The organism is Idiomarina baltica OS145 (genome assembly GCF_000152885.1).
Classification (GTDB): domain Bacteria; phylum Pseudomonadota; class Gammaproteobacteria; order Enterobacterales; family Alteromonadaceae; genus Idiomarina; species Idiomarina baltica.
The window spans coordinates 64411-179753 of the sequence record NZ_CH672407.1; the positions used below are offsets into that span (position 1 = coordinate 64411).

103 protein-coding genes, 1 tRNA gene and 3 pseudogenes (1 of these 107 running past the window's edge) are annotated in these 115343 nt (G+C 47.6%); 38 read left to right on the plus strand and 69 right to left on the minus strand.

Annotated features, from left to right (window positions below; translation table 11 throughout):
* Positions 1–67 precede the first annotated feature (67 nt).
* The 4 genes from pssA to rluD form a co-directional block, all read right to left on the minus strand.
* A complete protein-coding gene (gene pssA, locus OS145_RS09405; RefSeq protein ID WP_006956157.1) occupies positions 68–904 on the minus strand; it encodes a CDP-diacylglycerol--serine O-phosphatidyltransferase in 837 nt (278 codons plus the stop codon).
* 155 nt (positions 905–1059) lie between these two features.
* On the minus strand, positions 1060–3630 hold the full coding sequence (clpB, locus tag OS145_RS09410; protein WP_006956158.1) for an ATP-dependent chaperone ClpB: 2571 nt from the start codon (positions 3628–3630) through the stop codon (positions 1060–1062).
* A 71-nt stretch (positions 3631–3701) separates the two neighbouring features.
* The gene (pgeF, locus tag OS145_RS09415; RefSeq protein ID WP_006956159.1) at positions 3702–4403 is read right to left on the minus strand and encodes a peptidoglycan editing factor PgeF; all 702 of its coding nucleotides are present in this window, start codon (positions 4401–4403) and stop codon (positions 3702–3704) included.
* Positions 4375–5343 carry a 23S rRNA pseudouridine(1911/1915/1917) synthase RluD gene (rluD, locus tag OS145_RS09420; RefSeq protein WP_006956161.1) on the minus strand — a complete coding sequence of 323 codons (969 nt, stop codon included), beginning with the start codon at positions 5341–5343 and terminating at the stop codon, positions 4375–4377. The genes pgeF and rluD overlap by 29 nt, the downstream gene beginning before the upstream one ends.
* A gap of 146 nt (positions 5344–5489) precedes the next feature.
* Between rluD and OS145_RS09425 the strand changes: the two genes are divergently transcribed.
* Positions 5490–6248 (plus strand): outer membrane protein assembly factor BamD, encoded by a 759-nt coding sequence (locus OS145_RS09425; RefSeq protein WP_006956163.1) that lies wholly within the window; start codon positions 5490–5492, stop codon positions 6246–6248.
* A 15-nt stretch (positions 6249–6263) separates the two neighbouring features.
* Here OS145_RS09425 and glnB read toward each other — a convergent pair whose 3' ends face one another.
* The 22 genes from glnB to OS145_RS09535 all read right to left on the minus strand — a co-directional run bounded on the left by glnB (position 6264) and on the right by OS145_RS09535 (position 26464).
* On the minus strand, positions 6264–6602 hold the full coding sequence (gene glnB, locus OS145_RS09430) for a nitrogen regulatory protein P-II (protein ID WP_006956165.1): 339 nt from the start codon (positions 6600–6602) through the stop codon (positions 6264–6266).
* Between the two features lie 12 nt (positions 6603–6614).
* Positions 6615–8252 carry an NAD+ synthase gene (locus OS145_RS09435; RefSeq protein WP_040488069.1) on the minus strand — a complete coding sequence of 546 codons (1638 nt, stop codon included), beginning with the start codon at positions 8250–8252 and terminating at the stop codon, positions 6615–6617.
* 84 nt (positions 8253–8336) lie between these two features.
* Complete coding sequence (flhB, locus tag OS145_RS09440; protein ID WP_006956170.1) at positions 8337–9464, minus strand: flagellar biosynthesis protein FlhB; 1128 nt, start codon at positions 9462–9464, stop codon at positions 8337–8339.
* Between the two features lie 8 nt (positions 9465–9472).
* Positions 9473–10255: a flagellar biosynthetic protein FliR gene (fliR, locus tag OS145_RS09445; RefSeq protein WP_006956172.1), complete on the minus strand. Its 783-nt coding sequence runs from the start codon at positions 10253–10255 to the stop codon at positions 9473–9475.
* 1 nt (position 10256) lies between these two features.
* Complete coding sequence (gene fliQ / locus OS145_RS09450) at positions 10257–10526, minus strand: flagellar biosynthesis protein FliQ (protein ID WP_006956173.1); 270 nt, start codon at positions 10524–10526, stop codon at positions 10257–10259.
* An 8-nt stretch (positions 10527–10534) separates the two neighbouring features.
* Complete coding sequence (gene fliP / locus OS145_RS09455) at positions 10535–11284, minus strand: flagellar type III secretion system pore protein FliP (protein WP_006956174.1); 750 nt, start codon at positions 11282–11284, stop codon at positions 10535–10537.
* Entirely contained in the window at positions 11281–11643 is a 363-nt protein-coding gene (gene fliO, locus OS145_RS09460) for a flagellar biosynthetic protein FliO (protein WP_050750002.1), read from the minus strand. The genes fliP and fliO overlap by 4 nt, the downstream gene beginning before the upstream one ends.
* On the minus strand, positions 11603–12025 hold the full coding sequence (gene fliN, locus OS145_RS09465; RefSeq protein ID WP_006956176.1) for a flagellar motor switch protein FliN: 423 nt from the start codon (positions 12023–12025) through the stop codon (positions 11603–11605). The genes fliO and fliN overlap by 41 nt, the downstream gene beginning before the upstream one ends.
* Before the next feature lie 31 nt (positions 12026–12056).
* Positions 12057–13121, minus strand: a complete 1065-nt coding sequence (fliM, locus tag OS145_RS09470) for a flagellar motor switch protein FliM (RefSeq protein ID WP_006956177.1) — start codon at positions 13119–13121, stop codon at positions 12057–12059.
* Between the two features lie 16 nt (positions 13122–13137).
* Entirely contained in the window at positions 13138–13671 is a 534-nt protein-coding gene (fliL, locus tag OS145_RS09475) for a flagellar basal body-associated protein FliL (protein WP_006956178.1), read from the minus strand.
* Between the two features lie 71 nt (positions 13672–13742).
* Positions 13743–15497 carry a flagellar hook-length control protein FliK gene (locus OS145_RS13040; RefSeq protein WP_006956179.1) on the minus strand — a complete coding sequence of 585 codons (1755 nt, stop codon included), beginning with the start codon at positions 15495–15497 and terminating at the stop codon, positions 13743–13745.
* Between the two features lie 79 nt (positions 15498–15576).
* Positions 15577–16032 carry a flagellar export protein FliJ gene (gene fliJ / locus OS145_RS09485; protein WP_006956180.1) on the minus strand — a complete coding sequence of 152 codons (456 nt, stop codon included), beginning with the start codon at positions 16030–16032 and terminating at the stop codon, positions 15577–15579.
* Between the two features lie 11 nt (positions 16033–16043).
* Positions 16044–17381, minus strand: coding sequence for a flagellar protein export ATPase FliI (fliI, locus tag OS145_RS09490; RefSeq protein WP_006956181.1), 1338 nt, complete (start codon positions 17379–17381; stop codon positions 16044–16046).
* Positions 17381–18127, minus strand: a complete 747-nt coding sequence (gene fliH / locus OS145_RS09495) for a flagellar assembly protein FliH (RefSeq protein WP_006956182.1) — start codon at positions 18125–18127, stop codon at positions 17381–17383. Before fliH ends, fliI begins: the two co-directional genes overlap by 1 nt.
* Positions 18128–18151: 24 nt before the next feature.
* Positions 18152–19198 (minus strand): flagellar motor switch protein FliG, encoded by a 1047-nt coding sequence (fliG, locus tag OS145_RS09500; protein ID WP_006956183.1) that lies wholly within the window; start codon positions 19196–19198, stop codon positions 18152–18154.
* Positions 19191–20882 carry a flagellar basal-body MS-ring/collar protein FliF gene (fliF, locus tag OS145_RS09505; protein WP_165477457.1) on the minus strand — a complete coding sequence of 564 codons (1692 nt, stop codon included), beginning with the start codon at positions 20880–20882 and terminating at the stop codon, positions 19191–19193. Before fliF ends, fliG begins: the two co-directional genes overlap by 8 nt.
* Before the next feature lie 44 nt (positions 20883–20926).
* Complete coding sequence (gene fliE / locus OS145_RS09510; protein ID WP_006956185.1) at positions 20927–21262, minus strand: flagellar hook-basal body complex protein FliE; 336 nt, start codon at positions 21260–21262, stop codon at positions 20927–20929.
* Between the two features lie 88 nt (positions 21263–21350).
* Positions 21351–22736 (minus strand): sigma-54-dependent transcriptional regulator, encoded by a 1386-nt coding sequence (locus tag OS145_RS09515; protein ID WP_006956186.1) that lies wholly within the window; start codon positions 22734–22736, stop codon positions 21351–21353.
* On the minus strand, positions 22729–23727 hold the full coding sequence (locus tag OS145_RS09520; protein WP_006956187.1) for a sensor histidine kinase: 999 nt from the start codon (positions 23725–23727) through the stop codon (positions 22729–22731). Before OS145_RS09520 ends, OS145_RS09515 begins: the two co-directional genes overlap by 8 nt.
* Before the next feature lie 101 nt (positions 23728–23828).
* A complete protein-coding gene (locus OS145_RS09525) occupies positions 23829–25274 on the minus strand; it encodes a sigma-54 dependent transcriptional regulator (protein WP_006956188.1) in 1446 nt (481 codons plus the stop codon).
* A gap of 29 nt (positions 25275–25303) precedes the next feature.
* Positions 25304–25834 (minus strand): DUF1285 domain-containing protein, encoded by a 531-nt coding sequence (locus OS145_RS09530; protein WP_006956189.1) that lies wholly within the window; start codon positions 25832–25834, stop codon positions 25304–25306.
* Between the two features lie 6 nt (positions 25835–25840).
* Positions 25841–26464, minus strand: coding sequence for a LuxR C-terminal-related transcriptional regulator (locus OS145_RS09535; protein WP_006956190.1), 624 nt, complete (start codon positions 26462–26464; stop codon positions 25841–25843).
* A 200-nt stretch (positions 26465–26664) separates the two neighbouring features.
* Between OS145_RS09535 and OS145_RS09540 the strand changes: the two genes are divergently transcribed.
* Genes OS145_RS09540 through pdxH form a run of 3 tightly spaced genes read left to right on the plus strand, consistent with a single transcriptional unit; the run spans position 26665 to position 30536 of the window.
* Positions 26665–28341, plus strand: coding sequence for an amidohydrolase (locus tag OS145_RS09540; protein WP_006956191.1), 1677 nt, complete (start codon positions 26665–26667; stop codon positions 28339–28341).
* A complete protein-coding gene (locus OS145_RS09545; RefSeq protein WP_006956192.1) occupies positions 28334–29881 on the plus strand; it encodes a response regulator in 1548 nt (515 codons plus the stop codon). Before OS145_RS09540 ends, OS145_RS09545 begins: the two co-directional genes overlap by 8 nt.
* A gap of 13 nt (positions 29882–29894) precedes the next feature.
* Positions 29895–30536, plus strand: a complete 642-nt coding sequence (pdxH, locus tag OS145_RS09550) for a pyridoxamine 5'-phosphate oxidase (RefSeq protein ID WP_006956193.1) — start codon at positions 29895–29897, stop codon at positions 30534–30536.
* Here the strand turns inward: pdxH and OS145_RS09555 are convergent.
* Entirely contained in the window at positions 30533–31600 is a 1068-nt protein-coding gene (locus tag OS145_RS09555; protein WP_006956194.1) for an Ldh family oxidoreductase, read from the minus strand. The genes pdxH and OS145_RS09555 overlap by 4 nt on opposite strands.
* Positions 31601–31672: 72 nt before the next feature.
* Between OS145_RS09555 and OS145_RS09560 the strand changes: the two genes are divergently transcribed.
* The 6 genes and pseudogenes from OS145_RS09560 to OS145_RS09590 all read left to right on the plus strand — a co-directional run bounded on the left by OS145_RS09560 (position 31673) and on the right by OS145_RS09590 (position 38249).
* The gene (locus OS145_RS09560) at positions 31673–32716 is read left to right on the plus strand and encodes an ATP-dependent 6-phosphofructokinase (protein WP_006956195.1); all 1044 of its coding nucleotides are present in this window, start codon (positions 31673–31675) and stop codon (positions 32714–32716) included.
* A 17-nt stretch (positions 32717–32733) separates the two neighbouring features.
* Entirely contained in the window at positions 32734–33648 is a 915-nt protein-coding gene (speB, locus tag OS145_RS09565; protein ID WP_006956196.1) for an agmatinase, read from the plus strand.
* 4 nt (positions 33649–33652) lie between these two features.
* Entirely contained in the window at positions 33653–35563 is a 1911-nt protein-coding gene (gene speA, locus OS145_RS09570) for a biosynthetic arginine decarboxylase (protein ID WP_006956197.1), read from the plus strand.
* 90 nt (positions 35564–35653) lie between these two features.
* A tRNA-Phe gene (locus OS145_RS09575) sits at positions 35654–35729 on the plus strand.
* Positions 35730–36025: 296 nt separating this feature from the next.
* Positions 36026–37178: pseudogene (locus OS145_RS09585) on the plus strand (IS3 family transposase).
* Between the two features lie 123 nt (positions 37179–37301).
* The gene (locus OS145_RS09590; RefSeq protein ID WP_006956198.1) at positions 37302–38249 is read left to right on the plus strand and encodes an ATP-binding protein; all 948 of its coding nucleotides are present in this window, start codon (positions 37302–37304) and stop codon (positions 38247–38249) included.
* A 98-nt stretch (positions 38250–38347) separates the two neighbouring features.
* Here the strand turns inward: OS145_RS09590 and OS145_RS09595 are convergent.
* Positions 38348–38758: pseudogene (locus tag OS145_RS09595) on the minus strand (tyrosine-type recombinase/integrase); the annotation flags it as partial.
* An 86-nt stretch (positions 38759–38844) separates the two neighbouring features.
* Positions 38845–39267: a Cd(II)/Pb(II)-responsive transcriptional regulator gene (gene cadR / locus OS145_RS09600; protein ID WP_011588648.1), complete on the minus strand. Its 423-nt coding sequence runs from the start codon at positions 39265–39267 to the stop codon at positions 38845–38847.
* An 80-nt stretch (positions 39268–39347) separates the two neighbouring features.
* Here cadR (OS145_RS09600) and OS145_RS09605 point away from each other — a divergent pair, with 80 nt between their 5' ends.
* From OS145_RS09605 to OS145_RS09615, 3 genes are read left to right on the plus strand one after another with little or no spacing between them, the layout of a single operon-like run.
* Positions 39348–40244, plus strand: coding sequence for a cation efflux transmembrane domain-containing protein (locus OS145_RS09605; protein WP_006956200.1), 897 nt, complete (start codon positions 39348–39350; stop codon positions 40242–40244).
* A 3-nt stretch (positions 40245–40247) separates the two neighbouring features.
* Complete coding sequence (gene lspA, locus OS145_RS09610; RefSeq protein ID WP_006956201.1) at positions 40248–40760, plus strand: signal peptidase II; 513 nt, start codon at positions 40248–40250, stop codon at positions 40758–40760.
* Between the two features lie 21 nt (positions 40761–40781).
* Entirely contained in the window at positions 40782–42071 is a 1290-nt protein-coding gene (locus OS145_RS09615; protein WP_006956202.1) for an ISL3 family transposase, read from the plus strand.
* A 786-nt stretch (positions 42072–42857) separates the two neighbouring features.
* Here OS145_RS09615 and OS145_RS09625 read toward each other — a convergent pair.
* Positions 42858–43043, minus strand: a complete 186-nt coding sequence (locus OS145_RS09625; protein WP_006956204.1) for a hypothetical protein — start codon at positions 43041–43043, stop codon at positions 42858–42860.
* A 211-nt stretch (positions 43044–43254) separates the two neighbouring features.
* Between OS145_RS09625 and OS145_RS09630 the strand changes: the two genes are divergently transcribed.
* From OS145_RS09630 to OS145_RS09650, 5 genes are read left to right on the plus strand one after another with little or no spacing between them, the layout of a single operon-like run.
* Positions 43255–44505: a TolC family protein gene (locus tag OS145_RS09630; RefSeq protein WP_006956205.1), complete on the plus strand. Its 1251-nt coding sequence runs from the start codon at positions 43255–43257 to the stop codon at positions 44503–44505.
* Positions 44506–44508: 3 nt separating this feature from the next.
* Positions 44509–45654, plus strand: coding sequence for an efflux RND transporter periplasmic adaptor subunit (locus OS145_RS09635; protein ID WP_006956206.1), 1146 nt, complete (start codon positions 44509–44511; stop codon positions 45652–45654).
* Between the two features lie 11 nt (positions 45655–45665).
* Positions 45666–48863, plus strand: a complete 3198-nt coding sequence (locus OS145_RS09640) for an efflux RND transporter permease subunit (RefSeq protein ID WP_006956207.1) — start codon at positions 45666–45668, stop codon at positions 48861–48863.
* 59 nt (positions 48864–48922) lie between these two features.
* The gene (locus tag OS145_RS09645) at positions 48923–49810 is read left to right on the plus strand and encodes a cation diffusion facilitator family transporter (RefSeq protein WP_006956208.1); all 888 of its coding nucleotides are present in this window, start codon (positions 48923–48925) and stop codon (positions 49808–49810) included.
* Between the two features lie 2 nt (positions 49811–49812).
* Positions 49813–50148, plus strand: a complete 336-nt coding sequence (locus tag OS145_RS09650; RefSeq protein ID WP_006956209.1) for a YnfA family protein — start codon at positions 49813–49815, stop codon at positions 50146–50148.
* A 48-nt stretch (positions 50149–50196) separates the two neighbouring features.
* Here the strand turns inward: OS145_RS09650 and merR are convergent, their stop codons facing one another.
* Entirely contained in the window at positions 50197–50640 is a 444-nt protein-coding gene (merR, locus tag OS145_RS09655; RefSeq protein ID WP_006956210.1) for a mercury resistance transcriptional regulator MerR, read from the minus strand.
* Positions 50641–50714: 74 nt separating this feature from the next.
* Between merR and merT the strand changes: the two genes are divergently transcribed.
* From merT to merA, 3 genes are read left to right on the plus strand one after another with little or no spacing between them, the layout of a single operon-like run.
* Positions 50715–51065, plus strand: a complete 351-nt coding sequence (merT, locus tag OS145_RS09660; RefSeq protein WP_006956211.1) for a mercuric ion transporter MerT — start codon at positions 50715–50717, stop codon at positions 51063–51065.
* A gap of 13 nt (positions 51066–51078) precedes the next feature.
* Entirely contained in the window at positions 51079–51378 is a 300-nt protein-coding gene (gene merP, locus OS145_RS09665; RefSeq protein WP_006956212.1) for a mercury resistance system periplasmic binding protein MerP, read from the plus strand.
* A 55-nt stretch (positions 51379–51433) separates the two neighbouring features.
* Positions 51434–52837 (plus strand): mercury(II) reductase, encoded by a 1404-nt coding sequence (gene merA, locus OS145_RS09670; RefSeq protein WP_006956213.1) that lies wholly within the window; start codon positions 51434–51436, stop codon positions 52835–52837.
* A gap of 141 nt (positions 52838–52978) precedes the next feature.
* Here the strand turns inward: merA and OS145_RS13660 are convergent, their stop codons facing one another.
* The 15 genes from OS145_RS13660 to OS145_RS09740 all read right to left on the minus strand — a co-directional run bounded on the left by OS145_RS13660 (position 52979) and on the right by OS145_RS09740 (position 70391).
* The gene (locus OS145_RS13660; protein ID WP_278043239.1) at positions 52979–53119 is read right to left on the minus strand and encodes a cupredoxin domain-containing protein; all 141 of its coding nucleotides are present in this window, start codon (positions 53117–53119) and stop codon (positions 52979–52981) included.
* A gap of 45 nt (positions 53120–53164) precedes the next feature.
* Entirely contained in the window at positions 53165–53410 is a 246-nt protein-coding gene (locus OS145_RS13590) for a DUF5676 family membrane protein (protein WP_050750003.1), read from the minus strand.
* 34 nt (positions 53411–53444) lie between these two features.
* On the minus strand, positions 53445–53885 hold the full coding sequence (locus OS145_RS09680) for an EMC3/TMCO1 family protein (RefSeq protein WP_034818226.1): 441 nt from the start codon (positions 53883–53885) through the stop codon (positions 53445–53447).
* A gap of 214 nt (positions 53886–54099) precedes the next feature.
* Entirely contained in the window at positions 54100–54453 is a 354-nt protein-coding gene (locus OS145_RS09685; protein ID WP_006956216.1) for a cupredoxin domain-containing protein, read from the minus strand.
* A 37-nt stretch (positions 54454–54490) separates the two neighbouring features.
* Complete coding sequence (locus tag OS145_RS09690; protein WP_006956217.1) at positions 54491–56752, minus strand: heavy metal translocating P-type ATPase; 2262 nt, start codon at positions 56750–56752, stop codon at positions 54491–54493.
* Positions 56753–56831: 79 nt separating this feature from the next.
* The gene (locus OS145_RS09695; protein ID WP_006956218.1) at positions 56832–57290 is read right to left on the minus strand and encodes a hypothetical protein; all 459 of its coding nucleotides are present in this window, start codon (positions 57288–57290) and stop codon (positions 56832–56834) included.
* A 27-nt stretch (positions 57291–57317) separates the two neighbouring features.
* Positions 57318–57689, minus strand: a complete 372-nt coding sequence (locus tag OS145_RS09700; RefSeq protein ID WP_006956220.1) for a hypothetical protein — start codon at positions 57687–57689, stop codon at positions 57318–57320.
* A 57-nt stretch (positions 57690–57746) separates the two neighbouring features.
* On the minus strand, positions 57747–58085 hold the full coding sequence (locus OS145_RS09705) for a P-II family nitrogen regulator (RefSeq protein WP_006956222.1): 339 nt from the start codon (positions 58083–58085) through the stop codon (positions 57747–57749).
* Between the two features lie 96 nt (positions 58086–58181).
* On the minus strand, positions 58182–58550 hold the full coding sequence (locus OS145_RS09710; protein ID WP_006956224.1) for a hypothetical protein: 369 nt from the start codon (positions 58548–58550) through the stop codon (positions 58182–58184).
* A 99-nt stretch (positions 58551–58649) separates the two neighbouring features.
* The gene (locus tag OS145_RS09715; protein ID WP_006956226.1) at positions 58650–61775 is read right to left on the minus strand and encodes an efflux RND transporter permease subunit; all 3126 of its coding nucleotides are present in this window, start codon (positions 61773–61775) and stop codon (positions 58650–58652) included.
* The gene (locus OS145_RS09720; RefSeq protein ID WP_006956229.1) at positions 61768–63294 is read right to left on the minus strand and encodes an efflux RND transporter periplasmic adaptor subunit; all 1527 of its coding nucleotides are present in this window, start codon (positions 63292–63294) and stop codon (positions 61768–61770) included. Before OS145_RS09720 ends, OS145_RS09715 begins: the two co-directional genes overlap by 8 nt.
* A 1-nt stretch (position 63295) precedes the next feature.
* On the minus strand, positions 63296–64585 hold the full coding sequence (locus OS145_RS09725; RefSeq protein WP_050750004.1) for a TolC family protein: 1290 nt from the start codon (positions 64583–64585) through the stop codon (positions 63296–63298).
* Positions 64586–65244: 659 nt separating this feature from the next.
* Positions 65245–66891 carry a PepSY domain-containing protein gene (locus OS145_RS09730; RefSeq protein ID WP_040488074.1) on the minus strand — a complete coding sequence of 549 codons (1647 nt, stop codon included), beginning with the start codon at positions 66889–66891 and terminating at the stop codon, positions 65245–65247.
* Entirely contained in the window at positions 66888–67619 is a 732-nt protein-coding gene (locus tag OS145_RS09735; protein WP_006956236.1) for a membrane protein, read from the minus strand. Before OS145_RS09735 ends, OS145_RS09730 begins: the two co-directional genes overlap by 4 nt.
* A 66-nt stretch (positions 67620–67685) precedes the next feature.
* Complete coding sequence (locus OS145_RS09740; protein WP_006956238.1) at positions 67686–70391, minus strand: TonB-dependent receptor; 2706 nt, start codon at positions 70389–70391, stop codon at positions 67686–67688.
* Between the two features lie 388 nt (positions 70392–70779).
* On the opposite strand from OS145_RS09740, the gene OS145_RS09745 reads away from it, so the two are divergent.
* Entirely contained in the window at positions 70780–71526 is a 747-nt protein-coding gene (locus OS145_RS09745) for a MauE/DoxX family redox-associated membrane protein (RefSeq protein WP_006956240.1), read from the plus strand.
* A gap of 26 nt (positions 71527–71552) precedes the next feature.
* On the opposite strand, the gene OS145_RS09750 is transcribed toward OS145_RS09745, so the two are convergent.
* The 9 genes from OS145_RS09750 to OS145_RS09790 form a co-directional block, all read right to left on the minus strand.
* A complete protein-coding gene (locus OS145_RS09750; RefSeq protein WP_006956242.1) occupies positions 71553–72863 on the minus strand; it encodes an APC family permease in 1311 nt (436 codons plus the stop codon).
* A gap of 21 nt (positions 72864–72884) precedes the next feature.
* Positions 72885–73319, minus strand: a complete 435-nt coding sequence (locus tag OS145_RS09755) for a YybH family protein (protein ID WP_006956244.1) — start codon at positions 73317–73319, stop codon at positions 72885–72887.
* A gap of 17 nt (positions 73320–73336) precedes the next feature.
* Positions 73337–74185, minus strand: a complete 849-nt coding sequence (locus OS145_RS09760; RefSeq protein ID WP_227016391.1) for a CopD family protein — start codon at positions 74183–74185, stop codon at positions 73337–73339.
* Positions 74182–74532 (minus strand): copper resistance CopC family protein, encoded by a 351-nt coding sequence (locus OS145_RS09765; protein ID WP_006956248.1) that lies wholly within the window; start codon positions 74530–74532, stop codon positions 74182–74184. Before OS145_RS09765 ends, OS145_RS09760 begins: the two co-directional genes overlap by 4 nt.
* Before the next feature lie 27 nt (positions 74533–74559).
* The gene (locus OS145_RS09770) at positions 74560–75303 is read right to left on the minus strand and encodes a copper resistance protein B (RefSeq protein ID WP_006956249.1); all 744 of its coding nucleotides are present in this window, start codon (positions 75301–75303) and stop codon (positions 74560–74562) included.
* Between the two features lie 11 nt (positions 75304–75314).
* Entirely contained in the window at positions 75315–77078 is a 1764-nt protein-coding gene (locus OS145_RS09775) for a copper resistance system multicopper oxidase (protein ID WP_006956251.1), read from the minus strand.
* The gene (gene tatA / locus OS145_RS09780; protein ID WP_006956252.1) at positions 77068–77286 is read right to left on the minus strand and encodes a twin-arginine translocase TatA/TatE family subunit; all 219 of its coding nucleotides are present in this window, start codon (positions 77284–77286) and stop codon (positions 77068–77070) included. The genes OS145_RS09775 and tatA overlap by 11 nt, the downstream gene beginning before the upstream one ends.
* Positions 77287–77288: 2 nt before the next feature.
* Positions 77289–77780, minus strand: a complete 492-nt coding sequence (locus OS145_RS09785) for a DUF411 domain-containing protein (RefSeq protein ID WP_006956253.1) — start codon at positions 77778–77780, stop codon at positions 77289–77291.
* A gap of 66 nt (positions 77781–77846) precedes the next feature.
* On the minus strand, positions 77847–78191 hold the full coding sequence (locus tag OS145_RS09790) for a hypothetical protein (RefSeq protein WP_006956254.1): 345 nt from the start codon (positions 78189–78191) through the stop codon (positions 77847–77849).
* Positions 78192–78266: 75 nt separating this feature from the next.
* Here OS145_RS09790 and OS145_RS09795 point away from each other — a divergent pair, with 75 nt between their 5' ends.
* Positions 78267–78467 (plus strand): hypothetical protein, encoded by a 201-nt coding sequence (locus OS145_RS09795; protein WP_006956255.1) that lies wholly within the window; start codon positions 78267–78269, stop codon positions 78465–78467.
* A 122-nt stretch (positions 78468–78589) separates the two neighbouring features.
* Here OS145_RS09795 and OS145_RS09800 read toward each other — a convergent pair.
* The 3 genes and pseudogenes from OS145_RS09800 to OS145_RS09810 form a co-directional block, all read right to left on the minus strand.
* Positions 78590–79658 (minus strand): annotated as a pseudogene (locus OS145_RS09800) (transposase).
* A 21-nt stretch (positions 79659–79679) separates the two neighbouring features.
* Positions 79680–80192 (minus strand): signal peptidase II, encoded by a 513-nt coding sequence (gene lspA, locus OS145_RS09805; protein ID WP_006956258.1) that lies wholly within the window; start codon positions 80190–80192, stop codon positions 79680–79682.
* Positions 80193–80195: 3 nt separating this feature from the next.
* The gene (locus OS145_RS09810) at positions 80196–81092 is read right to left on the minus strand and encodes a cation efflux transmembrane domain-containing protein (protein WP_006956259.1); all 897 of its coding nucleotides are present in this window, start codon (positions 81090–81092) and stop codon (positions 80196–80198) included.
* An 80-nt stretch (positions 81093–81172) separates the two neighbouring features.
* Between OS145_RS09810 and cadR (OS145_RS09815) the strand changes: the two genes are divergently transcribed.
* Positions 81173–81595: a Cd(II)/Pb(II)-responsive transcriptional regulator gene (gene cadR / locus OS145_RS09815; RefSeq protein ID WP_011588648.1), complete on the plus strand. Its 423-nt coding sequence runs from the start codon at positions 81173–81175 to the stop codon at positions 81593–81595.
* A gap of 1206 nt (positions 81596–82801) precedes the next feature.
* On the opposite strand, the gene OS145_RS09820 is transcribed toward cadR (OS145_RS09815), so the two are convergent.
* The 3 genes from OS145_RS09820 to OS145_RS09830 form a co-directional block, all read right to left on the minus strand.
* A complete protein-coding gene (locus OS145_RS09820) occupies positions 82802–83968 on the minus strand; it encodes a YbfB/YjiJ family MFS transporter (RefSeq protein WP_006956260.1) in 1167 nt (388 codons plus the stop codon).
* Positions 83968–84840, minus strand: a complete 873-nt coding sequence (locus OS145_RS09825) for a LysR family transcriptional regulator (protein ID WP_006956261.1) — start codon at positions 84838–84840, stop codon at positions 83968–83970. Before OS145_RS09825 ends, OS145_RS09820 begins: the two co-directional genes overlap by 1 nt.
* Before the next feature lie 147 nt (positions 84841–84987).
* Positions 84988–85167, minus strand: a complete 180-nt coding sequence (locus OS145_RS09830; protein ID WP_006956262.1) for a hypothetical protein — start codon at positions 85165–85167, stop codon at positions 84988–84990.
* A 212-nt stretch (positions 85168–85379) separates the two neighbouring features.
* Here OS145_RS09830 and OS145_RS13595 point away from each other — a divergent pair, with 212 nt between their 5' ends.
* The 8 genes from OS145_RS13595 to OS145_RS09865 all read left to right on the plus strand — a co-directional run bounded on the left by OS145_RS13595 (position 85380) and on the right by OS145_RS09865 (position 94413).
* A complete protein-coding gene (locus tag OS145_RS13595) occupies positions 85380–85895 on the plus strand; it encodes a TolC family protein (RefSeq protein ID WP_006956263.1) in 516 nt (171 codons plus the stop codon).
* Positions 85880–86629 carry a TolC family protein gene (locus OS145_RS13600; protein WP_242603670.1) on the plus strand — a complete coding sequence of 250 codons (750 nt, stop codon included), beginning with the start codon at positions 85880–85882 and terminating at the stop codon, positions 86627–86629. Before OS145_RS13595 ends, OS145_RS13600 begins: the two co-directional genes overlap by 16 nt.
* Before the next feature lie 3 nt (positions 86630–86632).
* Positions 86633–87739 carry an efflux RND transporter periplasmic adaptor subunit gene (locus OS145_RS09840; protein WP_006956265.1) on the plus strand — a complete coding sequence of 369 codons (1107 nt, stop codon included), beginning with the start codon at positions 86633–86635 and terminating at the stop codon, positions 87737–87739.
* Between the two features lie 11 nt (positions 87740–87750).
* Complete coding sequence (locus OS145_RS09845; protein WP_006956266.1) at positions 87751–90951, plus strand: efflux RND transporter permease subunit; 3201 nt, start codon at positions 87751–87753, stop codon at positions 90949–90951.
* Positions 90952–91045: 94 nt separating this feature from the next.
* Positions 91046–92053 (plus strand): DUF2339 domain-containing protein, encoded by a 1008-nt coding sequence (locus tag OS145_RS09850; RefSeq protein WP_006956267.1) that lies wholly within the window; start codon positions 91046–91048, stop codon positions 92051–92053.
* A gap of 137 nt (positions 92054–92190) precedes the next feature.
* On the plus strand, positions 92191–92835 hold the full coding sequence (locus OS145_RS09855; RefSeq protein ID WP_006956268.1) for a DUF1707 SHOCT-like domain-containing protein: 645 nt from the start codon (positions 92191–92193) through the stop codon (positions 92833–92835).
* Between the two features lie 24 nt (positions 92836–92859).
* Entirely contained in the window at positions 92860–93477 is a 618-nt protein-coding gene (locus OS145_RS09860; protein ID WP_006956269.1) for a glutathione S-transferase family protein, read from the plus strand.
* A 12-nt stretch (positions 93478–93489) separates the two neighbouring features.
* The gene (locus OS145_RS09865; RefSeq protein ID WP_006956270.1) at positions 93490–94413 is read left to right on the plus strand and encodes a mechanosensitive ion channel family protein; all 924 of its coding nucleotides are present in this window, start codon (positions 93490–93492) and stop codon (positions 94411–94413) included.
* Positions 94414–94442: 29 nt separating this feature from the next.
* Here OS145_RS09865 and OS145_RS09870 read toward each other — a convergent pair whose 3' ends face one another.
* The 7 genes from OS145_RS09870 to argC all read right to left on the minus strand — a co-directional run bounded on the left by OS145_RS09870 (position 94443) and on the right by argC (position 105898).
* Positions 94443–97109, minus strand: coding sequence for a TonB-dependent receptor domain-containing protein (locus tag OS145_RS09870; protein WP_006956271.1), 2667 nt, complete (start codon positions 97107–97109; stop codon positions 94443–94445).
* A 91-nt stretch (positions 97110–97200) separates the two neighbouring features.
* Positions 97201–99957, minus strand: a complete 2757-nt coding sequence (locus OS145_RS09875) for a beta-helix domain-containing protein (protein ID WP_006956272.1) — start codon at positions 99955–99957, stop codon at positions 97201–97203.
* A 156-nt stretch (positions 99958–100113) separates the two neighbouring features.
* Entirely contained in the window at positions 100114–101943 is a 1830-nt protein-coding gene (gene argH, locus OS145_RS09880) for an argininosuccinate lyase (RefSeq protein WP_006956273.1), read from the minus strand.
* 9 nt (positions 101944–101952) lie between these two features.
* Positions 101953–103155, minus strand: a complete 1203-nt coding sequence (locus OS145_RS09885) for an argininosuccinate synthase (RefSeq protein WP_006956274.1) — start codon at positions 103153–103155, stop codon at positions 101953–101955.
* 10 nt (positions 103156–103165) lie between these two features.
* On the minus strand, positions 103166–104098 hold the full coding sequence (locus tag OS145_RS09890; RefSeq protein ID WP_006956275.1) for an ornithine carbamoyltransferase: 933 nt from the start codon (positions 104096–104098) through the stop codon (positions 103166–103168).
* A 22-nt stretch (positions 104099–104120) separates the two neighbouring features.
* Positions 104121–104864, minus strand: coding sequence for an acetylglutamate kinase (argB, locus tag OS145_RS09895; RefSeq protein ID WP_006956276.1), 744 nt, complete (start codon positions 104862–104864; stop codon positions 104121–104123).
* Positions 104861–105898 (minus strand): N-acetyl-gamma-glutamyl-phosphate reductase, encoded by a 1038-nt coding sequence (gene argC, locus OS145_RS09900; RefSeq protein ID WP_006956277.1) that lies wholly within the window; start codon positions 105896–105898, stop codon positions 104861–104863. Before argC ends, argB begins: the two co-directional genes overlap by 4 nt.
* A 92-nt stretch (positions 105899–105990) precedes the next feature.
* On the opposite strand from argC, the gene argE reads away from it, so the two are divergent.
* The 4 genes from argE to aceA all read left to right on the plus strand — a co-directional run bounded on the left by argE (position 105991) and on the right by aceA (position 111937).
* Positions 105991–107151, plus strand: a complete 1161-nt coding sequence (gene argE / locus OS145_RS09905) for an acetylornithine deacetylase (RefSeq protein ID WP_006956278.1) — start codon at positions 105991–105993, stop codon at positions 107149–107151.
* Positions 107152–107200: 49 nt separating this feature from the next.
* Positions 107201–108826: a methyl-accepting chemotaxis protein gene (locus OS145_RS09910; RefSeq protein ID WP_006956279.1), complete on the plus strand. Its 1626-nt coding sequence runs from the start codon at positions 107201–107203 to the stop codon at positions 108824–108826.
* A gap of 168 nt (positions 108827–108994) precedes the next feature.
* Complete coding sequence (gene aceB, locus OS145_RS09915) at positions 108995–110578, plus strand: malate synthase A (protein WP_040488080.1); 1584 nt, start codon at positions 108995–108997, stop codon at positions 110576–110578.
* A gap of 24 nt (positions 110579–110602) precedes the next feature.
* Positions 110603–111937 (plus strand): isocitrate lyase, encoded by a 1335-nt coding sequence (gene aceA / locus OS145_RS09920; RefSeq protein ID WP_006956281.1) that lies wholly within the window; start codon positions 110603–110605, stop codon positions 111935–111937.
* Here the strand turns inward: aceA and aceK are convergent.
* Positions 111921–113621 carry a bifunctional isocitrate dehydrogenase kinase/phosphatase gene (gene aceK / locus OS145_RS09925; protein ID WP_006956282.1) on the minus strand — a complete coding sequence of 567 codons (1701 nt, stop codon included), beginning with the start codon at positions 113619–113621 and terminating at the stop codon, positions 111921–111923. The two genes, aceA and aceK, sit on opposite strands and share 17 nt — an antisense overlap.
* A 111-nt stretch (positions 113622–113732) precedes the next feature.
* Here aceK and OS145_RS09930 point away from each other — a divergent pair, with 111 nt between their 5' ends.
* Together OS145_RS09930 and OS145_RS09935 are read left to right on the plus strand one after the other, a co-directional pair.
* Positions 113733–115004 carry an efflux RND transporter periplasmic adaptor subunit gene (locus OS145_RS09930; RefSeq protein ID WP_006956283.1) on the plus strand — a complete coding sequence of 424 codons (1272 nt, stop codon included), beginning with the start codon at positions 113733–113735 and terminating at the stop codon, positions 115002–115004.
* 10 nt (positions 115005–115014) lie between these two features.
* On the plus strand, positions 115015–115343 hold the 5' end (the start) of the coding sequence (locus OS145_RS09935) for an ABC transporter ATP-binding protein (protein WP_006956284.1). The gene runs 373 nt beyond the window's last position; only the first 329 of its 702 coding nucleotides appear in the window; the start codon lies at positions 115015–115017; the stop codon falls past the right edge of the window.

A 115343-nucleotide genomic window follows, 5' to 3' on the forward strand; every position in this document is an offset into this window, starting at 1 on the left:
CGGCGAATTATAGAGATCCTATTCACACTTGCAAGCACTTTTTTGAAATTAATTCCCAACTGGTTATTTATTGCTCGTTCTGGTTATTGTTCGAGCTTTTCCCCTGCTTTTCGTCCTTAAACTCGGCATCATCTTGCTCATTATCACCAACCACGTGTTCCAGCTTTAGTTTGTTTACGCTACGAATAGTTAATACCGGACCCGACAATGCATATAAGAAGAAAATACCGAACAGCACTAAAGAGGGCTGAGTTGCTACAATAACGAATGCCAACACAATCACTAAAATCACGACAAATGAGACTTTTCCTTTCCAGTCGACATCTTTAAATGAATGGTAGCGGAAGTTTGTAACCATCAGTAAGCCGGCAACAATAGTAACAATTGCCGCAAAGCCGCCTAAATCATTACCCGATATACCGTATTCAGTACCGACCCAAACCAGCCCCGATACAACAGCCGCGGCACTTGGGATTGCGAGCCCCTGAAAATAGCGTTTGTCAGCACTACCTATATTAGTATTAAAGCGAGCTAACCGGAGTGCGCCGCCTGCCACGAAAATAAAAGCAGCGAGCCAACCCAATTTACCTAAGTCGGCCAATGCGTAGTTATACATGACTAACGCAGGTGCCATACCAAACGATACGATATCAGCCATGCTGTCATATTCAGCGCCGAAATCACTTTCAGTTTGAGTCATGCGTGCGACGCGACCATCTAATCCGTCAAAGATCATCGCAATGAAGATAGCCACGGCAGCTTCCACATAGCGCTCGTTCATAGAGGCAATGATCGCATAGAAGCCCGAGAACAAACCTGCCGTAGTAAATAGATTAGGTAATAAATAAATACCACGTCGTTTCTGTGAGCTCTGGCTTTCTACCTTACCCGACTCGTTAGCCATGTTTACTATTCCTCTTAAGTACGAAAAAAATTCAATCTTATTTGAGTTTAGCACAGCGCAATCAACGGTTAAAAATGCTTTAAAACACTATCAATAAAAAAGGAGGGGCTTCCCCCCTCCTTTATGCATTAGACGATAGTTGATTAACTAACACGCTACTCAATAGCTAAACGATTATCTGCTACATCAACATGAATCGTATCACCGGCTTTAAAATCTCCCGAAAGAATGCGCTGCGCTAACGGGTTTTCAAGTTCTTGTTGAATTGCACGTTTTAACGGGCGCGCACCAAACACAGGGTCAAAACCTGCAGACGCGATGAAGTCTAGCGCTTCAACACTTAATTCGATGCTCATGTCTCGGTCTTCAAGTCGAGCATAAAGACGCTGCAATTGCGCTTCTGCAATCGAGCGAATTTCTTCTCGACCTAGCGGATGAAACACAACCGTCTCATCAACTCGGTTAAGAAACTCAGGTCGGAAGTGACCCGCTAAGACGTCCATGACCATCGCTTTCATTTCATCATAGCTGTTATCAGACGCATGCGCTTGAATCAGATCGGACCCTAAGTTCGATGTCATAATGATCACCGTATTCTTAAAGTCCACCGTGCGACCTTGACCATCGGTCAGCCTTCCATCATCCAATACCTGTAGCAAGATATTGAATACGTCAGGGTGAGCTTTTTCGACCTCATCGAGCAAAATAACAGAATAGGGTTTACGACGAACAGCTTCAGTGAGGTAGCCGCCCTCTTCATAACCGACATATCCTGGAGGAGCTCCCACTAACCGTGCCACCGAGTGCTTCTCCATAAACTCGGACATATCGATTCGAACCATCGCATCGTCGGTATCAAACATGAAGTTTGCTAACGCTTTGGACAACTCGGTTTTACCCACACCTGTTGGTCCGAGGAATAAGAACGAGCCGATCGGACGGTTCGGATCCCCTAACCCTGCTCGAGAGCGACGAATAGCATTAGCGACCGCATCCACCGCCTCATTTTGACCAACGACTCGCTTGTGTAATAACGACTCCATCTGTACCAGTTTTTCACGTTCACCCTCGAGCATTTTGCTCACAGGAATACCAGTCCAACGTGACAGAACGTCCGCGATTTCCTCATCCGTGACTCGGTTTTTCAACAAACTCATGTCTTGCATCTCGGCTTGCAGCGCTAAATCCAATTGTCGCTCTAGCTCAGGGATACGCCCGTATTGCAGTTCCGACATACGATTTAAGTCACCAGCGCGACGCGCAATATCCATCTCAGTACGCACTTGGTCAAGCTGCGATTTAATGTGCTGAGTGCCCTGGACCGCCGCCTTTTCTGAGTTCCAAACTTCTTCAAGCTCGCCGTACTTTTTCTCTAGTTCATCGAGCTCATCATGTAAGTGTTCAAGACGCTTTTTACTCGCATCATCCTTTTCCTTCTGCAACGCCTGACGTTCCAATTTTAATTGGATAATACGGCGCTCTAAGCGATCTAAGTCCTCTGGTTTAGAATCAATCTGCATTCGGATGCTAGATGCTGCTTCATCAATCAAGTCGATGGCTTTATCCGGCAGCTTTCGATCACTGATATAGCGATGCGATAACGAAGCAGCCGCAACAATCGCTGGGTCAGTAATTTCCACCGAGTGATGGATTTCGTAACGCTCTTTCAAACCACGCAAAATAGCAATCGTGTCTTCCACGGTGGGCTCATCAACCAACACTTTTTGAAAACGACGCTCAAGCGCGGCATCTTTTTCAATGTACTGACGATACTCATCAAGCGTGGTCGCCCCTACACAATGAAGTTCACCACGCGCCAGCGCAGGCTTGAGCATATTGCCAGCATCCATCGCGCCATCCGCTTTGCCAGCGCCCACCATCGTATGTAATTCATCAATAAAGAGAATCACTCGACCCTCTTCCTTTGCCAGCTCGTTAAGCACAGCTTTGAGGCGCTCCTCAAATTCGCCGCGATATTTTGCACCTGCTAATAAGGCTCCCAGATCGAGCGATAAAACGCGCTTATTCTTGAGACCTTCTGGCACCTCTGCATTGATGATTCGTTGTGCCAGCCCCTCAACGATAGCTGTTTTTCCCACACCTGGATCACCAATCAGTACAGGATTATTCTTAGTTCGACGCTGCAATACTTGAATGGTACGTCGAATCTCTTCATCACGCCCAATCACAGGATCCAATTTGCCTTGCGCCGCTCGCTCAGTCAGATCAATCGTGTACTTATCAAGTGCTTGACGCTTTTCTTCGGCATTCGGGTCATCAACATTCTGTCCGTCGCGGATATCATTAATGGCCTTTTCCAAGGCGTCCTTCTTAATACCGAGCTTTTTAAACAACTCACCAAGCGGTCCTTTATCCTCAGTCGCTGCCAACAAAAACAGTTCGGACGAAATATATGCATCTTTACGTTGCTGGGCATACTTATCGCAAAGGTTTAATAACTTTGCGGTGCCTTGCGAGAGTTGAACTTCTCCTTCTGCCCCTTGCACTTCCGGCATTTTGTCGAGCAGTTTGCCAAGCTCTGAGCGGAACTGACTGATATTAGCACCAATAATGGTAAACAGCGGACGAACCGAGCCGCCCTCTTGATCCATGAGTGCCTGCATCAAATGTGCGGGTTCGATAAATTGATGATCTCGACCGAGTGCTAATGATTGTGCATCAGCGATGGCCATTTGGAATTTAGTAGTGAATTTATCGTGTCTCATAATTACTTCCTGAGTTAACTTTCTCTTAAAGCAAATATGGGTACTTTTTCGACACTTTCAAGTGATACAGATCAACTTCGCCAGATTAAAGATGCCATCCTGGCAGGCTCTTGGGCTCGACGCCAAGAATACCAAGCGTCGCTTTCACGATAAGTGCAGCGATTACTCAGTGTAACGTCAGATATACCCAGATTATTGAGCTGCTGCGTTGCGAGCCCTGATAAGTCGGCGAGCCATTTGCCGTCACCGTCTGGAATAAAATAGATATCCGCATTGATGTTGCGGCGGATAAATGCTGTGCGGACTTCGCTTCCCACTTGAAACATCGGCTGAGAAATTGCAGGACCAATCCACACGCTTAATTGATCTGCCTTAACCTTCATTGCAGTTACTGTATTTTTAATTATCCCTTCAACTAAACCGCGCCAGCCTGCATGAACCGCAGCAATGCGATCACCATCCCGCGTGCACATTAATATAGGTAAACAATCAGCAGTCAATACCGCACACACACTCGGTTGATCAGACCAAACAGCATCGCAGGGTTCGCTAAGCGCACCGACATGAGATACCTTTGTTGTGTGCTGCTGTTGCAACCAGCGCACGTGAAAAGGCAAGTTAAGTTCTCGTCGAAGCTGCTCGCGTCGGAGTATTACAGCGGCAGGGTCATCACCCACATGGGCAGCGAGGTTACCCACTGTACGTGTGGTAACCGCCGCTGAAATACCTGAGGGTAAAACCCAATCAGGCGTCAGAATGCGCTTCAAGGTCATCTTTCATGCTTTGAATGAGTGCTACAAAGTCGTCAGGACGTGGGGCTTCAAAACTCATCCAGTCACCGGTTATAGGGTGGTGAAGCGATAGTTTTGCTGCATGCAATGCCTGTCGACTAAAGCCACGTAGCGATGCCAAAAACTCGTCGCTCGCCTGTTTAGGTGGACGCGGACGCCCGCCATACGTTAAATCGCCAACTAACGGGTGACGAATGTGCGCCATATGAACGCGAATCTGGTGTGTACGACCACTTTCTAGTCTCAGGCGGAGTAACGTATGCGCTCGAAACCGCTCCACAACTCGATAGTGAGTGACTGCAGGCTTACCTGAACTAACAACCGCCATATGCGTCCGTTTGGTGGGATGTCGACCGATAGGTTCATCAACCATCCCACCCGCGGTCATTACCCCGTTACACACAGCTTCATATTCACGGGTAATTTCACGCTTTTGCATCATATCAACCAACTGAGTCTGAGCTGGAATATTACGCGCCACCACCATTAAACCTGTGGTGTCCTTATCCAAGCGATGAATAATGCCTGCCCGCGGAACATGATCGATATCAGGGTCGTAATGCAATAGGCCGTTTAACAGAGTGCCGTCAGGGGCTCCGGCTCCTGGATGAACCACCAAACCGGCTGGCTTATTGATAATTAAGATGTCTTCATCCTCATAAACAATATCAAGCTCAATCGGCTGTGCTTGGTAACGCTCCTCGCGCTCAAGTTCAGCATCGATAGCAACCAACGCGCCGAACTCTAGTTTTTCGCGCGGCTTTTCAATAACCTGAGCATCGACAGAGACTTTACCCTCTGTGATCCACTTTTTCATGCGCGAACGAGAATAGTCTGGGAACAACTCAGCCAATATCTGGTCTAAACGCTTCCCCGCGAGGGATTCAGGCACGATGGCCTCTAGTTGAATAGTTTCATTCATAAATTTTTTTCGACTGTCAAAGAGTATTGTGCTGGGTTAGAATGCGGATTATCTATTAATTATGATAGTGTAACTTGTTACACTGAACTTTGCACAGGCAAAACACCGCTTATCTAAGTGACTGACTCTAAAAAACCTGAGGTGTTATGAAACGTCGTATCCTAATTTTAACTGCCGCAGTCGGATTAAGTCTGGCAGGGTGCTCGTCAACAGATGACCAGCAAAGCGAGCTCAAGTACACACAAGTTGAGCTCATGTATGAATCAGCGCAAGATCAAATGTCCTTAGGGAACTTTACCCAGGCAGAGGAAGAACTTTCGAATATTAATTCGCGTTACCCCTTTGGTCCCTTCGCTCATCAAGTCCAATTGGACCTGATTTATCTAAATTATAAGCTTGATAATACTGAAAAGGCGCTTGCTGCCATTGACCGTTTTATAAGCTTAAACCCGAATCATAAGGACGTTGATTACGCGTTATACATGCGCGGTCTGACGAATCAACGAGCCGAATATAATGCCATTCATGAACTGGCGGGCGTAGATCGTTCTGACCGTGACTCCACCATGGCAAAAGAAGCTTTTAAAGACTTTGCCGAACTGCTACGCAAGTATCCTGAAAGCAAATATGCAGCAGATGCTAAAAAGCGTATGATCGCGATAAAAAGTCGTCTGGCTAAAAAAGAACTGGCAGTGGCCCAGTACTATATGAAGCGTCAAGCCTATCTCGCAGCAGCTAACCGTGGTCGTTATGTGGTAGAAAACTTCGAGAATACGCCAGAGGTGGAGAGTGCCTTGGCGATGATGGTTGAGTGTTACGACCAACTCGAATTAGAAGAACTTAAGCAAGACACGCTTAAGGTACTCAGAAGTAACTTCCCTAATAATGAGTTAGTCAACAACTAATCAAAAGTGAGCAGGCTAAACCGCCTGCTCATTTTCCTCTCCGGTTCGGATTCGAATGACTCGTTCAATATCCGACACAAAGATTTTACCATCACCTATTTTGCCCGTCTGTGCGGTTTCCATGATGGCTTCAATACAGCGTTCAACGTCTGTATCAGCAACCACTACCTCAAGCTTCACTTTAGGCAAGAAGTCCACCATATATTCAGCACCCCGATAAAGCTCCGTGTGCCCTTTCTGGCGTCCGAAACCTTTGACTTCGGATACTGTCATTCCTGCGATGCCGACTTCTGATAAAGCTTCTCGCACATCGTCCAATTTAAATGGTTTTATTATTGCTTCGACCTTCTTCATGGCCACTCCAATCTAATTTTGGCGTTCTAATTCAAAACGGTAATGACTAGTTATCGGATAACGTCGATCACGACCAAAGTTTCGTGCCGTAATTTTAGGTCCAACAGCCGCCTGCCGGCGTTTATATTCATTTATATCAACCAACTTTAATGCTCTGCGGACATCCGCTTCGTTAAAGCCCGCTGCAATAATGTCCACCACAGACCAGTCCTGCTCTACGTAGAGCGAAAGAATACGATCTAGGTCACCATAATCGGGCAACGAATCACTATCGACTTGATCCGGCGCCAGCTCCGCAGAAGGTGGGCGCTCGATAACTCGCTCTGGTATACAGGCAGATCGCGTGTTTCTGTAAGCTGCAAGTTGGTAAACTAACGTTTTTGGCACATCTTTAATAGGTGCAAACCCACCACACATATCACCGTACAGCGTTGCATAGCCTACTGCAACTTCACTCTTATTGCCCGTAGTAAGCACTAGCGCGCCGGATTTATTCGACAACGCCATGAGCAAAACACCACGACAACGTGACTGTAAATTCTCTTCGGTCGTATCTGTCGATGTCCCAGCAAAGAACGGATCGAGTTGCTTCATAAACGCATCAAACATCGGTTCAATCGGAACAACATCATACTTCACGTTAAGCGTTTCCGCCTGTTGTTCAGCATCCTCTAGACTCATATTTGACGTATACTTGAACGGCATCATGACGGCTTGAACACGCTCAGAGCCCAGTGCATCTGATGCAATCGCTAAGGTGAGTGCCGAATCGATACCTCCCGATAGCCCGAGTAATACATTCTTAAAGCCATTCTTATTGACATAGTCTCGCACCGAGAGTACCAGCGCATCATATACATGAGCCAAGCGCAAATCACTATCTTCGCCGGCATACGGAGGAAAAGCCTCACACGTCAGTGACTCAGTGGTTAACTTAAGTGTTGCGAGCGTTGTCTGGCAGTGAGGAAGTTCTGCGACTAACTCGCCCTGCTTATCCAATACCAGCGAATGACCATCAAAAATCAGTTCATCTTGACCACCACAGTTATTCAAATAAGCAATGGGGAACCCGTGCTCAGCCACTCGTTGCTTCAAAACGGATAGTCGTTGATCGTGTTTATCGATTTCGTAGGGAGAAGCATTAACAGACAATACGAGATCAAGTTGATCATCCGCCAGGCGAGCCAAAGGCTCAGGATGCCATAAATCTTCACAAATCATCAGCCCGATGCGATATCCCTGCCATTCAAACACTTGTCCCTCATCACCAGGAACAAAATAACGCTGTTCATCAAACACACCAGTATTTGGTAAACGTTGTTTTTTATAGCGCAGTAAACATTCACCCCGATGAAGCACTGATATAACGTTAAACAGCTGCTCGCCGACTTTGCTGGGATGTCCAACAATTACAACACAATCCGAAGCAGCCGCACTGATCTGCTCGACCGCATTATCAACAGCTTCTTGATGATCAGTTCGTAACAATAGGTCTTCAGGTGGATAACCTGTAATAGCTAACTCTGGAAAGACAATAATATCATGATCGCGGCTCTGCTCAGCGACCGTTTTAAGTATCAGGCTTGTGTTGTTATGAAGCGCACCGACAGTAAAATCTAATTGTGCCATGCACAATGACAGCTCAGACATAGTGTTTGATCCAGCGTTACAGGACTAAAAATACAGGGGGCGAATAGTATAGTAGCGACGAAATTTTGGCAAATTAACGCCGTCCTAGTGACGTAAATCTTCAGGTATTGGCTCGTCAGTATTCGGCTTTTTAGGTCGCTTAGCTTTACCTTGTTTGAACATTTTAAGTTGATAAACATAAGCAAGCACCTGAGCTACGGCAACAAACAATCCACGAGGAATCTCAGTTTCTAACTCAGTGGTATGATAAATTGACCGAGCTAGCGCAGGCGAGGCCACCAACGGCACGTCGTACTCTAGAGCAATTTCACGAATCTTAGCCGCTGTTTCGTCGGTCCCTTTGGCTAAGAGGATAGGAGCCTGATTTCCACTCTCTTCGTATTTTATAGCCACCGCAAAATGTGTCGGGTTGGTAACTACAACATCTGCTTTAGGAACCTCTTGCATCATCCTACGGTTCGCCATTTCCATCTGTAAGCGGCGAATACGACCTTTTACCTCAGGACTACCTTCTGAGTCTTTATGCTCGTCTTTGATCTCCTGCTTGGTCATACGTAAATCTTTATTGTGCTTCCAAAGTTGAAAAGGCGCATCGATGACAACAATTAAAAACATCGAGCAACAAATCAGTAGAAACATCCACATCAAGATATCGAGCGCATTTTCAATCATGCTCGGCATCTGACCCATTGAGATCTGTAAAATGTTATCGAACTGCCAGCTCAACAGTAAAAAGGCACTGATCGCCACCACCCCGAACTTAGCGATTCCTTTTACTAACTCGACCAAGGCTTGGGTACCAAACATTCGCTTGAAACCATTCATGGGGTTCATACGCGAGAATTTAGGTGCCATTGCTTTCCAAGAAAAATTGATACCACCTAGCCAACTATTACCCAGAAATGTAAAAAGGGTAATAAAGGCAAATATAATGATAACCGGCCAAATGATGTGCTCAAACCCTACAGCAAGCGCCTTATAGATTTGCGAAGTATCAAAAGCTTGTCGTCTTTCAAGCGTAAACAAGTCACGGAATAGCCCTCTCACGCCAGCGTAGAGCGACTCGCCAAACCAAAAGAACGCGACGGCAGCACTGACTAACACAAAGGCAGTTCCCATCTCCTTTGAACGCGCTATTTGGCCTTTCTCTCGGGCCTCTCGTTTGCGTTTCTCGGTGGGTTCCTCTGTGCGTTCTTGATCAGTTTCAGCCATTCATCACCTCAGCATCGACTACCAATAACCGTACACATGACACTCACCGCTTCTTGCCATTGATTTTCAAAGTGGAAGATAAAGCCCCCTAAAGTCAGCCATAAAACGATCAATCCACTCACCATGGTAATCGGGAAACCAATCGCAAAAATGTTTAGCTGCGGCGCTGCACGAGTCATTACACCAAACGACAAATTAATTAGTAGCAAGGCAATAATACCCGATAACATTGCTGTAAGTGCTGCCGAAAACATTGAACTTCCCCAGTCGGCAATCATTCGAAATGCATCGGCATTCAAACCAGTCATCGCCACGGGTACAGAATCGAAACTCGCAACGACCATTTGAATCATTAATAGATGACCGTCAAGCGCGAGAAATATCAAACTCGCCAACATCAAAAAGAACTGCGCTATCACTGGAACTTGTTGGCCATTAGTCGGATCGACCATTGAAGCAAAGCCCAAACCAATTTGCATTGCAATGATTTGCCCACCCAATACAAACGTCTGTAAGAAAAGCAATGAGAGCAAGCCCAACGCAACCCCAATGACAATCTGTTGCGCCGTCACCAGCATACCGCCCACTGTAAATATCTCGACGCCCGGATTCACATCTGGTAATGCGGGTGATATTGCAAATGTAATTGCTAAGGAAAGTAAGACCTTAATTCTTGAATTAACTAAGGTACCGGAAAACAACGCCATACTCATTAGCATTGAGGATACACGTGTCAGCGGCCACAAATGTTGCTGTAGCCACTCCATCAACACCTGCGTAACGAGATCCATGCTAGCCGACCACTTGCGGTATGCGGTTATACATTTCTATAGTGAAGTCCATTAGCAGGCCAACAATAAAATGCCCACCGAGTCCGATAACAGCCAGTGTGACCAATAAACGCGGCAAAAAGCTAAGGGTTTGCTCATTAATTGAGGTTGCAGCTTGGAAAACCGCAACCATCAGACCGACCAGCAAGCTCGGCACGATGATAAAAGCCACTATAATAACAATGACTTTGAGCGCCTCTTGAAACACATCGAGAAAGACTTCGGGGGACATCTCGCCTCCTAAACACCAAAGCTGCCAGCTAACGTGCTCATGGTTAAGTTCCAACCATCGACCAAAACAAACAACATTAACTTAAACGGGAGCGATACAATCATCGGTGATAACATCATCATACCCATCGCCATCAATACACTTGCAACAACTAAGTCAATAATCAAAAACGGGATGAATAACATAAAACCAATCTGGAAGGCGGTTTTGAGCTCCGATGTAATAAATGACGGAATCAATATCGACATCGGAGTATCTTCTGGACTTTGAATATTCGTCTCACCCGCAATATCGGCAAACGTTTGGATATCCGTCACACGCGTTTGCGCAAGCATAAAGGCTTTTAGCGGCGCTTTGGCGCGATCGACCGCTTCCATCGAGGTCACTTCTTCATTTAAGTAGGGTTGCAACGCCTTGTCATTAATTTCTGTAAGTACTGGACTCATAATAAAAAATGTCAAAAAGAGCGTGATACCGATAAGCACCTGATTAGAAGGGGACTGTTGTAAGCCGATAGCTTGTCGTAAGATGGCCAAAACAACAATAATACGTGTGAACGACGTCATCATAATAACCATCGCAGGGATGAACGTCAGCGCCGTCATTATTGCCAGAATTTGTAACGTGACAGAATACTCCTCGCTACCATCTGGATTAGTTTTTACCGTAACGGCTGAAATATCTTGCATCGCGTTTGCCACATCAGGAAGCAATAGTGCGAGTAGCACAAAACAACCTAAGAGAAGCTTTATTTTCATTGTTTTTCTTCTCCTAACACAAAGTCATCGGGCAATTCTTTCAAACATTCGACGCGTTCAGGCGTGACACCTAGCAAGAATTTCTTGTCACCAATTTGCACCACGCTGATACGTTCTTTAGGCCCTAATGAAAGCGTCCCCATCAGCTTCATGCCCTTTGAGCCTTGAAATTTAACGTTGAATCGTTTTAATACCGTCGCTAATGCAATAATAACAACAATCACTGCAATTAATGCGACCAGCATAGAAGCAATATCTTTTCCGCCAATAGGCGATGTTGCTTTGTCGACCTGAGCAAGCGCAGGGCTTGCCCAAATACTAGCGCAACTTACGAATACGCTCGATTTGACTGATAACATCAGTGAGTCGAATCCCAAATTTATCATTAACCACAACAACCTCGCCGTGTGCTATCAGAGTGCCATTGACCAACACATCGAGAGGCTCCCCAGCAACACGTTCGAGTTCCACCACCGAACCTTGGTTAAGCTGTAGCAAGTTACGAATACTGATTTGGCTACGCCCTACCTCCATTGAGATGGTAACCGGAATATCGAGGATCGCGTCTAATTTTCGCTTATCGCCATCATCAAGGCTCTCAGCATTCAATTCCTCTAGCTCTGCTGTTCGCACGCCCTCACTTTGCTTATCGGCATTATCCCCTGATTCGCCCTCTTCAGAAGCCGCCTGCTCAGCCATTGCCGCTTCCCAGTCGTCCATTTCATTGTCTTTATTGCTCATTTGTCTTCCTCAATCATTCAAATGCTGAATGCTATAAATCAATATCTTCTTCCAGTTGACGCAACTCTGCATCACCGCCAATTCGGCGTCCACCTCGAGTCAGCATATGGATATCTGACTTAACAGTCTCGGGACGTCGAATCTTATCTGAAATTTTCAACGCAATATTGTCTCGTGAACGACCCATTTTCGCATGAAAGGTAGGCAAATCTTCGATAAATACCGTTAGATTATCAGGCACTTCAAGTGGAATAATATCGCCTTCCTCAAAGTCCATAACCTCGCGCAATGTCACGTCGACATCAGCGAGCTTGGCAACCATTTCCACAGGCACGTCCATGATTTCGTCACGCAGCGCTTTACTCCAGCGCATATCGGTATCTTCTTTATCCGATTGTACACCCGCATCCAACAGTTCACGAATCGGCTCAAGCATTGAGTAAGGTAAAGCGATATGAAAGTCGCCCCCGCCGCCATCAAGTTCGATATGAAACGAACTAATAACGATAACTTCAGTCGGCGAAACGATATTGGCCATTGCCGGGTTAACTTCTGAATCCAAATACTCAAAGCCTACGTCCATCACAGGCGCCCAAGCTTCTTTATAATCTTCAAAAATCAGCTTTAACAGCATTTGGATAATACGTCGCTCAGTAGGGGTAAATTCGCGCCCCTCAATCTTCGCATGATAGCGTCCATCGCCGCCAAAAAAGTTATCTACCAAGATAAACACCAAACGTGCTTCCATGGTAATTAAGGCGGTTCCTTTCAGTGGGCGAAAACGCACCATATTTAAACTGGTTGGAACGAATAGTGTATGCACATACTCACCAAACTTAAGCATTTGCACACCGTTGATAGACACCTCAGCGGTGCGGCGCATCATGTTAAACAGGCTTACACGCATATGCCTCGCAAATCGCTCATTAACGATCTCAAGCGTAGGCATGCGACCGCGGACAATCCGATCTTGCGACGAAAAGTCATAGTCCAACGCTTCTGATGCTGCATCCGAGGATTCGACATCCTCCTCTTCGACGTCATCGACTCCGTGTAGGAGCGCATCAATCTCGTCTTGTGATAATAAATCGCTCAAAACACTGCTCGCTCTTTTATTGCATGACAAGGCCGGTAAAAAGCACTTTCTCCACCAAGCCTTCTCCCGTGACACTCTCGAGTGCGGAACGCACCTGTTTTAACGCAAGCTCTCTAATACGTTGCTTGCCTTCTGCTGTTCTCAGTTCGTCGGCAGTAGATGAACTAAATACTTCGTGCAAGGTACCCTCAATCAGTGGGATATGTTGCTTAGTCAGCTCTTCGCTACGCTCCCCTCGAACCATCAATTGCACATTAATTTGCACCGTTCGATCTCTCGAGTCACCCGGTACAATAAATACAAAGGGTCGAGGCATCCCGACATAGAGCGCATTACCCACTTGCGCAGGTTCAGACGTCATCTCTTCGCTTGAACCGCCTCCTGCCCCCATATCTGAAGCGCTCGAGGCTTGTTTAGTACCCATCAAAAACCACACTGCAACAATGATGATCACAACTAACAGAATCGCAGCAGCACCAATGATCAGCCACTTTTTCTTACCGCCGGGCGCTTTTTCTGAGCTTTCTTCTTGGTTATCGTTTTCCGCCATGGGTTGTTCCTAAACAAAGGTATAAGCTAATACAGAGCACTATATATCGAAACAGGGATAGGTTTCATCCCTTACACATAGAAATCGAGTCGCCCCTGCTCGAGAAAGTCGTCTACCGCACCATCTAACTGAAGGACAGGCTCTTCAGAATCACCATTATTTGCAAAACCTGTACCCCGCCCCGAACTTGATTCATTGCCTTGTCCACTTTGCTGCTCACTGACCGTGCTTTGCGCCAAGTTTAGGCCTTGCTGCTCCAACATCTCTCGCAAGCGCGGCATGGACTGCTCTATCGCATCACGAGCCTGAGCGGATTGCACTTGAAACTGTACGGTCGTCTGGTCGCCTTGCGTATGAATCCGCACGTGCATTGAACCTAATTCAGGTGGATCGAGACGGATGTCGGCGCGATTAATATTCTTCGAGACCATCAGCTGAATACGCTCTTGTAGCTTTTGCGCAGTCTCTTGTTGTTGCAGATCTAACGGCTTGTCAGCAGCCGTTTGCGCTTGCGCCACTGACATACCGTCAACTTTGGTCATCGCTTGTTGGGTCTGCGTAATTGCACTCATATGCGCAGCTGAGGATTGCGTGTGTTGAGTTAGACTTGTATCCATGCCTGACCCCGACACAGCGCTCAGTTCAGCCTCAGTTGCCATTCCCTGAGAGCGCGTGCTCCCATTATTAAGCTGTTCTTTTACAAACTTCGCCATCATGCTTTTATCAGCTGCCGGCTTTGTATCTTCATCTTTAACAGATTCAGAGGTGCTTTTGCCGTTATCAGATGAAGAAGAGCCTCCGCTCTTCTCGGTTGCATTTACCGAATCAACGCGTTCAGACTGAGTTGATTTTGTGTGCAATGAAGCCGGAATCGTTGAGGCAAGTTGAACCTGTTTATCTGACTTCTGCAACGCTGACTGATAGTGATCAATCCAATTTGATAGTGTGCTCTTTTGTCCCGCATCAAATTGCTTAGACGTCTCAAGAGCCCCTTTTATATGATTCATCGCTTCGGTAAGCGATGCGTTTGGCTGTTGCTTATGAAATGCGTCGAGTTCCTTGGTTAGCCAATCCTTTTGCTCTGGATTCAGTTTCGGCATCTCTATCTCACTCAACATGGCGAGCGGCTCCTCAGAGTCCTCGTCAAGCATCGCCTCGATATCTGTCCATTGTTTCTTTTGATGAGGTTGAATCACCTGAGTCTCAAATTGGGCCAACTCAGCCATCAAACCATCTGTCGCTTTATCAAGCGTTTCCTTGGGCATAAAGCCAGCTTGTTGTGCGTCGGCAACAACTTGCCGCATCTCTGCTATTTTTTGCGTCAGTTGACTCAGCACGCCTTGCTGGTCAGCACTCAATTGTTCGTCCGATTGAAGTTGCGTGACGTCCGCATCGAGTTTCGCTAACCACTGCTCCATCTCATCTAACGTCGCCTGATCTTGCTTACTGATCTCAATCGAAGTTTCCGTGTCAGCATGACTTTCTTCGCTATTGATAAGTAAATCGCGCATTCGATCAATGGTTTCTACCCAGTCCCGAGCCTCTGAAGCATGTTCTTTCGACGCTGACAGACGCTGACTAAGTGATGACTGAGGAAGCTCATTACTATATTCGGGCTTTTCGAATGCGCGGTGTGGACTATTAATGTCCACTTCACCACGGGCAAATAATTGCCGAGCACGCGGCTCCTCAGAAGCAGAAGGCATTAACTTGGCAAAGTCGCGACCGCTGACGTCCATCATATCCACATCAGTAAAATCTTTCGAGCTATCGCCTTTTACTGACGAACTGGACACGTTCGTGGTTAATTGAATAATCTGGGGCATAATGTGTCACCTGTTAGGCACTGCCGCATATATTTGACGCTACGGCTAATCTGATTCGATTAATTAAAACTAGCAATATTTATACCAGTTTTTGCTTTTTACCCCGTATAAAGCGTTGGGTGGAAAAATCATCGAGGTTTTTTTGTTCTTTTCTTGCCTGCAATCTTGCTGCTGCTCGTTTCTTGTTTTCTATCAGCAACTCAATAGACTCCGCTTTTTGCCGTTGTGCTAGCCATTGCTGCTTACGCTGCTCGACCACCTGATTTAACTGTTGCAGCACGTTATGCATCTGCTCGATACCTTCATCCAGCTTGCCGACAAACGCGTGATATTGACCAAATTGAATAGAACGAATTCCACCTGCTCCGCGCGCTTGCAACTGATTCAAGTAGTCTAACCGATACTGTACTAACCCATCGAGACGCTGTTGCTCACTCACTAGCCGTTGTTTAGCCTCACCAAAATGCTGCGCCAATTTGTCGGTGCGTTGCTGCTCAAGTTCTAACAACATCGTCAATTGTGATATATCAGCCATAAAGACAATCCCTAACGCGAAGCGAACGCGCGTTGAGTCAACTGCTGGAGTTTCATGAGACTCTCATCGTAACTAATCACTTCATTCATACGCTGAGTCAAAAAGCCCTCAACCTGAGGTTGCATCGCTATCGCTTCGTCGATCTTAGCATCAGAGCCCTTACTGTAAGCCCCAATAGATATAAGGTCGCGATTACGACGAAACGATGAGTACCACTGTCGAACTTTTGTCGCTCGTTGCAGGTGTTCATCGGAAACAACCTGGGGCATGACACGACTGATCGAGGCCTCAATATCAATGGCGGGATAATGCCCAGAATCGGCTAGCTCACGGTTCAGTACGATATGCCCATCGAGAATAGCACGCGCTGAGTCAGCGATAGGATCCTGCAAATCATCACCTTCAGTGAGCACGGTATAAAATGCCGTAATCGATCCTTGTGCGCCACCGCCATTACCCGCGCGCTCAACCAAAGCCGGCAGGCGTGCGAATACCGAAGGGGGATAACCTTTTGTGGCCGGAGGTTCACCGACCGCCAATGCAATCTCACGCTGCGCCATGGCGTAACGAGTTAAAGAATCCATCAACAGTAAAACATTCATACCCTGATCACGAAAATACTCGGCTACTTTTGACGCAGTTTCGCACCCGCGTAAACGCAATAGCGGTGACTGATCCGCAGGGGCAGCCACGACCACCGCCTTTTCCAATCCTTCTTCACCCAATATTTCATCAATAAACTCTTTGACTTCTCGACCCCGTTCACCAATGAGTCCAACAACGATAACGTCTGCATTGGTGCCTTTCGTCATCATTCCTAGTAAGACACTTTTACCGACACCGCTACCGGCGAATAAACCCATGCGCTGCCCCTGACCGACAGTAATACATGCATTAATCGCGTTGACGCCGACATCTAGCGGCACTTTCACGGGTCGGCGATTAAGTGGATTGATAGGCAGGCTACGATAGGCATTTTGATTGTCTGTTAATATCGGTCCCTTGGCGTCTAATGGATGACCTCGTGCATCAATTACACGGCCTAAAAGCTCTAACCCAAGCGGCAGCTGTTCGGTACGCGTTAGCGGTTTTACTTTGGCGCCCGGAACCACACCGTGCGCATCATCCATGGGCATCAAATAGCTAGTCTGACCTTCAAAGCCCACCACCTCTGCCTCGATATCGCCATGTGCAGATTCGACTGCACACGTTGCACCAATAGGTGCCCGCACGCCGACAGCCTCAAACATAAGTCCGACCACTCGTGTTAGATAGCCGGATACCAATACTGGCGCAGGCTTCACCCGCTTTTTCAAGCTTGCAAAGTAATCAGTTAAGGTATCAGTCATCAGCCGCCCTGCAATTTTTCAAAAATCAAGTCGACTCGGCTAGCAAGTGAGTAGTCCACGCTTGAGCTTTCTGTCGTCACGCGGCACCCGCCGCGCTCGAGTAGGTCATCCTTACTGAGCAACCACCCTTTTTCTTTTAATTCTTCTTCACCCAAGCTCGCTTGGATTACCTCAATATCGTCAGGATTGAGGTGAATGATCACTCGTTGATCGGTCACGGGAAGCACTTCAAGGGCCTGCTGAAATGCCTTTTTAACAATATCTTCATTATGCAGAGGTTCGTTTAAGCAGGCTGTTCGGGTCAGGGTGAAAACCAACTCTAATAACTCTTTTCGCAAGGTTTCGGTAAGTTGCTGTGTGGGCGCGGCTAAGCCATTCATCACTTCAATCAGAGCTTGTTCTGCCTCACTCATTTGCGCCTTGCCGTCAGCCAGCCCTTGCTCAAAACCTGCATGGAAGCCCTTCTCACGACCTTGCTCCACACCTTCTTCGTGTCCTTTTTCAAGCCCTTCCTGATGACCTTGCTCAAAGCCTGCCTTAAAGCCTTCTTCCCGTGCGGCCTCGCGAATCTCCTCGAGCTGTTTCGCGGTTAAGGGTTCTGGCTTTTCTTCTTCGGGCTCAGGCTCCGGCGGCTCATAATGCCACTTTCGAGGTTTATTCAGAGCGTTGCGGCGCTCACCTGCTTTTAAATCTTCCGTGGTGATATCCGGCAAATCCCAAGTTTTCATCGTCGGACGCTCGCTCATGATTGCAGGTTCCTAGCTACTGTCTTATAAAAACTCATCACCACCACCGCCGCCAAGCATAATTTCTCCGGCGTCGGCCAAGCGACGGGCGACTGCAAGAATGTCTTTTTGTGCAGCCTCGACGTCACTAATCCGTACAGGCCCCATCGCTTCTAAGTCATCTCGCAAGAGATCGCCTGCACGCTTCGACATATTTTTGAAGATTTTTTCTTTGACCGAGTCATCAGCACCCTTAAGGGCTTTCTGTAACGTATCGCCGTCGACTTCACGCAGCAGCGTTTGAATGCCGCGGTCGTCGACATCGACTAAGTTTTCGAAGACAAACATCAGATCTTGAATTTGCTGACTCATTTCTTCGTCTTGCTCGCGTATCGCATCCATTAACTGACCTTCGATATTGGTATCGAGGTAGTTCATAATATTGGCAGCAGCCTTCAAACCACCCATCTTCGCCGCCTGCGCACCCGCTTGACCAGCAAATTGTTTTTCCATGATTTCATTCAATTCTTGCAGTGCCGCTGGCTGAACTTCTTCTAAGTTAGCGATGCGCATCATCAGGTCTAATCGCACTTTTTCTGGGAACTGAGCCATAATCTCTGCACTTTGCTCAGCATCAAGATAGGACAGCACGATAGTTTGAATCTGCGGGTGTTCATTACGAATGATCGTCGCCACTTGTTTTGAGTCCATCCATTTCAGCGAGTCGAGGCCCTTGGCACCACCGCCCATAACGATCTGTTCTATCAGGTTGCCTGCTTTGTCCTCGCCCAATGCTGAGGTCAGCGCCTTACGCACAAACTCTTCACTCTTGAAGCCAATGTTTGTAAATTTCTGGATCTCATCTAGGAACAAGTTGTGTACGGCGTTAACTTTGTCTTGATTAAAGTCTTCAAGGCTCGCCATTGCCGTGCCCACTTTCTGTACCTGCTTCGGCTCTAGGTGTTTTAGAATTTGCGCGGCGTCTTCCTCAGATAGGCTCAGCAATAAAATTGCAGCCTTTTCCACGCCTTCAAGTTGCGTTACGTCAAATTCAGTTTCACTGCGTTTGGTGCGAATATCTGTATTAGGCATCTTCGTTTAACCACGCTTTTACTACTTGTGAAGAGAGTTCAGGCTCATTTGCAACCAATGCCCGTACTGCTTTCAACAAGTCTTCATCTTTATGTAAATCAGGAAGTTGTAAACTCCCATCAGGTCCAAAACCAACAGAGCTCTCATCAAATTGCGACGATAGCAAGTCGATAGTTTCATCACCCATCATCTCATCGTCTTCGAGCATTGAGTGAGCATCGTCTTCCAATTCTTGAGTTGGGTTAATCAGTTTCTTCAACATTGGACGGACAACAGCAAGAATGAGTACCAGAATGACCAGGCCCCCCATCACTAAACGAGCGGCACGCCAAAACCAAGGTTCATCCCACATTGCTGTTTCACCCGCGCCCAAATCAGGTAGCTGCGCGAACGGAACCGATACAACTTCAATCGTATCACCTCGACTGAGGTCAAAGCCAATACCACCTTGTAATAACCGACGAATATTCGCTAACTGTTCAGGTGAGGCGGGTTGAGGCACCTGCTCGCCATCCGCATTGGTTGTCATCGGCTGATTCACCGCAACCGACACGCTCAATCGCTCAATTGTCCCGCTTTGACTGCGCGTATAGCTAACGGTATTGTCCAACTCATAGTTACGTGTTGCTTCACGATGCATACTCCCGGTCGCATCACGCTGACTACCTGCACCTGTGGCCTGTTCGGGAATATTTGATTCTAATGGGGGCTGATTACTGAGTGCACCAGGAATACCACCGACGGCTGTACCAGCGCTGCGGTTCTCCACCGTCATTTCGCTACGAATGGCTGGCATGTCTGGGTTGTATAGCCGTTGTGTTTTTTCCGACTGCGTAAAATCCATTGTGACATCGACCTGCGCAGTGTAATTGTCATATCCCAATACCGGAATCAAAATGCTGTCAATTTTATTCAGGTATTCTTCTTCGCGTTTACGCTCTAACTGATACTCGCGGCTATTCGTGGCGGCTAATGCGCTTTGCGAACCAGAGTTCAAAAGCCGACCGTTTTGATCGGTGACAGTGACTTGTGAAGTTTCTAAACTCGTGACGGACGATGCAACCATATCGACAATAGAGGCGATTTCTTCCTCACTCAGTGACTGATTACCTTTCACGTTAAGCATCACAGATGCTTTAGGTTGTTTCTCACGACGTGCAAATACGTTTTCTTTAGGCACGGCCAACAGCACACGAGCGGCCGACACTGCGCGCATTTCTTCAATTGCTCGTGCTAACTGAATTTCCCGGGAGTGGATCAAACGTTCACGCTCGAGTCGTTGACTCACGCCAAAACCAGGCTCACTCATTAAAATATCGGAGCCGTTGCTTTCCGATTGACCGTAATCCACACCGGCACGCGTTAACTGAAGTTTAACCGCATCGTAGTTCTCCTCAGGAACCGATACCACATTACCGTCGACTTTATATTCGATATTGTTTGCGTCGAGATAATCTAAAGTACCAACGAGCTGTTCTGTTTCCATTTTTGCAAGAGGACGGAAAGTCGACTCTTGTGCCCAAAGCATAATGAAAATAGCGATGGCCACACAGATAGCAAGCGCCAAAATTACGACGACTTGGCGCAACATATCAAAGTTCGCCAACTTATCGACGATGCTTTGCTTTTCTCCTGACTGCCCGCTTGCGTCAGCAGCGCTGTTACCCGCGCCTTCTGTTACCATCAAATCTGTTGATTCAGCCACAGCTCATTCTCCAACTAATTCGGTTATACCGGCATTGACATGATTTCTTTGTACGCTTCTACCATCTTATTGCGCACTTGCACCGTTGCTTCAAAAGCAATACTCGCTTTTTGACTCGCGATCATGGTTTGTTCGAGCGTGACATTGGGATCGCCCAGTTCCATGCGCGTTTTTAAATCACCCGAAGTCTGTTGTAGCTCGTTGACGTTATCTACGGCCATTTTTAACAAGTTTGAAAAATCAGCGTTTGCTGAATTTTCGACTTTCAGCGCATTATCGTTCTGCGGCTTGTCGAGGTTGGCAGATTGCGTTGTGAGCTCGCGCCATTGTTGATAGGCTGCGTTGGCATCTACTTTCATTTCTTTCTCCGTCAAAAAACTTACGACTTAACGTGTTGCCTATGACGATGCAAGTAGAATGCCAACTCTGCTTTATAAGGTGGGTTAATTAGACACTCAGTCCGTTATCTCTAATCTTGGCAAGTTTATAGCGCAGTGTTCGGGGCGATATTCCTAGTTCTTCAGCAACCGGTTTACGCTTACCATGATGGCGCGCCAACGCTTGCTTGATAATGCGATACTCTTGCATGAACAATGATTCGCCCAGTTCCTCGGCAGGTTCATTGTCGAGGTTTTCATGCTCAGGTTGTGAAGCAAGTAACTGACTATCCTGAGAAACTTGCTCGGGCAGGACATGGTCCATCAACGCATCGTCTAGCATCAAATCACTGGGTCGTATTTTGCCACCTTGTTGGAGAACTAAGGCTCGTTGAACAACATTTTCAAGTTCTCTGACATTCCCCGGCCATGCATATTGCTTTAGGTGTTGAAGCGCCTCGTCCGACAACGTCACCGCTTCTCGAATACCTAAACGTTGACGATGCCGCGCAATTAACGCTTCAGCTAACGGTCCGATATCCTCAGTTCGCTCCGCGAGAGGCAGCCACCTTAGGGGGAACACGTTGAGTCGATACATGAGATCTTCGCGGAAGATCCCTTCCGCCACAGCGGCTTTAATATCCCGATTAGAGGTCGCTATGATGCGAACATCAAGACGAATCGCTTGGCGTGCGCCTAACCGTTCAACCTGACGCTCTTGAATCACACGTAACAATTTCGCTTGCAAGGCGATATCCATTTCGGTCACTTCGTCAAGCAACAATGTGCCGCCTTGTGCCAGTTCAAACTTACCGGGTGAAGACTGAGTCGCGCCGGTAAATGCACCTTTTTCATAGCCGAACAAAAGTGATTCCAGCATCGTTTCAGGGATCGCTGCACAATTAACCGCAACGAAGGGTTGCTTATCTCGCTTGGATTGTTGGTGGATATAACGCGCCAATACTTCTTTGCCCGTTCCACTCGGACCGGTGATCAACACCGTAGCCTCCGTTCGAGCCACTTTTTTAGCTAACTCTAATAGCGCCAAACTCGCGCTATCCTTTGCTACCACACCATGACCTGCTGCCGGCTCGATGGGTGCATGACGTTGCACAAGTTGGGTCAGTTCGTCTATCGAAAACGGTTTACTGAGGTAGTCGACAGCGCCCTCGCGCATCGCTACAACAGCATCGTCAACTTTTGCATACGCGGTCATCATCACAACGGGTACATCGATCTTCAGATGTTTAATATTTCTGAGTAATTGCAAACCGTTCATACCTGGCATTTGTACGTCGCTGACGACCAAGTCAATGCGATGCTTCTTAAGCTGCAATAATGCTGATTCACCATTATCGGCATGCAAACATTGGTAGTGCGCCAATTCAAGCGTGTCTGTAATAGCCTCTCGTAACGCGGCGTCATCCTCAACAATCAGAATAATTGGACTAACCATAACGCACCTCCAGATTCGCGTGTTGAACGATGGGGAGCACTATCCTGAATTCGCTTCCACAGCCCTTTTCCGACTGCCACTCGATACGGCCATTATGCGCTTTCGTGACCATATCAACGACTGCTAATCCCAATCCTGTGCCGTGGGTTTTGTTGGTGGCAAATGGCGTAAATAAGCGTTGTTTCATCGCCTCGTCGATACCAACGCCAGTATCACGAACAGAGCAACTCCAAAAACCTTCGCTCGTCTCGGTTTCGACAACGACTGACTGTCCCTGTTGACTGGCGTCAATCGCGTTAGTGATCAAATTTTGAATCGCTCCTGCTACGGCTGTTTGGTTAATACGCAGAGCCGTACCCTCATCATCATCTTGCCATCTAATGGCTACCCTACGTTGCGCTGCGTATGCTTCGACACTTTGTTTGATATGATTCATCAAGTCATCTGCATCAACGTCAGCTAGCGTGCTTTGTTGACCGCTTTTAGCGAATAGCAGCATATCGTTAACGTGGTGCTCTAGGTCATGTAGGCGTGTTTTTAGCTTGCGACTAAACTGACAACGCTGATCCTCGGTTAGGTTATTTGAAGATAAATGCTCTGAATAAAGAAGCGCTGTCGCCAACGGCGTACGTATTTGATGTGCAAGGGAAGCGACCATGCGCCCCATGGAAGACAGGCGTTGTAAGTGCGCGAGCTGGGCTTGTAAGTCACGCGTCTCAGTAAGATCGGTAAGCACCACAAGCTGCCCTGGCTGCTCTGGTAGACTCGAAATATCGACACGGACTCGCCGCCCATTATGCAACGAAACCTCGTGCCAGTCATCGGCTTTGGGAGTAAAGGTGCGCGCGACACAATCGCGCCATAGCTCACCGTTTAAATCGGTCCCGATGAGCTGAATACTGCTTGGATTACAGTAATCAACGATACCTTGGCCATTGACTAAAATGACCGCGTTAGGCATCGCATCAATGAGAGCGTAGTTCGATTGCATAAATTAGTGCATCCTGAAAAATTCCTTACACTAATAATGCAAAAGGCATGCCTATTATTTTCTTTTTAATTCAACATGTTAGAAGCGTCAAAATATCAACATCATACTTTCGTGATGTCATATTTTTTCATTTTTTCGACTAACGTAGTGCGCCGCATACTGAGTAGGTCTGCGGCCTTTGCGACAACCCCATCAGCACGGTCAAGCGCTTGTTTTATCATTTCTACTTCAATTTCAGCTAGCATATCCTTAAGGTTTAAGCCCGACTCAGGGATTTCTGCCGACCCAGTTACGTCCAAACTGGGAAGTTCGCTTGAATCTTCATCACCTTCTTCGTCTTGCTCCGAGAAAATCGCATTCAGCGCATCTCGCTCCAACAATTCTTCTGGATACTCAGGTGTTAAATCCTCAGCGTCGATATGCCGATACTTATGCGGTAGATCGTTTACGTCGACCCATTGATTGGGGTGTGTAATTGACAGTCGCTCAATTAAGTTCGCTAATTCGCGCACATTGCCAGGCCATGGGTGCGCTTCCAGCGACTGTAGTGCACGTTCGGTCAAACGCACACTAATACCACGTTCTTCCTTAAACCGCTCGGCAATCTCACGAAGTAAGAGCGGCACATCTTCTGCACGTTCTCGCAATGCCGGCATTTCGATAGGGAAGACATTCAAGCGATAGTAAAGATCTTCACGGAATCGCCCATCGGCAATCATAGTCTCAAGCTGGCGATGAGTAGCAGCAACAACCCGTACATCGGCCGAAATACTCTTACTGCTGCCAATGCGTTCAAATACGCGCTCCTGTAATACACGTAGCAATTTGACCTGCATTGGTAGCGGCATATCACCGATTTCATCTAGGAATAACGTACCGCCCTGTGCCAGCTCGAAACGCCCTTTACGCACACCAATAGCTCCAGTAAAGGCGCCTTTTTCGTGACCAAACAACTCACTTTCGAGTAAATCGGGGGGAATGGCTCCACAGTTCACGGGAACAAAAGGTCCTTTAGCACGACGCGAAAGCTGGTGAATCCCACGAGCGACAACCTCTTTACCCGTACCCGACTCACCTAATACTAGAACATTCGCCTCACTTCCTGCGACCTGTTGAATGAGCTTACGAATTTCTCGGATATCGTGGCTTTGGCCGACCAATTTCCTTTCTAAAGGATCGGTGTTCTTACCGTGGTAGCCTCGCTGGCTTGGAAGGTGGCGATGGTATGCTTGACAGTAGCGAATCAAATGCGACAGTTCATCGTAGGTCAGTGCTTGCGATATTTCACCGACGACATTCGCACGTCGAACCGCATTCGCATGACGCTCAGTTGCACTAATAAAAGGAACATTGGGATAGTCACAAGCCAAAGCTTCAAGATCATCAACGCAGTCGCCTGCGATGATGCATAAAGCATTGTCTAATTGCTCATCCCCCAGCCACTGGGTTTGGCACTCTACGAGCTCGCCCATAAAGTCGAGCACTGTCTGTAACTGCTTTTTACGCTCCGTATTCGACTCGAGTACATAAATAACTCGAGAATCCATCGTAGAGGAGTTTACCACGCGCTAACCCTTTAGTTTGCCAACCGACCGATTACAAAGTCTTGACCGGCACTATGAAGAAATAATTCTGTTACATCGGGTAGTTCGCGTTGCTGTGCAATTTCTACCCACTGATAAAATACATTGCGATGAACTTTTGCTGTTAAACCTGTCGGGAGTTCAAAGTACGGCACTCCATCCTTAACAAAACTTAACAGTTGCTCGTTCAAAATATATCGCTCATCAATATTGGTTACAACTTGAATTACTGTCTCACCTTCATAATCGTGGAATTTCCAATCGACGATCATAAACGGCGCATCTGCAACCGCGATTTTCACTTTTTCAGCAGGCGTTACAAGAAAATATTCGCCCGACTCACACACCAACACTGATGCAAATAATTTCACCAGTGCAGTGCGAGTAATAGGCGAACCTTGGTATAACCACTGACCATGTTCATCAATAAGCATCGGAATCTCGCCACAGTATGGCGGATCCCATTTTTCAGTAGGGGCGTGACGATACGACTCGAGCTGTTTAGCTAAATCGTTCAGAGACATAGGCAATTAATCAACAAGTTTCTTCTGTCTGAGTAAATACCACAAGGTGGCTTCAGTGCGATTAGACACCTTGATCGCTTTGAAGATTGCTGAGAGGTGAACACGGATAGTACCCTCAGTAATGCCTAATATATTAGCAATCTCCTTGTTAGATAAACCTTGCGCCAATAACTGCATGATTTCAAGCTGACGTGGCGAAAGGAAGCTTTCAGCACCACTGCTTTTATTACGAGGTTCATTAAGGTTCGGGTCATCCGGTAAGTAACGGTCACCGTTGAGCAGGCCCCGAATCGCCATTTTGGCTTGCTCCGCTGAGGCATCTTTAGGTAAATAACTCCGTACTCCCGCGGCCATAACTTGGCGCACATCGCCAACCGCTTTAGCTTTAGTAAACAGCACTAAATGCGCTGAAGGCGCCAAACGCTTCAAACGCTGCAAAGCAGGACGAATTTCCTCATCAGGTAATTCCATCTCAACAAAGATAATATTAAATTCATCCGCTTTTAGGTAGTTTTCTGCAACCGTGAACGAATCAGCCTCATAAATTGCTGGCTGCGTTGCATAGTTCGTCAACAATTGTATGAGTCCTGAACGCATGAAGAACGAAGGATCAATAATTAATATCTTCATCTAGTTTCTCTCGTTGAAAATCCTTATCTATTTAACTTTTAGCATACCCGAATTCAAGCTCAGAGCAAGTTCTTAAGGAAATTTATATCTGTCACGAAAATTTTTGTTAATAAAATCAACATCGTTAAGATGTTTGTCCTTTGTGTATTAACGTGAAAACCTTGTATAGTAACTCTATTGCTCATTTATAGGGATTTTTTATGAAGCCATTTCGCCGTTTAATTTTGACCAGTTCGTTAGTACTTAGTGCGCTGTTTACTACCTCAATTAATGCACAGACAGTTTATACAAATGTTAATGGATATACGCTAACAAGCCCTGCTGGACAAGATGCACAACTAGCACAGTTCAGTGCTTTTGCGGTGCGTAATGGTAAGTTTATCGCGATGGGCGATGCCGAGCTTGCACAACAATTTCCCGATTTCACGCGTGTCGACTTACAAGGTAAAACGGTATTTCCTGGCTTGATTGATGCCCACGGTCATGTGTTGGGCTTGGGTCTAAGTTTATTGCAAGTTGATTTGCGTACAAGTGAATCAGCATCCGACGCCGTTAATGCAGTCAACGACTATGCTCAGCAGCACCGCGACCTTCAATGGATAAAAGGGCGTGGCTGGAACCAAGAAAACTGGCCCAGTAAACGTTTTCCAACCGCCAAGCAGCTTGATGAGTTCGTCGCTGATCGCCCCGTTTATTTGACCCGTGTTGATGGTCATGCGGCATGGCTCAACTCAAAAGCACTCGAAGTCGCCGGTATTACCAGTGAGACAGTCTCACCAGATGGCGGTCAAATCATCAAAGACGCGCAAGGTAACCCAACGGGCGTGCTCATCGATAATGCCGTCAACTTAGTTGAGCCGCTTATCCCAGAGCCAACAGCCAGTGAGAAAAAGCAAGCCTTCCAACTGGCATTCAACCATTTGCTATCGCTCGGCATAACCTCCGTACATGATGCCGGCGTACCGGCGGTTGACCTATCAATTTATAAAGGTATGCAACATCAGGGTGAGATGCCCATGCGCGTTTATCCAATGATTGCAGCGACCGAACCGCAACTTCCTCAATTATTAGCTGAAGGCCCCTACCGCACCGATGACGACAAACTCTTTATTCGTAGCGTCAAAATATACGCTGACGGTGCACTAGGAAGTCGCGGCGCGGCATTACTTAAGCCATACAGTGATGACCATGATAATCACGGGCTACTCGTTACCTCGGTAGACAATATTCGCAAGCTGTATCAACTGATTATTCCGTTTGGCTTTCAAATAAACACACATGCCATTGGTGACCGCGCCAACCGCATTGCACTCGACGCTTTCGCTGAGTTTTATCAGACGCTTGGCGGGCGCAATTTACGTAATCGCATTGAGCACGCACAAATCGTCAATGTAGACGACCTACAGCGCTTTAAGGATTTGAATATCATCGCCTCGATGCAGCCCACGCACGCAACAAGCGACAAAAACATGGCTGAAGACCGCTTAGGTAAAGCACGGATGAAGGGAGCGTATGCCTGGCATACCTTACTCGAGCAAGGTACGATTATTGCCGCAGGCTCCGACTTCCCTGTTGAGCTTGCGAACCCATTTTATGGCTTACATGCAGCCGTAACCCGTCAAGATCGCCAAAACATGCCTGCTGGTGGCTGGCATGCCGAAGAGTCAATGTCGCTCGAGCAAGCATTGCGAGCGTTTACGATTGACGCGGCGTACGCGGGTTGGCAAGAAAGCACGTTAGGCTCAATTGAACCCGGCAAATGGGCTGATTTTATCGTACTCGACCGAGACCCTTTTGCGATTGATGCAAAAGACATTTGGCGAGTGGACGTCGAGCAAACCTTTGTAGCAGGTGAGCAGGTATATTCAAATGAATGATGACTTTTTATTCTCCGAGGACGAACCTGAAGAAGAGGTGCTAAACACGGCACCTCCTTATGAAATCCTTATCGTCGACGATGACGAGGAAATTCACACTATTACCAAAATGGCGCTTGCTGATTTTAAACTCGACGGACGTCCATTAAAGTTTCACTCAGTTTATTCTGGTGAGGAAGCCAAACAGTTTTTATCCAATAATACAGCCATCGCGATGACGCTATTGGATGTCGTCATGGAAACAGACCATGCGGGACTTGATGTCGCACGTTGGATCCGCCAAGAGTTACAGAATCGACTGATTCGTATCGTATTGCGCACGGGACAACCGGGCCAAGCGCCCGAAGAGGATGTCATTGCTCGCTACGACATAGACGACTACAAAGAAAAAACCGAGCTGACCTATCGTAAGCTCGTCACTTTAATGTACTCCTGTCTGCGCGCATACCGTGATCTGAATGCCATTGAACGTAATAAGCGCGGTTTAGAAAAGGTCATCAATGCATCAGCTGAAGTGTTCAGCGCCCAATCGATGCATGCCTTGTGTCAGGGTATTTTAGAACAATTGGTCGCACTGATTACTCACTCTGATGATGCCATGTATTGTCGCACCCATGGTCTTACCGCTAAGACCCTTGACAACCAAGAGTTTGAAATTATCGGAGGCACCGGCGACTACGCCCAAGCCGTTGGTCAGGCGGTCACACAAGATATTGACTGGTCGTTAGTGACCGAGCTGCAAAACCTTCAGCGCTCGGTGGTATTTAGAATTCATAATAACGATTACTATGGGCTCTATAAAACGACGGGCGGTCGACAATATTTACTCGTCATCAAAGATGTTCGAGATTTGTCTGAGCTTGATCAAAACTTACTGGGGCTGTTTGTGAATAATAGCTCTATCGCAATTGATAACCTTAACTTGAGAGAGACCGAGCGAGAAGCTCAGCGCGAGCTGCTCTACTCCGTAGGCGAGGCCATCGAAAAGCGGTCGGTCGATAATATTAGTCATCATGTGAAGCGCTCAGCGGAAATGGCTGGGCAACTATTAATTGCCACCGGCGCCACCAGCGAAGACGCAGAAAAGCTGAAGCAAGCGGCGTCAGTGTACGATATCGGTAAAGTCTCCGTACAAATGGAATTGGCTCAAAGTGCCGATGCCCTATCGATTCACGATTACGAAGAAATCATGAGTAATGTGATCAAAGGTCATGACTATCTAAGCCAGACCGATACCGAAATTGCACAAATCGCAGCCCGTATTGCGCAAGATATTCATGAGCGTTGGGATGGGTTGGGTTTTCCCAGTCGTAAAAAAGCGAAAGCGATTGATATCAATGCGCGAATTCTGTCCATCACCAGTCAGTATGACGCACTGCGCACTCAACGCTCATATCGCGATGCGCAGGATACGGGCGCCGCAATCGATTATTTGACGCTGCACTCCGGCGAATTCTTTGATCCAGAACTCGTCGGTATTATGATCGATCATATTGATGCGATGGAAAAGATAAGACAACGTTATTCGGATATCATCTAACCACGAGGGTATTATGGATCTTCAATCCATTCGACGCGATTACAACATTGGCCATTTAACTGAGTCTGATGTGCCCAACACACCGTTTCAGCTGTTCGAGAGCTGGCTAAACAATGCCGTCGAGTGTGGTCTCAACAGCGATCCAACGGCGATGACTGTTGCCACGGTAGACAGCCAAGGGCATCCGAGTCAGCGTATCGTTTTGCTCAAAGGCTTTGACGAGTCGGGGCTACGCTTCTTTACCAATAAGCAAAGTCATAAAGGTAAGGATATCGCACTCAACCCCAAGGTATCGTGCCACTTTGCTTGGCTTGCACTCGATCGCCAAGTGCACTTTCGTGGTAACGCCGAGCCTTTAAGCGAACAGGAAAACGACGAATACTTTTATTCACGCCCGTTCGAAAGCCAGGTAGCCGCATTGATTTCTAATCAAAGTCAGCCGATTGGCAGTCGTGATGAGCTTGTACGTTACTATCAAGAGCAGCTTGAGCAGTATCAAGGCAAGCAAGTACCGCGTCCACAACACTGGGGCGGTTACCGCATCGTGCCGAGCGAGGTTGAGTTTTGGCAAGGTGGCGAACATCGCCTGCACGACCGGTTTATCTACCGCTTAGAAAGCGCAGATAATTGGAGCGTGCAGCGATTACAGCCTTAACTGAGTGCTGTCGGTAACGGCTGCTGACAAAACTCAGCGCACTTACGCAATACTTTGAGTGTAGCGGGCGCATAACGTACACCTTTCTCAAGCTGTTGGCGCTTGCGCGCCAGCGCTTGATGACCGGGGATGCGTACGGGGTTGTCAGCAGCAATCGGTTTTGCCGCCAAGGTGTCACGAATTAACTCATCCACCTGAGTAATAAATGCTTTTTGCTCGCCAAACGCCGAAGGATCAATAACTTGAACCCAAACACAGTTGGCATCGCCCTCATCTTTACCTTGATTCCGACCATAATGCGCCAGCGCCATCGTCCACAGTTCACTAAATAGCGTTAAGCCATAACCTTTATAGCCCAACAGCTCACCACCCAATGGACCAATCGCACTACCCGGTTCTGAGAAAAACGTCTCAGGATCATCGGTCCATTCACCCTGAGCTGTGACCAATGCGTTATAAGGCAGCTTTTGCTGATTGGCTTTTGCCTGACGTACCTTGCCCGCGGCCGTCATCGATAAACTGATGTCCAATAAGATAGGATCGCCAGAGCTCGGCACACCTACAGCGAACGGATTAGGCGAATACACCGCTTGTTTAGCACCAAACGGAGCGACGGCGCGTTGACCTGGGGTCGAGCACATTAAACTGACCATCATGCCCTGCTCTGTTGCTAGGCTTAAATAAGCAGCCAAAGACGCGATATGTTGACTACGACGAACGGTGATGGTGCCCGTGCCCGCCTGCTTCGCCATCTGAATGGCTTCGTTAATTGCCATCGGCATCACATAAGGACCCGGTAAACGTTGAGCATCCCAATTGGCGACAGCGGCACGCTGTTGCAGCACTTGTGGTTGTCCTTTGGGCTGACTCTCACCACGCTCCAACCACTGACAATTATTCAGCAGCCGAATTAGACCATGGGTACTGTAGCCCAACAAGTCACCCTCGAGTAAATAGTAGGCAACGTGGCGAGCAACTTCGCCCGACGCTCCAGCAGACTGCAGACACTCGTCGGCCCACGCTAACAATTCGTTGTAATCAAACAGACAATCACGCTCGCTCATCAAATTTCCTCTTGGTCAGCGACACTACTAACGGTAAGCTTACACCAATGACCATAGCAAGGAGTATAACAGGTGTCATCTAGTCGATTGATTGAACGCATAGCCGTAATTACCAGCGGTGGCGACGCCCCGGGTATGAATGCAGCACTACGTGCAGTGGTATTAGCTGCCGAGCATGATGGAATAGACGTTGTAGGTTTTCGTCATGGATATGAAGGCTTGCTAAATAATGACTATATGAAACTCGGTCGCGATGAAGTTGAACATATATTGCAATATTCTGGCACCATCATTAAAAGTGCGCGTAGCGAACGCTTTAAAACCGATGAGGGTGGAATAGAGGCTGCGCATAACCTAGATGCGCAAAATGTAGATGCATTTATTGTCATTGGTGGCGACGGTTCATTTAGAGGCGCAAATCATCTTGCTAAATTTTGGCAAGGTCCTATTATTGGCATCCCCGGCACCATCGACAACGACCTCTTCGGAACTGACAACACGATTGGCTACGATACAGCAGTAGAAACCGCGATGGATGCGCTTGATAAAATCCGTGACACCGCAGAGGCCATGGATCGGGTATTTATTGTTGAGGTTATGGGCCGTAACGCGGGTTACATTGCAATTAGCAGTGCCATGGCAAGCGGTGCAGAGCGTATGATTTTGCCCGAGTTGCAAAAGGATAAACCGCTCACCATCGATGCCTTGGTTAAACATGTGGAAGGCGTGAACCGTGTGCGTGGTGACTCCAGTTACGTGATGGTGTTGTGCGAAAACCAATGGCCTGGCGGCGCGGTGCGCTTAGCCGAGCAACTGGAGGATCGACTCAACTTTCCGTGTCGTCCTTGTCTGCTTGGTCACGTGCAACGTGGTGGACGTCCAACGGCTATGGATCGTATCTTGGCGACCCGTTTAGGCGTTTATGCCGTACAACTGGTACAAGAAGGAATTACCGGCGTTATGGCCGGCATTGAGAAGAACGAGCTGGTTACCACACCGCTCGAAGACACTTGGGTCAAGCGCAAAGTGCTGAGCCAAGAATTGATAGATATACAGACCAAGTGTTTTAACCCGATCAAAAAAGATCGTCATAAAGCTACGGTCGACAAAGCGTAGAGTAAGGTATTGTGCCCATGTCAGAAATTTCACTTCCAGTGGCGACCAATGATCCCGTGCGTCCCTTTTTTGGCGCCGAGCGTTCATTTTCGATCCATCCTGGCAGTATTCACATCATTGGCTTCGGCTTTGATGGCACCGCATGTTTTCGTAAAGGGACCAAAGAAGGTCCGGATGGCCTTCGCTCGGTGTCTGAAGATATCGAGTCGTATTCTCCCTACCTGGATGCCGATCTGGAAGATTACGAGTTTTTTGACCTCGGCAACTTACGTTTAGGTTTTGACGATGACGTTGAGGCACAGTGGCATCATGCCAATAATGACTTTAACCAGATTTTTGAACCGCTGGATTTAGCCGCGACCCAAACCAAGCTCATTACCTTAGGGGGTGAGCATTCGATTTCGTACGCACCTATCGTTAAGCATCTCAAACAATACCCCAATATGGTGTTGTTACACCTTGATGCGCACGCCGATTTGCGTGATGGCTTTTTAGGTTATCACTTTTCACACGCGTCGATAATTCGCCGCGTGGTCGATCATTTCGGCCCTAAACACCAGCTTATTCAATATGGTATTCGCTCAGGCACTCGTGATGAATATACCTGGATGAATCAACAAGGCACGATCCGTAAATCGCGGCAGGACTTTCTGACATCGGTACAGGAGATAGCCGGCGACCGCCCTATCTACCTTACGCTGGATCTCGACTACTTCGACCCCGCATTTATGCCTGGTACAGGCACACCAGAACCGGGCGGAGAGGACTTTCATTCATTCGTCAGTTTGATGAAGATCCTGCGTGAGAAAAATTTCATTGGTGCAGATATTGTTGAGTTATCTCCTAAAATCGACCCAACAGGCAACTCAGATGTATTCGCGGCAAAAATCGTCCGCGAAGTATTGTTAACACTAGAGCAAGCAGGAGCATAAGCCGATGGCAGATTGGACTATCGACCAAGCTGAAGAACTTTACGGCGTTAATCGTTGGGGGGCGGGCTATTTCTCCATTGGTGAGAACGGTAATATCAAAATCGCGCCTAACCACCGGTTACCCGACATTACCATCGATATGCGCGAAGTCGTAGATGAAATTATTGCCGAAGGCATCGAGCTGCCCGCAGTTATCCGCTTTCATGACATCTTGCGCTCACAAGTTGAGATCATTAACGAGACGTTCAACAAATGTATCGAGGAAGCCGAGTACAACGGTCAGTACTGCGGTGTGTTTCCCATAAAAGTGAACCAGATGCGTGAAGTGGTCGAAGAGATCATGGATGCCGGCGAGCCCTATAACTACGGTTTAGAGGCGGGCTCTAAACCGGAACTCATGGCGGTCATGGCATATAATGACAACCCTGAAGCGCTGACGGTATTAAATGGCTATAAAGATAAAGACTATTTGACATTGGCTCTGCTTGGACGTCAACTCAAGCGTAAAATGATCATCGTAGTCGAGAAGTTCAGCGAACTTGAAATGCTGATCCCGCTTGCAAAGCAGCTCGGTGTGGAGCCAATGATTGGCTTACGCTCGAAAATGATGGTGCGTAGCTCAGGTAAATGGGCGGGTTCAAGTGGGGACCGCGCTAAGTTTGGTCTGAGTATTGCCGAAATTCTTAATGCCATTGAGCGTTTGCGCGAAGAAGACATGCTGCATTGCGCGAAGTTATTGCACTTTCATATCGGCAGTCAGCTCTCGGATATTCGCAAAATTAAAGAAGCGGTATCTGAGGGAGCGCGTTTGTACGCCAAATTGGTGCAAGAAGGCGTTGAACTTGAGTACTTAGACATCGGTGGCGGCTTAGGTATCGATTACGACGGCACCAGTTCTACCACCGACTCATCGCGTAACTACTCAACCGAGGAATATGTTGCCGACGTGGTATGGGGCATTAAACAGGTCTGTGACCTCGAGAACGTCCCTCACCCTAACATCGTGAGTGAGAGTGGTCGCGCCATGACTGCGCACCACAGCTGTGTGGTCTCGAACATTGTCGGCGAAGTAAACCCTTCAGGCACTGACTTTGATTTGAGCGCAACTGAAGACGAGCACATTCTGGTCAAGAACATGCGTGACCTGTTTATTAACGGTGCACAATATCACCCTCAAGAGCGCTATAACGATGCGGCAGGTTACAAGCAAAGCGCATACGAGGCATTTAAGCTCGGCATTCTCTCGCTGAAAGAGATGGCAAAGCTCGACACCATGTATTGGCGTATTCTCGCCGATATCCACACCGGCCTTGATGAGGAAAGTGCTTTCATTCAAGAGCTGGATGAGCTTGAAGATATGTTGGCGAGTCAGTACCTGTGTAACTTCTCGATTTTCCAGTCAGCTGCGGACACCTGGGCGATTGGTCAAGTACTGCCGATTGTGCCTATCTCGCGCCTTGACGAAAAACCCGAAGTGCGTTGCTCTATTGCTGATATTACCTGCGACAGTGACGGTAAGCTAAGCAAGTACATTGAAGGCACAGAAATTCGCGAAAACATCCCGATGCATAAGCTGAAGAAGAATGAGAACTACCATGTAGGCTTATTCTTAACCGGCGCGTATCAGGATGTTATGGGTGATATGCACAACTTGTTTGGCCGTTTAACCGAAGTGCACGTTTATTGCCACGACGATGAGCCGGGTGATTTCTATATTGAGGAAGTTGTACCGGGTACATCAGCAGAAAAAGTACTGACGACGATGCAATACAACACCGAATATATGGCTAAAACGGTTAAAAAGCATATCGATCGTCAAGTACGTAAAGGTCACCTGCAGCCTCGTGAAGGCGTACGGTGGACTAACTTTTACGAGAAATGTTTGGCGGGTAGCACCTATTTGCGTGTAGATTAACCGCAAAATGGTGATTTACTGACCAAACGGTAAAAAACCTAAGAAAAGCGGTTGACTCGGAGACGAAAAAAACGTTTAATACGCCTCGTCGCCCGGATAGCTCAGTCGGTAGAGCAGAGGATTGAAAATCCTCGTGTCGGTGGTTCGATTCCGCCTCCGGGCACCACTTCCCCCTCCTTAGTGGTCCTTATTAGTACTTTAACTCCTTAATAATCAAAGACTTGATCGTAACTTTGGTCTTTTGTAGTCCTTTCGGGTTCAGTAGTATCCAGACTTTTTAGTACACTGTTTAGTAACACAGAACAAAATACACTAAAGGCGTGTTACTAAAATGGCCCGTATAACTAAACCGCTAAGTGCTCGTGAAGTCAGTGAAGCTAAGCCTAAAGACAAAGAATGGGTTCTACCCAGATTTTACGGACACATCCATAAAGAGGCATGATGTGCCCATAAGGAGTGTTCATGACCAAACGAAGAAAATACAGTACTGAATTTAAACGAGAAGCCGTTGAGCAGACTCGACAGCCCGGAGTCAGTTGTCGACAGGTTGCACTGGAAATTGGTGTTAACCCAAATATGCTGTCCCGATGGAAACGCGAGTTAGAAGAGGCTCCTGGTAGTGCTCACAAAGGCTCAGGCACGCCACGCGACGAAGAGGTTGCTCGGCTTAAGCGCGAGTTGGCCCGGATAAAAAAGGAGCGTGATTTTTTGCGCGAAGCGGCAACGTTCTTCGCAAAAGAGTCGTCCTGAGATATCAGGCGATCGAACGTTGTCGCGAACAGTTTCCGATACGCTTAATGTGCCGTTGTATGAAAGTCTCAGCCAGCGGCTATTATGACTGGGTAAATCGCCAACCGTCGCGTCGTGCCGTTGATAATGAACGATTGCTGACGCGTATTAAAGAGATCCATGAAGATAGCGGCGGTATTATTGGTGCGCCGCGCATGCATGAAGATCTTAAAGAAGAAAAGGAAACGGTCAGTCTTAATCGCGTTGCGCGATTAATGGCATTGCATGGGTTACAAGGTTGGCCGCGCAAAAAAGGGCGTGGTCGCAAAACACCATCTCAGCGCCCGGATGGTATTAAAAACCACCTGGGACGAGACTTCAAAGCCCTTGAGCCGAATACCAAGTGGGTAACTGACATAACCGAAGTGAAAACGGACGAAGGAAAACTTTATCTGTGTGTTGTGCTGGATCTGTTTAACCATGTCGTTGTCGGCTGGTCAATGCACCACCGGCAGGATAGAAAAATGGTTCTGCGAGCGGTGGAGATGGCAGTCTGGCAACGTCCTGAGGCGACACAGGCAATACTGCATTCGGATCGTGGAACGCAATTTACCAGCGGCGATTATCAACGGTACTTAAAAAACAACGACTTATTGGGGAGCATGAGTGCTGTCGGACATTGTGCCGATAATGCGGCTTGTGAAGGCTTTTTCGGTATGCTCAAACGCGAGCGCGTGAACCACCGGAAATACCGAACCAGAGACGAAGCTCGTGCCGATATATTTTTTTACATCGAGCGGTTTCATAATCCAAGAATGCGACGTAGAGTAGCGAATCAAGACAGGAAGTTTACAAACGTTTTAAACCGTCCGTAGAAACGGGGTAGAACCCAAGTCTATCAACAGACACGACGAAACACGTTCATTTAGGTGAGCCTGTTAATAAAGTAGAGGGTTCACAGGAGTTCAGAATTCCCCCTACCGATTTTGACGAGTCAGATTTCGTTGCCATGTTCGATCCTTCAGGCAAAGTTCAAGGCCCAAAATTAAGAGAGGCAATTAAAAGCCTACGGCTTGCTCAACTAGCCCAAGATATTTTCCCTGACGGTTATGTACCAAAAATCAATCAATCTAAAGGCGATTACCGAACAGCGATGAATAGAGGAAATAATGCGAGTCTTGTTGATAAACCTAGTCAGCCATTCAATGTTTATCAATTAACCCGCCAAATAGTTCATGAATGCTGTTGGGATAATGGGGATAACTGGGGGAACCAAAATAACGACCTTAATTATTGCTCTTCTCTACTAACAAGAATACAGGCAGTAACACACTCTCCCTCTCTTCGCGCTGTTTTTAATGAGAACGGAGGTCTTGAATCTCTTGATAGCATAATAAACGAATTCCTATCCAGTGATAGCAGAACCCTCCGTATATGCACTAGCGATGTAAGCTACGAATTTTATGCTAGAGAAATTATAGCGAATACGATTGGTCGGAAATTACTTAATAGAGCACGAAGTGAAGAGTTCAGATCCCGGCCATTACTGGTCATCTTAGATGAAGCCCATAACTTTTTAGGGAAAAGAGTCGGTGCAGATGAAAACGCAATAAAGCTAAATGCATTCGAGTTAATAGCAAAAGAAGGACGTAAATACGGGTTAAATATCTGTATTGCGACACAACGCCCTCGTGACATAACCGAAGGAGTGCTTAGTCAAATGGGAACACTTTTTGTACACAGGCTCACTAACGATAAAGATAGAGATGTTGTCGAACGCGCCTGTGGAGAAATAGATAAAACTGCAGCGTCATTTTTACCTAACTTAAAGCAAGGCGAAGTCGCGATTGTAGGTGTAAGCTTTCCTATCCCGATGACTGTTAAAATAAGTAGGCCTAAGATACCACCAATTTCAGATGGTCCGAAATTTAATAAACTCTGGACTGGCAATGGCTGAATGGGCGCTCTAGCCTAACAAAAAAACTAAAACTGTATTTCGGAAGCAAAAAATAACCGACTAACGCAGCTCTATCACTTAACGTTAATCGGCTTTAATTATATCTGTAAATTGGTAAAGTCCCGATCAACATCCTCTTGAGTTATTCCGATATAACGCAGCGTTACGGCTTCGGAACTGTGACGAAGCATCTTCATTACTCGAGCGATGTCATTGGTCTTTTTGTAGAGGTGGTAACCTCTGGTTTTACGCATTGAGTGCGTCCCTAGGCTTATTCCAACCTCCTCTCCTATAGCCGCAAATACCCGTGAAACATAACGACGACTAAGTGGCCTAGCCGCTGTGTTTTTGGACCATTGGTTACGATAAGACTGAAAGAGATAAATGTGATCAAGGTGTTCAGATCGAATACGAGCGATCACCGCCCTCGCCTTTTCATTGAGTTTAATTGTCGCCAGCTTCGACGTTTTGCCTTCGACCAGCAACAGCCGGTCATGCTCGATATTTTGGGTAAGCGGATTAAATGGTTGATCTTACCTTTGCATGAGAGTGAGACAGACCGGCATCTCATCGGATTATCTGGTTGATGCTTCACCTACTGCTGGTGCATGTTTCCTTCGCTAATTCCAGCAAGAACCCCACACGCCTCAACTTCCCGGTCATCGTTGCAACTCGCTCTCAGTGAAACGAGTTGTTTCTCAAGCGCTTGCAGAGCGGTTATCTGCGACCGCACATGAGAGATGTGATCATCGAGCAAGGCGTTAACGGCGGTACAAGGCTGATGAGGGTCGTCCTGATAGCTCTGTAGTTCGTGAATCTCAGCCAGTGACAGGCCCAGGATTCTGCAGCGACGGATGAAGGCCAGCCCCTCACCATGCTTCTCGGTATAGACACGGTAACCGTTGTCCTGCCGATCAGGCGGCGGCAACAAGCCCTGCTGTTCATAGAAGCGGATCGTCTGTGTTTCGACCCCTACCAACTGCGCCAACTGACCAATGCGCATCAGCCTCCTCCCCAACGGATTCTTTACTCTATTGACCTTATAGTAGCTTTATAGTTTAAAATGGTACCACAACATTGTTCAAGTGGAGTCGTATCATGAGCAAATCCTGTGGTGGCGCCTGTGGCGGTGATGCAACGTCCGCAGCGGATACCGATATACAGGCCTCCTCCGAGGCGCCAGGGAGATGGGTCAGTGTTTATGCCGTGCCGAAGATGGACTGTCCATCAGAAGAGCGCATGATTCGCCTGGCCCTGAACGGCGTTGAGGGGATTCGGGCACTGTCCTTCGACTTGTCGAACCGCCGGTTGAAGGTCGTGCATGACGGTGAGGTCGAGCCCGTCACCGCGAAGCTGAAGACCTTGGAGCTAGGCGCCTCGCTTCAGGAAAGCGTCGCTGCCGATCCGGAGACCATCAAGGCGGCCGAGTTCTCGGCAGCCTCTGCCACGCAAGAATCCGGGACTCTTCGCTGGTTGCTCGGCATCAATGCGCTCCTTTTCGTAGTGGAAATGACAGCCGGCCTGATCGCCCAGTCCACCGGCCTGATTGGAGAGTCCCTGGACAATTTCGCCGATGCGGCCGTGTACGGGCTCGCACTTTATGCGGTTGGACATAGCGTGAGAATGCAGCTACGTGCCGCGCATGTTGCTGGTGTACTGCAACTGATCTTGGCTGTGGGCGTACTCATAGAGGTGGTGAGACGCTTTGTATTCGGTAGTGAGCCTGAATCGCTGGTGATGATGGCTATCGCATTCGTCGCATTGATTGCCAATACCAGTTGTCTGCTGCTCATATCCAAACATCGGGAGGGCGGGGCGCACATGAAGGCAAGCTGGATATTCTCGGCCAACGACGTGGTGATCAACCTGGGGGTCATCACCGCCGGTGCCCTGGTCGTGTGGACCGGTTCCAATTATCCGGATCTAATTATCGGCACCATCGCGGGGCTCGTCGTGCTTAACGGTGCCAGGCGCATTCTGGCGCTCAAGGGTTAAATAATGCTCATTATTGGCAAAAAGCTCTCGCCGTACGCCCTGTTGTCCATATCGGGCCTGCTGGCAACGTCTGATCAAGCTGTAAAGTGGCTGGTGCAGCAATCAATGGCCTATGGCGAGTCTGTTTCGGTGACCCCGTTCTTTAACTGGGTGCACCTAAGGAACACCGGTGCCGCATTCAGTCTTTTTGCGAATGGTGGAGGCTGGCAGCGCTACTTTTTTATCGGGATCGCGGTGGCGGTCTCGATTTTTCTGATCAAGCTGATCCTTGAAAATCGTCATAAAGGAGAAGCCATCGCTTACAGTCTTATCCTCGGTGGCGCCATGGGCAACCTGATTGACCGGGTCTTTCGTGGCTATGTTGTGGATTCCTTTGATTTCTATTGGCGAGACTGGCATTGGCCGGCCTTCAACCTGGCTGATATTGCAATTGTCCTCGGTGCCTTACTTTTCGTTTCCGGCAGCTTTTTGGGTAAAAAAACAAACACCAATGCCGAGTCGGATGGATCTGACTGAAACCTTCGCCTATACAACACCATGACCGAACTTCCCGACAACATCCTTCACCTGCCGCAATACCAAGTACTGGGCTGCAAAACCACCGACGACGACATGCACTTCCAAGTGGACGTGCTCGATCCCATCGCCTGCGAAGAATGCGGAGTGCAGGGTGAGTTCGTGCGGTTCGGCAAGCGTGATGTTCCCTATCGTGATCTGCCCATCCACGGCAAGCGGGTCACCCTCTGGGTGGTCCGCCGCCGGTACACCTGCCGGGCCTGCAAGACAACCTTCAGGCGCCAGCTACCGGAGATGGTGGACGGCTTCCGTATGACGCTGCGGCTGCATGAATACGTGGAGAAGGAATCCTTCAACCACCCCTACACCTTTGTGGCGGCACAGACCGGCCTGGACGAGAAGACGGTACGCGACATCTTCAACGCCCGCGCCGAGTTCTTGGGGCGCTGGCACCGCTTCGAGACGCCCCGCATTCTGGGCATCGACGAGCTGTACCTGAACAAGCGCTACCGCTGCATCCTGACCAACATCGAGGAGCGAGCCCTGCTCGACCTGCTGGCTACCCGCCGTCAGGACGTGGTGACCAACTACCTGATGAAGCTGAAAGACCGCCAGAAGGTCGAGATCGTCAGCATGGACATGTGGAACCCCTACCGGGCAGCGGTCAAGGCCTTGCTGCCACAGGCCCGCATCGTGGTCGATAAGTTCCATGTGGTACGCATGGCCAACGATGCCCTGGAGAAGGTGCGCAAGGGCCTCAGAAAGGAGCTGAAACCCTCCCAGAGCCGAACCCTCAAGGGCGACCGGAAGATCCTGCTGAAACGCGCTCACGAAGTTTCAGATCGGGAACGGCTGATCATGGAGACCTGGACAGGCGCATTCCCGCAACTGCTGGCCGCCTACGAGCACAAGGAACGCTTCTATGGCATCTGGGACGCCATCACACGGCCCCAGTCAGAAGCCGCCCTGGACGAGTGGATAGCCACCATTCCGAAAGGCCAGAAGGAAGTCTGGAGCGATCTGGTCAGGGCTGTGGGCAACTGGCGCGAAGAGATCATGACCTACTTCGAGACGGACATGCCCGTCACCAACGCTTACACGGAGTCGATCAACCGACTGGCCAAAGACAAGAACCGTGAAGGGCGTGGTTACTCCTTCGAGGTGATGCGGGAACGAATGCTCTACACCACGAAGCACAAGAAGAAGGCACCGACTGCGAAGGTCTCTCCTTTCTACAAGAAAACCATCGGTTACGGACTGCCGGACTTCGCAGAGGAACTCAACTACGGAGTCGATCTATCAACCATCTGAGGGTGGTATCAGATTGATGGGGTGAAGGTGCCCCATCAACCATTAAATCCGTATACCCTAAAGAAATAGGGATCCTCAGTCCCTATAACTCTATCTCGACAACGCCGAGGCCAAGATCTCCCTGAGCGGCTCCTATGTAACGCAACTTCACTGCCTAAGGGCTGTGACGCAGCATTTTCATTACACTGGCGATGTCGTTCGTGCTCTTATAAAGGTGGTAGCCTCGGTTTTCTCGCATTGAGTGAGTACCCAGTATAATACCAACTCCCTTGCCAATCTGGACGAACGCCCTCGAAACGTGATTGCAACTAATTGGAGCCTCATCCAAGCCGAGAGACCATTGGTTTCGGTTCCTTTCCCTACCAGCGTCAGGCTGGTCATCGTTCATGCTTTCAAGTTTGATGGACAGGAAACCCGAGAGCCTTAACACTAGGTTCACACCCAGATCCCAAACATCAGCAACCTGCTGATCGTAGGTTGGGTAGGTAATTAATTTGACGGTTACCCGCTTGTACTTCCACCATGCTCGAATTCTTTTTTTGCTGTAAGACGTGACTTTCAGTACTTAAGATGGTATAAAAGGAGAAATAGCCTGGCATTAATGAGTTTGCTTGTTCCCATTTCCTTATTTTAGGAACTTAGTAGTAATCAAAACAGAACCACTCTTTTTGATGATATATCTTTTAAATTATGGGAAGTTCAAGCTTTGATTGAGAACGACTTTTAATTAATGTACCGTAGTGACGCCTTTTTAAACCATAGGTAATGATGCTTAGACTCGGATTTTTAATACTGGTGCTTGTTGCTGTTCTGACTCAAATCAGTCAGGCGGTTGCTGATGTGCATCAATCTCACCAATCCTCTTCTGAGCAACACCTCAATTTTGAGCATGACGAATCCCACATCGATAAGCGCAATCTCCCTAAAAGTGGCGAAATCAGCTTTGACTACCATCATTGCTGTCACTGCCATGGTTCATTTCATTTATATGCCATGAAGGCTGAAAAAACTCTCGCGTTACCACGAATGGGCACAATACGTCTTGGGTATACTGAGTTTTACACTAACCCACTATCATCGCCGCTGTTCCGGCCTCCCATCTCCTCATAGCTGCCTAATACGCTGCTTTAGCAGCGCAACTAAATCATTATTTTACGCAGTAATATGACTGAGGAGTCTATCTATGGGTCCGTTTTCGACACATAGCAAACGCTTGTTTGTTGCCGTAAGTCTGGCAATAAGTTCAAGCTACGCCAATGCACAACAGTTGCCCGAGCAATGGCAAAAAACTGTGCAGCAACACCCCAGTGTTGAAGCCGCTCAACAGCAGGCTGAAGCGCTGATCCAACAGGGCAAACAATTAAATCAGCCTTTGTACAACCCTAGCTTATCGTCACGCTTAGAGCGCGAGGGTGACATCAATAATTACGCTGTTGGTCTAAGCCAGACGCTGGACTGGAGCACTCGCAATGAAGCAAGGGCCAGTCAGAGTGACGCCATGACGGCTATGGCAGTGAGTATTTATCGCCAGTCGGCGACATCGCATGCTAAAACTTTGTTGAATGCCTATGTGCAATGGCTGGACGCAAAACAGCGTTACGCACTGGCTGAGCAGCAAGAGAAAATCGTTAAACAGGCGATAAGCCTGGTTGCCGAACGACGTAAAGCCGGTGACTTAGGTGCCGTCGACGAACAACTGACGGTACTCGCGCTAAGTCGGCAACTGCAACAAACGGCAGCGGCTTATCAACAACTGCAATCCGCTGAAGCAGAGTTAAACGCTCTGCTAACAACGTCTGATGTCGGTCAACTCTCCATTAATGAGGAGCTATTTAACGTTGAACCTGCGTTAACGGCTCGTTGGCAACAACATCCAGCGTTAAAAGCCGCTTACCTGCAATGGCAATTAAAGCGCGCCGATGTCGACTGGAAACGCTCGTTAACCACCGCCAACCCAACCGTAGGCGTCGAAGCGGGCGAGAGCGATAACGAAACAGTAATTGGCTTATCATTCAGCATTCCACTACAGGTTCGCAATAACTACAGCGATGCGGTGCGCGCAGCCAATAGCGAAGCTGTTGCTGAAGAAAAACGTTTGATTGCACTAAGGCAACAATGGCAAGCAGCACTGAAATCGTCTCTTAACAATTATCGTTTTGTGAAAAAACAGTGGCAAAGCTGGCAAAGAGACTTTCAATCTCGGCAGGATGAGTCGATGCAGGTGATTGAGCAGTCCTGGCTCGCCGGTGACCTATCCACCACAGACTACCTCACCGCTGTGCAACAGCAGCTCGATAGCCAATTTGCAGGGATAGCGCTGCAAACACAATATCGGTTGGCCGCCATTGAATGGTTGTACCGTTCGGGCGAACTCAGTAAAGCACTGACGTTATCGCCGTTAAGCCAGCCAACAAACGCAGAGATTGGAGAGTAAACGATGTCAGTAAAACCTTTATACGCAGCAATAGCACTTGCGCTGAGCTTTTCGGTTATGGCGCAGGATGAACACGGACACGACGAAAAAGAAGATACCCACAAGGAAGAAGGCAAACACGAGCAAGGTGAACATAAGGAAAGCTCAGGCGTGGAGCTATCCAGCAAGCAGCTATCCATGGCAGATATCACCACGCGAACCTTGCAAACTCAAGTCATTGAATATCCGGTTTATGCCCCGGGCGAGGTGGTTGCTAACGACTTTAATAGCTATATCGTGAGTCCGCGCATCGATTCGACCGTGCTCAAACGTTTTGTCAGTATTGGCGACCACGTCGAAAAAGGTGAACCACTAGCCACCCTCTTCAGCGCGATCATGGCGGAGGCGCAAAGTCAGTATTTGGTCACACTTAACGAATGGCAACGCGTGCAGTCGCTCGGTGAGTCAACGGTGGGTGAAAAACGCTTTGTCGAAGCGAAAAACGCCTTTACCTCAGCGCAAGCGCAACTCAAAGCATTTGGTATGTCAGCCAGTGATATTAAGCGTTTAAGTAAAGCTGACTACCCTATCGGCGAATACCAACTGACCTCAGAAATTGGCGGGATTGTGGTTAGCGATAACTTTAAGCAGGGCCAGCAAGTTAATGCCGGTAACCACTTGGTTGAAGTGCTGCAAGAAGAAACCCTGTGGGTTAATGCTCGGCTACCAGGCTCAGCTGACCTTAATGTGCAGTTTGGTGATGCTGTTACGGTAAGTGTCGATAATCAGCGCTTTGCGGCAAAAGTCATTCAGGAAGGCCACACAATAGACCATAAAACCCGAACCCGAACGGTACGACTTGGGGTAAATAACGAAAAGGACCAATTACACCCTGGTTTATTTGCGGATGTTTATTTCTCAGTCAAGTCCGATGGACCGGTGCTTGCAGTTAAGGACTCAGCCTTAATGCGGGCACCTGATGGTGACTGGCAGATATTCATTGAGCACGAACCCGGAAAGTTTGAACCGAAGAAAGTCGAATTGGTTGATGAAAAGGGTCCGTGGAAAGTTATTCGAGGCGTTAAGGAAGGCACAAAATACGTAGACAACGGCGCGTTTTTCGTTCGCTCACAAATCGCTAAAGGCGGTTTTGACCCACATAACCACTAACAGGAGGTTGTATGTTTCAGCGCATTATTCAGTTTGCTGTCGCCAATCGCCTGTTATTGGTATTGGCTTTATTCAGCATCAGCATTGCGTCATTTTTTATTATTCCCAAACTTAATCTGGATGCCTTTCCCGATGTTACCAACGTTCAGGTAACGGTAAATACGGAAGCACCAGGATTAGCAGCGACCGAAGTCGAGCAGCTTATTACCTATCCGATAGAGTCGGTGATGTATGCCCTGCCCGACGTCAAAGAAGTTCGGTCAATCTCAAAAACAGGTTTATCGGGCATTACCGTGGTATTTGACGAGAGTGTCGATATCTACTTTGCCCGGCAACTGGTATTCGAGCGGCTGCAAGCGGCAAAGGAGTTGATTCCAGAGGGAGTCGGCACGCCCGAAATGGGCCCTAACTCTTCCGGTCTCGGCCAGGTTTATCAGTATCTGCTACTTGCCGAGCCGGGCTCTGGTGTCAGTAGCATGGAGCTACGCAGTCTTAACGACTATGTGGTTAAACTGCTACTGATGCCCGTTGAGGGAATTACCGAAGTCTTGTCCTTTGGCGGTGAAGTTAAGCAATATCAGGTTAACCTCAATCCCGCCAAGCTGCTGTCTTACGACCTTACCCAGCAAGATGTGATGAGCGCGGTCAACAAGAATAACGGTAACGTTGGTGGTTGGTATATGCCCCGCGGTCAGGAGCAGTTGGTTATTCGCGGCACCGGCTGGCTGGAAAGCGGTAAAAAAGGCCTGCAACAAATACGACAAATACCGCTCAAAACCGTTGACGGCGTTTCCGTAACACTGGGCCAGGTTGCCGACGTCGAAATCGGCAGTGAAATTCGCCAGGGAGCGGTCTCAATGTCGCGTAAAGTCGACGGCGAGGTCAACCAGCTGGGCGAAGTGGTGTCGGGTATTGTGCTCAAACGCAAGGGCTCGAATACCAAAGCCACCATCGACGGTATTAAAAAGCGCATTCCGCTTATTCAGCAAGCATTACCCGAGGGTGTCACCTTTGAGCCGTATTATGATCAGGCCGATTTAATACAAAAAGCCGTATCTACGGTCGCATATTCACTGCTCATTGCCTTTGTCTTTATTATCGCAGTATTAGCACTGTTTTTGCTCAACATACGCGCTACTTTTTTAGTGTTACTGTCCATTCCCGTTTCTATCGCCATTGCCCTGATGGTAATGTCCGCGATGGGCATGTCAGCTAACCTGATGTCGCTGGGCGGGATTGCTGTTGCCATTGGTATGCTGGTCGACGGCTCCGTGGTGATGGTTGAAAACATCTTTAAGCACTTAAGTCGTCCGGATAGTGAACACCAAGACGACGCCGAGCAACGCACAGAGCACCGCGACCCAGATCCTCAGGCAGCCAAACTCGATAGCCATGGTATCAAGCTGCGAGTTAAGGAAGCGGCGAACGAAGTGGCACGACCGGTATTCTTTGCCGCCATGATTATCTTGGTGGTCTTTATGCCACTGTTTAGTTTTCAGGGTGTTGAAGCTAAATTATTTGAGCCCATGGCTATCAGTATTATGTTGGCCATTATCTCCGCGGTTTTTGTGGCCATCATGGTTGTACCGGCATTAGCCAGTTACTTTTTCAGTCGGGGTATTAAGCCTCGTGAAAATAAACTGCTTAAACCACTAGATAATGGTTATAAAAGACTATTATCGGTGGCGTTACGCAGTAAAAAGGCTGTTATTACCCTGGCCGGTGTGCTGTTTGTCGGCGCTTTGGTGTTAGTGCCTCGTCTCGGCACAGAATTTGCGCCCGAATTGGAAGAAGGCACGATTAATATTCGCGTGACATTAGCCCCCTCCTCTAACCTTGAAACGGCCTTAGAGGTGGCTCCGAAGCTTGAAAAAATCCTGATGTCGTTCCCGGAAACCACCTACGCACTCAGCCGCATTGGACGAGCTGAAGTGGGCGGCGATCCAGAGCCTATCAGCAACATCGAGTTATATGTGGGTCTTAAGCCGCAGTCTGAATGGACAACGGCATCCGATCGCTACGCCTTACAAGAAAAAATGGAGGCAAAACTAGATGCTCACCCAGGCTTGTTGTTTAATTTTTCACAACCTATTGCAACACGGGTTGATGAACTGCTCTCAGGTGTAAAATCGCAGCTAGCCATCAAACTATTTGGACCCGAGCTTGACGTGTTGGCCCGTAAAGGCCAGGAAATAGAAAGTGCCGTCAAGCAGGTTGACGGGGCCGTTGCAGTAGCGATGGAGCAAATAAAAGGTGAAGCACAACTGGTGGTTTCGCCGAAACGCCAACAACTCTCACGCTACGGCTTAAATGTCTCCGATGTACTTAGCGTTGTCGACAATGGCTTGGGTGGCGCTTCGGCAGGCCAGATCATTCGCGGTAATGAGCGCTATGATATTTACGTGCGGCTGGCCAAGCAATTCCGCGATACGCCGGAGTCTATTCGCTCGTTACGCTTGTTAACTCCTTCGGGAGCCTGGGTAACCGTAGGCGAAGTCGCCCACGTCGCAATTGAATCAGGACCACCGCAAATCCGTCGTGATGATGTACAGCGTCGCGTTGTGATTCAATCGAACGTTCAGGGTCGTGACATGGGTAGCGTGGTTGCCGATATTCGGAAGGCGATTGACGAGAAGGTGGATTTACCAACCGGTTACTCAGTCGATATTGGTGGCCAGTTCGAAAGTCAACAACGAGCACAGGAGCGCTTGTCCATTGTCGTTCCCATATCGCTGGCACTCATCGCCCTGCTGCTTTATTTTGCTTTCGGCACCATGGGTCAAGCCATGTTGATTTTGGTGAATGTACCATTGGCAGTCATCGGCGGTATTGTGGCTCTCTATGTGTCAGGACAGTACTTATCGGTGCCCAGCGCCGTGGGTTTCATCACACTGTTTGGTGTGGCGGTACTAAACGGTGTGGTTCTGGTCGAAAGTATAAACCAGAGAATAACCGATGGGCATGCAGTTAATGATGCCGTGTTTGATGGCGCATGGTCGCGACTACGCCCGGTATTAATGACGGCAATAACCTCAGCGTTAGGACTCATTCCCATGCTGTTTGCAACCGGCGCAGGCGCTGAAATTCAGCGTCCATTGGCCACCGTCATTGTTGGCGGTTTGGTGTCTGCGACATTGCTAACACTGGTTATCTTACCCGTGCTCTATCCTTGGTTTTCGAAACAAAAAATTAAGGATCTGAGCCGTTAGGGTTCAGCACTTAAGGGGGCGGTTATTGCCGCCCCTTCTACTACAAAGAGGAACGTATTATGGGGCATCACCATAACCATGATCACTCAAAGGACATGCCGTCCAACCGATTAGGGTGGGCATTTGTTCTTAACTTTGTTTTCACCATTATCGAGTTTATTGGTGGCTTTCTTACCAACAGTACCGCCATTTTAGCTGATGCCGTTCATGATCTTGGCGATAGCTTGTCGCTTGGCCTGGCGTGGGTACTTAATAAGCTGGGCAAAAAACAGGCTAACCAACACTTTACCTACGGTTATAAGCGACTCAATCTTGCCGGTGCATTTATTAATGCCGTTGTTTTAATCGCAGGCTCTGCCTGGGTACTTGTGGAAGCGATTCCCAGACTCTGGAACCCTCAAATGCCCATCGCTGATGGCATGATCGCTTTAGCCGTCGTTGGCATTACAGTTAATGGATTTGCCGCTTACAAATTGTCAGAAGGTAAAACGTTAAACGAGCGCGTTATTAACTGGCACTTGCTGGAAGATGTTCTCGGCTGGGTTACTGTACTTATCGTTGGTATTGTTTTGCTGTTCGTAGACTGGCCGATTCTCGACCCTATATTGTCGATTGGCTTTACTCTATTTATTTTAGTGAATGTACTACGCAACCTGTGGGCAACACTGAAACTCTTCATACAGGCCACGCCAGACAAAAAAACCTACAAACAAGTCGCGGACGCTTTACTGGAGCTACCTCATGTTGCTGACCTACACCATTTGCATTTTTGGTCACTAGACGGCGAGGAGCATGTATTAACCGTTCATTTGGTGTTAACTAAGAACCTTGATATTGAGGCTCGTAGCGACTTAAAACAGCGCATCGATAACGTCCTTGCGCCCTATGCTTTAAGCCATACAACAGTAGAATTAGAAGATCCTGATGAAGCGTGTAGGGACAACTGATAATGAGTGCATTATTTTTATTGAAAACGCTCGGGTTATTTATTGCAACCGCAATTGCCGAAATTGTCGGTTGCTATTTACCCTACCTATGGCTCAAAGAGGGCCATTCCGTTTGGTTGCTCATTCCGGCAGCAATAAGCTTAGCTTTATTTGCTTACTTATTAACACTTCATCCAGCGGAAAGCGGGCGGGTCTACGCAGCTTATGGTGGTATTTACGTGTTAACTGCCATAGTCTGGCTGCGAATTGTCGATAAATCGCCACTATCCAATTTCGACCTGATTGGCACGACGTTTGTGCTAACCGGTATGGGGATTCTTGTGTATGGCTGGCGTTAGCTATAAAGCAATTCAGTTAAAGAACTCCACTCAAAAGTTTTACACAGACTAGCGCACCTTATGTTTGTCCGTCGTAGCGTCCTCAACCCCATCATTAAGCGACGCCATCAGTGGACAATAGACATCTCCGTGTCCGGCGCTGCATTTTTGCACCAACTCATTCAGCGCTTGTTCAATTTGCTGTAAGTGCGATATCTTTCGACGAACACTGGTGAGCTTTTGCTCTCCAAGCTCCCGTGCTTCATCGCAATGAGCGCCATCTTGCAGAGTTAATAGCTCACCAATTTCATCCAGACTAAATCCGAGCCATTGAGACGCGCGAATAAAATGAAGCCGAGCAAGCGCTTGTTCGTCGTAATGTCGGATCCCCCCATACGGCTTCTCCGGCTCGCTCATTAGCCCTCGGCGCTGATAATAGCGCACCGTTTCCACGCCCACGCCGGCTGTTTTGGCCAGCGTGCCAATTGTCATTACGTTGCGTTTTTTTAACATAGCTATTGCTTCCGTAGTGAGGTACGGGTCTAAGATTAACACATTAAAGCAAAATGCCCGAAGGAGTTACTCTTATGTCAAATTCAAAATCTGGTCGGGGCTCTCTTCTCGCGGGAGGGATCGCAGCGACTCTGGCATCTGCGTGTTGTCTGGGTCCCCTCATATTACTTGCACTCGGTGTATCCGGGGCCTGGATTGGGAACCTCACAGCACTTGAGCCTTATCGACCCATTTTTATTGCCATTGCATTGATTGCCATATTCTTTGCCTGGCGTCGAATATACCGGCGTGCTGATGACTGCAACCCTGATAACACCTGCGCAACGCCAAGTGCTCGTAAGAGCTACAAAGTGATGTTTTGGCTCGTTGCGGTGCTTACTTTAACAGCACTGGCGTACCCCTATGTTGTTCCTTTCTTTTACTAGGAGGCAATACACGATGAAAAAAGCAATGATAACAACCATTTTATTTTTACTGTTTAGCATGCCCGCATTGGCGGCTGAGAAAACCGTCACGCTATCAGTACCCGGTATGACATGCGTCACCTGCCCAATTACCGTCAAAGCTGCACTTGGCCAAGTCGCAGGTGTGAGCGCCGTCGATGTCCGTTTTGAAGAGCGGGATGCAACCGTGACATTCGACGACGAAAAAACGTCAGTTAAGCAGCTCACTGAAGCAACGACAAATGCAGGATACCCATCAACACTGAAAGCAACGGCACCAAAAAATCAGTCATGAAACATCACAATGCCTTATAGCTGCTGTAAAACTGAAAGACCAAGGAGTAACCGTTATGAGTAGTAACAATTTACACATTGCTGTCATTGGTAGCGGCGGCAGTGCGATGGCTGCGGCACTCAAAGCGACCGAGGGAGGTGCCCGAGTGACGCTCATTGAGAGAGGTACTATTGGCGGAACTTGTGTCAATATTGGCTGTGTCCCGTCTAAAATCATGATCCGAGCGGCTCATATCGCCCAACTGCGGCGAGAAAGCCCTTTTGATAAAGGCTTAAGTACCCATACTCTTAAGGTAAATCGATCAGCTCTCCTCGAGCAACAACAGGCTCGGGTAGAAGAACTCCGTGAATCCAAATACCAGAGTATTCTTAGAGAGAATTCCGCCATTACCGTTATTAACGGCGAAGCCCGCTTTATAAACGATGAAACTCTTTCCGTATCACTTTGCGATGGCGGTGAGCAAACGGTTCACTTTGACCGTGCTTTTATCGGCACCGGGGCCCGACCCGCACAACCACCCATCCCCGGCTTAGCTGAAACCCCTTACCTTACTTCGACAAGCGCATTAGGGCTAAGTAACATTCCTAAGCGCCTCGCTATTATTGGAGCCTCGGTCGTTGCTCTTGAATTAGCACAGGCCTACGCGCGTCTCGGTAGTGAAGTTACTGTTTTGGCTCGCAGTCGGGTGTTATCCCAAGACGAGCCTGCCATTGGTGAGGCAATAGCCACTGTTTTTTATCACGAAGGCATCAATGTGCTTGAGCATACAGAAGCCAGCGAAGTGCGTTACGACGGACAACACTTCATTCTCAAAACCAATGCCGGAACATTAAAAGCAGAACAACTGCTCGTGGCCACAGGCCGCACGCCCAATACGGAAAACCTCGATTTAGAAACCATCGCCGTACAAACCGAGCGCGGTGCCATAACGATTAACGATCGCATGCAAACCTCTAACTCAAGAGTATATGCGGCAGGCGACTGTACGAATCAGCCGAAGTTTGTCTATGTCGCCGCCGCAGGCGGCAGCCGAGCCGCTATTAACATGACGGGCGGTGATGCGCATCTTGATCTCAGTGCCATGCCCGAGGTTATCTTTACTGATCCACAAGTCGCCACGGTGGGTTTATCAGAAGCTGATGCTAAAACTGGTGGTTACGTCACCGAAAGCCGCACGTTGGGCCTTGAAAATGTCCCACGGGCATTGGTTAACTTCGATACCCAAGGGTTTATAAAAATTGTCGCAGAAAGTGGCAGCGGCCGGCTGCTCGGTGTTCAAGTCGTCGCAGGAGAAGCTGGTGAGTTGATTCAAGCTGCTGTAATGGCGATAAGAGCAGGAATGACAGTCAATGAGTTGGCTGATGAGCTCTTCCCATACCTTACGATGGTAGAAGGCTTAAAGTTATGTGCTCAAACATTCACTAAAGATGTTAAGCAATTATCTTGCTGCGCTGGATGAGATAACCTAGCTTAACTTCACTGGACAGTTACCAATATTTCGGGTTTAGCTGCTGGTTGGTGATAGGTTAAGCTAGTTCAGGAGTGATAATAGTTGTTATAAGCACTTTTTTTCATTCATATTAGCTCTTATTTGTCTCACTTATTTGACAATAAGTTTTCCTAGATACCTTTGCATCTGACAATGAAAATCGTATTCTCCGGTCTTTAATACTGGCAATTCGATCAACTTTAACTTATTGGTCGGTAAAGTATAGCTGATCCCCAGATCAGGAATAAGCAAAGTTTCAGAGCAACAGATTTAAAGGCTTCCAGTTTGACAACAATCTCATTTAGCCGTTTTCATTTGTTTATTATATAACGTTACAATTAGCCAGCCAGTAATCATAGCTCCCAAGGACCACCCGAATAATCCCGTAACAAATCCACTAAAACTCAAATGCCACTCGAAACCAGAGAGTTTTCCGTGAACCATGCCTTCTGTTAAAGCCATCATGCTAGAGGGCATAATAAGCACTAGCAAGCTACAAACTCCCCATAAAACTGCGAAAGTACCGCTACTTGCACACTGCAAGTAGCGGCATTTCCAACGGAGAGCTTAATCTCTACTACATTTCCTTTTTTTCTTCACTCTGATGTTCCATCATCTGCTCCATCATCATTTGCATCATATCCATTCTATGCTCCATCATTTTCATTTTATTCATCATATTCTCTTTGCCCATTTGCTCTGCTTTGTCTCCCTTTTTATGTTCTCCTTTGTTCATGCCTTTATCCATCCCATGGTTCATCATTTGCATTCCCTTCTGCATTGACTTCATGTGTTCTTCCATTAGTTTTTTACGTTTCTTGGGATCGGATTCGCTTTTTATTTTTTCCATAGCTTCGCGCATTTCTTGCATGTGCTCATTCATTGATGTCATTTTTTCATGATGCATCATTCCACTCATTGAACCTGTTTTATCATCACCATGTTTATGCTGTGCATCAGCAAAGACAGGAGAGGCCATTAAAGCTGTGATAGTTAAAGCTGAAAGTACTTTTTTCATTTTATTACCCTCTTGACTATGACCAAATTGTATTGGTCTCATTAATTTTACTTTGTTTCACTATCGTTAAATCTTGGAGCCCACGCTGACGTAGACCTCATATAACGGCGATATTTATTGCCGAATCCTTCAATGCCTTCGATGAAATTGAATTTCATCGAATCTAACGGGAAACTTTTAAAGCTCATATTGTGACCTGGACGTTTTAAGCCATTTAACCGACAACTAGCTTTCCCCGATACATTTGCATCTGGCAATGAAAGTCGTACTCTCCGGGTTCCAGCGCTGGTATTTGAATTTGCTTTAATTTGTTAGAAGGCAACGTTTCACTTATTTCTAGCTTGGGAATGAGCAAAGTTTCAGAACAAGGCGATTGATCCTTCCGCAGGAACTTAAGTTCAACCGGTTTACCTTCAGGTATTTTTATTCTCGAAGGCGAGTAGGTACCGTTTTCGACGGCAATCACCAAATCACCTTCTCCCAGCTTCAGCTGCTGGGGCTTGTAAAGCCAAAACCACCAGACGATCAGCGCGATCAAAGTGATACCAGCAATATTAATGAATAACATGTTTATTCTCCTGAATGCGTCAGTGTTAGAAGGTGCGTTAATGTTTCTTGGCTTTGAAAAAGCGCAACCGATTAGCGTTACTCACTACCGTGAGTGACGAAAAAGCCATGGCTGCACCGGCAATGACAGGGCTTAATAGAATGCCGAGAAACGGGTACAGTACACCTGCGGCAAAAGGTATACCTGCCACGTTGTAAATAAAAGCACCGAATAGATTCTGCTTGATATTGCGCAGAGTAGCCTTACTTACAGCTACTGCATCAGCTAGACCATGTAACGACCCCCGCATCAAAGTAATGTCAGCACTTTCAATGGCTACATCCGTTCCCGTACCGATGGCAAAGCCCACGTTGGCAATAGCCAGCGCTGGCGCATCATTAATACCATCCCCCGTCATGCCAACTACTTCGCCTTCCATTTGAAGTTCCTGAACTTTTTTTGACTTTTCTTCCGGCAGAACTTCAGCAAAAAACTCTTTAACTCCCACTTTTTCAGCAACTGCTTTTGCAGTCGCACGATTATCACCAGTAAGCATCACTACCCGCACACCATTATCTTTCAAACGCTTGATGGCAGCGACAGAGTCGTCTTTTATGGGATCTGCAACGGCGATAATTGCAGCCAATTCATTATTAACAGCAAAGTACATTGGTGTCTTAGCTTCAGCTGCTAATTCTTGGGCTTTTTCAATAAAGTTACCGAGCTCAATTTGACGTTCACGTAACAGTTTTTCATTACCAAAAAGGAGGGACTTCCCGTCTACTTTAGCCTCCACGCCATGGCCAGCAATCGCATTGAAGTTTGAGACTTTAGTTGTTTCAATTCCTCTTTCCCGAGCTGATTCAACTATCGCCTGTGCCAGCGGATGTTCAGAGCCAGACTCAAGTGTGGCTGCAAGTTGCAGTACTGTTTGCTCATCGTACTCACTGGCTACTAATACATCGGTTACTTTGGGAGAGCCAAGTGTGATGGTGCCCGTTTTATCAAGGATCATAGCCGACACTTTCGAAGCAGTTTGCAATGCTTCGCCATTGCGAATCAGGATACCTGCCTCTGCGGCTTTTCCTACACCCACCATTACCGACATAGGCGTAGCCAGACCTAATGCGCAAGGGCAAGCAATAATCAAAACGGTAGTCGCTGACACCACGGCAAAGGCTAGTGCCGGCTCAGGCCCAAAGTTAAGCCAAGCTAGAGCACTGATAACAGCAATAATCATAACAACAGGCACAAAGTAGGCTGAAATAATATCGGCAAGACGACCAATTGGGGGCTTAGAGTTTTGCGCCCGTTTCACCATGTTAATAATTTGAGCAAGTGCTGTATCTTTACCAACTCTCGTCGCTTGAAACAAAAAGGAGCCGCTCTTATTTATAGTTCCAGCCACGATTTTATCACCAGCAGCTTTTTCCACTGGCATGGGTTCACCCGTTAACATAGATTCGTCAACGGTGGTATTTCCCTCGGTTACCTCCCCATCTACGGGAATTTTTTCTCCCGGACGGACACGCACTAAATCGCCCTGAAGTACTTTTTCGATGGCGATATCCAATTGTTTATCGTCACGAATCACCCTAGCTGTTTTGGCCTGCAAACCAATGAGACGCTTTATGGCTTCGGACGTGCGCCCACGAGCTTTCAGTTCAAGTGCCAGCCCCAGATTGATCAAACCGATAATCATCGCAGTCGCTTCAAAGTAAACGTGACGCGCCATTTCCGGAACCAGGTGTGGAACGATTACAACCACCATAGAATACAACCAGGCTGTACCAGTACCAAGCGCGATCAGCGTATCCATATTAGCGGAATGATTTTTCAGGGATTGCCAGGCACCAACAAAGAAGTGTTTGCCAGAGAAATAAAGTACACCTAACGTTAGAATACCTACGACTAACCATGTCACACGTTCTGAGGTAGTGGTAACCGTCATTTCACCAACAAAAAGGCTATAAATCATTAGGGGTACACCTAACGACAGCGCGACGGTCATCTCACGCATCAGTCGCTTATAGTAAGCCCAGTCGGCTTGCTCTTTTTCTGCCAACGCATCATCGCCACTTTGGGAAGTGGCTACTTTAGCGCTATACCCCGCCTTCTCTACCGCTTTCACTAAAGCGCTCGGATTTGCTGTTCCAGTCACACTGACCGTTCGCTGGGCAAAGTTCATCTCAGCATTTTCCACACCGGATACAGACTTTAGTGCACTCTCGATTTTGCCAACACAACTCGCGCAACCAGCTCCCTCGATAATGAGTTCCTCAATGGAACGACTACGAACATCCTCAGTTTTTACACCCATACCAGTGCTCCTTATTGACGGGAAACGAGCCAAGCAACAGCTATTTCCCGCAAAGTACCAACGATAAAACCGTCACTCACTACATATCCGAAAATCGATTCGCAGTTTGCACCATTCGTTTAATTTCATTTTCTTCAACGTTCTTTACCGTTTCTAGCAGCTCTTTTGCGCTATCTATATCAACACGGGAATATAGGTGTTCATACAGTTCTATGACTTGCTCATGATGGTTTACAACCTTCTCCATAATGTGATCGGTATCTAACTCTTTAAAAGGCGAATCGCAGTGCCCATGCTCAACGATGGGATGTTTCCCAATATAGTCATAACACCAAGTGTCTAATGCATTTAGGTTGGCTGTATTCAAAAAACCTTCAACCATTCGCTCTAAGCTAGCTTCATGACCCGACACGTAGCTTAGAATCATCCGAGCTCGTTCATCTTGGTTTTGTTTAGAGCAGTGAGTCACACACTCCTTCAGGTTTTTGTGGAAATCAACGGTCCAACTCAGTACATCTTTGATTGTTTCTATTTGCATTTTTTACTCCTTACCTATAATTAATTGTTACTTTCGTTTGCTTTTGGTACGTGGCGGGCTTCTGTGGCAACTCCACGGTGTATGCTCTGCATTATCTTTAATATTTTGATCAATAAATTTGTAGTATTCCTCTTTCAAGTGAGTCCACCAGCCACTATTTATTTCAACACCAAATATTCCGAGCTTTTCCTCTATCATAGTCAGATCGACTTTAGAGGCATCATAAGCGACCGATAACAAGTTCTGGTCAGAGTCGTAGGCAACGCTATCGAGACCAACCAACAAGTCAATTTCTTTGATAGCTTTGCGAACTTCATTCACACTCTCTGCGTTTAGCTTTAAAGTGCGGTTTACTAAGTTAATTTCCCGCACTCCTGCTCTATGATCGTTATTTGACATCAATACTGTCCTGTTAATTAAAACTACCAATACGTTTCAGGGAACATTTGCTCGGTGTTAACTTTGTAACGAAAGCTCTTTATTAGTGGCTGCTCGTTTATCGTGAACCCAGAACAATTCATCGATTGGCGAGATAGAAACTAATCCCTCGTTAGATACCCCAGTATGGGCCGCTTCAACTACCAAGAGGGCAACATCACGCGCATCATCACTGTTCACATAAACTTCAAGCTGTACGTGATCAACTAAGTGATCATCGTTATAGCTATCGAAGTAGTAACCCCGTCCTCGCACAGGAAACAGCGTAAAGCCGCTAACGCCACGGCCGATGAGAGCCTCTTCCACTGAGTCTTGTCGAAGTTGATCAAAAATAGCGGTAATTTTAGATAGGTTCATATCCCCCCCTAAAAGCCCTAAAGCATATAGCTTATGGACTGTGTTTAGCCTAGTTACTTAAATTTCGAGAAAATCTAGAGTTGTAATTTAGTAGTGCTATTTCGGAGGGTAGTAAATATCGAAGAGTATTTGCTTCACATCACCTTTATAAGACAAGGGATGTGGCAAGTTGCTAGGAGAGTTTATCGAGGTGTCGAATTGAATAAATACTAGAGGTGAGTTCGCAGAGTTACACTCTTCATCCATAGAGCATTTATCAGCTACGCAGCAATAACAGTCGTCAATGATAGATTGCTCACTTTCATCGCAATGAAAGTTATCTTTGCTTTCGTTGCTAACATACATATGGCTAACACTTTTTTCGTGCTGTACATTGGAAGCATTGTTATAAGCAGGAGCGGCTGGGAAGGATAGCTGTATCACTATTCCTAACATAAGCACAACTAAAAATTTTGCTTGAAACATATGTGCGCTCCTATTGCCATACTATAAATTAGCATACTACCCCCTGCACATCATTGATCGAGATCAAAGGTGTGCAGGTGATATTCACAGAGTAAGGTATCATCTAACCTTAACGTCTTTCTTTCGCCACAAATAGTAAACAGCAGGTAATACGAGCAAGGTTAAGATAACAGCGCTGATCATTCCTCCAACCATTGGCGCCGCTATTCTACTAACCACTTCAGCCCCAGTCCCTGTGCTAAACATTATAGGCAATAAACCAGCAATTGTAGAAACGGCCGTCATCATGACGGGGCGAACACGAAGTCCTGCCCCTTCCATTACAGCAAGAGAGAGACCCTCTTTCGTTAATGCTTTACCATGCTCTAACTGACTTTTTTCATATTCATTATAGGACTGGTTTAAGTAAGTCAGCATTAGTATTCCTATTTCTACAGTGACACCGGCTAGAGCTATAAAACCAACCGCTACAGCAACTGAGAAATTATAATCTAAAAGATACATTAGCCAGATTGACCCCACCAACGCGAGAGGCAAAGTTCCCAATATAATGGCTATTTCTGTAGCGTTTCGAAAATTCATATATAAAAGAACGATAATAATCGCGAGCGTTAACGGAATCACGTAAGTCAGTTTTTCCTTTGCCCTTTCCATATATTCGTACTGCCCGGACCAGGTAACTGAATACCCTGCTGGCAACTCGAGTTCTTGTTCTACAACCTTCATTGCTTTTTCAACATAAGTGCCGACATCAACTCCCTCAATGTCGACAAAAGTCCAGCCATTAAGTCTTGCGTTTTCGCTTTTAATTGCCGGCGGTCCAAGTTCAACGTAGACATCAGCCACATCCGCCAAACTAATACGCTGCCCGTTTGGCGTAACTAAAGGTAGCTTCTTTAATTCTTCCGGCGAATCACGGTAATCTTGAGGGTAGCGCAAGTTTATTGGGTAACGTTCAAGCCCTTCAATGGTCTCTGAAACATTCATTCCACCAATAGCCGTGGCAACGACCTGCTGCACATCCTCAATGTTCAAGCCATAACGTGCAGCCTGCTCTCTTTCTATGTCAACTTTGACATAGCGTCCACCTGCCACTCGCTCTGAATAAACAGAAGCCGTACCATCGACATCATCAAGTATTGCTTCAAGCTGCTGCCCTATCGTCTGAATTTCATTAAGATCGGCTCCGGCAACTTTTATACCTACCGGCGTTTTGATACCTGTCGATAGCATATCAATGCGAGTTTTAATGGGGTAAACCCACGCATTGGTCAGCCCCGGAAACTTTACAAGCGCATCGAGTTCTTTTTTCAACTTCTCAGTGGTCATACCGTCTCTCCACTGATCTTTCGGTTTCAGTTGAATAAAGGTTTCAATCATCGTTAGGGGTGCCGGATCAGTGGCGGTATCCGCTCGACCAATTTTGCCAAAAACCGTCTTCACTTCCGGTACCGTTTTTATGAGCTTGTCGGTTTGCTGCAACAGCTCCCTTGCTTTACCAATTGATAATCCGGGATAGGTAGTGGGCATATACATCAAATCGCCCTCATCCAAATCTGGAATAAATTCACTACCAATTTTGTCAATCGGCCAGACACCAACGGCCAGGATAACAAGCGCTCCGACAACTGCTGTCTTGGGGTATTTCAAAATGCCTTTTAAAAGCGGTTTATACCCGGCGATCAATAACCGATTAAGCGGGTTTTTCCCCTCAGGTGTTACCTTTCCTCTGATAAAATATCCCATCAACACGGGGATAACGGTAACCGCTAAGGCTGCACTGGCTGCCATTGCGTAAGTTTTCGTGAAAGCAAGCGGAGAAAACATCCGCCCTTCCTGGGCTTCTAAGGTAAATACCGGCATAAAGCTGACGGTAATAATGAGCAAGCTAAAGAAAAGAGCAGGGCCCACCTCTGAAGCAGAGGCGGCAACCACCCGCCAGCGGTTCTCTGCTGTCAGTGGCGTTTTTTCCATATGCTTATGCATATTTTCAATCATGACGATGGCACCATCGAGCATAGCGCCAATAGCGATTGCGATCCCTCCAAGTGACATAATATTCGCGTTAATTCCTTGCCAATACATGACAATAAACGCGGTTAAAATACCCAAAGGCAAGCTGATAACGGCAACCAGCGAGGAGCGGACATGGAAGAGAAATATCACACAGATAAACGCGACAATAGCGAGTTCTTCTATTAAACTTTTCCAGAGACTTTCCACGGCATCCGAGATAAGCCCCGAACGATCATAGACAGTGACTATATCGACACCTTCTGGTAGCCCAGACTTTAATTCTTCCAACTTTTGTTTAACGCCATCAATCGTTTTTTGGGCATTTTCTCCGAAACGCATTACCACAATACCACCCACGGCTTCTCCCTCACCGTTGAGTTCGGCGATACCGCGTCTCATTTGGGGGCCCACACCCACATCAGCAACGTCTTTAAGCAATAATGGCGTGCCATTTTCATCAACGCCAAGCGGGATACTCTCTAAGTCTGACACACTATCAATATAGCCTGAGGCCCGGACCATATACTCAGCTTCCGCCATTTCAACCACCGACGCCCCCACTTCCTGATTGCCTCGCTGGATAGCATTTTGTATGTGAGCAAGAGGAATATCGAATGCGCGCAGCTTCTCCGGATCCACTTTCACCTGGTACTGCTTTACCATCCCGCCCAGGGCGGCAACTTCTGAAACCCCCTCGACCGTTTGCAGTTCATACTTTAAAAACCAATCCTGCATACTGCGTAACTCACTCAAATTGTGGTTACCCGTGCGATCAACCAAGGCATACAAATACACCCAACCAACCCCTGTTGCATCAGGGCCTAATTGCGGTCTTGCATTAGAAGGCAGTGTCGGAGCAACCTGAGACAAGTATTCCAGTACTCGCGAACGCGCCCAGTAAGCGTCTGTATCTTCGTCAAAAATGACATACACATAGGAGTCGCCGAAAAACGAATATCCACGAACGGTTTTAGCGCCGGGGACAGACAGCATAGCGGTTGTTAATGGATAGGTTACTTGATCTTCTACCACCTGCGGCGCTTGACCCGGATAGCTGGTTTTAATGATCACCTGGACATCCGACAAGTCCGGCAGTGCGTCTACGGGCGTATTCTTGACCGCAAAAGCACCAACACCCACGAGGATTAATGTCGCCAAAAGAACGAAAAAACGGTTACTCACTGACCATCGAATGATTGACTTAATCATGGTTATGCTCCTGCTCTGTCACTTGTTTTTGCTCAGGAATATGAATCGATGTGAGCTGGTACTGTTGCTTCCCGACTTGCGTTATTTCCGCATGCAAGGATAACCCCGTGCTAAGCTGAGAAAGTTCAACATCCGAAGCAACATCGAAGTCCATCGTCATTGCAGGCCAGTCCCATTCAGAAATCTCACCGTGCTCCAGCGTAACCATCGAGTGCTGAGGCATAACATTTTTAACGGTTGCTTCAACCCAGACAGCTTGAGCTGCTGCGTCACTTGACATACTGTCGTGGCTCTCGCTATCAGTGTTAGAGTCGTGGTTCATACGTTTAAAGTCGGAAGACTTACTGGACTCAGAGTCAATTAAGAACTGAGCCGATGTAACAATTTCATCACCTGCCATAAGACCCGATAAAATCTCAACTCGCGAGCTACCTAACCGCCCAACGTCAACATTAACTGATTTAAATTTCCCATCACCCAGTGCCAGGACAACTCGGTTCGAATCACCCATTCGGATAAGCGCTTCTTTAGGGATGATTAAGTTTTTGTCGCCTAAACCAGCCTTAATGTTAAGATTCGCAAACATGCCCGGTTTTAAAAAACCATCCGGGTTGTCGAAGTGAATTCGAACTTGTCCCGTCCGAGTTTTAGGGTTAAGTGACGGATAGACATAATCAACCTTTCCTTGCCACTCTTTACCTGGAGCATACTCAAGGTTCATTTGAACGTCATTGCCTACCTCAACCTGGTTCAATTGCCGCTCAAAGACTTCTGCAATAACCCAAATTTTATCCAGTTGAGCAATGGTCATTAAATTCATACTCGGCGTTACAAACGCACCTTCACGCACAGTCAGTCTATCCAATACCCCGGACTGCTTTGCTTTTACCGTGATTGTTTTCTGAATTTTACGAGTTTCTTTTAACTTCTTAATCTCAGATTCAGAGACTTGCAGAGCTCTTAAGCGTTCTTCAGCGGCATCAATTAGCACCTGATTACCTCTTTGCGAGGCCAATACAAGCTCCTCTTGCGCATTAACCATTTCAGGAGAGTAAATACTGTATAAAGGCTCGCCGGCTTTAACCGAGTTACCAACCGCTTTTACGAAAAGCTTCTCAATCCAGCCTTCAACACGAGGACTTACTGTTAATACTCGGTCCTCATCAAACTGAACATAGCCAACTGTTTCGATATCTAGGTTGAGTCTCGAGGACGTGACGGTTGCAGTTGTAACCCCAAGGTTATTAATAACGTCGGGATCAATTCTCACCGTACCAGGTGAACTCTCTTCTGCATCATCGCCATAGTAAGGAATAAGGTCCATCCCCATTGGAGACTTTCCTGGTTTGTCTCGACGATAATTGGGATCCATCGGAGCCACCCAATATAACGGCTCTTTTTCTGCATTGCCCGATGAACGATCAGACACTTCAGTCGATTGCATTACATAGCCAATAGTGCCAGCGCCAACTGCAAAGCCTACAGCTAAACTTATAAGAGATTTGGTGACTGTTTTCATTTTACACTCCTGAAAGTAATAAGTAGTTTGCTTCGGCAATCAATTTTTGGCGGTTGATGGCGATTGCTAATGCATCAATTTTTGCGTCGATTTCCGCAATCTGTGACCGTACCGCCTCGGCAAAGTCGCCATCATCATTGTTGTAGGCAGTCAATGCGGCTTCAGACTGGGCGGACATTTGTGGAAGTAGCTCTTCGTGATATAGGGCAGCACGTTCATTCAAACGGTTCAGTTGTAAAAACGTACTGCGTAAATTGGCTATTAACTGCCTGGCAACCAATAACTTCTCAGTTTTTTTTGCTTCCGTTTTAAACTTTGCTGAGCGTACCTGCTTATCCTGTTTGTTATCAGTAAATAAAGGGACATCGAACGTAACCCCGACTGACAGCAAGTCGGCACGGTCATTGCCGCTTGGATCGTCGTTTCTATGGCCATATTTCAGATTGGCTGACCATTGCGGTTTATAACCTTGCTGAGCGAGCTCGACAGACGTCTCCGACGCCAAAATGTCTTGATCGGTCGCTTGCAAAACCGGGTGTTCTTTTATCAATTCGTACAAGGCTTGATTCGGTATTGTCGAAGGTGATAGCAATGTCTTCTTCAGCGTAAGACTCGGAAGGTCATCCGGTAACGTTGATTTCGCTATAACACCTATCCATTCCGACAATTCGCTTTGAAGTTGCTCCTCTTTTTGTCGCAGTGACGTCAACCTATCATCCAGGCGTGTAAGCTCAAGTTGGGCTCTAATAACATCTTGCTGCCGTGCTTTTCCCTCGGTACTGGTATAACTCGCCTTAGCCGTCGACACTAACTGTTCAAAAAGCGCTCTATCCGATTCAATCAAGCGAATACTTTGCTGAAAGAAAAAAACATCTAACCACAACTTCGTGACCGTTGTTTTGACCTTTGCAATACGATCCGCTCTCAAAAACGGTTGTTTTTGAGCTAATTGGTTTTTCTGCTTACGAGACAACGATAATGTGTCTCCTCTGGGAAATGCTTGTGAAACACCGACGACTAACTGGGTCATTCCTTCCTGTCTTGAACTAAAACTGTCAACCGGGAAACTGGCAGCCGTGAGCGATATTTGAGGGTCAGGCAAACTGGAAGAGGCTATTGCTTCACTCGCGAATGCTTCTTGGGTTTGCTTACTTGCCGTTAACCAAGGATCTTCTTGTACAGCGATACTCACTGCTTCTTGCAAATTCAAAAGCGGCTCTTGTGCATTAACGACATTTGGCACCACTACAGTCAGAACACTTAAATAAGCCATTCTTCTTAAAAGTTTCATATTGTTACTCTCAAAAACTGTGAATTTTTAAATTAAACACAGACCAAGTTATGAGTCGGACCGTAACGAGGACGACGAACGACGTCGTAACGACAATGACCGAACCAAAGCTTATAGCTGTGCTTTTACCTGGACGATAAACGCGCCAGGAGCGAGAAATTTAGTACTTTTTAAGAGTAGATTGGGGGCCGAAATAGCGAGAGAGAGTGCTTTTCTTTAATATTCGTATCTAAGAATGAGGAAGCGTTAAAAACCAGCTTCTCAATAGGCGGAACGGTGGATTGCTCAGAATAAACGACAGTAATCGACGGGCTGTAACAATGTCGCATCATTGAATCAGAGCAACAATTATCGGTAAGAGAGTGCGACACTTCGCAATCAGCAAGATCACAAACCTGCTCAGTAGAATCGTGCATACAGGCCTCTTCCGTACTGATAGTTTGTGAAAATGACATTGTTGTTACTGCCAATAGCAATAGAGCAATGATTAAACGATACATGCGAAGTTCTGCTGTAAAAACATGCTTGAATTGTATATCTTTTGCTGATAAGGATCAATCAATTAAAAGAGATACTCATAGCGAGGTAGTCAATCCAGGTGGCGATACGACTACTATATCACCACCCAGATTTACGACTAACTTAGGCGATTTTAAAGTCTAAATACCAAAGTCATCGAACTTTATGCGTTCTCGCGGAACACCAAAGTCAGCAAGAGACTTTAACGTTGCTTCTAGCATCGGCGGAGGACCACACACGTAAATATCTAATGTTTCTTTGTTTTTGCCGGCCAACCACTTCATTGCGGTTTCGTGCACAAAACCAGTTGGTCCAGTCCAGTCATCCGACTTGGCGCTCTCAGAAAGAACAGGTATATAAGTTAACCGCTCTTCTCTTTCAAACTCGTTTCTATAACAGAGTTCCTTTTCATATCGAGCACCGTAAAAGAATATGCAACGACGAGGAGAATCTGCTGCTAATTCACTTTGTATTAACGCTCTTAACGGTGCAACACCTGCGCCGCCTCCAATAAAGACTTGCGTGTGACTATTTTGTTTCGTCAGCTGAAAGTCACCAAATGGTCCTACAGCATCGACACGCGCACCAGCCTCCAGATTACATAGGTAGTTTGAGCCGATACCCGGGGGAATCCCTTCACTTGGCGATGGCAGCTGCCTTATGTTAAATACAAACTGAGTCGGGTGAGGCCGCGTAGCAACCGAGTAATGCCGTGACAATATTTCGTTTATATGTGGAATACGGAACTGCATAAATTGCCCGGCTTCATAACTAACGGGATCTGAACTTACAAAAGTAAGCTCCATAATGGATGGAGTGAGTTGCCGCTTTGAATCAAGTGTTAAAGCAATATCATCGACTCCGGCATTATGCAGCTTAACGTCATAGTCGGGTGATGTTCTGTGCTGACACGATAAGCGCGTCCCCGCTTCTAATTCAGTAGCGCTCAATAACGCTTTTTCAGCGGCTGTCGGACTCGGTATGCTGTTGCCTTGTAGTGTCACTTTACATAATCCACAAGTACCGCCACCGCCACAACTACTCGCAATTGGTTGCCCTTTCTGCTGAAAATATTCTAGCCACGTTCTCTTACGGTTCGGATTAAAGTCACCGTTAGTAATATTTCGGCCTAAGAGAATTAAGCCCGATAACGAAAACCAAAGAGCGAATAACCCGGCACTCCAAATCAATAAATGATTAAAGCTTCGGCCACCAGTGTAATCCATAAAATGCAGACGAAATGCCCAGTCAGCTATTGTCCATGGTGTATTGCGATGCTCCACTACCTGAGATGAGGCTTCATCGATGTATATCCGAGTATTAAGATCATCCTCGATATCAATGCGGAATCCTGAGGCATTCCAGCCATTCACTTCATCGCTTCCCTTGACTCTTTCAACCCTTTCAACCTGGCCCGGTCCATTGTAGCTATTCAGCGCTAGCTGAGTCGCCAAAGCTTGGTCCGTAGACCACCGTTCACCGGTATCTGCGTTGAAGTAAAGCAAACGTCCATCTGGCAGAGACACCTGATACTGACCTACCCCGGCAACACTGACCAGTTCAATGGAGTGAGCTAAGGGGAATCGTTGATGCATTTCAGTAACATCGATTTGAGGCGCTATTTTTTTAAGTGGGGGTTCAGAGTTTTTTGAGACCATATATTGGTGGCCTGACATTCCGTGATGTCCGGTTAAGCTAAAAAATAACCCACTCACTAGCCACAAAGCGACTTGAATCACTAAAACCAAACTCACCCAACGATGAAGCCATTGCATAAACCTTATCATTGAGCACCCCCAGTCGATTTTCTCTTAAACGTAATCGTATAAAAAAGCAGGACAGTGCCCGTTATCATTAAAATAAACGTACCGATAATAAAGCCCTTTAACCACCAGGTCTCGATATCCACACGCTCGTCGTAGTCCATTATGTGTAACATCCAGGCGATATCAAACCCCCGCCAAAACGTATGTCGCTTTACCAAAAGCTCCCCGGTCGTTTCAGATAAATACAGACTGGTATTACCGAAATCGTCATAATTTACCTGCCAAATCGGTAACAAAGCACCACTCACTTCTGTTGGTGGGTTATCAGTCATGTAAACGACCGATTCAATAGCGTCGGGATCCTTCGTGTAATATTGATTCGCTAACTCTTTAATGTGTTGTTCGGTTATATCAATACGCTGCAGCGACTCCGCATTAACTAAAAACGCTCCCTCGTTACTCTCTATTTTATACACCGGCTGTAACTTCTGATTCAGCCATACGCTTTTTAACGACGTTTTTCGTGTTTCTGGATAGCGGCTCAACAGGTCATTTAAGCTTGATATTTCAACACCTTTCGGTATTGGCTGGCTTATATCCTGAACTAAGTGATCACCATGAATATAATCCAAATCGAAGAACACCATGTAAGCGCCACTGATTGTCCAAATAACCATTTGCAGGCCAAAAATCAAAGATAGCCAACGATGCCAAACTCGCCAGCTACTGGAGCGTTTCTTTTGAGTCATACCCTACCTCAAATTTAATAAAAAAAAGCTGCCGCTCCCAGGGAAAAGCGACAGCCAGTCTAGTCTTTAAAAGCTGTAACGTACCTTCAGATATAACTGACGGCCTAACAAGTCATATGTCATAGTGTCAGTATTGGCGTCCGTCCAACTTTGAATATAAGGCGGTTCTTTGTCAAAAAGGTTATTAACACCGCCAGTCACGCTCAGTTTTGAATTTACGAAATAAGTTCCCTGCACGTTATGATAGAAAACACTGGGTGCTCGGGCTCCAATATCTCCCGGAGCAGCATTAATGTCATCGGCAGGTCCAATGTACTGGACGGAGTAATGTACACGCCAGTCCTGTTTCATAAAGGTTCCCGAAGCGTTTGAACGCCAATGCGTATAACTCCCTCTACCGCCAGTAATATATCCGGCATACTCAATTTCATCCGCACCAACGAAAGGCGCAAATGTATACTCATTTAGGTAACTGACATTCCAACTGAAGTCACTTTTCCAACCCAGCAGCTCGGTGTTATAAAACAAAGCCGTATCAATACCCGACACATTTTCAGTTGCGGCATTGGTGGGTTGAGCAGACAAAAAGTTAATATCGCCAGTTAAAGAATCTCTCGTGAAATGCTCCGGACTGCAAAATGGGTGCGATAGATTTTCTGAGTTATAGCAGACAGACAGCTTCGTTGAACCGGGAATTCTTTGGATAGCATTCTCAATATCAATATCGTAGTAATCAACCGTCAATTGTAAATTGTCCGCCGAGCCGATATCCCATACGAAACCAGCAGTGAAAGTATCTGCGTCTTCCGGTTTTAAATCTGGGTTCCCACCAACAGTGGTAAGCACTGTTGCACCAAATTGTTCATACCCTGCAGGAACGCCGTCTGCTTGACAGTTTGCCGCCACAGTTGGGTTAGCGCCGGCTTGATCCCATCCGTCACACGGGTCCGTTGTTGTCAGATTTCCTTCAGCAACACCACCGAAGAGTTCAGGTATGTTTGGAATACGAAAAGCAGTTGACTGAGTCGCCCGCACTTTCAAAGCATCCGATACACGCCAGTGAACGCTCGCTTTATAATTTCCATCACTACCAAAGGTGTCATAATCACTGTAACGATACGCTAAATCTAAATTCAACGACTGAATCAGTGGTAAGTCCGCCAGCAACGGTAAAGAAGTCTCAGCGTAAACTTCATCAACTGTATAGCTCCCTTCTATCGGGTCCGCCTGATTGGTATTCATAATGCCAGCAACAATTGATGAATCCGGGTTTCGCCAACCTTTCTCTTTACGATGTTCAACACCAAAAGCGACTGGCACCCATCCAGCAGGCATTTCAAATAAGTCGCCTGAAATGTTTGCGGTCAATGAACGTTGTTCATTCCCCCCATTATCAGTCGTGCGAAACATGATGTAATCCAATGCCTCTTGAGACAGATCCCCATAACCCAACAAGTCGATACAGGGAATGCCATTGGAGCCGCATGTATTAGGGTCTAGGCCCGCAGATAGACGCTGCATATTGACGATATTGGTCATACCGTCAATGGCTGTATTACGGCCATAGTTATAAGCAACTTCCCAGTTCCAACCTGAGCCAATAACACCATTCATGCCGACGACCGTTCTGAACGTATTAACATCTTGAAAGAACGTTCTTGGTCCACCTTCTAATAAGCGACGACCTTCAAGTCGAATTGTTTCGCCCGTTGGGTTTGTTGGGTGGCTGGCATCAAACTCAATACCTCTTAATGTTCCCGGCGTTGCTAATTGATCGGAGGTTCGGTTGTTGTATAAAACTTCAGCAAAAACCGCCGCATCCGAAGACAGTTGATAATCCCCGAAAGCAGAGAAATTCCAGTTTGTAATTGGGTTAACCGAATTTAAATAAGGAAAAAATGCAAAGTTATGTTCCTCAGCGCTGTAGGGCTCATAAAAATCACCGTTACCATCAGCATCTTGACTGAAATTAATACGATCACCAGCATTTGGACCCGTCAATATGGTTGCCCTACCCCCAATGGTACTTGAACTTCCAAAGCAATCCAGTTGGCCTGGCGTTAATTCACCCAAAGCACAACCCGCTTGATCAGCCATATTAACTTCGTCTGAAGAACGATAGCCTAATGTCGCCATTACGCGACCTTTATCATTGCTGGCGCCAAATATCATATTAACTTTGCGATCTTGACCCTCACCATCATCTGTCGAGCCTAAGCGCCCTTCGATAGTAAAGCCATCGTAACTTTTACGGGTGATAATATTCACCACGCCCGCAACGGCGTCCGCACCGTAAATCGCTGAAGCGCCATCTTTAAGAACCTCGATGCGCTGGATCATTTCAACCGGTATCATATTTAAGTCAACAGAGCTGTTTGCGCCAGTACCGCCGTTAACAACACGACGGCCATTCAGCAGTACAAGCGTTCGGTTAATGCCCAGCCCACGCAAATTAACTTGAGCGGTGCCATAGCCGTTACCTGTCCAGTAGGCATTACTCTGGCTGCCAGCAAAACCAGCAGAGGCTGACATTCTCTGTAAAATCATTTCTACCGAGGTCATTCCCGATACTTCTATATCTTCCGCCGTGAAAACCTGAACAGGAGCAGCACTTTCTGCTTCTATTCGCTGAATTCGCGAACCAGTCACCGTGATTTTCTCAACGTCTTCGGCTTGAGTATTATCAGATCCTGACTGTGCCCAAACTGTTGTTGTATTAAAAAGTGCCGCAGATACACCTATAGCGACAGCAGACTTAAGTAACTTTTGCATTTTGTCACCTCGATTAGATTATAATTATTTTACTTTCCGATTAGACTTCGTACTGCTATCTAAGTTGTTTATACAACTCTCAGAATAGAAACCTCAGAATTTTAGTCAAGCTAAAAACGATTAAAGTTGTATAAAAAAACCTTTAACAGCAAAGCCTATAGCAGTTGTATATTCAACTTAGAGTTATCCTCATGTATCAATAATCTTTTAAAATAAGCTCTTCAAGATGACTAGAAAAGCTATAAAAAAAGTTGTCCACTTTTTTCAAAATAAAAATAATTTTTCATTTTTAATGAATTTTTACCCTCTTCTGATTATTGATGCTTTTAATCTTTTGCCGACTATAATGCGTACATGAATACATAAGTTTTACGTAAGGAACTTGGCTATGAGTCAATCAATTAAAAAAGCCACGCTTTACAGAATGTCGACACCTGACCACCAATGCCCTTTCGGTTTAAAAACCCGGCACTTACTTAAAGCCAACGGTTACGATGTGGACGACAACCTACTGGAAAGCCGCGAGGAAACCGACATATTCAAGGAAAAACACAACGTCGATACCACTCCACAAGTGTTTATTGGTGATGAACGCATCGGTGGGTACGAAGAGGTTCGAGCCTTTCTTGGAAAACCTCTTCCTGACCCTGACGCAACCAGTTACCGACCCGTTATTGCATTATTTATTATGACAGCGCTCCTCTCCGTAGCCACGTCGTGGTTGTCTTTTGGTCGCGCATTTACCGGACAAACCATCGAGTGGTTCATCAGTTTCTCGATGGTGGTTCTGGCCTTGCTCAAACTCCAGGACGTAGAGAAATTCTCTACCATGTTTCTCAACTACGATCTTCTCGCCAAAAAATGGGTGCCTTATGGCCGTGTTTACCCCTACGCCGAAGGCTTGGCGGGTCTGTTAATGGCAGCGGAATTTGCTCATGTCATTTCCATCCCTATTGCGTTATTCATAGGCATCGTGGGTTCTGTCTCCGTTTTTAAAGCCGTTTATGTCGACAAACGTGAGCTAAAATGTGCCTGTGTCGGTGGCTCAAGTAATGTGCCGTTAGGCTTCATTTCGCTCACTGAAAACCTCATGATGGTCGCTATGGCTATCTGGATGTTTTTTACAATGAACTAGAAAAGGAGCGCTATGCGCTCTTTTTCTTAACGCTTTTTACGTAAAAACAAAATCTCACCAGCGGCAATCAATGCCATACCGATAAGAGACGCCCAAATAACCTGCGGATCGCTTGTCCATTTCACCCATATAAAAGCGGCTAAAACGATGACATCTAGCGTGATTGCGCTGACAAGTATGTAAATATTGGCATTCACTTTTTGTCTAAGATGTCTCAATACCCCCCAGTGGATCGCAATGTCCATAACGATATAAAAAATAGCACCAAGCGAAGCGATTCGGCTCAAATCGAAAAAAGCAGCTAAGACCATAGCCATCACGATAGTGTAAACCAGTGTGTGCTTCTGAATGGAACCTGGCATCCCAAAATGACTGTGTGGCACAAGTTTCATATTGGTCAACATAGCCAACATTCTCGAGACGGCAAACGCGCTCGCGATCACACCGGATACCGTTGCGACAATTGCAAAAGCGACCGTTACCCAAAGTCCAGTCTCGCCATAGACGGGTCTGGCAGCTTCAGCAAGCGCATAATCTTTCGCTTTCACAATCTCATCTATGGACAGGCTCGAGCCAACCGCCAGAGTGACCAGAACATATATTAACGCGCAGATAATCAACGAAATAATAATGGCACGCCCGACATTTTTCTTGGGCTCAACAATTTCACCGCCACTATTGGTTATTGTTGTAAACCCTTTGTACGCAAGTATGCTTAAAGCAATCCCCGCTAAAATACCGCCGCCGGTAGCTTCTTCTGGAATAGCCGATATCGATTCAAACTGAATGCCTGAGGCCCACAAACCACCAGCCGCTAAAATCACCAATCCTAAAGCCTTAACAAAGGCCATAAAAAACGAGAACGTTTGAATAAACTGATTACTCAAAATATTGATAAAAAACGCAAAGACCAGCAAACCAACCGCCAACAACGGGACAAGCCACTGCGCTTCAAAAGAAATTAATTGGCTGGTATAGGACGCAAATGTCCGAGCGACTAAACTTTCATTAATCACCATAGAAAAGTACATCAAGAGTGCGAATATCGCCGTCACACTTCCTTTTCCATAAGCTTTACTGAGGAACATCGCAATACCGCCCGCTGACGGATAGGCTTTCGCCAACTTAACGTAAGAGTAAGCGCTAAAGCCGGCAATGATACCGCCGCACACAAACGCCAGGACAAACCACTCTCTTGCCAGCTGAGCAACTTGTCCGGTCAGTGCAAAAATACCAGCGCCAATCATCACACCAGTCCCCAGCGACACCGCCCCCCAAAGACTCAGGCTGCTTTTCTGATAATCCTGATGTCCGTGTTCATGATCGTGTTCTGCCATAATCAGCTCCTGTGATTGAACTCAGTTGGACCAATGGATCCGGATAATTTTCCAGCCAGACTCAGTCGTATTTGATACGGTTACGGTTTCATTCATCGTTAAATCAACCTCACGCCCGTTATACTCCCCGGAAACGCTATACCGAGAAGTGATCACAGCAAGGCCATCGGCTTCTTGTACTGTCCTTTCAAGCAACTGTGAAGGAACCGCCTGGCTAAACTTAATATCTGACTTAAGGTGATGAGCACTGTACTCGGCCAAGGATCGTTCAACACCACCACCTTCAAAGATAAACACATCATTGGAAAGCACATCTTTAACGACTTCCGTGTCACCTTCAGTCAAAGCCGTTCGAAACCTATCAAGCACAACTGTCGGTTCAGATACTTCCTCGGCACTACTAGGCGCTGAAATAAACAGCACCGAAACCATAAAAACACTCATGAATAATTTCATTCTTATTATTCCTTACATTAACTAGGGGAAAACGCGCTGCTTAACGCAGAGGCCAGGGTAAAAATAGTGACAGCCAATACCATTTCCGCCGTTATGGAGTTTTTGAGTCGCTTGGCGGCCGCGTTATCATTTAATTGCGGTACGAACTTTAATTTATGCAATGCGGCAACAAGGAGAATCAGCGCCACAAACACAAGTTTCGCTAGTAGTACCGTGTCATACGACGTAAGCGGCAGCTCTGGCATCCATCGCCCTGTTGCACTACGATACATAACCAAGCCCGCAATAAGGAGTATTGGAACCGCTGCAGACATATGCACACCAAAACGCTCCATAATGGCTTTCGCTTTAGCAAGCGGTACCGACGTTGCCAGCTTTCGCAATGAGTTAAGACTGCCGAACCAAACCCAAGCGACTAACAAGTGTGTTAAAAGCGCTAGCTTTCCCCACCAGACGGCGTCACTGCCGTGACCAATACTTAAAAAGCTCCATCCCATGAGTCCAATGGCGACAACATATAGCACCCACTTTATACGTTTTAGCTTAACAACGGAGTAAACAATCCAAGCAATAGCAACCGCTATCTGAAGTTGGATGAACAACCCAACAGGGCCGGTCCATATAAACTGCATGTAGGTCGTGTCAATCATGCCGGCAAAGCCTTCAGCAGCAAAACTACCGACTTTCAGAAAAAAATACAGAAGGCTTGCCAGTAATAGAAGCAACGCAACAAGGCTATTCTTTCGTTCAGACTGCTTTTTTAAACCGGACAAATAAACGATATAAGGCGAGGCAGTCATCACCGCGTTAAGCCAGAATATAAAGGCCAACGTTAAAACGCTGGCCACACTCCAAAGGGTCATCATTTCACCTCAAAGCTAAAATCACCCGATATTTTATGACTGTCCCCACCCATTGCCGTCCAATAAACCGTATAACCACCTGACGCCAAATTGTTTTTAACAGCAATTTCGTACGCTGCTTTGGGAGTCATGCTCATCGAAAAGTCCAGCGGATGCATTTTACCGTCATCTGAGTGCAGCATAATTTTAGCCAGACGAACATCACCGGAAAAATTCATCGTAATTTCCGTAGGTGACTCGGACAAAGTAGCACCGTCCTCCGGGCTACTGGATGTTAGGCCGACGTGAGCGCTGGCCCATGCACTAAAAAATAACGCGGTACCGAAGGCTAATTTAAGTACGTTTTTCATGTTGTTTCCTCTTTGTTTTATTATCAATTAAAACCAAACTCTGGCCCCAAGGACCACGCCTGTTTCTGTGGTGTCTTCACCCATTCGTTTCATTTCATCTGCCGTATTTCCTAACGCCCCGTTCCAATACACACCAATGTAAGGGGCAAATTCACGACTTATTTCATGGCGATATCGCAACCCCACGCGCAAGTTGCTCAAGCCACTTTGCCGTTCATATTTGTCTGAGTCTGTCAGGTTGGCTGTTAACTCAATGCGAGGTTGTAAGTACGAGGTTTGTGTTAACTGCCACTCGTACTCGGTTTCGCTAACAAATTGGACATCGCCTTCTTCGTTCATCATCAAAGAATTATCCATTTCAAACCAGTACGGCGCCAAACCCATAAAACTTAAGACCGCATAGTTTTCCATCGAGGCATCCGACGATAAGCTGCCTCGCGTACCGATACCGGCCTGAAACGACCAATACGGAGACACCAGATACCCATACAGCAGTTCGGCACTTTCTAAGTCAGTGGGCTCACCGTCGTCTTGAACATTCTCCCCTTCACTCTTGAAAACAGCTCGGTGATAGTCACCGCCATACCAAGCAATCATGTCCCAGACGGCTAGGTTCTCTTCCTCGTTGGTTCGCGTTAACTCCAACCGATCGAACAGTACTTGCCCGGTGTAATATTCTTTGACGGGTTCAGGCCAGTCCTCTTTCGCATGTCCGGCGACTGCTAAACCTGGCAACAACGCCGCACCCACTAATAATGATTTACCGTACATAATAGTCCTCCTTATGCGACATTGACCACACGGAACATACCCGCTTTCATGTGATACAACAGGTGACAGTGGAACGCCCAACTACCCGGCGCGTCTGCCGTTATCAATAACGACACTTTTTCGCTCGGCTTCAGGCTAATCGTATGTTTGCGTGGGCGTGGATACTGTCCGTTTTCAAGTTCCATCCACATACCGTGTAGGTGTATGGGGTGGTCCATCATCGTATCGTTTACCATCACCAACCTCAGTCGTTCTCCATGATGAAACTGAACTGGGCCATCCACCTCGGTAAACTTCTTCCCGTCGAAAGACCACATGTAACGCTCCATATTACCCGTTAAGTGCAGCTCTATCTGTCGCTCAGGCTCTCGCGTATCCGGCCATTCATGCGCGCCGATCAAGTCGGTATACACCAACACTTTATGATCAACGTCTTCCAATCCAATCCCGGGTTCATGCAAACGGCTTATCGGATTAGTAGCAATCATAGCCGCCCCGGCGCCATGTCCGGATTCACGGTGTTTGATTTTAATGTTTTCGACCGGGAGCTCTTTTTTGTGTGTCATTTTATGCGTCATATGGCTGTTATTGCCGCCCATATGCTTCATATTCATGCTATTGCCTTTCATATCACCAGACATTGCCATCGCTCCCATGCCCATAGCGGCCATGCCTCGCTCAGGAGCTTGCCGTAGTTCAGGCACTTCAGCCTCAAGACCAAGTTCTGGCGTTAATGTTCCTCTGACATAACCACTTCGATCAAAGCTCTCAGCATAAATAGTGTAAGGCTTGTTTTGCTTAGGCTGGACAATTACATCGTAGGTTTCCGCCACACCAATGCGGAACTCGTCAACTGGCACTGGCTTCACAGGCTGCCCGTCAGCGGCCACAACCGTCATCTCCAATCCAGGGATTCTCACGTCGAAGAAACTCATTGCCGAACCGTTAATGATACGAAGGCGTACTTTTTCACCAGGCTTAAACAATGCTGACCAGTTCATTGCTGAATCGCGACCATTCATCAGGTAGGTATAAGTACTGCCCGTCACATCCGCAATATCACGGGGGCTCATTCGCATTTGCCCCCACATTTCTCGTTGCTTCCAGGTTTTCTCTAACCCTTGCTGTCGCACGTCCTCGAAGGTCTCAAATATCGTACGTTTTTGATAGTTATAGTACCCCTCCGCAACTTTCAAGTTACGAAACACGGTATCCGGATCTTCGAATGTCCAGTCGCTGAGAATAATGGTATGTTCTCGATCAGCACCAATGTCTCCGTCTTTGGGTTCAATCACTAACGGCCCCAGGTGTCCCAGTTGCTCCTGCAAACCGGAATGGCTGTGATACCAATAAGTTCCGTTTTGCTCGACATCGTAGCGGTACTTGAACGTTCGTCCTGGCTTTATCCCTTCGAAAGATACGCCTGGCACACCATCCATGTTCTCGGGCAATATAATTCCGTGCCAGTGAATTGATGTGTCTTCCGACAACCGGTTAGTCACGTTTAACTTTGCTCGCTGCCCTTCTTTTAAACGAATCAAAGGGCCCGGCATTTGGCCATTGATGGTTATTGGTGTTCCTACTTTATTTCCCACGAGCAGTGGGGACTTTGCAATGGTGAGATCAATCTCATCGTTTGTCAGGATCTGATCTTTAAAACTGCGTCCCTGAGGAGCAGCCCAAGTTGGGGCTACTTTGGCGATTGCTAAAGCAGACGCCACAGTGAATGCAGATTTAATAAACTTTCGACGCCCTTTGTTAAACTCATTGCTCATTATGACGCTCCTCTTTTGAGGTTAAATTTTGATGACGTTGAATGTCCTTTTCCCTATCAGACGGTTCATCAGTAATCGATGATTTAAACCCTTTTATCGCACTACCAAGATCGGATCCCAGGGTTCGTAGCTTTTTGCTACCAAAAAGAAGAATGACAATAACCAGTAAAACTCCTAACTGAACCATACTCATGCCGCCAAATCCCATAGCTAAAGCCCTCCATTTGAGAGTGCTTGCTGCTGCTCTAAACTTGCTATCTGCTGATAAGGTGTAATTGAACCGTCCTTTTTGATTTCATAGACCGTATACGGTTGAAACCGAGTACCCATTTCCATACCAACAGACCCTACCGGCATGCCAGGAACAGTTAATCCAATGCCATTTTCTGACTTTTTCCCAGCTAAATAATGAGAAACCAATGTAGGAGGAACGTGCCCCTCAAAGACATAGCCATTACTAGAAATAGCGGTATGACAGGATTGGACCTCGGCACTAATACCGGAGTCACGTTTTCGTTGGGTCAGGTTGTTCGGATGTTGTACGGACACACTAAAGCTATCGGGTAAAGCTTGTAACCACTTTTCACAGCAACCGCAGTTGGGATCTTTTAGAACGGTTAGTTGCTGCTCTTCTACATCGGTTGCAGATACAGACACGGAAAACAGCATCGCCAAAACAGCGATATTGCGTTTGATAGACATAATTATTCACCGATTAATAAGTTTTAAGGAAACACGCCGAGCGTGTGTTAAATTTCTAGTAACTTATTAAGCGGTAATTATTGGGGGACGGAATAAATTAGACGCGTGTTTAGCACGAATTGAGGTGTCGATGGGCGCATCGACTTTGGCACAGAGGTTAACTGCAGCGGCATTAACCGAAGAAGACTGTCCGACAAATAAAACCGAGCCGCCGGAGCAATGCCGAATTGTCATGTCAGCACAGCACGAGTTGTGCTTTTGCTTCTCATGTTCGCAGTCGCTTACGTCTGCTTTTTGCATCATGCTGTGCTGCATTTGTCCTTTACCATGACATGCGTGAGCATCTGCCGTTTGCGAAAACGACATCGACACCAATAGCACTGTCATTAATAACAGAATTCGAATTAGCACGAGCACCCTGCTTTTTGCAATTTAATAAACTTTAGTCTAACGTCATTTTAACGCATGTCAAATAAGGAGCAGATAATGATGAATCACGAAATGTTCGCAGGTATGGGCTTTCTATGGATGCTGATTGTGGGAGCTATTTTTATTGTTCCCGCATGGCGTATCTGCCAACGAGTTGGCTACCCTGGTCCATTGGGTCTTCTGATTGTTATCCCTATCGCAAATATCATTCTTCTTTACTTTATAGCGTTCGGCCCATGGAAAAATGTTGATAAATAGCTAATTCACTTTAACCAAAGCAACAAGTATAGCTTTTCATCTCTGATCAGAAGCACGAATTTATGGGTATACGGATTTAATGGTTGATGGGGCACCTTCACCCCATCAATCTGATACCACCCTCAGATGGTTGATAGATCGACTCCGTAGTTGAGTTCCTCTGCGAAGTCCGGCAGTCCGTAACCGATGGTTTTCTTGTAGAAAGGAGAGACCTTCGCAGTCGGTGCCTTCTTCTTGTGCTTCGTGGTGTAGAGCATTCGTGCCCGCATCACCTCGAAGGAGTAACCGCGCCCTTCACGGTTCTTGTCCTTGGCCAGTCGGTTGATGGACTCCGTGTAAGCGTTGGTGACGGGCATGTCCGTCTCGAAGTAGGTCATGGTCTCTTCGCGCCAGTTTCCCACTGCCCTGACCAGATCGCTCCAGACTTCCTTTTGGCCCTTCGGGATGGTGGCTATCCACTCGTCCAGGGCGGCTTCTGCCTGGAGCCGTGTGGTGGCGTCCCAGATGCCGTAGAAGCGCTCCTTGTGCTCGTAGGCGGCCAGCAGTTGCGGGAACGCGCCTGTCCAGGTCTCCATGATGAGGTGCTCCCGGTCTGAGACTTCGTGAGCGCGTTTCAGCAGGATTTTCCGGTCTCCCTTGAGAGTCCCCGGCTCTGGGACGGTTTCAGCTCCTTTCTGAGGCCCTTGCGCACCCTCTCTAGGGCATCGTTGGCCATGCGCACCACATGGAACTTATCGACCACGATACGGGCCTGGGGCAGCACAGCCTTGACCGCTGCCCGGTAGGGGTTCCACATGTCCATGCTGACGATCTCGACCTCCTGCCGGTCTGTGCCGCCACAAAGGTGTAGGGGTGGTTGAAGGATTCCTTCTCCACGTATTCATGCAGCCGCAGCGTCATACGGAAGCCGTCCACCATCTCCGGTAGCTGGGGCCTGAAGGTTGTCTTGCAGGCCCGGCAGGTGTACCGGCGGCGGACCACCCAGAGGGTGACCCGCTTGCCGTGGATGGGCAGATCACGATAGGGAACATCACGCTTGCCGAACCGCACGAACTCACCCTGCACTCCGCATTCTTCGCAGGCGATGGGATCGAGCACGTCCGCTTGGAAGTGCATGTCGTCGTCGGTGGTTTTGCAGCCCAGTACTTGGTATTGCGGCAGGTGAAGGATGTTGTCGGGAAGTTCGGTCATGGTGTTGTATAGGCGAAGGTTTCAGTCAGATCCATCCGACTCGGCATTGGTGTTTGTTTTTTTACCTAAAAAGCTGCCGGAAACGAAAAGTAAGGCACCGAGGACAATTGCAATATCAGCCAGGTTGAAGGCCGGCCAATGCCAGTCTCGCCAATAGAAATCAAAGGAATCCACAACATAGCCACGAAAGACCCGGTCAATCAGGTTGCCCATGGCGCCACCGAGGATAAGACTGTAAGCGATGGCTTCTCCTTTATGACGATTTTCAAGGATCAGCTTGATCAGAAAAATCGAGACCGCCACCGCGATCCCGATAAAAAAGTAGCGCTGCCAGCCTCCACCATTCGCAAAAAGACTGAATGCGGCACCGGTGTTCCATAGGTGCACCCAGTTAAAGAACGGGGTCACCGAAACATACTCGCCATAGGCCATTGATTGCTGCACCAGCCACTTTACAGCCTGATCAGACGCTGCCAGCAGGCCCGATATGGACAATAGGGCATACGGCGAGAGCTTTTTGCCAATAATGAGCATTATTTAACCCTTCAACGCCAAAATGCGTCTGGCACCGTTAAGTACAATGGCCCCCGCGATGGTGCCGATAATCAGATCCGGATAATTGGAACCGGTCCACGCGACCAGGGCGCCGGCGGTGATGACCCCCAGGTTGATCACCACGTCGTTGGCCGAGAATATCCAGCTTGCCTTCATGTGCGCCCCGCCTTCCCGATGTTTGGATATGAGCAGCAGACAACTGGTATTGGCAATCAATGCGACGAATGCGATAGCCATCATCACCAGCGATTCAGGCTCACTACCGAATACAAAGCGTCTCACCACCTCTACGAGCACGCCCACAGCCAAGATCAGTTGCAGTACACCAGCAAGATGCGCGGCACGTACCTGCATTTTCACGCTATGTCCAACCGCATAAAGGGCAAGCCCGTACACCGCCGCATCGGCAAAATTGTCCAGGGATTCTCCAATCAGGCCGGTGGACCGGGCGATCAGACCGGCAGTCATTTCCACCACGAACAGAAGTGCATTGATGCCGAGCAACCAGCGCAGGGTCCCGGATTCTTGCTTAGCAGAAGCTGCCGAAAACTCGGCGGCCTTGATGGTCTCCGGATTTGCAGCGACGGTTTCCTGAAGCGAGGCGCCTAGCCCCAAGGTCTTCAGTTTCGAGGTGACGGGCTCGACCTCGCCGTCATGCACGACCTTCAGCCGGCGGTTCGACAAGTCGAAGGACAGCGCCCGAATCTCCTCAAAGCCGTTCAGGGCTAGGCGAATCATTCGTTCTTCTGATGGACAGTCCATCTTCGGCACGGCATAAACACTGACCCATCTCCCTGGCGCCTCGGAGGAGGCCTGTATATCGGTATCCGCTGCGGACGTTGCATCACCGCCACAGGCGCCACCACAGGATTTGCTCATGATACGACTCCACTTGAACAATGTTGTGGTACCATTTTAAACTATAAAGCTACTATAAGGTCAATAGAGTAAAGAATCCGTTGGGGAGGAGGCTGATGCGCATTGGTCAGTTGGCGCAGTTGGTAGGGGTCGAAACACAGACGATCCGCTTCTATGAACAGCAGGGCTTGTTGCCGCCGCCTGATCGGCAGGACAACGGTTACCGTGTCTATACCGAGAAGCATGGTGAGGGGCTGGCCTTCATCCGTCGCTGCAGAATCCTGGGCCTGTCACTGGCTGAGATTCACGAACTACAGAGCTATCAGGACGACCCTCATCAGCCTTGTACCGCCGTCAACGCCTTGCTCGATGATCACATCTCTCATGTGCGGTCGCAGATAACCGCTCTGCAAGCGCTTGAGAAACAACTCGTTTCACTGAGAGCGAGTTGCAACGATGACCGGGAAGTTGAGGCGTGTGGGGTTCTTGCTGGAATTAGCGAAGGAAACATGCACCAGCAGTAGGTGAAGCATCAACCAGATAATCCGATGAAATGCCGGTCTGTCTCACTCTCATGCAAAGGTAAGATCAACCATTTAATCCGCTTACCCGAATTTATTTGCCACTACACGTTCACAAGTTGCAGACCACTATAGCTATGTTCAACGTGTTAAGCGAGTATTGGGCATAGCCAAAAAGTTAAAAGATTCATTTGTGAAAAAGCTTTCAATCAAAAAACTAAAGCTGAAGTTTTAGTAACAAGGTAAGTAACACGCTTGAATCTTAATATTTTTTATCCACTATAAAACAATAAGTTATTAGATCTTATCGATTCCGCCTCCGGCACCACTATTCTAAAGGCCCTGCACTTTGTGCGGGGCTTTTTAGTTTCTGATGGTGTACCAGATTTGTACCAATCGAGCCATCAACGTTACAAGCCACTCGTTTCAAGTGCTCGGTAGCCAAATGTGCATAACATGGTAACGGTTAGCCGTTGAGGCAGACGCTTCACTCCGAATATCAAACTTTACCTCGTCAATCAGACTTCGATTGATTTGGTCTAGATAGAGACCTCTAAAGTAAACGTCTAACCGTCTTAACTTACCAATATCTTTTTGGTGGTCGCGTTTATCTTGCTTTTCAGTCAACCAACGGATTGGTGAGCCCGACAGCTTAACGTCTGACTCATGGTTAACGATTACGGAATCAGATCAGTTATTAGTAGTCAACGATCATGGCTCTAATTATGAATTTGCCAATACGTAATCCAATGAACCACAACCAAACACTCTACTCCGACAGTTCGTACAGAGGGCTTCCGCTTTGGCCTCAGCATTTGCCTTATATTCAGGAACTCTTATTTGATCTACATGACACAATGACAAGAGCGATTGAGGAACATCCACGTACGCTGGCTGTTCGCTTTGATTTGAAAGTGCCTGTAGCCCGTATTCCCTTGCACCATAAACCACGAAAGACCGCACGACTCACTCAATGATATGACACCGTTTGATTACCGAACTGCGGCATAAATATTCTATCAGATGACTGTGTTATAAATGGGATATTTACACTTCTACCTGCCTAAAATATTCACGCTCGAAGTTGTTCGGTGACATTCTGAAGGCCCTGCACTTTGTGCGGGGCTTTTTTATTTCTACAGACCGACTACCAACAATTATTCGTACCATGGAGCCGAATTCTAGAAGGGCTGTCGATCTCTTAAAACCTCAGTTTGTCAATTGTTTAGAGGGTTTAGCAGTTATCGCTCCCGCTAGTACCAAGCCAATGGCGGCAGCTATCAAAGAGCTGTTGAATGTTTCACTATAAGCTCTAAGCGCCTCTGCCAAGAGAGGACCTATAATTTGCCCCACTCCATAAGAAAGCGTCATGACTGCCAGCATATTAAACTTTACTCTGTACTTTATTTTTTGTGCGGCTGACATTGCAATTGTTACGGTTCCCATGAAGGTGGAGCCGACCAAAATGGCACTTAAAAGATAAAAGCTAGAGGACGAACCCATCGTCGGTAGCACTACACCTAACGCCTGTACGCCTAGGTTAGTTTGTAAGGCAAGCTGGGAACCTAGACGTTGATGAATTTTGTGCCAAATAAAGCACGAGGGCATGGCACCTAATCCGAATACCGCCCAGATATGTGACGAATCAACCTCGGGTAACACTTGATGGACTAAAAACGGTAAATAGGTTGCGGTGATTATGTATCCTAAGCCAGCCAGTCCGTAGCAAAAAATAAGTGCACCGGTACCGATATTGGGCGCTTGCCTTTTACTTTCCGTTTGGTAGTTTGGGCTTGCTTTGGGATTGCTATCAAATAGTCCTCTGAGCACCATGATACCGAGAGCTACGGTCAATAATGCCAGTGCTAGCCACATTTCAAAACTGGTTAACAGCAACCAATCCGCTAACACGATCAGTTCTGCAGAGACGACGATGCCAAAACCCACCCCCGCAAATAATAAAGGTGCATGGTGCGAGTGGCCGCGGTGTTCAAGTAGCCAAAGCGAGGCTGCCACCATAGAAAAAGCACTAAACACGCCAGCAATAAAGCGCACCGCAATAATCGCTACTGCGGGCAGTGGCATTGCTAATAATGCCATAAATACAGCCGTGCCGATGACAGCACAAAGACACATACGATGAGCGTTGTGAGGTTTAATATATATAGACAGTAGTGACCCGACCAAATAGCCACAGTAATTGAGTGTAGCTGCCAAGCTACCCGCCCAAACACTCAACACGCCTTCTTCGACCATGTGAGGCAAAATTGCTGTGTAGGCAAATCGCCCAAAACCCATTCCAATAGTAAGAATTAACGCCGCTTCTAGCGCCGTTCTGATGCCGCGATCTTGATTATTACGGTCCACCGATTCCATTACAGCGTGTCCTTAACGACATCGATCAGACGTGAAAGTGCGGGAGTCAGGTGGCCTTGTCGCCATACGAGATAAGTATCAATGGTTTGACAATTTAACGAGGCTAACGTCTTAGCAGCAGGACTCAACTCTAAGACGCTTCTAGGTAACAAAGTGACACAGTGCCCCGCTGCAACGCATGCAATCATGGCGTGATAAGAATTTAACTCCTGGACACACCACTCGGAACTCGCATCAATATCCAAAACCGTCTCAGCTATCTTGCGATAAGTACATCCCGAAGCAAAAGCGGCAAGAGTGCGAGTTTCTAATTGAGTTATATCTTTCACACCCGCTTCGTTGGGTGGTAGTAGAAGAACTAAGTCTTCTTGCCAAACAGGTAGCGAATTGAGTGTCCGATCATCGAGCTCATCGTGCGCTATTTGCTCTGCATGCAAAGCCACAAAAGCACAGTCAATTAACCCTTTTTGCACCTCATCAATAAGCCTGCTTGAGGGGGCTGTCTTTAAACTTACATGAACCTGCGAGAATCTCTTAGTAAAGTCCGCTAGCAGCTGTGGTAAACGACTTGCAGCTGTACTTTCCATACTTCCCATTCGCACACTACCACCGCTTTGTTCCCCCAAAACGACCTGTTTAGCCTCCTCTTCTAGCGCGATAAGGCGTTTCGCATATTCTAAAAATTGCTCGCCGGCATGAGACAACGATAACCGCTTATTAATACGTACAAACAGGTCAGTGGCGACCTCAGACTCAAGCTGCTGAATTCGAGTAGTAACATTTGAAGGCGCTCGACCCAGTCTCTCTGCAGCGCGAGTGATACTTAACTCATCAGCCACACAGCAAAAGATTTTCAACGATTCAATATTCATTATATTCTCAATACAGGAATTTATTTAAAAATACATTCTTTATATGAGAATTTCAAATGCTACAGCCAAACTTGAAGCGAATTAGCGTTTAATGTAGCTTTACAGGGTTCGTATCAACCGCGAGAAGTAATGCGTAGACTGGGATTTTTAATTTTTGTACTGTTTGCCGTTCTGACTCAAATCAGTCAGGCGGTCGCTGACGTGCATCAAACCCATCAATCTGCGTTCGAGCAACACCTCAATTTCGAACACGACGAATCCCATATCGATAAAAGCAATCTCCCGAGTAGTGGTCAAATTAGTTTTGATTGTCACCACTGTTGCCATTGTCATGGCTCATTTCACCTCTATGCCATAAAAGCGGAGCGGACATTGACTTTGCCGCGTGTCGCGACGATCCGTCCGGGCTATGCCCAGGCTTATACAAATCCCTCTTCAGCGCCATTATTCCGGCCTCCCATCTCCTCATAACTGCTTAACACGCTGCTTTCGCAGCACTTAATTTGTTTTACGCAGTAACATGACTGAGGAGTCTACCTATGCGTTCGTTTTCGAAACGCAGCAAACGCTTGTTTGCTGCAATTAGTATGGCGTTGAGTTCAAGCTTCGCCAGCGCACAGCAATTGCCTGACCTATGGCAACAAGCAATACAGCAACATCCAAGTGTTCAGGCGGCCGAGCAACAAGCTCAAGCACTGATCCAGCAAGGCCGCCAGCTCAATCAACCGCTATATAATCCAACCTTGTCTTCTCGCTTAGAGCGCGAGGGAGACGTCAATAACTACGCGGTGGGTGTGAGTCAAACGCTCGACTGGAGTACCGGTAATGAAGCTCGCGCCAGCCAAGCCGATGCCATGACAGCGTTAGCACAAAGCCTCTATCGTCAAACGGCGACCCAGCACGCTAAAGAGCTACTCGATGCTTATGTGCGCTGGTTTGATGCCCAAAGGCGATACAGCTTGGCGAAACAGCAGGAGGACGTGGTTCAGCAAGCTATCGACATCGTCTCTGAGCGTCGTCGAGCAGGTGACTTGGGGCCGTGGATGAACAACTGACCATTTTGGCGTTAAGTCGTCAATTACAGCAAACCGCTGCAACATACCAAACGTTGCAGTCTGCTGAAGCGGATTTAAACGCCTTACTGACCACCTCTGATTTCAATCAACTCACCATTGAGGATGGCGTATTTGATATTACACCCAGTTTAACGGTTCGCTGGCAACAGCATCCGCAGTTAAAGGCCGCTTATCTGCAATGGCAGCTTAAACGTGCCGATGTCGACTGGAAGCGCTCACTAACGACGGCCAACCCGACGTTGGGTATTGAAGCGGGCGAGACCGACCACGAAACCGTCGTTGGTTTATCTTTCAGTATGCCTTTGCAGATCCGTAACAGCTACAACGACGCAGTGCATGCGGCGAGTAGCGAAGCACTGGCGGAAGAGAAGCGACTCATGGCGTTGAAGCATCAGTGGCAAGCGGCGCTCAAATCCTCGCTTAACAACTATCGCTTTATCAAAAGCCAATGGCACAGCTGGCAACAACGCTTTCAAGACCGACAGAGCGCTTCGTCCCAAGTGATAGAGCAGTCCTGGGTCGAAGGCGACTTATCAACCACCGATTACCTCACCGCAATGCGCCAACAACTCGACAGTCAATACGCAGGTATCGCGTTACAAACGCAATACCGTTTGGCGGCTATCGAATGGTTATATCGCTCGGGTGAACTCAGCAAAGCTCTGAAGTTAAGCCCGCTCAGTCAGCACACAAGTAACGCGATTGGAGAATAAATCATGTCAGTAAAACCTTTACATGCAGTCATAGCAATGGTGCTGAGCGTTTCAACTCAGGCGCAGGAGCAACATCAAGAAGACCATGAAACACACCAAGAGCCCGCTGGCATCACACTTTCTGAGCAGCAACGTGATATGGCCGACATTGCCACTGGCAAACTCAGCGCTCGCGTGATCGAGTACCCCGTGTATGCGCCCGGCGAGGTAGTGGCGAACGATTTCAATAGCTACGTTGTCAGTCCTCGAATTGATTCCACCATTTTAAGACGCTTTGTCAGTATCGGCGATCACGTCGAACAAGGTGAACCGCTGGCTACGCTATTTAGTGCGCGTATGGCGGACGCACAAAGCAGTTATTTAGTTGCGCTAAACGAGTGGCAACGGGTGCAGTCGCTGGGTGAATCGACAGTCGGTGAAAAACGCTTCGTCGAAGCACAAAATACGTTTACCTCAGCGCGCGCTAAACTCAAAGCGTTTGGTATGCTACTTAACGAAATTGAGCGTTTAACCAAGCCCGATTATCCACTTGGAGAATATCAACTGACGTCTGATATTAACGGCATTGTGGTTAGCGATAACTTTAAGCAAGGTCAACAAGTGAGTGCAGGTACCGAGCTCGTTGATGTGCTGCAAGAAGCAAGTTTGTGGGTGAACGCACGACTACCCGGTACCACCGATCTTAACGTTAAGTTTGGTGATCAAGTGATGGTGACAGTCGATGGAGTCGACTACCCTGCAAAAGTCATTCAGGAGGGGCATACCATCGACCATAAAACCCGCACACGCACTATCCGACTGGCAGTCGATAATAAGCAAGACCGCCTTCATCCTGGGCTTTTTGCTGATGTCTACTTCACCGTTGAGTCGGAGCAACCGGTATTAGCGGTTCAGGACTCAGCACTGATGCGTGCTCCAGATGGCGACTGGCAAATCTTCATTGAACGTGCTCCCGGTCAGTTCGAACCCCAAGAAGTCGAACTAATTGATGAAAAAGGTCCGTGGAAGATTATTGACGGGGTATCGGAAGGCACACGATACGTCAGTCAGGGGGCTTTTTTCGTCCGTTCACAAATTGCTAAGGGCGGCTTTGACCCGCATAACCATTAATAGGAGGTTGTATGTTTCAGCGCATTATCCAATTTGCTGTCGCCAATCGCCTATTATTGGTATTGGCCTTATTCGGCATCAGCATCGCGTCCTTTTTTGTGATCCCTAAGCTTAATTTGGACGCCTTTCCCGATGTGACCAATGTTCAGGTTACGGTGAATACCGAGGCGCCCGGGTTAGCAGCGACCGAAGTTGAGCAATTAATTACTTATCCGATCGAGTCTGTCATGTATGCCCTTCCCGATGTTGAGGAAGTCCGCTCCATCTCTAAGACCGGCTTGTCCGGTATTACCGTGGTGTTTGACGAGAGCGTGGATATTTACTTTGCTCGACAACTGGTATTTGAGCGACTGCAAGCGGCAAAAGAGTTGATTCCCGAGGGTGTCGGCACACCCGAAATGGGTCCTAACTCCTCCGGTCTGGGTCAGGTCTACCAGTACTTATTAGTCGCCGACCCTGATTCTGGCGTGACTAGCATGGAGCTGCGTAGTCTTAACGACTATGTGGTTAAACTGCTACTCATGCCGGTTGAAGGGATCACCGAAGTCTTGTCCTTTGGCGGCGAGGTTAAGCAATATCAGGTTAACCTTAATCCCGCCAAGTTATTGTCTTATGAACTGACCCAACAGGACGTTATGGATGCGGTTAATAAGAACAACGGTAACGTAGGGGGCTGGTATATGCCTCGCGGTCAGGAGCAGTTAGTTATCCGTGGCACGGGCTGGCTCGCGAACGGTGATAAAGGGTTGCAACAGCTCCGTCAGATTCCCTTAAAAACCGTTGACGGGGTCTCGGTGACACTCGGCCAAGTAGCCACTGTCGAGGTCGGGAGTGAAATCCGCCAAGGTGCGGTATCAATGTCGCGCAAAGTTGACGGTCAGGTCAACCAGTTAGGTGAGGTGGTGTCCGGTATCGTACTCAAACGTATGGGTTCGAACACCAAGGCGACTATCGATGGCATTAAAAAGCGCATTCCGCTTATCCAGCAGGCACTGCCCGAGGGCGTCACGTTTGAGCCGTATTATGATCAAGCCGATTTAATACAAAAAGCCGTGTCGACGGTCGCCTATTCGCTCCTCATCGCATTTGTGTTCATCATCGCGGTATTGGCCTTATTCTTACTGAACTTACGCGCTACTTTCTTAGTGCTGCTCTCTATACCAGTGTCGATCGCCATCGCCTTGATGGTTATGTCGGCTGTCGGTATGTCTGCGAATCTCATGTCATTAGGCGGGATTGCTGTCGCTATTGGTATGCTGGTCGATGGTTCGGTAGTGATGGTTGAAAACATTTTCAAACATCTGAGTCGTCCCGATATTGAGCACCATGAACAGGCAGCAAAGCGGACTGAGTATCACGATCCTGACCCGCAAGCGGCTCAGCTTGATAATCACGGTATCAAACTCCGAGTGAAAGAGGCGGCGAATGAGGTCGCACGACCCGTCTTTTTTGCTGCCATGATCATTTTGGTCGTTTTCATGCCGTTATTTAGCTTTCAGGGTGTCGAGGCAAAATTATTTGAGCCAATGGCGATCAGTATCATTCTGGCAATTATCTCAGCAGTTTTTGTTGCCATCATGGTCGTCCCGGCGCTCGCTAGTTACTTCTTTAGTCGCGGCATAAAGCCTCGAGAAAATAAGTTACTTAAACCCCTAGATAGGGGCTACAAGCGACTGCTATCCATTACCTTAAAAAGTAAAAAAGTGGTGGTTGCGATCGCCGGTGCGTTATTTGTCGCTGCCCTGCTATTGGTTCCGCAACTGGGCACCGAGTTTGCGCCTGAGCTAGAAGAAGGCACGATTAATATTCGCGTGACATTGGCCCCCTCTTCTAATCTCGAAACGGCGTTGGAGGTTGCTCCTAAGCTCGAAAAAATACTGATGTCATTTCCAGAAACCACGTATGCGCTGAGCCGTATTGGTCGCGCAGAGGTCGGCGGCGATCCGGAGCCTATCAGTAATATTGAGATCTATGTCGGTGTTAAACCCCAGTCAGAATGGACTACGGCATCAGACCGTTACGCCTTGCAGGAAAAAATGGAAGCTAAACTCGATACACACCCGGGTCTACTGTTTAACTTTTCACAACCGATTGCAACGCGGGTCGATGAGCTACTGTCGGGGGTTAAATCGCAACTCGCGATTAAGTTATTTGGCCCCGATTTGGATGTGCTTGCCCGTAAAGGTCAGGCGATTGAGGAAGCAGTTAAACAAGTCGATGGCGCCGTTGCTGTAGCAATGGAGCAAATAAAGGGCGAAGCCCAGCTAGTGGTGTCTCCTAAACGACAACAACTCTCACGTTACGGATTAAATGTCTCTGATGTGCTAGATGTCGTCGACAATGGACTGGGTGGTGCGTCAGCGGGCCAAATTATTCACGGCAATGAGCGCTATGACATTTATGTGCGGCTTGCCAAACAGTTTCGAGCAACCGCAGAAGCCATTCGTTCATTACGTTTATTAACGCCATCGGGTGCTTGGGTTACGCTCGGCGAGGTCGCCCACGTCGCGATCGAATCGGGTCCACCCCAAATACGCCGAGATGATGTTCAACGACGTGTCGTCATTCAATCCAATGTGCAAGGTCGTGACATGGGCAGTGTCGTAACGGATATCCGTCAGACCATCGACAACACCGTTGACTTACCATCCGGCTATTCAGTCGATATTGGTGGTCAGTTTGAGAGTCAACAACGAGCGCAAAAGCGGCTATCTATTGTCGTACCTATTTCGCTTGTCCTTATCGCACTGTTGCTCTACTTTGCCTTCGGCACCCTGGGTCAAGCAATGTTGATTTTAGTAAACGTGCCGTTAGCAGTGATTGGCGGTATTGTTGCACTCTTTATCTCCGGTCAATATCTTTCGGTGCCCAGTGCGGTCGGTTTCATCACACTCTTTGGTGTCGCCGTTCTAAATGGTGTGGTTCTGGTAGAGAGCATTAACCAGCGCATCGCGGACGGTCATCAGGTCACTGAGGCAGTATTTGATGGCGCATGGTCTCGCTTACGTCCGGTGTTGATGACAGCCATCACCTCAGCGCTCGGGCTGATACCCATGCTGTTTGCCACGGGTGCAGGCGCTGAGATCCAGCGTCCCTTGGCAACGGTCATCGTCGGTGGACTGGTTTCCGCCACGTTACTGACGCTTGTAGTATTACCGGTGCTCTACCCTTGGTTCTCTAAACAGAAAGTGAAGGAGCTTACGCGAACCTGATTTGTTTCACTGCTTACAGTTTGTAACAAAGCAGATTCGCTTTTCGTCTCCACCGTGATTATTGTTTAATCAAAGTCAAAATGAGGGCGTTGAAATGTACAGCGACAAAGATATTCGCGCAGCCGTCGAGGCAGGTGTCATGCCTAAACAAACGGCGAACGCGTTTCGTGATTTTATTCAACAACAGCGCGGTGGAGTCCTAAATCAAGACCAAGAGTATATTCCTTTGGTACACGGCTTTAACGACATTTTTGTCGTGATCGCCGCAGTGATTGCTTTGGCAGGTCTGTGGACGATTGGTAATACCATGTCGCCGCTGATCGGTGGCGGTTTAGTAGCTGTGGCAAGTTGGTTGTTGTCCGAGTACTTCACTCGCCGTCGACATATGGCGCTGCCATCGATCGTGCTATTGGTGACGGCATTGGGCGGTACCTTCGGTGGCGTGATTATGCAATTACTTGCCATGGCGGTTAGACCCGACCTTGCTAGCGGTGTCGCATTTATTGCTGCCAGTGCCGTTGCAACAGCGCATTGGTTTCGGTTCCGTGTTCCTATCACGCTCGCGGCTGGGATCGCTACGGTGGTTGGTATCATCGTGTCTTTCCTAAGCACCACCTGGTTGCTAGACAGTATCTTAATTGACTTGGTGATCATGACAGGGGGTTTAGTCACCTTTGGCATCGCCATGTATTGGGATGCTTCGGACGTCGATCGCACCAGTCGCCGTTCTGATGTCGCATTTTGGCTTCATCTACTGGCGGCGCCGCTGATGATTCATCCTTTGTTTAACGTCATTCTTGGCAGTGATTTTGAAATCGGCGTTACTCAAGCAGCCGCCACACTGGTGGTTTATGTTGTGTTGAGTGTCGTATCTCTGATTATCGATCGTCGCGCCTTGATGGTATCAGCATTGGCCTACGTTATTTTTATTTTCAGTCAAGTGCTGACAAGCGTTGGCTTGGTCGACTTAGGTAGCGCGGTGATGGGCTTAATCGTGGGTGCTGGCTTACTACTTGTGTCGGTGTTCTGGCATCCGTTACGCAGTTCATTGGTATCTAAATTGCCGCCTGCGCTACTTAATAAGTTACCTTCACTGCAATAAAGCAATGAGCGGCGCAAGCCGCTCTTTCTAATTTATTAGTTAAAAATTGTAGATATTTTGTAAAAATAAGCTTTGAAAAGCGCTTTAAGCGATCCATAATTTAACAATTAAACATTTAAATAACATTTGGAGCCGTTATGGCTGTAAAATTTGAAGACCGTCCCCTGGATAAAGTTCGCGAAGAAGTGATAGACCAGCTGGTTATGAATTACAGTCATGGTGAACTATCGCAAGAGGCTTTTGAGGCGCGGCTTGACCAAGCATTTGATGCGATCGCTCACCAGCAATTAGCCGACTTAGTAGAAGACTTACCCCTGCAAGTTGATGCGAAGTATGAGCAAAGTAAAGCCGCACGTTTTGACGCACACTCCACCAAAATATTCGCTGGCAGCGAACATTCGGTTGTCGCAATACTGTCGTCGCAAAGCATGAAAGGTGCATGGCAAGTACCGGCTAAAATTAAAGCCTACAGTGTGCTGGGTTCACTCAAGATCGACTTTACTGATGCGCACTTCGAGAGCGATGAAATTCATGTTCAACTACTCGACCTTGTTGGTGATATTAAAATTTTTGTTCCCGAGTTTGCCCGCGTGACCTGCAATGTCGCTAACATTATTAGCTCTCTCGATAATCATCTAGAGGCGCCAATACAAGCGCCTAAAGTGCACATCCATATTTCCGGCTATTCCGTACTCTCTTCTATTGATATCAAAGTACGCCAAACAATGCGCGAGCGTTTTATTGCGTTTGCTGATAAGTTAAAGCGTAACTGGACCACCTAAAAACAACAACATGGAGTCTAATCAATGAAGCTCTACGAAATGGCGAAGGCGCCTAACCCGCGTCGCGTACGCATGTTTCTCGCAGAAAAGGGATTACTAGATAAAGTCGAACGGATTGAAATTGACTTGTCAAAAGGTGAAAACCTCAGCGATTCTTTCAAAGCCAAAAACCCCATGCAAAAAGTCCCTGTACTTGAGCTCGATGACGGTAGCTTTATCTGCGAAACCACGGCAATTTGCCATTATTTCGAAAACCAATATCCCGACTCACCTAAACTACTTGGCGACAATGCCAACGACAAAGCCATTATTGAACAATGGACGCGTTGGGTCGATTTTTACTTGTTCTATCCAATTGGCATGGGCTTTCAGCACACGACCGACTATTTCAAGCACCGCATGCAACCCATCCGCGAATGGGGAGAGCACAATATCAAAGAGGCCGAGCGCTTTTTTGACTTTTTAAACGATCAACTCGAAGGTAAAGATTTTATTGCCTGCGGTCAGCTCACCGTCGCCGATATCAATGCGTTCTGCTCAGTCGACTTTGGCAAAGTCGTGAATCTACGCGTTGATGAAAGCCGTCCTAATTTATTCCGTTGGTATCAAGCGATGAAGCAACGCGCTTCTGCTAAAGTTTAATTCGAGCCTGATATGCAAGAAGAAGCATCAAGTTTGTGGGCGGAGTTTAGCTCCGCCTTTACTACCCTATGGCAAACACCACTTTATACCTCCGGCGATACAAAAATCCATTTTAGCCAAGTGGTCATTGCGCTGACCATTATCATCGTTGGTGTTATTGTTGTTCGCATTATAGGTCGCCAACTACTGAACCGTGCCCTGCTGCGCAACGGCGCGTCGGAAAACACCCTATTTACCTTTCGTCGGCTATTTCAGTTTATTGCCTACTTGTTACTGGTTTTACTTGCTCTACCGTTAGCTGGTATTCCGATTACGATATTTGCAGTACTCGGTGGCGCGTTCGCCATTGGTGTGGGTTTTGGTGCGCAGAATTTGCTCAATAACCTGATATCGGGTTTTATTCTATTAACCGAGAGTCCAATTCGTATTGGCGACATCGTTGAGCTTGAGAACGAGCAAGGTCGCATTGAAGAAATAGGTAATCGTTGTGTACGTATTCGTCGGTTTGACGGGATTCATGTACTGGTGCCAAACAGCTACTTTTTAGAGCAACGCGTAGTGAACTGGACACTGGTTTCAAAAGATATCCGCAGCAATGTCAGTGTTGGTGTCGCTTATGGTTCACCGGCTGAAAAGGTACGTGACTTAATGCTGGAGGCGGCGAAAGAGCATAAAAAGATTAACACCGAGTACCCCATCGAAGTGTTATTTGAAGACTTTGGTGATAACAGCCTTACCTTCAATTTGCTGTTCTGGACTTCGGTTAGTGCGCCGATGGATTTACGTCGGGTGCAGTCGGACTTGCGCTACAAGATCGACTCACTATTCGCCGAGAATGATATCGTCATCGCCTTCCCACAACGGGATGTGCACCTCGATACATTAAGACCACTCGAAGTCTCTATTCAACGAGCAAAAAAAAGCGATGCTAATTAGCATCGCTTTTATCAAAACTCTCCGCGTATTTAGAATTCACGCTTATACGTTAGCGAGAAACTAACACCACGCGTTTCTGAACGAAGCAAGGTATCGTCAAACTCAATCTCTTTATCTTGATTCAAGATATTTTGCACCTTGAGCGTGATCTGAGAATTGAAGTCTGGATAGTAACTATAAACCGCGTCTAAACTGTGGAAAGGTTGCTCAAACGCATCGCCACGACCTTCGATACCTGGAATGATAATACGCTCACCAAACACGTTATAAACCAACGATGCAGAGTGCTTACCATTGTCAGAATCAAAGCCAAGCTGACTGTTGACCACCCATTTTGAGTGACCCGTTAAGCGACGTTCGGTATTGGTAATCGACGTCGATACACCGGTTTGTTCAACAATCTTCTGAGTATCCAACTGGATTTCAGAGTCACTTAACGTAACGTTACCCGAAACAAAGAAGTTCGTGCTGAGTGATTTTAACCACTCCATTTCGACACCGTATACTTCACCGGTCTCAGCGTTAGCAATACGTACTAATGGAGGACCGTCTTGCGCGGGCGACTGAACAGATTCAATCGGGTCAGTCATGTCCTTATAGAACATACCCAACGACAAGGTATCGCCATTTTCTTGATACCACTCCCAACGTGCGTCATAGTTCTTGATCGACGTTGTCCGCAAGCCTGGTGTACCGCCGACTGGGAACAAGGTCAACGGATCGAGGTACGTTGAACTAGAGACTTCGCGCAAGTCAGGACGGACTACCGTTTGTCCGTAGCTGAAACGTAACTGCTGCTCGTCAGTTAAAAAGTAAGTCAACGCCAACGATGGATAGAAGTCATCCTCTTGGAATGCTAAATCAGCTAGATCGTTAGGTGTCGGGTTGGTTGGTAAATCGATTTCACCGGTCGTTGGTACCAGTGGTACCACAACTTGGCGGAAGTCTTCCCAACGAACACCCGCCGTAATACGCCACTTCTCTTTAAAGAACACGTCGCCTTCAACGTAGTATGCGTCGATTGCTTGCGCAGAAATATAATCATCGCCCGCTACCGTCGTATCGTTCAATATCGGCGTAAAACTAAGTTCAGTATTCGCTAATAAGTCATCATTAAGGATTTCGCCTAGCTGATGCCCTTGCAAAACGCTCGAGTCGGGGAACGCACGCGTATTGATATCAAAACGACGGTTGGTGGCAAAACGCGTTTTCTGAACAAAGTCCGCGCCCGCCTTTAAGGTGATATCCCAATCATCGAGCATGATTGGTAGAGTTACATTGCCGCCCCAGTTTTCAACTTCATCATCGAGATCTTGAAAAGAGTAACGTGCAGCCGTCGTCGCATTGGTTAGGTTACTCTCAGTTTGACGGTCAAAAACTCCATCTTCGTTACGGTCCGTCAAAATAAACCGAGTCTCTAAGTTACCCGGTGCATAACGGCTTGAACGTGCCTTTGAATACTTCCAATCAATACCCAAGAAGTTCCAGTCGGTAAAGGTATGCATCCCTTTAATTTGGTTAGCCACCATCCGACGCTCTTGGTAATTCACATCAAACTCACGAATACGCTGGTCAGAGCCGAAGTTGATGTTGTTATTGTTACCCAATTTCTCGCGTAAACGATCCTCGGTATCGTTCAGAATGACATGGCTGAAGTCGACTTTGTGATTCGCGCCGTAGTTAATGCCCAGCGTGAACATACCTGACCACGTCACTTGGTGCTCGGTTGACTGCACATCATCCCAACCACGAACCAATGTATAGCTGTCATCAGGGTTTAAGCGGTAGTTTTCACCCAGAAACTGCTCAGAAACCTGCCACTCATTGCGGTACGCAGCCGTGGTCAAAAAACCAATCGCCCACTTGTCAGTTAAATCATAACGGTTACCGTAGGTCACATTGACACCATAATCAGGGTCAATAGACTGCATTTGAGGGTCATAATCTCGGTTCAGTGCCAACGCCACATCCCGATTATCTTCGATGCTAATTTCATCAAGGAATGTGCGTTGTCCCCACAACGCTTGCAACATTTGTGGTGCTGCACGAGTTCCGTCATCTTTACCCTTCCATGAACTCCCGCCATCATACCAATATGAGTCATCGAAATTTTCTGAGTTGCCGCCCACTTTAATCGAGCCATTAAAAACTTCTTGCGTGGGGGCAGACTTCAGGCGGATATCAACATTACCGCCACCAAAGTTAGCCGGCATTGATGCTGAATACGACTTTTGAACAGCTAAACTTTCGATAATATCCGAGGGGAATAAATCGAGTGGAATAACGGCTCGGGTTGGATCAGGGCTCGGTACGGACATGCCGTTAAGTTGCGTACTCGAGTAACGCTCACCTAAGCCACGTACATATATAAATTTACCGTCGACCAGTGTAAGACCTGTAATACGACGAAGCGCAGCAGCGGCATCAGTATCACCGGTACGCGAAATCTGGTCAGCACCCATGATATCGGCCACGAACGCCTGTTCTTTACGCTCTTGAACTACCGCTGCGGCACTGCCCTGTAAACGAGTACCTGTGGTAACCACTTCCTCGATGACTTGCTCAGGGTTGCTTGCCTGCTGCTCTGCTTCAGCTTCGGTTTGCTCGGCGTCTTGCCAAGCGAGTGCCGCAGGTGTTGCCAAGCAGGCAAGCACTGCGAGAGAAATATTTGCCAGAGGGAATCGGTTGGCACGCATGATATTAGCTACCTCTTGTTACTATGGAAGCCGGAGGTGTCCCTAAGGTCACCTCACGGCTTTTAAAGAGCACTTTATGCTACTTAAGGGGTTACTCTAATCCTACAGTCCAACCTGCAGTCCAATCGTTACCTTCTTCAACTGCTCCAACGAATGTCGCGTTGTCGAAGAATGTATCGCCGCTGAGGTCTGCTGCAGTTGCGTCTGTAATGCTGAAGACACCGTTCAAAGTATCGCCTGCTGCGGCAATGCTATTACCTGCTTGACCTGTGAACCAAGTTTCCAAATTGACGTCAGTTGCGCCAAATTTAAAGTTTTCACCGTTGTCACACGCCATGACTGAGTGAGTCATTGCAATGCCACCATCTTGTAAGTGCTGCTGGCTGACCGGGCTACTCTCAACTTCTAAACATTCGCCCATGCCCGCAGGACCTGAAACGATCGTGTTATAGAACGTTGCTTTAGTACCTTCGCGCAAGTAGATACCCTCTGAAGAGTCCTCGCCTTGGAACGTGTTTCCAATGATGGTTAAGTTCGCAATGGTTGGGTTCGACATTGGCGTTACAGCCGGATTGCTACCATCGTTGTCAGCTTCGATACCACGGTTTGCATCTGAGTTGTCAGGGTTTTGGCGGACCAATACATATTGCATCTTGCCTTGGTACCCATTGTCCCAATCGATACTGTCATCTTGCATGTTGGTTAAAACAACATACTTGAAGTTAACCGCACCGCCGAACATTTCGATGCCATCATCTGAGTTGTTATGAACTTGGAGGTATTCCACCTTGGTTCCTGAGCCAACACCGCCGAACGTAATACCGTTAAGTTCGTTATCCGGTGCGATTTCAAAACCACCGTTCATGACACGTACATACTGCAAGGTACCTGAACTATCGGTCGCATCAGTACCACCGAATACAGCACCTTCTGCCGCGCCTTCAACTTGCAATGCACAGTCAGAACCATCAGATGGGCATTTGTTACTCGGTGCGTTACCCAAGATAACTAAGCCGCCCCACTGACCCGGCTGACCTTCGCCAGTCTCAACGTAAGCTGCGGAAGTAAACGTGATAGGCTGTTCAACCGTACCTTCCGCCATAATGTCTGAACCACGGCTGATCACTAAGTAATCGCCACCAGTACGTCCATAAACGGTTGTACCCGGCTCAATAGTCAACGTCATTGAGTTCGCATTGTCACCACCGATGAAAACCGGTCCGCTCAATGCATAAATATTGTCCGCGCTCAGTGTTAAATCGTCCGTGTAAGAGCCCGCTAGCTGACAAGTTGTGGTAGATCCATCTACTGGGGTAATCGCTTCGGTGCCTGCTGGACAACCTGCTACAGGCGCTTCTGAACCGCCCGCAGTGACTTCACCGCCGCCAAAACCAAATGCCCAGCCTTGACGCCAATCGCTGTCACCCGGAACCGCACCAACAAAATCAACTGACTCAAAGAAGCTACCATCAACGGTGTTCGCAACGTCTTGACCTGCACCTAATAACGGAGAGTTTGCCATGGGCTGACCGTTAGCACCTAGCATGATTGAAGTGCTGACTTGGTTGTTCGATTGCTGATTTAGGAACCAATCTTCGAGGTTTACATCGCCTGAACCGTACTTAAAGTTCTCACCATTGCTGCAAGCCATGAAAGAGTTTTCCATGGTGATAGTGCCGTCACCTAGATTGGTCTGAGATTGTGGGCTACCTTCAACTTCAAAGCATTCACCCATTTCCGAAGGACCTGTCACCACAACATTGTAAAACTGTGCACCGGTACCCTCGCGTAAATAAATACCTTCCGAAGAGTCTTCACCTTTGAAGTTATTACCGATAATGGTTAAGTTCGCGATAGTCGGGTTAGACATCGGCGTTGCCGCAGGGTTACTGCCATCATTGTCTGCTTCGATACCACGGTTAGCGTCGCCACCGTTCGGATCTTGCTCAACGTAAACGTATTGCATTTTACCACGATAGCCGTTGTCCCAATCGATGCTGTCATCTTGCATGCTGGTTAATACAACGTGCTTAAAGTTGACCGTACCACCGAACATTTCGATACCGTCGTCCGCGTTACCGTGCACTTGTAAGTAGTCAACCGTCGTGCCAGAACCTACGCCACCAAATGTGATACCGTTCAATTCATTGTCAGGCGCGATTTCGAAACCTGCGTGTTTAACAACCACGTAGCGTAACGTGCCTGAGTTATCATCGTCTTGAGAGCCGCCAAACACTGCGCCCTCTTCAGCACCTTCAACTTGCAATGCGCAGTCGGAGCCATCTGCTGGGCATTTGTTGCTTGATGCATTACCTAAGATAACCAAGCCGCCCCATTGGCCAGCGCCTGTTTCTTCGCCCACCACATCTTGTGATGATGTAAAGATAATGGGCGCATCAGAGGTGCCGTCTGCCATGATTTTTGAGCCGCGGCTTACAACCAAGTAATCATTACCCTGACGACCAAATACCACAGTACCCGGCTCAATGGTCAATGTTGCTGAATTCGCGTTGTCACCACCGACAAAGGTAGGTCCGTCGATAGCATACATAACTGTTGTGCCATCACTTTTGCTGTTCACTAAGGTTGTGTCAGCGGTAATGCGTCCTGAGATGACTTGAACTTGTACTTCTTCGCCGAGCGCTTCTGACGCTGCTAACGATAGTGAACCACTGGCTGTACCTGGCAAGTCAGCGCCCGTATCACCGCCGTTGTTACCACCATTGTCACCACCATTATCTGGCTGCTGTACTTCAGCACCCGAATTGATATTGATGTCGCCACCGCAACCAGCAAGCGCTAACGCTGCTGCGATCGCAGATGCTTTGAACAAAGAATTCAGATTCATTGGGTTCTCCCGACTTGGATGTTATCCATAGGTTAAAAGTCGAGGAGAATGGTAGGGAGCTAGCGTGACAAATTTGTGACAATTGCAAGCTGTCATCAAATCTTCATATTAGAGTAACTCAACTGCAATGTACGAAGTTAAGTTAATGGGCTGCTTTTACAGCCCATATTCCATCGCAATTTCATCGCAACAGTGTTTCTTAGGGCACAACTCACAGTCTTTCATTACCTTTTCTGGTAACTGTGCTTTATCGCACAGCGTAAAGCCTTGCTGCTTAAAAAAGTCAGGCACACGGGTCAACACAATCACGCGCTTTAATCGGATCTGACGCGCTTTCTGACACAAATGCTCAACCAACATACGACCTTGACCTCGCACCTGGCTTTGTGGATTGACTCCCAACGAACGTATCTCAGCTAAGCCCGTGGTATAGATATAGAGCGAAGCACACCCAGTGACTTTGCCATCGACTTCAGACACGGCAAATTCATTGATTGAGTGCACAATATCATCTTTGGCTCGTGGCAGGTTTTCGCCGGCACCCGCCCAATGACCGACCAAGCCGACAATCGCATCAATATCATCCAGCGTAGCATCACGAACCTTAATACGCAGACCTTGCTGAAGCTTCTTAAGCGCAGCTTGTGTCTGTTCAATGCTGGTGCCCCCGAGTGCATTTCGTTTTGCCAATAGCGCTTCAATGCTCAACCATTCATAAACGTCAGGCATAATCACCGAATGCACTGCTTGCAAAGTACTGAGAGGCAAATCTTCGAGCGGTTGCTGGTGCTGAAGCGCTAACTGCACGCATTCCCCTACCACTTCATGCGCGGTACGAAATGGAACGCCTTTGCTAACCAAATAATCAGCAAGCTCAGTCGCATTTGAATAGCCGCCCTTCGCTGCTTTTAGCGCCCTTGGCTGATTGACAGTGAGGCCGTTCACGCATTGCTGTGCAATATCGATAGAGGCTCCCCACTGGGTATAGCTGGCAAACAAGCCCTCTTTGTCTTCTTGCATGTCTTTGTTGTACGCCAACGGGAGTGCTTTCAATGTCATCAACAGTCCCACTTGCGCGCCAACTACACGTCCCGACTTGCCGCGAATAAGTTCAAGCGCATCGGGATTCTTTTTCTGGGGCATCAGTGACGAGCCGCTGCTCACATCATCGGCTAATTCAACAAACCCCGCTTCACCACTGGCATAAAAAATTAAATCTTCAGCCATGCGTGAAAGGTGAATCATCGACAGTGAAGCCACCGATAGCAGTTCGACAATAAAATCGCGATCGGATACGGCATCTAAACTGTTCGCCGCCGGCGCGCTAAACCCCAAACGAAGCGCTAAGTCCGTTCGATCGATCGGATAAGCCGTACCCGCTAGAGCGCCCGATCCGAGTGGACACACGTTGATACGCGCTAACGCATCTTTTAACCGTGCCTGATCACGCTTAAACATCTCAACATAGGCTAAGCACCAATGCGAAAATAGTACCGGTTGTGCGCGTTGCAAATGCGTATATCCAGGAATCACCGTTGTTGCCTCGCGCTCGGCCAAATTGGCCAGCGCTGCAATCAATTGTTCGAGTCGCTGCCACTGGGTCTCTACCTGCGCTCGGCACCACAGTCGAATATCGGTGGCGACTTGGTCATTACGGCTACGACCTGTATGCAGTTTTTTACCCAGATCGCCAATGCGTTCGATCAGCTGACGTTCAATAAAGGCGTGAATGTCCTCATCACCCGCCACCGCGACATCACCTAAGCACCCACTCCAGTGTTGTAAAATGTCATGCAATGCATGCTGTATATGGCTGTACTCATCGGTCGTTAAAACGCCCACCTGTTGCAGCGATTGCGCCCAAGCAATACTGCCCCGAATATCAAACTCAAGTAGTACACAGTCAAATGGCAGCGAGTCATTAAACTGCTGAAAGGCTTGGCTGGGAGGCGCACTAAACCGGCCTCCCCAAAGTCCCTTGGTCATATTCGCCTCCTACACTTTTGCCGTTTGTTTTAACGCGCGGATACGGCTCGACAGTGAATAGAGGCGAATAAAGCCTGCGGCATGCTTTTGGTCATAAACATTATCGGCACCGAAGGTGGCAAACGCCTCGCTGTAAAGAGAATAAGGAGAACACTTTTGCGTGACAGTAACATTACCTTTATAGAGCTTAATCACGACTTCACCGGTTGCCACTTGGTTCAGACTTTCGGCGGCGGCTAACACCGATGCTTGGTTAGGGGTAAACCAACGCCCATCGTAAAGCAACTGCGCAAATTGCTCGCTTAACTGTGTTTTCCATGAGCGCGTCATTTTATCAAGCACCAACTCATCAATGCCACGTAAAGCGTACATCATGATGGTCCCCCCCGGCGTTTCATAACAGCCACGGCTTTTCATACCCACTAGACGATTCTCGACAATATCAACGCGACCAATACCATGTTTCGCACCTAGTTTGTTCAGTTGTTCGAGGCATTTCAGAGGCGACAACGCTTCACCATTAACACTCACCACAGCGCCTTGCTCAATCGCTAGACTGATATACTCAGGTTCATCGGGTGCTTGTTCAGGTGAGCAAGTCAATGTCCAGACTTCATCACTCGGTTCACACCAAGGATCTTCAAGCTCACCTCCCTCATGTGAGATATGCCACGCGTTGGCATCGCGACTATAGATTTTCTTGAGTGACGCAGAGCAGGGAATATTACGCTCTGCAAGATAAGCAAGTAAGCTCTCCCGACTACTTAAGTCCCACTCTCGCCAAGGCGCAATCACCGTCAGTTCAGGCGCCAGCGCGGCGTAGCAAGACTCAAAGCGGATCTGGTCATTACCTTTGCCAGTACAACCATGCGCTAAGGCATCCGCATTGACTTTACGTGCCAATTCTACTTGCGCTTTGGCGATTACCGGACGAGCCATCGCCGTGCCAAGTAAATAGCTCTGCTCGTAGACGGCACCGGTTTTCAGGCTTGGATAAATGTAATCGGCTGCAAACTCATCTTTAAGATCAACAATATGACACTCGCTAGCGCCGGAGGCTTTTGCTTTTGCTTCCACGCCTTCGAGTTCTTCTGCCCCCTGCCCTACGTCTGCGACAAACGCCACCACCTCACAGCCGTAGTTTTCACGCAACCAAGGCACAATGACAGATGTATCTAAACCACCAGAATAAGCCAATACTACTTTGTTCATTGTTTGCTCCTTAGCTCGCGTGTTGCAGGGTCAGTGTGTTTTTAGGGTTAAGTAAAAGATGAAGCAGCGCATTTTGTGCAAATAGCCGATTTTCTGCCTGCTTAAGACACAGTGAATCGTCGCTATCCATCACTTCAGAAGTGATTTCGTAATCACGATGGGCGGGTTGGCAATGCATCACGGCATTCGCTCCGAGCCGTTTAATGAGGGCGGCGTTCACCTGATAAGGCATAAAGGTGGCTTTAACCTCATCAAGACTTTGCTGTTGTCCCATCGAAACCCACGTATCGGTATAAACAACATCGCTCTGCACACAGGCCTCAGGATCATGAACCTGCTTAACGGAACCGATCCCGGCTTGATTAAGTTGATCAATATCCGTCGCGCTGAGACCATGACCGGCAGGGGTTACTAAAGTGACATGCATGCCGAGTAGACAACCATAAAGTGCCAGCGAACGCGCCACGTTGTTACCGTCTCCCCAGTAGCTCAACGCTTTACCACTCACATCACCATAATGCTCGACCAATGTAAGACTGTCAGCTAAGGCTTGGCAGGGATGAAACTGATCGCAAAGGCTATTAATCACCGGCACAGAGGCATGCTTAGCCAACTCTTGTAAGGTTGCATGATGATTCACGCGTGCCACAATAGCATCGCACCAACATGACAGGTTTTTTGCGTAATCCGCGATGGTTTCGCGTTGCCCGAGTTGGCCGTTTTGCTCGTCGAGGTAAACGCAATGGCCACCTAAGCGTTGGATACCCACATCAAGCGATAGTCGTGTGCGCAAACTAGGCTTCTCAAACAACGTCACGATGCTTTTTCCAGCTAGACTCTGAGTAAATTTTTGCGGCTGTGACTTTTGCTCAATAGCCGTATCTATCAACTGTATTAGTTGGCTTTGGGTAAGCTCATTACCCGTTAAAAAATGTGTGTTCATACGAATCTCAAATATTAAAAAACTAAGGATTAATCAATGTGCCGGAGTGATGACGGGTGTCGCACGAACACCCGCAGATTCGCACTTGTTTTTGTAGGAATTGAGCAACGTTTAGCGCCTGCTCAACTTTGAGTCGCATGCCACCCATGAGAGTGCCCGACTGGATAAGCTGTTCGATACTGTCACTATCGAGTTGCGCGATAGGTTGTTGTTGGTCGTCAAGCACCGCAGGTACATCGCTGACAAAGGTAAGGGTCGCGGAAAGCGCTTTAGCGAGTCCCGCTGCCGCCTCATCAGCGTTTACATTAAGCCACTGGCCTCGGCTATCAAATCCGACACAGCTCACGATAGGTAGGTGCTTCTGCTCTAATAACGTCAGTAATAACTCACTCACTTCAAAGGGCTCAATACAATGACCCGTCATACCCAATTCGGGCTGCCCTTGTTGGACGCGCAAACCCGTTTCAAATAACGTTAGCCCGACCGGCTTGAGTGTTTGTTTAATTGCCATGCCCAGTAGCTGCTTATTAACGGTGCCGGCGAGTGCCCCCACAATCAGCGGCATTTGCTCTGCCATACTCACACGTAAACCGTGATACTTAACAACTGACAGATTCAACTTGGCAAACAAGTCGTCAACCTGCTGGCCACCGCCATGAACGATAAGCGTGGGCTCTAAGTTTTGTTGCTGAGCAATATGTTGAAACAGCGTCGTTAAACCTTGCGGATCATCAAGTACACGCCCACCGAGTTTGATGACATTCATAGCGGTACGCCCTCCTCACTCGGTAAACCCAACTTTAAGTTGAAGCATTGCAGAGCCTGACTAGCAGCGCCTTTGAGTAAGTTATCAATGGCACTGAAGATCACCAACGCGTTGCCATTCAAATGCCAGCCGATATGACACCGGCCGCTATTAACCACATCGTTCAGTGCCGGGTATTCACCCTCGGCTATGTGAACGAGGGCGCTGGCTTGATACACGTCGAAAACTGTTTTTAATTGCGCCTGAGAGGGTGCCTCATTGAAGTAGATAGTAATAGTCGCAAGTATGCCCCGCTTAAAGTCACCTAAGTGAGGCAAAAACAGCGTATTCAGTCCACTGTAGTAATCAATTTCTGGCTGATGACGGTGAACACCAGCCTTGTAGCCTTGTAGCGATAACTCGGCGGCTTGGGTTTTGAGGCTTACGGAACGACCCGCGCCGGTCACGCCTGACACCGCGTTAATGACGGTATGATTTATTTGGTGGTTAAACACTGCAAGCGGTTTGAGCGCCAGCAGGCTAGCGGTGGGATAACAACCCGGCACGGCTATCCAGCGGGCATTATCAAACTCTTCATCTAGCCATTCCGCTAATCCATAGACTGCTTTGGCTAATGCCTCAGTTGCTGGGTGTTCAAAGCCATAAAAGCGCGGATATAAATCTGCAGTGGGCAACCGGAAGCCGCCTGACAAGTCAAACACGGTTGCCGTTAACTGACTCAGCTGGGCATACCATTGGCAGCTCACTTCGTGCGAGGTACATAAGAACACGGCATCGGCATTAGCCAAAGCATCCGTAACCGTACCTACAGGCAAACCGAGTAAAGGTAGATCAACACGCCCCTTAAAACGTGGGTAAAGCTGAGCAATAAACTTATCACGATCATGACTCTGCTCAGATACATATAGCGTCAGCTCGCCAACAAGCCGGTGATCATTTAACAATGACACCAACTCGGCGCCCGCGTAACCACTGGCACCGATGACCACCACATTCTGGAGTGAATATTTTTTTGCTGACTGCTTTCTTTCCATCTCAAAGTCTGCTTACTTATTTGCATCTGGCTGAATTTGTATGCAGACTAACTGAATAAATATATTTATGCAACTTTTATGGATAATTATCTATGTCGATTCCATCCTTTTTTAAAATGTATCAAGCGCTGATAGCCCGCCCATCGATCAGCTCCCTCGACCCAAGCTGGGATCATTCCAATAAAGCAGTTATCGAGTTACTGGCGGATTGGTTGGAACAATTGGATTTCGATGTCGAAATTCAACCTCTGACAAGTAATCCTAGTAAATTTAATTTACTGGCTAAACGCGGCCACGGCAGTGGCGGCCTATTGTTATCTGGACATACGGACACGGTTCCCTATGACCAGCAACGGTGGCAATTCGATCCGTTTAAACTGACAGAGAAAGATAATCGTTGGTATGGCTTGGGCTCGATTGATATGAAAGGCTTCTTTGCTTTCATCATTGAAGAATTAAAGCAGCTACCCGCGCAATATCAAACTAAGCCGATCATGATACTCGCGACTGCGGACGAAGAAACCACCATGGCAGGTGCTCGCCAAGTTGACCAATTTACCAATCTCAAACCTGATTTTTGTATTATTGGTGAGCCGACTGAAATGCAGCCAATACGCGCCCACAAAGGCCATATAACCGAATCCATTAAGGTCATCGGGCGAACCGGTCACAGCTCTGATCCAAGCCTGGGTTTGAATGCGATTGAAGTGATGCATGAAGTTATTGAAAAGCTACTGTCGTTTAAACAAATTATTTCGCATAAATATTCAAACAAGCTGTTTGACATTCATTATCCAACAATGAATTTTGGCTCGATACACGGTGGCGACAACGCCAACCGAATTTGTGGCTGTTGCGAGCTTCAGTTGGATATTAGACCGTTACCCGGGATGAGTATCACCGATTTGTACGGTGACCTGAATCAATTGTTGAAACCCGTTATGTTAAAATACCCCAACGCAGTCGAACTCATTGCAATGCATGAACCTATCGCAGGTTTTGAGCAGGCTCCGGATGGGGCCTTGGTGGCATTGGCTGAACGTATCGCGGGTTCATCAGCGCAGGCAGTGAATTACTGTACCGAAGCGCCGTTCTTACAGCAGCTCGGATGCCAAACACTGGTCATGGGTCCAGGCTCTATTAAACAGGCACATCAGCCCAATGAGTATTTAGAGCTCGATGACATAAAAACCACAGCAGCCCAGTTTCGTCGACTGATAAAGGGTTTATGTTTTGACGACATAAGCCGATAAGAGGGTGTTTTAAACAGTTAGGTTATATAGATAAAAATTAGAGGGACGTATGTTTAGAAATTTCTCGATTGGAACGAGATTAGCCGCTACCTTCGGATTGTTAGGTGCAATCGTTTTGGGGCTCGGCGTTTTCGCATTGATGCGACTTGATGGCGTTGTGACACAGCTTGATTTTATTACAGATGAGCAAATGCCAGCTATTGATAATGTAAACGATCTCGATCGCGAGTTCCTTCGCGTGCGTGTTCACGCAGCTAATGTTGCAACCTATTTGAACGACGCAGACCGGTTGCAAGCCTATCTCGCAAAATATAGCGACGCAAAAGATAGCTTAAAGCGCAATTTAGGTGAATATCAAAAGCTCATCAACGATAGCAGTGAGCGCGACAAATTTAAACGTCTCAGCGCTTTACTTGATGAGTATTGGGCGGATGACAAACAATTTCTTAAGTTGGTTAATGCTAAACTAGCGGAGCCCATCGCCTCACTACGAGAAACAACGATACTACCTCTAACCAACAAGATATCGACAGTACTCGACAAGCTTTTAGCAGAAGAAATGGCGCAGGTAAGAAGCGTTTCAGATCGCGCAAAGAGTATTGCGTCAATGGCCCAGGTCGGCGTCATCACCGCTATTATCATTGCTCTTATTTTAGTGACTGTATTCGCTTTCTTACTCACACGCAGTATTGTCACCCCGCTGCGCGGCGCGGTTAAATTTGCCGAGACTATCGCCCAACGCGATCTAACACAGCATATCTCTGTTCAGGGCTCTGATGAGCCGGCACAACTACTTCGCCAACTTATCGAGACGCAGCGTGAGCTACGTGACTCAATGGGCCAAATTGCGCAGTCATCTCAGCAGTTGGCCTCAACCTCGGAAGAGCTCAGCTCGGTGACCGATGACAGTAGCCGAACCATTCAGCAACAAACAGAAGAGCTCGAACAAGCAGCCACTGCGGTTAACGAGTTAACCACTGCCGTTGAGAATGTAGCGCACGATGCACAGAGTGCCTCGGAAGCATCCGATGCTGCCGACGAACGTGCTCAGTTTGGTAACGACCGTGTTATCAAGACCGTTACAGCGATTGAAGAGTTATCCCAAGAAATTGGCGACTCATCGAATAATGTCACTGAGCTTGCCGAAAAGGTTAAAGGCATTACTAAGGTGCTGGAAGTTATCCGCGGTATTGCTGAGCAAACCAACTTGCTGGCACTCAACGCAGCGATAGAAGCCGCGCGTGCGGGCGAGTCCGGTCGTGGCTTTGCAGTGGTTGCAGATGAAGTACGCTCACTAGCTCACAAAACTCAGCAATCAACGGTTGAGATCGAAGACATGGTCGCCGCAATTAATGATTCTAGCGACCGTTCTGTGAATACCATGAAACAGAGTTTAGAGCGCGCCTCTCGAACTTTGGATATTGCGCGTGAAGCCGGTGATGCATTAAAACAGATTGCAACAGCGGTTAGCGAAATTAATACGCATAACACGTCAATCGCTAGCGCTGCGGAGGAACAAGCCAACGTAGCACGCGATGTCGATAGAAACCTAGTTAGTATCCGCGACCTGTCCAACTCGACAGCCTCAGGCGCTGAGCAAACCAGCGCTTCAAGCCAAGAGTTATCACGCTTAGCAGTGGATCTAAACAACTTAGTCGAGCGCTTCAAAGTGTAAGACTCAATGTGCGGGGATGCATGTCCCCGCACAATTTTTAATCGCCTAGAGACCATAAGTAAAATAAGTATAGAAAATAGCCGCCATCATCCGTATAAATTAGACGAATATCATACCCCACTCTAAGCTGAATCTGTGTTAACAAACTACTAACATCAGGTTCAGGTTATGACATCTCGACTTTCCTTTAATGCGAAATCAGTGCCCCATCAAGCGCGCTTATTTACGCCACAATTTATGTCCTATTTTGCCGACTTGTGCGAACGCTTCATGCCACGTCATGCAGAATTGCTAGATACTCGGTCAAAAAGACAACAGCGTATCGATGCAGGCGAACTACCCGACTTTGATCCGAACACCCAAACCATTCGCGAGGGCGATTGGCATATTCGCCCATTACCCAAAGATCTGACTCGCCGTCGCATTGAAATCACCGGTCCGGTTGATCGTAAAATGGTTATTAATGCACTCAACGCCAATGTTGACTGCTATATGGCCGATTTCGAGGACTCCCAATCACCGACTTGGGATGGGTTGCTCGACGGTCAAGTTAATTTAATTGACGCCAACCGCAACACGCTGAGTTACCAGGATCCAAAGAGCGGCAAAGCATACAACGTGAATCCCAACCCCGCGCTGTTAATTGCGCGGGTACGTGGATTACATCTGCCAGAAAAGCATTTGTGCTTTGAAGATTTGCCTGTGCCAGGTGCTCTGCTTGATTTTGCATTGTATTTTTACCACAACTATCGCGTCCGATTAGATGAAGGTACGGGCGTCTATTTCTATTTACCCAAATTAGAACACAGTATCGAAGCACAGTGGTGGAGCGATGTATTTCACTATTCGGAACAACGCTTTCAGCTCAAGCCGGGCACCATTCGTGCAACAGTACTGATCGAAACATTGCCTGCGGTTTTCCAAATGCATGAGATCCTGCATGCGCTTCGCGACCATATCGCGGCACTCAATTGCGGTCGTTGGGATTATATTTTTAGTTATATAAAAACCCTGAAAAACCATCCTGACCGAGTGCTCCCTGATCGCCAGCAAGTCACCATGTCGCAACCGTTCCTTAACGCTTACTCTCGCTTACTGGTATATACCTGCCACAAACGGGGCGCGCTTGCAATGGGCGGTATGGCGGCGTTTATTCCGAGTAAAGATGCCAGTGAGAATGAACAAATACTCGATAAGGTCGCCAAGGACAAGCAGCTCGAATTTGATAATGGCCACGATGGTACTTGGATCGCGCATCCTGGGCTTGCCGACACCGTGAGCGCGATATTTGTCGATCAGCTCAGCGGCGATAACCAACTGCATGTCTTGCGTGAGCAAGATCACGCCATTACTGCATCACAATTACTCAGTCCGTGCGACGGCGATCGCACTGAGGCAGGCATGCGCACCAATATCCGGGTTGCATTGCAATACATCAGCGCTTGGCTCGATGGCCGCGGTTGCGTGCCTATATACGGATTGATGGAAGACGCTGCCACCGCAGAAATTTCGCGGGCATCAATTTGGCAGTGGATAAAGCACGAAAAATCCCTCAGTAACGGGACTTCTGTCACTAAGGCTCTATTCAAACAATTCCTCGCCGAAGAAGCAGCGAAAGTGAAACAAGAAGTGGGCGAATCAATATGGCAACAGCAGCCTTTTGATAAAGCGGTCGCGTTACTCGAGGACATCACAACTGCCGATGAGTTAGTGGAGTTCCTCACACTGCCCGGCTACCAACAACTTGATTAATTAACCAGACAACAGGACAACATCATGACTTTATCAACACAACAAGCAGAGCAAGCTAAAGCGCTTGAACAAAGCTGGAAAAACGATGCCCGTTGGGCACAGGTTAAACGCCCCTATAGCGCCGAAGAAGTGGTAAAGCTTAGAGGCTCATTGCAAGTGCAACACACATACGCGCAACACGGCGCCGACAAACTATGGCGCTTGATTAACGGTGAAGCTCAGCAAAAATTTGGCAAAGATTACGTCAATGCACTTGGCGCTTTGACTGGTGGACAAGCGGTTCAACAAGTCAAAGCGGGGTTACAGGCGATTTACCTCTCCGGCTGGCAGGTTGCAGCAGACAATAACTCGTCACGCAATATGTATCCAGATCAGTCGCTTTATCCCGTCGATTCTGTACCAACCGTCGTTGAGCGCATCAACAACTCGTTTGCTCGTGCTGACCAAATTCAATGGTCAAAAGGTATCAGCCCAGATGATGAGCAATACATTGACTATTTTGCACCTATCGTCGCGGATGCCGAGGCAGGCTTTGGTGGGGTATTAAACGCCTATGAATTGATGAAGCGTATGATTCAATGTGGTGCGGCAGGCGTCCACTTTGAAGATCAGTTAGCGTCAGTTAAAAAGTGCGGCCATATGGGTGGTAAGGTTTTAGTACCTACCCAAGAGGCGGTGCAAAAACTCATAGCAGCGCGTTTTGCGACCGATGTTGAGGGCGTACCTACGTTGATCGTAGCACGCACCGACGCCAATGCCGCCGACCTGCTAACGTCGGACTTCGACGATAACGATAAACCATTCGTTACCGGTGAACGCACCGCTGAAGGTTTTTACCGTGTGAAACCCGGTATTGAGCAAGCTATTTCGCGCGGTCTTGCTTATGCGCCTTATGCGGATTTAATTTGGTGTGAAACAGCCAAGCCTGACCTCGACGAGGCACGTCAATTTGCCGAGGCGGTGCATGCTAAGTATCCGGGCAAACTCTTAGCCTACAACTGTTCACCTTCGTTTAACTGGAAGCGCAACCTCGACGATGCCACTATCGCGAAGTTCCAACGCGAACTGGCTGCCATGGGCTATAAGTTCCAGTTCATTACCTTAGCGGGTGTTCACAACATGTGGTATCACATGTTTGAGCTCGCACACGACTATGCTCGTAACGATATGTCAGCGTACGTTCGTCTGCAGCAACAAGAATTTGATGCCGCAGAAAAAGGTTATACGTTCGTGGCTCACCAACAAGAAGTCGGTACTGGCTACTTTGATTCACTCACTAATGCGATTCAAGGCGGCAGCTCATCTGTCACCGCATTAACCGGTTCAACTGAAGAAGACCAGTTTAAAACGACCGCGTAAAGCGTAAATCGGCAGCGTACGGGAAGATATCTTTAATTACCCCCTCCTTGATATCTTGCTGGCGCTGCCGCCAATACATCGGATCAACCAACTCCGGATGAGCACTTAACAGGAGTTCGCGGTAGCGTGGCTGTGGCACCGCGAATATGGCCAACTGTTCGGGAAACACATCGTCCGGCGCAAAAGACACTTCATGATCGGCTTTAGCGAGTGACTTAAAATTCATATCAGTGAGGTAACGCACCTCGTCATAGTCATAAAAAACTACGCGCTTGTGGCGTGTCACACCGAAGTTCTTCAACAGCATATCGCCGGGGAATATATTCGCCGCGATCATATCTTTAATCGCACGACCATAGTCATCGATAGCCGCTGCCTGTTCAGCCTCACTGGCATACTCTAAATACATGTTGAGCGGTATCATGCGACGCTCAACAAAACACTGGCTAATCACCAGTAAATCGCCTTCGAAACGAATACTGCCACCAACGGTCGTTAACAGCTCGTCCATTAAATCATCGGCAATACGGTGCTTAGGAATCGCTACATCAGAGAACTCGAGGGTATCTGCCATACGTCCTACACGGTCGTGCTGTTTAACCATGCGATAGCGTTCGATCACCGTATTCCGGCCGAAGCCTTTGGTATCGCCTAGCTCGTCCTTAATCACTTTAAACACGTAAGGGAACGATGGCAGTGTAAATACCGTCATCACCATTCCTTTTACCCCAGGCGCTGCGCTAAGTTGCTCATTGGAGTTGGCAAGTTGTTTTAAAAAGTCACGGTAAAACTCAGTCTTAGCCTGCTTATGAAAGCCAATTGAAGAATAGAGCTCGGAAAACGTCTTGCGCGGCATGAGTTGTTTCAGAAAGCGTACTAATGCCGATGGAGCCTCGGTTTGCACCATAAAATACGAACGCGCAAAACCAAATATCGCCGCCATTCTGTCCGACTGAGTAATAAAGGCATCCACATACAACCGCCCCTCGGGATTAATCAAAATAGGTACAATAAACGGATAGCTGTGTTGTTGCGTTACTATGCGGCCAACTACGTAGGCCGCTTTATTTCGATAAAAGGGCGTTTTCAGTACGTCGATACGCACTTCGTGCGGTTCAACTTCATCTTCTATAGCACGTTGCAAAAAGGTGGCACGCAGCTGTTCGACATCATGCTTAAGGTTCTCGAAGGTATCCCCTAAGCCTAAATCTAAAAATAGCTGCTCTAATGTTTGGGTGAAGCCTTGATAGACAGGGAAATAAGACTGATAAACGTGCTCAATAGGAACCGGGGTGCATTCCTCTAACGTCGACTCGACAAAAATAAAAGCATTGTGAAAATACTGACGCTCAAACGCACGACAGAACACCGAATTATAAAAAGTTTCGGCTAAATCCGCTTGCGGATGAAACTGCAACAGCGACTGGTAGCGTTGCCGAACGCTCAACCATAAGGCTTCATCAAATTGCGTTTGATACTGCAACAACTCATCGCTGGTTAGCGCCACTTGTTTGTCATAGTAACTTATCCGCTCTGCCGCCGCGCCAATAACGTCCTGCCAACGTTGCGCTAAAAAGCGTTCAGCAGCGCCCTGCGTAAGCAATTGAAAGCGACTAAAGTGGCTGTGAAAGCCCGCTAAGATAAGTCGCGCAAGTTCATCGGCTCGGTTTAAATCAGTGCTCATTCAGCTTTTTCTCGCGGTTGATATATCTGCTTACATTCTTACACACATCAAAATACAACCCTTTTCTCTCTTATAGCGACTTATTAATCAAGTTAAATCAGAGGGAACCTTATGACTAAGATATCAGACACCAGCGGACAAGACGTTGTTCGCGCTCCTAAAAAAACACCTTGGATCAAATGGGGGATGGCCGGTATTGCCGCTGCGGCCCTTATCGCTGTGAGTATTCCGATGCTCACCACCTGGTCTTCAGCCGAGGCGGCTGTAGAGTCAAGTGAGCTGCGCTATGCAACCGTAGAGCAAGGCAACTTTACGCGCGATGTATCGATTCAGGGCAAAGTGGTTGCTGCCGTGAGTCCCACTTTGTATGCGCCAGCTGAAGGGGTGATTACTTATCACGTGGGAGCAGGTGATGCGGTGGAGCAAGGCCAAGCATTGGCGACCATCGAAAGTCCCGAGCTAAAAAGCAAGCTCGAGCAAGAACAGGCGAGTTTAGCCAGCTTAAAAATGGAACTGGACCGCCAGCGCATCAACTCCAAAAAAGCGGCTTTAGAAAATCAAAAGTTGGTTGATTTAGCACACGTCACCCTAACGGCCGCGGATCGCGAAAAGCGCCGTGCTGACAGAGCTTGGGAAAAGCAAGCCATCAGCGAAATCGACTATGAAAAAGCGCAAGACGAATTGGATAACGCCCAAGTCGTATACAAGCACGCGGTGCAGGATGCCAAACTCAATAGCGAGAGCTTGGCTTTCGATATTCAGTCGCTGCAACTTAAAGTGGACCGCCAACAATTACTCGTGAACGAATTGCAACGTCAAGTCGATGGTTTGACTATCGCTTCGCCAGTTAACGGTATTGTGGGTAACTTAGAAGTCGATCAAAAGAATCAAGTCGCCAAAAACCAAGCCGTGTTGGGTGTTGTCGACTTATCCGAGTTTGAGGTAGAGCTCGGTATTCCAGAAAGCTACGCCGATGACCTCGCCATTGGTATGGCGGCTGAAATCAACTACAACGGCCAGCTCCATAAAGCCACTCTCGTCGCGGTTTCGCCTGAAATTCGCAATAACGAAGTCATCGGCACATTGCGTTTCAGCGAAGACACACCCGCGGGGCTGCGCCAAAACCAACGTTTAACGAGCCGCATTATTCTCGACCAAAAAGACGACGTGATGACTCTGCAGCGGGGACCTTTCCTGCAGAATCAAGGTGGTCGCGTTGCTTACGTGGTTAGCGACGGTATCGCACTAAAAACGCCTATTCAAACAGGCGCTAGTAGCCTATCAAAAGTGGAAATCATTTCGGGTCTGAAGGTCGGCGATCGCGTCATCATTTCTGATACTCAATCATTCAACGGTGCCGAAAGCGTCGTTATCAATCAATAAGGAATACACCATGCTTGTAATGAACAACATCACTAAAGTATTTCGCACAGAGACTGTCGAAACCCACGCACTTAAACAGTTTAGCCTTACCGTTAATGAGGGCGATTTCGTTGCGGTCACCGGTCCTTCAGGCTCTGGCAAAACCACCTTTTTAAATATCGCGGGTTTACTCGAGTCGTTTGATGACGGCGAGTACACGCTTGACGGACGCTCAGTTAAGAACCTTAACGACAAGCAACTCTCGCAACTGCGGAACGAAAAAATTGGCTTTATCTTTCAAAGCTTCAATCTCATTCCAGATCTCAATTTATTTGATAACGTCGACGTACCACTGCGCTA

Coding starts and splice junctions, on each gene's coding strand:
- OS145_RS09710 (WP_006956224.1), bottom strand. CDS start 58,550: ATGTTTCAAGCAAAATTTTTAGTTGTGCTTATGTTAGGAATAGTGATA.
- argE (WP_006956278.1), top strand. CDS start 105,991: ATGTCGATTCCATCCTTTTTTAAAATGTATCAAGCGCTGATAGCCCGC.
- OS145_RS09830 (WP_006956262.1), bottom strand. CDS start 85,167: ATGGCAACAGTGGTGACAATCAAAACTAATTTGACCACTACTCGGGAG.
- OS145_RS09890 (WP_006956275.1), bottom strand. CDS start 104,098: ATGAACACACATTTTTTAACGGGTAATGAGCTTACCCAAAGCCAACTA.
- flhB (WP_006956170.1), bottom strand. CDS start 9,464: ATGGCTGAAACTGATCAAGAACGCACAGAGGAACCCACCGAGAAACGC.
- speA (WP_006956197.1), top strand. CDS start 33,653: ATGGCAGATTGGACTATCGACCAAGCTGAAGAACTTTACGGCGTTAAT.
- pgeF (WP_006956159.1), bottom strand. CDS start 4,403: ATGACCTTGAAGCGCATTCTGACGCCTGATTGGGTTTTACCCTCAGGT.
- OS145_RS09760 (WP_227016391.1), bottom strand. CDS start 74,185: ATGATGACCCTTTGGAGTGTGGCCAGCGTTTTAACGTTGGCCTTTATA.
- merP (WP_006956212.1), top strand. CDS start 51,079: ATGAAAAAAGCAATGATAACAACCATTTTATTTTTACTGTTTAGCATG.
- OS145_RS09740 (WP_006956238.1), bottom strand. CDS start 70,391: ATGCAAAAGTTACTTAAGTCTGCTGTCGCTATAGGTGTATCTGCGGCA.
- clpB (WP_006956158.1), bottom strand. CDS start 3,630: ATGAGACACGATAAATTCACTACTAAATTCCAAATGGCCATCGCTGAT.
- argH (WP_006956273.1), bottom strand. CDS start 101,943: ATGACCAAGGGACTTTGGGGAGGCCGGTTTAGTGCGCCTCCCAGCCAA.
- fliH (WP_006956182.1), bottom strand. CDS start 18,127: ATGAGCGAGCGTCCGACGATGAAAACTTGGGATTTGCCGGATATCACC.
- OS145_RS09685 (WP_006956216.1), bottom strand. CDS start 54,453: ATGTTATTCATTAATATTGCTGGTATCACTTTGATCGCGCTGATCGTC.
- OS145_RS09825 (WP_006956261.1), bottom strand. CDS start 84,840: ATGAATATTGAATCGTTGAAAATCTTTTGCTGTGTGGCTGATGAGTTA.
- OS145_RS09695 (WP_006956218.1), bottom strand. CDS start 57,290: ATGCAAATAGAAACAATCAAAGATGTACTGAGTTGGACCGTTGATTTC.
- OS145_RS09515 (WP_006956186.1), bottom strand. CDS start 22,736: ATGGTTAGTCCAATTATTCTGATTGTTGAGGATGACGCCGCGTTACGA.
- OS145_RS09730 (WP_040488074.1), bottom strand. CDS start 66,891: ATGATAAGGTTTATGCAATGGCTTCATCGTTGGGTGAGTTTGGTTTTA.
- OS145_RS09630 (WP_006956205.1), top strand. CDS start 43,255: ATGGGTCCGTTTTCGACACATAGCAAACGCTTGTTTGTTGCCGTAAGT.
- OS145_RS13040 (WP_006956179.1), bottom strand. CDS start 15,497: ATGCCCCAGATTATTCAATTAACCACGAACGTGTCCAGTTCGTCAGTA.
- OS145_RS09845 (WP_006956266.1), top strand. CDS start 87,751: ATGTTTCAGCGCATTATCCAATTTGCTGTCGCCAATCGCCTATTATTG.
- OS145_RS09865 (WP_006956270.1), top strand. CDS start 93,490: ATGCAAGAAGAAGCATCAAGTTTGTGGGCGGAGTTTAGCTCCGCCTTT.
- lspA (WP_006956201.1), top strand. CDS start 40,248: ATGCTCATTATTGGCAAAAAGCTCTCGCCGTACGCCCTGTTGTCCATA.
- OS145_RS09810 (WP_006956259.1), bottom strand. CDS start 81,092: ATGAGCAAATCCTGTGGTGGCGCCTGTGGCGGTGATGCAACGTCCGCA.
- merA (WP_006956213.1), top strand. CDS start 51,434: ATGAGTAGTAACAATTTACACATTGCTGTCATTGGTAGCGGCGGCAGT.
- OS145_RS09425 (WP_006956163.1), top strand. CDS start 5,490: ATGAAACGTCGTATCCTAATTTTAACTGCCGCAGTCGGATTAAGTCTG.
- fliE (WP_006956185.1), bottom strand. CDS start 21,262: ATGAAAGTAGATGCCAACGCAGCCTATCAACAATGGCGCGAGCTCACA.
- OS145_RS09545 (WP_006956192.1), top strand. CDS start 28,334: ATGAATGATGACTTTTTATTCTCCGAGGACGAACCTGAAGAAGAGGTG.
- fliG (WP_006956183.1), bottom strand. CDS start 19,198: ATGCCTAATACAGATATTCGCACCAAACGCAGTGAAACTGAATTTGAC.
- fliI (WP_006956181.1), bottom strand. CDS start 17,381: ATGACTGATACCTTAACTGATTACTTTGCAAGCTTGAAAAAGCGGGTG.
- OS145_RS09755 (WP_006956244.1), bottom strand. CDS start 73,319: ATGAAATTATTCATGAGTGTTTTTATGGTTTCGGTGCTGTTTATTTCA.
- OS145_RS09680 (WP_034818226.1), bottom strand. CDS start 53,885: ATGAAAAAAGTACTTTCAGCTTTAACTATCACAGCTTTAATGGCCTCT.
- OS145_RS09705 (WP_006956222.1), bottom strand. CDS start 58,085: ATGAACCTATCTAAAATTACCGCTATTTTTGATCAACTTCGACAAGAC.
- OS145_RS09795 (WP_006956255.1), top strand. CDS start 78,267: ATGATGAATCACGAAATGTTCGCAGGTATGGGCTTTCTATGGATGCTG.
- OS145_RS09635 (WP_006956206.1), top strand. CDS start 44,509: ATGTCAGTAAAACCTTTATACGCAGCAATAGCACTTGCGCTGAGCTTT.
- speB (WP_006956196.1), top strand. CDS start 32,734: ATGTCAGAAATTTCACTTCCAGTGGCGACCAATGATCCCGTGCGTCCC.
- OS145_RS09715 (WP_006956226.1), bottom strand. CDS start 61,775: ATGATTAAGTCAATCATTCGATGGTCAGTGAGTAACCGTTTTTTCGTT.
- OS145_RS09650 (WP_006956209.1), top strand. CDS start 49,813: ATGAGTGCATTATTTTTATTGAAAACGCTCGGGTTATTTATTGCAACC.
- OS145_RS09590 (WP_006956198.1), top strand. CDS start 37,302: ATGTTCGATCCTTCAGGCAAAGTTCAAGGCCCAAAATTAAGAGAGGCA.
- OS145_RS09735 (WP_006956236.1), bottom strand. CDS start 67,619: ATGACTCAAAAGAAACGCTCCAGTAGCTGGCGAGTTTGGCATCGTTGG.
- OS145_RS09555 (WP_006956194.1), bottom strand. CDS start 31,600: ATGAGCGAGCGTGATTGTCTGTTTGATTACAACGAATTGTTAGCGTGG.
- OS145_RS09525 (WP_006956188.1), bottom strand. CDS start 25,274: ATGGATTCTCGAGTTATTTATGTACTCGAGTCGAATACGGAGCGTAAA.
- OS145_RS09535 (WP_006956190.1), bottom strand. CDS start 26,464: ATGAAGATATTAATTATTGATCCTTCGTTCTTCATGCGTTCAGGACTC.
- OS145_RS09690 (WP_006956217.1), bottom strand. CDS start 56,752: ATGGGTGTAAAAACTGAGGATGTTCGTAGTCGTTCCATTGAGGAACTC.
- fliF (WP_165477457.1), bottom strand. CDS start 20,882: ATGGTAACAGAAGGCGCGGGTAACAGCGCTGCTGACGCAAGCGGGCAG.
- pssA (WP_006956157.1), bottom strand. CDS start 904: ATGGCTAACGAGTCGGGTAAGGTAGAAAGCCAGAGCTCACAGAAACGA.
- OS145_RS09520 (WP_006956187.1), bottom strand. CDS start 23,727: ATGCAATCGAACTACGCTCTCATTGATGCGATGCCTAACGCGGTCATT.
- OS145_RS09875 (WP_006956272.1), bottom strand. CDS start 99,957: ATGAATCTGAATTCTTTGTTCAAAGCATCTGCGATCGCAGCAGCGTTA.
- pdxH (WP_006956193.1), top strand. CDS start 29,895: ATGGATCTTCAATCCATTCGACGCGATTACAACATTGGCCATTTAACT.
- OS145_RS09885 (WP_006956274.1), bottom strand. CDS start 103,155: ATGAACAAAGTAGTATTGGCTTATTCTGGTGGTTTAGATACATCTGTC.
- fliO (WP_050750002.1), bottom strand. CDS start 11,643: ATGTTATCAGTCAAATCGAGCGTATTCGTAAGTTGCGCTAGTATTTGG.
- OS145_RS09645 (WP_006956208.1), top strand. CDS start 48,923: ATGGGGCATCACCATAACCATGATCACTCAAAGGACATGCCGTCCAAC.
- OS145_RS09640 (WP_006956207.1), top strand. CDS start 45,666: ATGTTTCAGCGCATTATTCAGTTTGCTGTCGCCAATCGCCTGTTATTG.
- OS145_RS09840 (WP_006956265.1), top strand. CDS start 86,633: ATGTCAGTAAAACCTTTACATGCAGTCATAGCAATGGTGCTGAGCGTT.
- argB (WP_006956276.1), bottom strand. CDS start 104,864: ATGAATGTCATCAAACTCGGTGGGCGTGTACTTGATGATCCGCAAGGT.
- OS145_RS09820 (WP_006956260.1), bottom strand. CDS start 83,968: ATGGAATCGGTGGACCGTAATAATCAAGATCGCGGCATCAGAACGGCG.
- merT (WP_006956211.1), top strand. CDS start 50,715: ATGTCAAATTCAAAATCTGGTCGGGGCTCTCTTCTCGCGGGAGGGATC.
- OS145_RS09725 (WP_050750004.1), bottom strand. CDS start 64,585: ATGAAACTTTTAAGAAGAATGGCTTATTTAAGTGTTCTGACTGTAGTG.
- fliR (WP_006956172.1), bottom strand. CDS start 10,255: ATGGATCTCGTTACGCAGGTGTTGATGGAGTGGCTACAGCAACATTTG.
- aceK (WP_006956282.1), bottom strand. CDS start 113,621: ATGAGCACTGATTTAAACCGAGCCGATGAACTTGCGCGACTTATCTTA.
- fliJ (WP_006956180.1), bottom strand. CDS start 16,032: ATGGCTGATATATCACAATTGACGATGTTGTTAGAACTTGAGCAGCAA.
- rluD (WP_006956161.1), bottom strand. CDS start 5,343: ATGAATGAAACTATTCAACTAGAGGCCATCGTGCCTGAATCCCTCGCG.
- argC (WP_006956277.1), bottom strand. CDS start 105,898: ATGGAAAGAAAGCAGTCAGCAAAAAAATATTCACTCCAGAATGTGGTG.
- OS145_RS09850 (WP_006956267.1), top strand. CDS start 91,046: ATGTACAGCGACAAAGATATTCGCGCAGCCGTCGAGGCAGGTGTCATG.
- OS145_RS09540 (WP_006956191.1), top strand. CDS start 26,665: ATGAAGCCATTTCGCCGTTTAATTTTGACCAGTTCGTTAGTACTTAGT.
- OS145_RS09770 (WP_006956249.1), bottom strand. CDS start 75,303: ATGTACGGTAAATCATTATTAGTGGGTGCGGCGTTGTTGCCAGGTTTA.
- OS145_RS09785 (WP_006956253.1), bottom strand. CDS start 77,780: ATGTCTATCAAACGCAATATCGCTGTTTTGGCGATGCTGTTTTCCGTG.
- OS145_RS09745 (WP_006956240.1), top strand. CDS start 70,780: ATGAGTCAATCAATTAAAAAAGCCACGCTTTACAGAATGTCGACACCT.
- aceA (WP_006956281.1), top strand. CDS start 110,603: ATGACTTTATCAACACAACAAGCAGAGCAAGCTAAAGCGCTTGAACAA.
- OS145_RS13595 (WP_006956263.1), top strand. CDS start 85,380: ATGCGTTCGTTTTCGAAACGCAGCAAACGCTTGTTTGCTGCAATTAGT.
- OS145_RS09860 (WP_006956269.1), top strand. CDS start 92,860: ATGAAGCTCTACGAAATGGCGAAGGCGCCTAACCCGCGTCGCGTACGC.
- OS145_RS09700 (WP_006956220.1), bottom strand. CDS start 57,689: ATGTCAAATAACGATCATAGAGCAGGAGTGCGGGAAATTAACTTAGTA.
- aceB (WP_040488080.1), top strand. CDS start 108,995: ATGACATCTCGACTTTCCTTTAATGCGAAATCAGTGCCCCATCAAGCG.
- merR (WP_006956210.1), bottom strand. CDS start 50,640: ATGTTAAAAAAACGCAACGTAATGACAATTGGCACGCTGGCCAAAACA.
- OS145_RS09870 (WP_006956271.1), bottom strand. CDS start 97,109: ATGCGTGCCAACCGATTCCCTCTGGCAAATATTTCTCTCGCAGTGCTT.
- lspA (WP_006956258.1), bottom strand. CDS start 80,192: ATGCTCATTATTGGCAAAAAGCTCTCGCCGTATGCCCTATTGTCCATA.
- tatA (WP_006956252.1), bottom strand. CDS start 77,286: ATGGGATTTGGCGGCATGAGTATGGTTCAGTTAGGAGTTTTACTGGTT.
- OS145_RS09855 (WP_006956268.1), top strand. CDS start 92,191: ATGGCTGTAAAATTTGAAGACCGTCCCCTGGATAAAGTTCGCGAAGAA.
- OS145_RS09930 (WP_006956283.1), top strand. CDS start 113,733: ATGACTAAGATATCAGACACCAGCGGACAAGACGTTGTTCGCGCTCCT.
- fliQ (WP_006956173.1), bottom strand. CDS start 10,526: ATGTCCCCCGAAGTCTTTCTCGATGTGTTTCAAGAGGCGCTCAAAGTC.
- OS145_RS09750 (WP_006956242.1), bottom strand. CDS start 72,863: ATGGCAGAACACGATCATGAACACGGACATCAGGATTATCAGAAAAGC.
- OS145_RS09605 (WP_006956200.1), top strand. CDS start 39,348: ATGAGCAAATCCTGTGGTGGCGCCTGTGGCGGTGATGCAACGTCCGCA.
- OS145_RS09435 (WP_040488069.1), bottom strand. CDS start 8,252: ATGTCTGAGCTGTCATTGTGCATGGCACAATTAGATTTTACTGTCGGT.
- glnB (WP_006956165.1), bottom strand. CDS start 6,602: ATGAAGAAGGTCGAAGCAATAATAAAACCATTTAAATTGGACGATGTG.
- OS145_RS09775 (WP_006956251.1), bottom strand. CDS start 77,078: ATGAGCAATGAGTTTAACAAAGGGCGTCGAAAGTTTATTAAATCTGCA.
- OS145_RS09530 (WP_006956189.1), bottom strand. CDS start 25,834: ATGTCTCTGAACGATTTAGCTAAACAGCTCGAGTCGTATCGTCACGCC.
- OS145_RS09615 (WP_006956202.1), top strand. CDS start 40,782: ATGACCGAACTTCCCGACAACATCCTTCACCTGCCGCAATACCAAGTA.
- OS145_RS09765 (WP_006956248.1), bottom strand. CDS start 74,532: ATGAAAAACGTACTTAAATTAGCCTTCGGTACCGCGTTATTTTTTAGT.
- OS145_RS09625 (WP_006956204.1), bottom strand. CDS start 43,043: ATGGCAGTGACAGCAATGATGGTAGTCAAAGCTGATTTCGCCACTTTT.
- fliN (WP_006956176.1), bottom strand. CDS start 12,025: ATGAGCAATAAAGACAATGAAATGGACGACTGGGAAGCGGCAATGGCT.
- fliL (WP_006956178.1), bottom strand. CDS start 13,671: ATGGCGGAAAACGATAACCAAGAAGAAAGCTCAGAAAAAGCGCCCGGC.
- fliP (WP_006956174.1), bottom strand. CDS start 11,284: ATGAAAATAAAGCTTCTCTTAGGTTGTTTTGTGCTACTCGCACTATTG.
- OS145_RS09720 (WP_006956229.1), bottom strand. CDS start 63,294: ATGAAAACAGTCACCAAATCTCTTATAAGTTTAGCTGTAGGCTTTGCA.
- OS145_RS09910 (WP_006956279.1), top strand. CDS start 107,201: ATGTTTAGAAATTTCTCGATTGGAACGAGATTAGCCGCTACCTTCGGA.